This window comes from Sphingobium anseongense (genome assembly GCF_037725245.1).
Taxonomy (GTDB): domain Bacteria; phylum Pseudomonadota; class Alphaproteobacteria; order Sphingomonadales; family Sphingomonadaceae; genus Sphingobium.
In genome coordinates, this window is the sequence record NZ_JBBJUL010000004.1 from 57,672 (window position 1) to 169,816 (window position 112,145).

The window sequence follows — 112,145 nt, forward strand, 5'->3', positions numbered from 1 at the left end:
CGCCCCGACAAGGGCCTGCTCGGGGGGATGCGCGCATTGCCGTCGTCGGACTGGAGTGCGGCGCCCGATCCGCGGTCGCCGCTCACGGCGGACTGGCGCACGATCGCCGATCCGGTGGATCATGTCTTCACGCATTTTTCGCTGGCGCTGACCATGCACTGGACCGACGCCGGACAGCAGCCGTCCGGCCCCGGCGAATGGTGGCCGGTCGAGCGGCTGGACGAGGCCGGATTGCCCACATTATTTCGTCGCGCCGCCGACGCGGTGCTCACGCAAAGGAAATGCCATGACCATGCCTGACCATGCACCGCCCGGTTTCGTCGGCGGCACGCTCGACCGTGCCGATCATGTTCGCGGCAATCCGGCGCTGCTGGCGCAGGCCTTCGCCTTTTCCAAGGCGCGGCGGCTGGTGCTCGACGGGCTGGGGGCGCTGGCGCAGGGCGACCGGCTGGCGACCGAGCCGTTGCCGCCAGGGGCGCTGGTGGAGGATCATGTCCTGTTGGGCGTCGATGACGACACGCCGATTTTCGCGCTGCTATCGCGCGATGTGCCGCATGGAGCGACATTTTCACCCGAACTGTGGGCGCTCGCGCCGCTGCTCGCCGCCGATCAGCTGGCGCTCTACGGCACGGCCCGCAGCCTGATCGACTGGCATGCGCGTCATGGATTTTGCGCCGCATGCGGTGCTGTAACCGCGCCGCACAAGGGCGGCTGGTCGCGACGCTGTTCGGGGTGCCAGGCAGAACATTTTCCCCGTGTCGATCCCGTGACCATCATGCTGGCCGAACATGGCGGCCGCATATTGCTGGGCCGCCAGCCGCGCTTTCCGGCGGGACGATATTCGGCGCTCGCAGGGTTCGTGGAGCCTGGCGAGACGATCGAGGAAGCCGTGGCGCGGGAGCTGTGGGAGGAAGCGGGGATTACCGCCCATTCGGTGCGTTATGTGATGAGCCAGCCCTGGCCCTTCCCTTCGTCGCTGATGATCGCGTGCATGGCGCAGACCGACGACGACACGTTGACGCTGGACGAAACCGAGATCGAACATGCCATCTGGTGCGACGCGGCCGGGGTGCGCGCGGCGCTGGCGGGTGATCCCGACGCGCCGTTCATCGCGCCGCCCCCTATGGCGGTGGCCCGGCATCTGCTGCAACATTGGCTGGACCGGCAACCGGTGACCGCCCGCTGAACCGCGCCGCATTGCGCGCCATCGTTCCAAGGCGTAAGGCCGCAGACGTCATTTTATAACGGATTATCCCAAACATATGCTCAGCCTGGACGAAGCCCGCACCCGTGCCGAAGATCTGGTGACGGCGGCGCGTCGGGCGGGTGCGGATGCGGCCGATGCCGTCTATGTCTGCAATGCGTCGACCAATGTGTCGGTGCGGCTGGGCGCGCTCGAGGATGTCGAACGATCCGAGGGCGAGGAAATTGGCCTTCGCGTCTTTATCGGCCGCCGGTCCGCGACGATTTCGGCATCCGACATGAACCCCGCGACTCTCGCGACGCTGGTCGACCGTTGCGCCGCAATGGCGCGCGAGGCCCCCGAGGACCCCTTTGCCGGCCTTGCGCCTGAAGATCGGCTGATGCGCAAGCGGGCGCCCGCGCTCGACCTTGCCGATGATGAGGAGCCGGCCCCCGCCGCCCTGCGCGAACGCGCCCTCATCGCCGAAGCGGCCGCGCGGGGAGTGCCGGGCATCACCAACAGCGAGGGCGGCGGCGCGTCGAGCAGCCGCAGCCAGATGGCGCTGGTCACCAGCCACGGCTTTGCCGGCTGCTATGCCGGAACCGCGCACTCCACCTATGCCAGCGTGCTGGCAGGCAGCGGCGCGGACATGCAGCGCGACTATGCCAGCCATTCGGTCCGGCATCTGGAGGATCTGGACGATGCTGAATCGATCGGCGTGCGGGCGGGGCAGCGGGCGGTCGCACGGCTCAATCCGATCCGGGTCGACAGCGGCGTCATGCCGATCATCTTCGATCCGCGCGTCGCTTCCAGCCTGATCGGCCATATGATGAGCGGGATCGTCGGCCCCGCGATCGCGCGGCGGTCCAGCTTCCTGCTCGATGCGCTGGGCGAAGCGCTGTTCGACAGCGCCGTCACCATCATCGACGATCCGCTGCGGCCGCGCGGGCTTCGCTCGCGCCCGTTCGACGGCGAAGGCCTGCCCACCGCCAGGCGCGCGCTGATCGACCGGGGCGTGCTGACCGGCTGGCTGCTCGACAGCGCGTCGGCGCGGCAGCTGGGGCTGGCCCCTACCGGCCATGCCAGCCGGGGCGCAAGCGGCTCACCGGGAGCGGGGGTCAGCAATGTTCATATGGAAGCAGGGGACATAACGCCTGGTGACCTGATGGCCGATGTAAAGCATGGTCTCTACATCACTGAATTAATTGGTATGGGCGTCAACACGGTGACGGGCGATTATAGCCGGGGGGCATCGGGCTTCCTGATCGAAAATGGCGGCGTGGTGCAGGCGGTGTCGGAAATCACCATTGCGGGCCATTTGCGCGAGATGTTCCGCGCGCTGGTGCCCGCCAACGATCTTCAGTTCCGCTATGCCGTGAACGCGCCGACGCTGCGGGTCGATGGAATGACCGTTGCCGGAGCGTGACGATCATGATCGCGCGGTGATCGCCGCGGTGGCCGACGCTGCCGACCGGGCGCTGACGCTGTGGGCGGGCGGGCGCACGCAGGTGCGCCAGTGGGAAAAGGAACCTGGCCATCCGGTGTGCGAGGCCGACATGGAAATAGACGCGATGCTGCGGACCAGCCTGTCCGCGCTCGACCCGCAGGCCGGCTGGCTGTCGGAGGAAACGGCCGACACCGTGCATCGGCTGGACCGGTCGCGGGTGTGGGTGGTCGATCCGATCGACGGCACGCGCGATTATCTGCGTGGCCGGCCGGGCTGGGCTGTGTCGGTGGCGCTGATCGAGGATGGCGAGGTCCGGCTCGGCATCCTGGCCGCTCCGGCGCGCAACGAATTATGGGTGGCGCGGGCCGGGCGGGGCGCAGTGCGCAACGGCGTATCGCTCGTCGCCAGCCGGCGCGGCGTGTTTGCCGGCGCGCGCGTGCCCGCCGACCAGTTGCCGCACGCGGATCGCGATCTGGTTGCGGTCGAAAAGCCCAACAGCATCGCGCTGCGCATGGCGATGGTGGCCGCCGACGAAGCGGATCTGGTCGCAACGGTGCGCTGGGGCAATGAATGGGATATCGCTGCCGCCGCGCTGATCGCGCAGGAAGCGGGCGCGAGCATCACCGATGCGCTGGGCCGGTCTTTGTCATTCAACCGGCCCAAGCCAACGGCATTTGGCGTCCTGTGCTGCGCGCCCGGCATTCATTCGGCGGCGGTCGAACGACTGGCGCCGCGTGCGCGCGATATATTGGGCGCACATTGAACGGTCAGATCTTGCCGTATTTCGCCTCGAACCCGGCGGTGTCGCCTGCGGCAAGATATTTCGCCTGGTCGATCCACTGGTCGCGCACCGGGCGCCCCTTGAAATTACCGAGCTTCGCGTCGATCATGGCCAGGTCAGCCTCAGACCACGCCGCGATCTGCGCATAGCGGGTCACTCCCAGTTCGATCAGCAGCGTGCGCAGCTTGGGTCCGACGCCCTTGAGCCGCAGGATGTCGTCGGCTTCGGCATCCGCCGGCATCGTGACCGATGGCGAGATCGGGACGGTAGCGGGCGGCGGGGCGGCGGCAAGCTCCACCGGCGCGGCTTGCGGCGCAAGGGCGACCGGCCCCGCCTCGACCGGCGCGATGGCGGGGGGCACTGCGGCTTGCGGCGCTGGCGGCGCTGCTTCATGGGGCGCATCGCCCTTGCGCGACAACAGGAAAACCACTGCGATGATGATCAGCAGCGCGGCCAGCAGCCACAAGCCATAATCCATCAAAAATTGCTGCATGTGCCTGTCCTTTCTCTCTTCATTCCGCTTCGCGCGCGATTTCGCGCCAGCCGATGTCGCGGCGGCAGAAACCGGTCGCAAAGGCGATCGCATCGACGGCCGCATAGGCCGCCGCCTGCGCCTGGCCGACCGATCCGCCGGCTGCGGTGACGTTCAGCACGCGGCCGCCATTGGCGATCAGTCGCCCGTCCCTGATCGTCGTGCCGGCGTGGAACACCATCGCGCCTGCCGCTTCGGCCGCATCGATGCCGCCGATCGCGCCGCCCTTTTCCGGTGTGCCGGGATAGCCTTTCGCCGCCATCACCACCGTCAGCGCCGTTCGCTCCGACAGCTCCACGGGCCCCTGGTCGGCCAGCGTGCCTTGCGCCACGCTCAGCAACAGGTCGACCAGGTCGCCATCGAACCGCATCATCAGCACCTGGCACTCGGGGTCGCCGAACCGGGCGTTATATTCGATGAGCTTGGGGCCTTCATCGGTCAGCATCAGCCCGGCGTACAGGACGCCCGAATAGGGCATGCCATCGGCCGCCAGCGTTTCGACCGTGGGGCGGATGATCCGCTCGATCACCTCCCGCTCCAGTTCGGGGGTAAGGACGCGGGCGGGGCTGTAGGCGCCCATGCCGCCGGTATTGGGTCCGGTGTCGCCATCGCCCACGCGCTTGTGATCCTGCGCGGAACCAAAGGGCAGGATCGCCCTGCCATCGGTCAGGGCGAAGAAGCTCGCTTCCTCGCCGGACATAAATTCTTCGATCACCACCTCTTCGCCTGCCGCGCCGAACGCGCCGGAAAACATGGTGTCGAGCGCGCTTTCGGCTTCCGCGCGGGTTTCGGCGATGATGACGCCCTTGCCCGCCGCCAGCCCGTCCGCCTTGATGACCACGGGCAGAGAAAAATCGCTGAGCGCCGCCAGGGCGCCGTCCTTGCTCCTGACCCGTTCATAGGCGGCGGTGGGGATGCCGGCGCGCTTGCACAGGTCCTTGGTAAAGCCCTTCGACCCTTCAAGCTGCGCCGCCTTGCGGTTCGGGCCGAACACCGGCACGCCCATGGTGCGCAGATTGTCGGCCAGGCCGTCGACCAGCGGCGCTTCGGGACCGATCACGACCAGGCCGATCGAATGGCGGGTACAGAAATCGAGCACCGCACGATGATCCGCCGCATCGATGTCGACCAGTTCACCGTGCTGCGCTATGCCCGGATTGCCCGGCGCCGCGTAGAGCGCGGTCAGCCGGGGCGATTGCGCCAGTTTCCACGCCAGCGCATGTTCGCGGCCGCCGCCGCCAAGCAGAAGGATGTTCATCTAGGCCATGTTCCCGGAGTCTGAAGCTCAATATGACGTGTCGGGCCGCCTGTTAGCGGAGGAACGGGCGGGGGACAACGCGCCGCCGCTCAGCGTCAGCGAATTGTCGGGATTGCTCAAGCGCACGGTCGAGGACCGGTTCGGCCATGTCCGGCTGCGCGGCGAGATTTCCGGCTTCAAGCGCGCCGCGTCGGGGCATCTGTATCTGTGCCTCAAGGATGACAGCGCGGTCATCGACGGCGTGATGTGGAAGGGCGGGGCCGGGCGGTTGGCGTTCAATCCGCAGGACGGGGTGGAGGTGATCGCCACCGGCAAGCTCACCACCTATCCGGGGCGGTCCAAATATCAGATCGTGATCGAGCGGATGGAACTGGCGGGCGAAGGCGCGCTGATGGCGCTGCTCGAAAAGCTCAAGGCCAAGCTGGCGGCGGAGGGATTGTTCGCGGCCGATCGGCGGCGCGCGCTTCCCTTCCTGCCGCGCACGATCGGCGTGGTGACGTCGCCCACCGGCGCCGTGATCCGCGACATATTGCATCGGCTGGCCGACCGCTGCCCTACCGATGTCCTGCTCTGGCCGGTGCTGGTGCAGGGGCAGGGCGCCGCCGATCAGATCGCGCGGGCGGTGCGCGGCTTTTCGGCGATGCCGGCGGGTGGCCCGCTGCCCAGGCCCGACCTGGTCATCGTCGCGCGCGGCGGCGGGTCGATAGAGGATCTGTGGGCATTCAATGAGGAAGTCGTCGTCCGCGCCGTGGCCGACTGTTCCATCCCGATCATTTCCGCCGTGGGTCATGAGACCGACACGACCCTGTGCGACTATGCCGCCGACCGGCGCGCGCCCACGCCCACGGCCGCCGCGGAAATGGCGGTGCCGGTCCGGGCCGAACTGTTGAACCTGCTGGCCGAACAGGGCTTGCGGATCGACCGCGCGGCGCGGCGGGGGCTGGCCCAGGCGCGCGAGCGACTGGATGTGCAGGTGCGCCTGATGCCGGGACTGGACACGCTGCTTGCACCCCAGCGGCAACGGCTCGATCTTTTGTCCGATGCGCTCGGCAATGGCCTGCGGCACCGCCTGGCCGATGCGCGCGCGCATCTGGGGCAGGCCGGCGGCGCGCTGCGTCCGGCACTGCTGCGCCAATCGCTCGTGCGCGCGACCGAGCGGCTGGGACGTTTGCAGTTGCGACCCGACTATCTGGCGCGCGTCCATCATGACCGGGCGACCGCGTTCGACCGGCTGTCGCGCCTGTTCGTCTCGCTCGATCCCGACCGGCCGCTTCAGCGCGGCTTTGCCCGCGTGATGGCCAACGGCCATGTCGTTCGCGATACGGCGGCCGCGCGGGCGGCCGGCACGGTCACGCTCCGGTTCGTCGATGGCGAGGTGGCGGCGGTCGTGGGCGAGGGGGGCGGCCCCCTTGAGAATGCGCCGTCGGGCGATATATCCATGACAGTCAAACCCGCCCGCAAGCCGCGCGCCGAAGCGGCGGCCGGGCAGCAGGACCTGTTTTCCTGACCGTGCCCGCCAGAAAGGAAATCATCCCATGCTGATGTCGCAGAGCGACCGTCCCGCCCGTTTGCATTATATGGCCTATAGCTTTCGTGTGCTCCAGCCGGGCGACCATGTTCTGTGTGCGGTGACGGGGCAGAAAATCCCGCTCGAACATCTGCGTTACTGGAGCATCGCGCGGCAGGAACCCTATGCCAGCGCCGAAATCTCTACCCGCGCGCAGTTGCAGGGCGCAGGATTATAACAGGCGCGCTGGCCATTGCGGCGCTGCTCGCAAGCGCGCCCCCGCTCGCCGCTTCGCCCACGCGGGCGGATTTCATCCTTACAGGGCCGATGACGCAGGGCGGGGTGATCATCGGCATGGCGCCTGCCGGCACGGTCGACCTGCGGCTTGCCGACGCGCCGGTCGCCTTCGACGCCGATGGGCGCTTCATCATCGCATTCGACCGCGACGCCGGCCCGACCGCGCAGCTTGCCGCACGCCTTGCCGATGGCGCGCTGCTGACGCGCACGCTGACCATAGCGCTGCGCGCATGGCGGCTGGAACGGATCGACGCGCCCATGCGCCCGACCAGGGACAGTGCGGCCTTCATGGCGATCCGCAAGGCCGAACTGGAACAGATCGCCGCCGCGCGCGCCACCATCACCGATGCAAAGGGCTGGCGGCAACGGTTCATCTGGCCGCGCATCGGCCGCCTGTCGGGCCTGTTCGGCGCGCAGCGCATCTACCAGGGCCAGCCCGGCGCCTATCATGGCGGCGTCGATATTGCCGGGGCGACCGGCGATCCCGTCGTGGCGCCCGCCGACGGCGTCGTGGTGCTGGCGGCGGACAAGCCCTTTACGCTCGAAGGCAGGCTGCTGATGATCGACCACGGCCGGAGTCTGGGGAGCGCCTTCCTGCACCTTTCGCGCATCGACGTGAAGCTGGGCGATCATGTGACTCGGGGCCAGCGGATCGGCGCGATCGGCGCGACGGGTCGCGCCACCGGGCCACATCTGCACTGGGGGATGAAGTGGAACGCCGCGCGGATCGATCCGCTGCTGCTCGCCGGCCCGATGAGTCAGCCTGCCTCGCGGGCGGCTCAATAGTCATTTTGTTCCGTCCAAGAATCGGCATCCGCATCAATGTGACACGGCCGGACACGGTCAATGGAACAATAGCAAAGTTTCAGGGTTTTAGCGCTTCCGCAAGTCACTGTGTTAAATTTACTACAATTTGTATCAAAAGCGCCGTCTCGCGATGGCGGCGCTTTACAGGCTTTTGGAGGGCTTGCAGATTACGTCCATCACACATGAACGGAACTGCTGTCGGGCTTTTTTCTCCGTTCATGGCGTGGCGAAAACAGGGGCAGACTCCGTCTGTCCTTACTCCAGAGCAAGGGACTGGATAGTGATCAAAATGTCTAAGAGTGCGCTTCTGCGCACGACCGCCGCGCATGTGGCTTGCGGTATTCTGCTGAGTTCGGCGGGCGCTTTCGCGCAGGAGGTTCCTGCGGACGATGGCGATGTCATCATCGTTACAGGTTCGCGCATCTCGCGACCCGACCTTGAAGCCTCGAGTCCGGTAACGTCTCTGGCGGGAGATCAGTTCAAGCAAAGCAATTCCCCTTCGGTTGAGAAGTTGCTTGCCCAGAATCCGCAGTTCGTGCCTGCTATCGCCGCCACGGTGAACAACGGCAATCCAGGGGTTGCCACGGTCGATCTTCGCGGTCTTGGCGATGTCCGCACCCTGGTGCTGGTCAACGGCAAGCGCCAGGTTTCTTACGATTCCCAGGGTGTCGTCGACGTCAACGCCATTCCGGTGGCGCTGATCAAGCGTGTCGATGTGCTGACCGGCGGTGCGTCGGCGGTCTATGGTTCCGATGCGGTCGCAGGCGTCGTCAATTTCATCCTCGATGATCGCTTTACCGGCCTTCGCGCAGATGCTTCGTCGCAGATCACATCGCGGGGCGATGGCGCCGTTTATGACCTGTCGCTGACCGGCGGTCTGGAATTTGGTGGCGGACGCGGAAATATCGTCCTTTCGGGTGGTTACACCAAGCGCAAGACGGTGTTCCAGGGCGACCGCCGCTATGCCAACCCCGCGCGCTTCTCGGACGATCTGTCGCCTGGCGGCAGCTCGACCACTGTTCCGACCGCCATCGACAACACGTTCGATGATAGCGACACGCCCTATTATCAAATCGGGCCGGGCAACGATTTCGTGCCCTATTACCAGCCCTATAATTACGCGCCGCCAAACTATCTGGTCGTTCCGCAGGAACGCTATTCGGCGACGGCGCTGCTGCGGTATGAACTGACCGACGGGATCGAGTTCTTCGGTCGCGGCAACTATCTCAAATCCAAGGTGAACAGCCAGTCCGCACCGACCGGCACCTTCGGCTATCCGTTCGACATTGCGCCGGACAATGCCTATTTGACGCCGCAGCAGCGCGATCTGCTGTTTGCCAGCCCCAATTCCATCATCAATCCTGATGGGTCGACCACGATCGGCATCCGCCGCCGCATCGTCGAGAGCGGTGGCCGCACCACCACCTATGACAACGAGGCATGGCAGGTCGTCGGCGGCCTGCGCGGCCAGGTGAGCAACCTCAACTGGGAAGTCTTCGCGCAATACAGCAAGTCGAAGCGCGACATCGCCTATTTGAATGACATCACCTATGCGCGCACCGCGCAGGCGCTCGATGCGGTGCTGGGGCCCAATGGCATTCAGTGTCGCGATACGTCCAATGGCTGCGTCCCGCTCAACCTGTTCACCAGCAATCCCATCGGCCCTGACGCGCTCGGTTTCATCTTGACCGGCGGACGCCAGAAGGATCAGACGACTCAATTCGTGGCTGGCGGCTCCCTGGCCGGTGACATCGATTTTCTGTCCAGCCCCTGGGCGGAAAACCCCGTGGCCTTTGCCGTGGGCGTCGAATATCGTCGTGAAAGCGCGCGGACGGCCGTGGACGACGCATATGCATCGGGCGACCTGATCGGCTATGGTCAGGGGTTTAACCTTGCGCCCTATCATTTCGATACCAAGGAAATATTCGGCGAATTGCGTATTCCGGTCGTGTCGGACAAGCCGTTCTTCGAATCGCTCAGTCTTGAACTGGGCTATCGCTACTCGGATTATTCCACCGTGGGTGGCGTTCATGCCTACAAGTTCGGCGGCGACTGGTCGCCGGTTCGCGGCGTCCGCTTCCGTGGGCTGTATCAGCGTGCCGTTCGTGCGCCGAACATCTATGAGCTGACGGCCCCCCCGGTTTCGACCATCGACAATTTGTCGACCGATCCCTGCGCAAATGGCGCCCCGGTCGGCAATGCCACGCTCACGGCGCTCTGCCTGGGAACGGGTGCGCCCGGTTCCACATATAACGTCAACAATATTCCCGGTCCTGTTGCCGGTCAGATCAACGCCTTTGGCGGTGGCAACCTCAATCTTGATGCGGAAAAATCCGATACCTACACTATCGGCGTCGTCCTGACGCCGCCCCAGGTTCCTGGACTTTCGATCTCGGTTGACTGGTTCGATATTACGATCAACAACGCGATCGATGCTCTGGGCGGATCGCCGCAGAATGTCGTCGATGGTTGTTATTTGGTGGCTCAGGACCTCAACAGCCCCTATTGCCAGGCGATCACGCGCAATCGGCAGACAGGCTCGCTGAGCGGTTCGATCGAATTCGGTGTGGATCAGGCCCAGTTCAACAGCGCCTTCATTCAAACGAAGGGCATCGATGTCGGGATCACCTATGATCATCGCGTCGGATCGGGCAATCTGAATTTCAGCCTCAACGGCACCTGGCTCGACACCTATGCAAAACAGGGCGCTGCCTTCGTTCCCGTGGTGGAATGCGCAGGGAAGTTCGGCTTTTCCTGCAACCTTGCTCCCATACCCGAATGGAAGCATGTGGCGGCGCTGACCTATGGTCTGAACGGCATTTCGCTGATGGGGCGCTGGAGATATTTCGGCAAGGTCAAGCAGGACGTCGGCACCGACATTCTGGTGTCTTCGATCAAGGCGCAGAACTATTTCGACGCGACCTTGTCCTTCGACATTGAAGAGTCGCTGACATTCCGGATCGGCGTCGAAAATATGTTCGACAAGCAGCCGCCGGTTGTCGGTTCCGAAGCGGGCAGCACCACGCATAACGCGGCGAATACATTCCCGACCGTTTATGATGCGCTGGGCCGTCAGTTCTTCGCCGGTGTCACAGCGAAGTTCTGATCGCTGTCCGGGACTGAATGAAAGGGGCGCGAACCGCACGGTTCGCGCCCCTTTTTTGCGTCACTTCACCTTCAGCACCAGCGCGCCGTCGCCATCTTCCACCTCCACTCGCGCGCCGTCGGGCACTTCGCCGCGCAGGATGAGGTCGGCGAGCGGGTCCTGCAGATAGCGCTGAACCGCCCGTTTGAGCGGCCGCGCGCCATAGACCGGGTCATATCCGACCCGCCCCAGCCACGCCCGCGCGCCATCGCTGAGCGCCAGCGTCACCTTGCGGTCCTTGAGCAGCTTCTGCACACGGGACACCTGGATATCGACGATCGGGGCCATGTGGTCGGCGCCGAGGCGATGGAACAGGATGATCTCGTCCAGCCGGTTGAGGAATTCCGGGCGGAAATGGGCGCGGACCATCTCCATCACCTGCGGCTCGACATCGTCCACCTTCTGCCCGTCGGCAAGGCCGGTCAGATACTGGCTGCCCAGGTTCGACGTCAGCACGATGATCGTATTGGTGAAATCGACCGTGCGGCCCTGGCCATCGGTCAGGCGACCGTCGTCGAGCACCTGCAGCAGCACGTTGAACACGTCGCCATGCGCCTTTTCGACCTCGTCGAACAGGATGACCTGATAGGGCCGGCGGCGCACCGCTTCGGTCAGTACCCCGCCTTCCTCATAGCCGACATAGCCGGGCGGCGCGCCGATCAGCCGGGCGACGCTGTGCTTCTCCATGAACTCGCTCATGTCGATGCGCACCATCGCGCTTTCGTCGTCGAACAGGAACCCGGCCAGCGCCTTGGTCAGTTCGGTCTTGCCCACGCCCGTGGGGCCAAGGAACAGGAAACTGCCGAGCGGCCGGTTGGGGTCCTGCAAGCCGGCCCGGCTGCGGCGCACGGCGGTTGCGACTGCCTTGACCGCGTCGGACTGGCCGATGACGCGCTTGCCCAGTTCCGCTTCCATCGCCAACAGCTTTTCGCGCTCGCCCGTCATCATCCGCTCGACCGGAATCCCGGTCCAGCGCGCGACGATGCCGGCAATATCCTCTGACGTCACTTCCTCGCGCAGCATCGCGCCTTCCGATGCCGTCTCCGCTTCTGCCAGCCGCTTTTCAAGACCGGGGATGGTGCCGTAGGACAGCTCGCTCATCTTCGCCAGGTCGCCCGCGCGTTGCGCCTGTTCCAGTTCCAGCCGGGCGGCGTCGAGTTGCTCCTTGATTTTGGCTTCGCCCGCGATCTTGTCCTTTTCCGCCTGCCAGCGCTGGGTGAGCGCCGCGGACTGTTCCTCCAGATTGGCCAGGTCCTCCTCCAGCGTCGTCAGCCGGTCGGCGCTGGCCTTGTCGGTTTCCTTCTTCAGCGCCTCGCGCTCGATCTTGAGCTGGATGATCCGCCGGTCGAGATTTTCGATCTCCTCCGGCTTGCTCTCTACCTCCATGCGCAGCCGCGAGGCGGCTTCGTCCATCAGGTCGATCGCCTTGTCGGGCAGGAAACGGTCGGTGATGTAGCGGTTGCTGAGCGTCGCCGCGCTGACGATCGCCCCATCGGTGATCCGCACGCCATGGTGCAGCTCATATTTTTCCTTCAGGCCCCGCAGGATCGAAATCGTATCCTCGACGGTCGGTTCGCCGACGAATACCGGCTGGAACCGCCGCTGGAGCGCCGGGTCTTTTTCGACATATTTGCGATATTCATCGAGCGTCGTCGCGCCGATGCAGTGCAATTCGCCGCGCGCGAGCGCGGGCTTGAGCAAATTGCCCGCATCCATTGCGCCTTCGGATTTGCCCGCGCCGATCAGCGTGTGCATCTCGTCGATGAACAGCACGACCTGGCCCTCGGCCGCCTTCACCTCGTCCAGCACGCCCTTCAGCCGTTCCTCGAATTCGCCGCGATATTTGGCGCCCGCGATCAGCGATCCCATGTCGAGCGCCATCAACGTGCGGTCTTTCAGCGTATCGGGCACGTCGCCATTGGCGATGCGCAAGGCGAGACCTTCGGCGATCGCGGTCTTGCCGACGCCGGGGTCGCCGATCAGGACGGGGTTATTCTTGGTACGCCGGGCCAGGATCTGGATCGTGCGGCGGATTTCCTCGTCGCGCCCGATGACGGGATCGAGCTTGCCGGATTTGGCCGCTTCGGTCAGGTCGCGCGCGAATTTCTTGAGCGCGTCATAACGGTCTTCGGCGCCCGCCGTGTCGGCGGTGCGGCCACCACGCAGGCTGTTGATCGCGGTATTGAGCGCCTCGGCCTTCACGCCCGCCGCTGCCAGCGCCTTGCCCGCCGCCGTCGACGGCGCGAGGGTCAGCGCGAGCAGCAGGCGCTCGACGGTGACGAAGCTGTCGCCCGCTTTCTGCGCGACCTGTTCGGCGCTGTCGAGCACGCGCACGGCATCATTGTCCAGGCCGGGCGTCTGCTGGGCGCCGGAACCGGAAACGGACGGCACCTTGGCCAGCGCCGCGTCGGTTTCGCGCAGCGCCGTCGCCGCGTCGCCGCCCGCCGCCCTGATCAGGCCCGACGCCATGCCCTGCTCGTCCTCCAGCAGCGCCTTCAACAGATGCTCCGGGCCAATCCGCTGGTGGCTCATGCGAATTGCGACGGTCTGCGCCGATTGCAGGAAGCCCTTGGCGCGGTCGGTAAATTTCTCGAGGTTCATGTCATCCCCTTCATACTGTGAGTGGGATGTAGTGTTGCCGAAAGGTCACACAAGGGCGCGCGGTGAATTTTCATCCGCCGCGAGCCGGTCAGGTCATGGCTTGACCGCCTTGGGTGCGCCCGGCGCGAACATGTCGCCAAAGAAATTATCGGCATACCAGCGCGGTGTTTCCGCCGCGTCGGCGATTTCCCGCGCGATCCGGTAATTGACCTGCGCGAACCTGGCCGCCGCATTCCAGTTGAACGGCAGGTCGATCTGGTCCGAAGGCTGATGATAATGGGTCTTGAGGAACAGCTGGAAAGCGTCCTTGCCCGGCCCGGCGAACCCGGTCATCAGGAAGACCGAGGGTATCCCCTCCTGCAGAAGCTATAATGGTCGGAACGGGTGAACAGCCCTTCGGCCGGCAGCGGATCGGGCGACAGGAGAGGCCCGATGCCCTGGCGGCGCGCTCGACGATCGGCCCCAGCGTCGAATGTTCCGCACCGAATGCCACCACGTCGGAAAAATCATAGGTCAGGATCGGCATGTCCAGATTGACCACGCTCACCACCCTGGCCCCGGCGGGCAGGGTCGGGTGCCGGGCGAGATAATGCGCGCCGATCAGACCATCCTCCTCGGCCGTCACCGCTGCGAACAGGATCGGCCGCCTTGGGGCCGTGCCGCCCTGCGACAGGGCCTTGGCCACCGCCAGCATCGTTGCGACACCCGATGCATTGTCCATTGCGCCATTGTAGATCTTGTCCGGCCCCTTGGCGCTTTGCTTGATGCCCTCATGGTCGAGATGCGCCATCAGCAGCACATATTCGCCCGCCAGCGTCGGGTCTGAACCGGGCAGCACCGCCAGCACGTTACTGCTCGTGGCTGTACTGAGCGTGCTGGTCCGCTCGATCCGCACCAATGGCTTGAGCGCGAAGCCACGAGGGCGGGCGTTTCGCCGGTCGGCTTCCTTGCGCAATGCCGCCAGCGTCCTGCCGGACCCGGCGAGCAGCGCTTGGGCGGCGGCGGCATGGGCGGTCGCCGCGCCGCGAATGGCGGGCGCGCGGACATAGGGCTGGCCCTGCGCGTCGACCCAACTGACGACCGGCCCTGCCGACACGTCCTTCATCCGCTCCCACGGCCGCCTAACGAGCTGGGCCGTGCCGGGAATGGTGATCAGGCCGATCGCGCCGGCCCTTTGCGCCGCCATGATCTTTTCGGATGCGAGATGCGCGCCGATTTCACTTGGCATGCCGACCGGCGCGCCCGCCAGCGCGACCGCGAACTTGCCCTTGAGGTCGAGGCCGGCATAGTCGTCGATCTTCTGTCGGGTCGATTGAAGGCCATAGCCCACGAAGACCGCCTGTGCCTCGATGCCTTGTTTCAGTTCGCGGCCGGACGCGGTGATGATGACGTCGCCGCCATTGTCGAACCGCTTGCCGCCGATGATGAGCGCGGCGGGCGATGCCGGGTCGAGATCGGCGACCGCCAGGGTGACCGGTTGGAACCAGCTGTCGGGAACGGCCTGGGTCAAACCAAGCGACGCGAAGCGCGCGGCGACATAGCGCGCGGCGATATCATAGCCCCGGCTGCCGGCATCGCGGCCTTCCAGCAGGTCGTCGGACAGGAATGTGATATCGGCCCGGATCGCGTCGGCCGACACGTCCGGCGCAGGCTGGGCCAGGGTGGCGGCGGAATGCCCAAGGGCAAGAGCGGCGATGAACAGGCGCAACGACATGACGGAAATGCCTTTGTGACGTTATGATGCGCTCAGCCTATCTCTGGCATGCCCATAGTCCAGCCTAAAGCGTATTGCGTCGCTAAAACGCCTCGCTATGCTGCCGCCATCCCGCAGCGGCCCCTTCCGGCCGCCCGGTCGTTCCGCACACATCATCCGAGGTTCCTGATGGCCCTTTCCTTCCTTTCGCACCGGGTGGCCCTTTCCGTCGGCCTGTCCTGCCTGGCCCTGCTGCCGGTGACGCAGGCGGTGGCGGCGCAGGCCGCCGCTGCCGCCCCGCTTTCCAGCCTCGTATCCGCGGTCAACATTCCGTATGAAGAATTTCGCCTGGCCAATGGCTTGCGGGTCATCGTTCATACCGATCGCAAGGCGCCCGTTGTCGCCGTGTCGATCTGGTATCATGTCGGGTCGCGGCATGAACCCAAGGGCAAGACCGGCTTTGCCCATCTGTTCGAACATCTGATGTTCTATGGGTCGGAAAATGCCGACGGACCCTTTTTCGGGCGGCTGGAAGATATCGGCGCGACCGACTGGAACGGGACGACATGGTTCGACCGCACCAATTATTTCGAAACCGTGCCGACCGGGGCGCTCGACCGGGCACTGTTCCTGGAAGCCGACCGGATGGGGCATCTGCTGGGTGCGGTGACGCAGGCAAAGCTCGATACGCAGCGTGGCGTCGTCCAGAATGAAAAGCGCATGGGCGAGAACGAACCCTATGGCCTCGTCGAACATGCGCAACTTGCCGCGCTGATGCCGCAGGGGCATCCTTACCGCCATTCGACCATCGGTTCGATGGCGGACCTCAATGCCGCCAGCCTCGCCGACGTGCAGAACTGGTTCAAGACTCATTATGGTCCCAACAATGCCGTGCTGGTGCTGGCGGGCGATATCGACGCGGCCACCGCGCGCGGCAAGGTGGAGCGCTGGTTCGGCGCGATCCCGGCCGGTCCCGCCCCGGTCGACGTCGATGCCTCGGTGCCGACGCTCGACCGCGATGTGGCGCAGGTGATGAAGGACAATGTCGCTGCCGTGCGGCTCTATCGCAACTGGGTGGTGCCGGGCGTCAATGGACCTGATCTTGCCGATCTCGACCTTGCCATGTCGATCTTTGGCGGTCTGTCCTCATCGCGCCTGTCCGACATTCTGGTGCGCGAGGAAAAGGTCGCCGTTGGTGTGAACGCCAATATTCAAGCGTTTGAAAAGCTGAGCATTGCCGAAATAACCGTCGATGTGAAGCCGGGCGCTGATCCGGTCGCGGTCGGCAAGCGGCTGGATGCGATGCTCGCCGATTATCTCGCCAGCGGGCCGACCGCCGACGAAGTGCAGCGGGCGGCGACGCGTCAGCTGTCCGGCACGATTTCGGGGCTGGAACGGGTAGGGGGCTTTTCGGGCAAAGCGGTGACGCTTGCCGAAGGCGCGGTCTATTCTGACGATCCCGCCAAATATGCCAGGGATCTGGCCGCCTACGCCGCCGCGACACCGGAATCGGTCGGCGCGGCGGCCCGCAAATGGCTGGGACGCCCGGTCTTCCGCCTGACGGTCGAACCCGGCAAACGGTCGGCGCAGGACAATGCGCTGGCGGGCAATGCAACGCATCGCCCCGCCTATTTTCGCGATCTTCAACAGCCTGCCGCCGCCGCGCCCGCGGCCGCGCCGGCGAAAATAGCCGAGCCGCCGATCGAGCCGGTCGCCGATCTTGAATTCCCCAAGGTCGAACATGCCACGCTGAAAAACGGCATCCCTGTGGTTTTCGCGCGCCGTGCGACGGTGCCGACGGTGCGCGTCGCGGTCGCTTTCGACGCGGGCAATGCAGCCGATGACCGGGCAAAGCTCGGCACCGCCGCGCTGATGACCTCGCTGCTCGATGAGGGCACGAAGAACCGCAATTCGGTACGGATCGCACAGGAACAGGAACGGTTGGGCGCCGCGATCAGCGCGGGCAGCAGCATGGACCGCACCCAGGTCGGCCTGTTCGCATTGAAGCCCAATCTCGACGCATCGCTCGACCTGCTGGCGGACGTTGTGCGCAACCCCGCCTTTGCGCCGGCGGAGGTCGAGCGGCTGCGCGGGCAACTGCTGACGCGCATTGCCGCCGAAAAGACCGAACCTATGCCCATCGCCCAGCGCCTGCTGCCGCCGCTGCTCTATGGCAAGGCGCATCCCTATGGCCTGCCGTTCACCGGATCGGGCACGGAAAGCGGCGTCAAGGCGGTGACGCGAAACGATCTGCTTGCCTTCCACCAGAAATGGATCCGGCCCGACAATGCGAAGATCTTCGTCACCGGCGACACCAGCCTGGCCGACCTGCTGCCGCTGCTCGAAAAGCGCTTCGGCGACTGGACCGCGCCCGCGAGCGCCAGGGGAACCAAGCTGTTCCGCATGGACCGGATGGCCCGCCCGGCACGGATCGTGCTGGTCGACAAGCCGCAAAGCCCGCAGTCGATGATCCTGGCCGGGCTGCTCACCAACAAGAGCGGCACCGACAATCCCGTCACGCTGATCACCGCCAATGAAGTGCTGGGCGGCAGCTCGACTTCGCGCCTCATCATGAACCTGCGCGAAACCAAGGGCTGGGCCTATTATGCCGGCTCCACCCTGTCGGGGGTCAAGGAAACGATCCCGCTGCTCGTCTATGCCCCGGTTCAGACCGACAAAACAGGGGAATCGATCATCGCCGCGCGGCAGGATATAAGGGATTTCCTGACGACCAAGGGGACGAGCGAGGCGGAGCGCAACCAGACGATCAACAGCCAGATCCTGTCGCTGCCCGGCAGCTTCGAAACATCGTCGGACCTGCTGACCGCGATGATGCGCAATGACCTGCTGGGCCGCCCCGACGATTATTACGCCCGGCTGCCCGGCATCTACCGGGCCATGACGGCCGCTGACTTCGACAAGGCCGCGCGCGAGGCGATCGACGCCGACAGGCTGGTCTGGGTGGTTGTGGGCGATGCAAAGCTGGTTCGTCCGCAACTTGACGCGGTCGGCCTGCCGGTCGAAACTGGCACATTGGCTGACTGACGATTTTTGCAGGGAGAACAGATTATGGCGAATGTAGATGGCGCCTATGATTGCGTGACCAAGACGCCGATGGGCGACCAGTCCGGCGTGTTCACGGTGATCAGCAATGGCGACCGGTTCCATGGCACGATCGCCGGCTCCCTGGGGTCGATGGACGTAAAGGACGGCGTGGTGGAAGGCGACAAGCTGCGCTGGAAGATGGAAATGACCTTTCCCATGCCGATGACGATCGACTGCGAAGCGCAGGTGAGCGGCGACACGCTCACCGGCACGCTGCAACTGGGCGCGTTCGGCGCGGCGGCGATCACCGGAAAGCGGCGGACGTAGCATTCCATGCCTGGTGATCGCGTGAACGCGCGATCACGCCGTGCAGAGGAAAGCCCGCCGGTCTCGCGACCGGCGGGCCTCCTTTTGACCTACGGTGCGACCCGACGGCTTTTAATATTGCACGGTGACAGTTACGGCGCGGCGATTTTGTGCCCAGGCGGCTTCGTCCGACCCTAGCGAAGCCGGACGCTCCTTGCCATAGCTCACCGTTGTGATCCGGCCTGAATCGATGCCGAGCGAGGCGAGATAGTTTTTCGCCGAATTGGCGCGGCGCTCGCCGAGCGCGATATTATAGTCGCGCGTCCCGCGTTCGTCGGCATGGCCTTCGATCGTGACGCGAACAGACGGGTTCTGCTGCAACCAGGCGGCCTGGCTCTGCAACGTGGCCTGATCCTGCGCATCGACGTCATATTTGTCGGTGTCGAAGAAGATGCGGTCGGATGCAACCGAAGCGATGAAGTCTTCCTGGCTGCCCTTGACCGGGCCGCCGGGAGCCGACGCTGCGGGCGGCGTCGGTTCGGCGCCGGGGGCCGGGGGCAGGTCGGCCGGCGGCTTCTTGGCGCACGCGGACAGCGCTATGATGGCGGCGGCCATCAATAAGGGACGGGAAATGGTCATGAGAGTCTCCTTGATTTCCGTTCGTGCCGCCCGCGAAACTAAGATCCGCGATGCTTCGACAAGATCGTTACGCTGTCAAGATGATTGGGTTCCCGCGGTGTAAAGAAAAGTCACGGCAACAGCGGTCCCCAGGCCGGGTCGGAACCGCTCAGCGGCGTTGGAATCCGCCGTTCGTTCACGCCGGTCAGGTCGACCTGCCACACCTGGCTCGATCCCTGCCGGCCCGGCGATGTGCGGAAGAACTGGAGGACGCGGCCGTTGGGCGACCAACTGGGCTGTTCGTCCTGCCAGCCATTGGTCAGGATGCGTTCGTTTTCGCCGCCCGGCGTCATCACCGCGATCTTGAAATCGCCCGCAATCTTGGTGAACGCGATCAGGTCGCCGCGCGGGCTCCATTCCGGCGTGGCATAGCGTCCGCCGCCATGGCTGATCCGTTGCTGGTTCGACCCGTCGGCGTTCATCACATAGAGCTGCTGCCCGCCGGACCGGTCGCTTTCGAACACGATCCTTGTGCCGTCCGGCGAATAGCTGCCCCCGACGTCGATGCCGGGCGACTGGGTCAGGCGCACCGGGGTGCCGCCCTGCGCCGACACGCGATAGATGTCGGTATTGCCCGACACCGCCATCGAAAACAGGATGAAGCGGCCATCGGGCGACCAGCGCGGCGCAAAGGTCGCATTGCTGCTTTCGGTCACCAGCCGCTGCGTTCCCGTCCCGATATTATAGACATAGATGCGCACGCGATTGTTGAGATAGCTTACATAGACGATGGAGCCATAATCGGGCGAAAAGCGCGGCGTCAGCGCGAGCGACTGGCCGTTGGTGATGAAGCGGTGGTTGGCTCCGTCCGAATCCATGATCGCCAGCCGCTTGACGCGGTTCCCCTTGGGGCCGCTCTCGGCGATATAGGCGATGCGGCTGTCGAAGAAGGGGCTTTCGCCCGACAGGCGGGCATAGATGGCGTCGGCGCATTTATGCGCGGCGCGCCGCCAGTCGCGTGGAGCCACGACATAGCCTTGGCGGGTCAGTTCCGATTTCAGCGCCACATCATACAGGTAACAGCCCACGGTGATGTCCGCCTCGCCGCCGGTGGTCCGAACGAAACCCTGGACCAGCGCCTGAAACGCGCCCCATTTGTCGAACTGGGGGAAAGTCACTTCCGGCATCGCGACCGCGGGCAGCCCGGCCGGCCCCGAAGGTTCGAACAGCCCGGATCCTTTGAGATCGGACGAAATCACCTCGGCGATCTTGCGGCCAAGTTCGCTAGCGGTGCCCGCTGGCGTCGCCACGTCCTGCTGCGCGGGCATCGCGGGGACGGCGAGCTTGAGGCTGCTGTCGATTTCCCCGGTCACGTCGACCGAAAGCTGCGCCAGCGCCGGCGGCGCGGCCAGCGCCAGCAATGCGGCCGTCATCGCCATCAGATGTCGCATGGTCTTGCTGTTCATCGTGTAAGCCTCGCGTCAAAGCGGAGTGGCCGGAGCCATTTCCATTGTTCGTAAAATTCGTCCGGCAGTCCGCTGAAGGGGGAAGCGAGCTTCACCGCCTGGATAGCACGTTCGGCATGAAGTTGCGCCTGCGGTCGATTGCTTGCCGTTACGCCGGTCTGGTCGATCACCTCGGGCGTGCCGATCACGCGCCCGTTCCTGTCGAGCCGCACTTCCAGCAGCGTCACCAGCCGATCGGCGTCCGCGCCCGAAGGGGGGCGCCAATGCGGCTTCAACTGCCGCCGGATTTCAGCGTCCAGCGCGGATTTCTGCGCTGGCCCCATGACGGCCGCCGGCGGCGCGGCGGGGCGGGGGGCGCGGGTGGGCGTTTCGGTGTCGATGCCTTTGAGGAAATCTTTTCCCAGCAATGATCCCCTGGGCTTGTCCGCCTTGCCCTCGCCCGCCGCCTTTGCCGGTGCATCGGCCTTGGGCTTGGCCCTTGCCGGTTTGGCCGCCGGCTTGGCAGCGGCTGGGGCGGGCTTGGCCTTGGCCTTGGGCGCGGGGGCGGGTTTAGCCGGCGCGGGCGGCTTTGGCTTGGCCTTGGGCACGTCCTTTTTCGGCGGAGCGGCCTTGGGCGGAGGCGGGGCCGGGGTCGGCGCCGGCTCCGGGACAGGTTCGGGCACCGGCGCTGGCGCGGCATCCTCGGTTGGCCCCGCTTCGGGCGCCTCGCTGGGCGGCGGCGGCTCGGTCGAGATTTTCGGCGCGGTCGATTTGAGCGCGACCTCGTCGACCAGGCTGACGTCCATCGGTGGCGAATTGAGCTTCAGCGGGTTGGGGGTCGACAGGAATCCGGCCGAAAGCAGGCCGAACAGCAGGACATGCCCCGCCGTCGCAATTCCCAAACCGATCTTTTCCGAGCGCTCCATGCGTGACGAAACCTATGGGCGCTATTGTGAACCGGCGCTGACGCCGGCGCTGGCGGGCACCCCGTCTTCCGCCCCGGTGCTGACCAGGGCGACCTTGTTGAGCCCGGCGCGATTGAGTTCGCCCATCACCCGCATCACCCGGCCATAATCGAGCGCGGTGTCGGCGCGCAGGAATATCTGGGGCGGGTCGGGCTGGCCGGCATTGGCCGACTGGATTTGGGCCAGCTGGCCGGCAAGGTCGGCCTCGCCGACCTCCGTGTCGTCGATGAAGATCGCGCCGTCGCGGTCGATCGAGATGACGGTAGGCTTCTGATCCGCATCCAGTCCCTTGGCGCGCGTTTCGGGCAGGTTGACCGGCACCCCCGTCACCAGCAGGGGCGCGGTGACCATGAAGATGATCAGCAGCACCAGCATGACGTCGACCAGTGGCGTCACGTTGATGTCGGCCATCGGCGCGCGTCCGCGACCCCGGCGGCCGGAGGGAGGGCCCGACATCGACATCAGCGCTGCGCCTCCAGTTCCCGGCTCAGCGTCGCATAGAAGCCGTCGGCAAAGCGCGACAGGCGCGATTCGAGCCGGTTGATGCCATGGCTGAACCGGTTGTAGGCGATGACCGCCGGGATCGCCGCGAACAGGCCGATGGCGGTCGCGAACAACGCTTCGGCAATGCCGGGAGCGACAACCGCGAGCGAGCTGTTCTGTTCGGCGGCGATGGCGGTGAAGGCGCGCATGATGCCCCAGACCGTACCGAACAGGCCGACGAAGGGCGCCACCGACCCCACCGTCGCCAATATGTTCAGCCGGTCGGACAGACGATCGATTTCGCCGGCGATCGCGCTGCTCATCGCCGTCGCCAGCCGATCGCGCGTGCCGTCCCGATCGACCGATTTCTGCACGGTCGACCGGCGCCATTCGGTAACGCCGGCGGCCATCACCTTGGCGGCGGGCAATTCGCCCTTGCCGCGCGCTTCATAGAAACGGTCGATATCCTCGGCCTTCCAGAAGTCATGTTCGAACGACTGGCTGTCCCTGGACGCGCGGCGCAGGGTGAAGCTGAACCCGATGATGATCGCCCAGGTCCAGATGCTGGCCAGCAACAGGCCGGCCATCACGCCCTTGACGACGATGTCGGCCTGGAGAAACAGCGCCAGCGGTGAAATGGTGGCGGCTTCGGCCGCCAAGCCTACGGCGGGAATGGGCAGGTTCATGGGTGGAAGTCTTCCCCTTGGGCAAGCGATGTGAAAATGGTGATCCAGGGCCTGGGCTGCCGCTGCGGCCGGCCCCCTGGCGTCAGCCAGGCGGCGGTGACCTCGCCGTCGGTCAACATGTCGTCCCCGCGCATGACCGACTGATGAATCGAACAGGTGGTGGCGCCCACGGCGGTCACATGGCTGCGCACGATCAGATCGTCGTCCAGCCGGGCCGGCCGCTTGTAGGCGATGGTCAGGTCGGCGATCGCATAGACGCCCCTGCCGCCTTCGACCTGGGCGCGCTGGTCGATCCCCGCCGCGCGCAGCATGTCGGATCGCGCACGCTCCATATAGCGCAGATAGTTGGCGTGATAGACAAGACCGGACAGGTCGGTATCCTCGAAATAAACGCGCAGCGGAAAATAATGGACAGAAGCGATGAAGCGTCCTGTTGCCGGCATGGGCAGGTCGGTAACGGGCATGGCTTCATCTTTAACCACGATGCGAGGAACGCGCAAAGGCGGAAATGACCGCGACACCACCATGTCGCCGCCATAGCGGTGCGCTTCGCCGTGCCAGGCGGCCGATATGTTCATGGTCTGTACGGCGCGGTTCGGCCTCTCTGGCTCCCGCCCGTCCTTCGCGCTACGGGTTGTGATCAGAATCGATTGAGGACGGGAGACAAGCAATGGTCGATATCACCACGGTCGGCGTGATCGGTGCGGGCCAGATGGGCGCGGGCATCGCTCAGGTCGCGGCGCAGGCCGGTTATGATGTGATCCTGTCGGACATTGATCTGCCCCGCGCGGAAAAAGGGCGTGATGGCATCGCGCGCCTGCTGGCGAAGGCGGTCGAAAAGGGCAAGGCAGAGCAGGCCGACGTCGATGCGGCGCTGGCGCGCATCCGCGCCGTGGGCGACGTGTCGCCGCTAGGCGAGGCCCAGCTGGTGATCGAGGCGGCGACCGAACGCGAGGAAATCAAGCGCGCCATCTTCGCTAATCTGGGGCCGCTGCTTCGTGCCGACGCGATCCTGGCCACCAACACCTCCTCGATCCCGATCACCCGGCTGGCGCAGGCGGCGCCCGATGCGGGGCGCTTTGTCGGCGTGCATTTCTTCAATCCGGTGCCGGTGATGGGGCTGATCGAGCTTATTCGGGGCCTCGCGACCTCGCCGCAAACCGTGTCCGCGGTCGAAGGGTTCGCCCGGCGGCTCGACAAGCAGGTCGTCCACGCCTTCGACGCGCCCGGCTTCGTGGTCAACCGCATCCTGCTGCCGATGATCAATGAAGCGATGTTTGCGCTGGGCGAAGGCGTGGCCAATGTCCGTGATATCGACACGGGCATAAAGCTTGGCCTCAACCATCCGATGGGGCCGCTGACGCTGGCGGACTTTGTCGGACTCGACACCTGCCTTGAGATACTCAAGGTGTTGCAGGCGACAACCGGCGATCCCAAATTCCGCCCCGCGCCGCTGCTCGTCAAATATGTCGAAGCCGGCTGGTTCGGTCGCAAGACGGGCAGGGGCTTTTACGATTATTCGGGGCCGGAGCCGGTGCCGACCCGCTGACGCAATCGGGCCGAACGCTGCACCTGCATGATCGGCAGGTTCAGCGGCTCACCCGCCAGATCACGCCGCCCACATCGTCGCTGACCAGCAGCGCGCCGCCCGCGTCCGCCGTCACGTCGACGGGGCGGCCATGGGCCTTGCCCTCCTTGCTCAGAAATCCCGTCAGGACATCGACGGGCTTGGCCTTGCCCGCCTGCCCCGCATCGTCGAAGGGCACGAACACCAGTTTATAGCCCGCCGCCGGCTTGCGGTTCCAGCTGCCGTGCAGGCCGACGAACGCACCGTTTTCAAACGGCTTGCCCAATTTGGCCGCGCTGGCGAAGGTCAGGCCCAGCGGCGCGACATGATTGCCCAGCGCATAGTCGGGGCGTTTGGTATATTCGCGCAGTTCCGGGCGTTGCGGCTGGACGCGGCGGTCCTCATATCCGCCCCAGTAATTCCACGGCCAACCGTAAAATCCGCCAAATTCGACGCGGGTCAGATAGTCGGGCACCAGATCCGCGCCCAGCATGTCGCGTTCGTTGACCACGGCCCAAAGCTGCTGGCTTTTCGGCTCGAACGCCATGCCGACGGGATTGCGCATGCCGGCGGCAAAGATGCGATAGTTCCCGCTTGCCGGGTCGACTTCCAATATGTTCGCGCGGTTGGCCTCGGTCTCCATACCGTTCTCGCCGATATTGCTGTTCGATCCGACACCCACATACAAAAGATTGCCGTCCGGGCTGGCGACCAGGCTGCGGGTCCAGTGCATGTTGGGAGCCTGCGCGGGCAGCTTGAGTATCTTGCGACCCTTCTGGGTGATTCGAATCTCGCCCGCCTTGTAGGGATAGGCCATCAGCGCATCGGTATTGGCGACGTACAAAGTGCCACCCACCAGCGCCATGCCATAGGGCGAATGCAGCCCGCTCAACAGTACGCTGCGCGTTTCCGCACGCCCGTTGCCATCGGCGTCGCGCAACAGGGTGATGCGGTTGGCCGACGGCCCGCCGGCGCCCGCTTTGTTCATCAGATAGGCCATGACCCGTCCGGTGATGCCCATGGCGGGACGAGGCGGGCTGTTGGTTTCGGCGACCAATATGTCGCCATTGGGCAGGCGCAGCAGCGATCGCGGATGGTCCAGCCCCTCGGCGAAGCGCTCGACCTTCAGCCCCGGCGCCGCGACGGGCTTTTCGCCGGTCGCCCAGCGGTCGACTTCAGCCACCTTGATCGTCGGGATGATCTCGCTGCGCGGCGCGGTGAACACCGGCTCGCGGCCGACATCCTGTCCCGCGGCCAGTCGCGCGGTGTCGCCTCTTGCCAGATAGACGATCACGCCGGCGCACAGGACGAGGACGATCAGGGTGAGGGCGATGATGTGTTTTTTCATGCCCGAACCTTAGGTTCCGTCGATGACCGGATCAAGCCTCGCGCCGTCAGGCGCCGCGCGACCGATCGTAAAGATACAGCAGCAGGGCAAGGGCTGTTCCGATTCCCGTGCCCGCCAGTAGCCCGGCGCTGGGCTGGCCCATAAGGCCGCCGCCGATGGTCCCGGCCATGATCGACAGCGCGATGAGCGCGCCCCCGCCCATGGTGTGCTTCCTGTCATTCCCATTGTTTGGCTTCGTCATGCGTCCCGCCTTGCCACGCTCTGCCCGGCGGCGCCAGTCCCGGCCCGAAAGGGGACGTATCGTGCCAAAGCGGGATGATCGTCCCGACCTGGGAAATGGCTAATGTGCCATTCACCCTCGCAAGCCGCAGCGGAGCGTCGCGCGGCTGAACTGGCATGCGCATTGCGGCGGTAAACCCACATGCGACGCCGGCGAACGGCGCGCCCTAAGGTCGGGGGACTCATGCAACTTCCATTTCTGTCGAGCCGCCAAAGCTATGAGGATGCGGCTGAACTGATCAGCCGCTTTGGCGAAAATGCGGGCTACGAAGCCGCGGCCCGCGCGGACCGAAGCCGGGATCTTGGCAATCACGTTCATTTTTGCCACTGGCGCCAGATCGAGCGGCTGATCGTGCTGCTGGCATATGACCAGCCGCTCGGCACCGTTCACTAAAGCCGCAGGCCTTCGGTTTCGGGCAGGCCGGCAAGGATATTGAGGTTCTGCACCGCCGCGCCCGCCGCGCCCTTGCCCAGATTGTCGAGCGCCGCGACCAGCAGCGCCTGGCCGGTCTCGGCATTGCCGAACATGAACAGCTCCAGCCGGTCGGTCGCGCCCACCCGCTCGATCTCGACCTGGCTCATCGCCCGGCTGTCTTCCAGCGTGGCGACCGACACGATGTTCGACCCGGCATAGGCGGCGGCCAGCGCGGCATGGATATCGGCCGGCGACGGCGCACCCGGCATCGCGCGCAGCTGCAGCGGCACCTCCACGATCATGCCGCGATAGGCATGGGCGACGGCGGGCGCGAACAATGGCGGATGGGCCAACCCCGAATAGCGCGTCATCTCAGGGATATGCTTGTGCGCCAGGCCCAGCCCATAGGCGCGAAAGCCGGTCGGCGCGGCGCTTTGCGCTTCATATTCCGCGATCATGCTCTTGCCGCCGCCCGAATAGCCCGATGCGCCCGATACCGTCACCGGCCAGTCGGCGGGGATCAGGCCGGCCAGCACCAGCGGGCGGACAAGCGCCAGAAAGCCGGTCGGCCAGCAACCGGGATTGGCCACGAAGCGCGCGCGCGCCACCCGGTCGCGCTGTCCCGGTTCCAGTTCGGGAAAGCCATAGGTCCACCCATCGGCGACACGATGCGCCGACGATGCGTCGATGACCTTGGTCCGGTCATTGTCGATCAGCGCCACCGCCTCGCGCGCGGCGTCGTCGGGCAGGCACAGGATGACGATATCGGCGTCATTGAGCGCGGCGCGGCGCGCGGCCGCATCCTTGCGCTGTTCGTCGCTCAGGGTGATGAAGCTCAGGTCCCGGTGGCCCGCCAGCCGATCGGCGATTTCCAGTCCGGTGGTGCCGACCGCGCCGTCGATGAAGACGCAGGTGGTCATGACCTGATCCTGCGCCGCGCGACCACGGGCTGCGGATGATCGGGCGCCAGCCGCGCGATCACGTCGGCCAGCGGCTCGATCACCGTCGTCATCCAGAAGGCGTTGGCGTGCAGCATCCGCCTGTCGTCCACCATCATGCCGACATGGCCGGGAAAGAAAATGAAGTCGCCACGCTCCAGCGCGGCATCGTCGCCCAGCGGCTCGCCAATGGCTTCGCGCTGCATGTCGGTGTCGCGCGGCGCTGAAATGCCGCACCGCGCCAGCGCGACCTGCACCAGACCCGAACAATCGACGCCATGATGACCGCGCCCGCCCCAGACATAGGGTTGGCCCAGATAATCCTGCGCGACCGCCACCCAATCGCGGTCATGGTCCGCATCGGGCCGGACATGGCGAATGTGGACGAACCCTTCGGCACAGGCGACGAAATCGCCCTCCGCCTCACCATCGAAAGCCGCGCCCGCGGGCCAGTGGTCGACGATCGACGACTTGATGTCGGCGGCGCTGAATATCGGCGCCGAACGGGCGATGACGCGCCACTCGCGCATCTCCTGCTTGTCGAGTGCGTCGCGACGGACATAGCCGACATAGCCGTCATGGCCGCAAAAGCCCCATACCCACTGCGTCGTGACGTCCAGCGCATGGAATGATTCGCCGCGCAGCAATTCGCTGGTCGCCGTTGCCGCGGCATGCGGGCAGGAAAGAACCGGCGCGCCGGCGACAACGCAGGTCAGTTCGATCGCGCGCGCATAATGGGCCGAAAAGAGTATACCGGCGAGCGATACATCGGCAAGATCGCCGCGGATCGCGTGAATTCGGGTGTCGAGCACGGCCGATCGGCCGTCCAGCTTGAAGCGGGTCCGTTCAGGCGGTGCGATCCGCGCGGCTGTGTCCGTTACTTCCATCGCGGCCGGCTCCTGCGATGAAATCATGAAATCCGTCAAGAAATTCCGCCCCTTTCGGCGTCCGAGCGACGAAAATATTACGACGGTCCGTCGCATCCCGCTCTCGGCGCAGATAGCCCAGCGCGGACAATTTGTTAAGTGCGCGCGTTATCACCGGCTTGGATACGTTCAGCGCTTCGGCCAGGCCCCGCACGGTATGGGGTCCGGCGTCGATATAGACCGTCATCATCAGCGCCATCTGCCGGTTGGTCAGATCGGGCTTTCCCGATCGGACATAGTCGACCAGCGTCATCATCCATTGGGTTAGCGTTTGAAGCCCGCGCCGTTGCGGCTGTATCTTCTGGTCGGTGGCGATTTGGGCGGTCATTGCGGGGTAACGCACGATGACCTATCCGGTTGCGTAACGGGTCGACCGGCGGTAAATTAGCGTCATTCCCGCAGATATCGCCCTTGCAGCCAGGCAAAGGCAGCGCGCAGGCCAAGCGCGTCGCCGCCCTTGGGGCGCCCCGGCCGCGCCGATGCGCGCCATGCGAACGTATCGAAATGCGCCCAGTCGACGTCATCGGGAACGAAGCGGCGCAGGAACAGCGCTGCTGTGATCGCACCGGCGAATCCGCCCTCGCCGGCATTGTTGATGTCCGCGACATCCGATTTAATCATTTCGGCATAACCGTCCCATAGCGGCAGCCGCCAGACCGGATCGTCGATGGCGGTCGCCGCCTGTGCGATGCCGTCGGCCATCCTGTCGCCATTGGTGAACAGCGCCGGCAGGTCCGGCCCCAGCGCCACGCGCGCCGCGCCTGTCAGCGTCGCGAAATCCAGTATGACTTCGGGCTGCTCCTCTCCCGCACGGGTCAGCGCATCGCCCAGCACCAGCCGCCCCTCCGCATCGGTATTGCCGATTTCGACGCTGATGCCCTTGCGGCTGGCAAGAATGTCGCCGGGTCGAAACGCGTTGGCGCCGATCGCATTTTCCGCCGCAGGCACCAGCAGGTGGAGCCGCACGGGCAGATTCGCCCCCATGACCAGTCGCGCGAGCGCCAGTGCGTGCGCCGCGCCGCCCATGTCCTTCTTCATCAGACGCATGGCGCTCGACGGCTTGATGTCCAGCCCGCCGCTGTCGAAGCATATCCCCTTGCCGACGATCGCGATGCGCGGATGAGCGGGATCGCCCCATAGCAGTTCGATCAGGCGGGGCGCGAAATGCCGGTCGGCCGCTCTGCCCACGGCATGGATCATCGGATAGCCCGTCGCCAGATCGTCCCCGCGCGTAACGGTCACCTGCGCGCCGAAGCGCCGGCCCAGGTCGCGTGCAACGCCTTCCAGGTCGGGCGGTCCCATGTCGGCGGCGGGGGTGTTGACCATGTCGCGGACCATCGCGGTCGCCTCGGCCAGCCGAACGGTCGCGTCGATCCGCGCGACATCGTTGGTCAACAGCACGCGCGGACCCTGATTCTCGTCGCCCTTGCGATAGCGGTCGAACCGATATTGGCCGATCAACCAGCCAAGGCCGCTTGCGCCGGGCGTCCCTCCCGCCATGCGGTAACTGCCCTCGGGCAGGACTTCCGCCAGCCGCGCTAGGCACCAGCAACCGGGCGCTTCGGCGTTCCGCACGCCCGCCACCACCGACCAGTCCGACGCGCCGTCGCCCGGCAGGATCGCATATTCCGCCGGCTTGCCGGTGAAACGCTGTGCGCTGACGGTGGTGCGCACCCGTTCGGGCTGGCCCGCGATCCAGCCGTCCAGTCCGGCCACGTCGACCAGATGGATGTTGGTGGCCGGCTGGCCGGAGTCGGGTCGCAGGAGCGCGGCATAATCGATCATCCCCCGCGCTTTAGATAAAAGGGCGAACCGAGGGAACGCGCAATTTTTCATCGCGTTGAATGGGCAGTCCGCCCCCGCACCGTTTGCATAGCGGAATGGGGAAGCCTAGACTGGCGGACACGCCAAAAAGGAGAATTGCCATGGTGAACGCAGATGACAGGGGCATGCAGGCGATGCGCGACCGCGCCTATGCTCTCGCCGAAACCGGTAGGTTCGACGATGTTCATGCGGTCGAGCAGGCGTTGATAGCGGAAGGCTGGCCCAACGCCCGGATCGCGCTGGACAGCAGTTTCGCGCGCAAGGCGATCTTTGAACGCTGCCAGGCGGCGCGAACGCATTGACCACAGGCAGGCGGACGCCAGGACGAACCACATCCACGGTGCTGGCCATATCGGTGCCGGCCTTCTTGCTGGCCGCCTGCTCTTCGAGCGGCAACCCCGGAAATGATAGCGCGGGCGACGCCGTGAACGAAGCCGTCGCCGCCAATTTCGTCAACGCCATGGCGGGGTTGCCGCCGGCGGCACCGGCTGGCGTGCCCTTTTCCTTGTCGGAAAAGACCGACCTCTTGGAATTCGTTTACGCCTATCCGGCGGAGGCGGCGGCCATTCCCAGGCTGGTTCGCAAGTTCAGGCGCGACATCGATACATCTCGCGCCGATGCTCTCAAGATGGCGCGCGAGGATCGCGACGCGGCGAAAGCGGCGGATTTCCCGTTCCGGGGGCATAGCCTGGAAACGCGCTGGACGGTCGCGGCGGACACGCCCCGCTTCCTCGCCCTGCGGTCGGAAACCTATGTCTTCACCGGCGGCGCGCACGGCATGACCGGCTATGAAGCGCTGATCTGGGACAAGGCGCGCAAGCGTGAAACCAGCATGGCGGCGCTGATGACGTCATCCGCCGATTTTGCCGATGCGATCCGCGATGCATTCTGCGAGCGGCTGGATCGGGAGCGCGCGGTCAAGCGTGGCGGCCCGGTGGTGCGGGGCGACGATCCCTTCACCGACTGCATCGACCCGATGGAACAGGTGCTGGTGCCCACATCCAGGGATGGGAAGCTTATCGACGCGATCACCGTGTTGATCGGTCCCTACGCCGCCGGTCCCTATGCCGAGGGCAGCTATGACGTGACGATACCGGTGACGCCCGCGATATTCGCCACCATCAAGACCGAATATCAGGACGGCTTTGCCGGTGGCGCTGATCAGGAGTCCAGGGGGACGCCATAAAGATCATGCTCGTCGGCATCCTCGATCATCACGTCGAACATGTCGCCAGCCTTCCGCCCTTCGCCGACATCGCGCAGGAACACATTGCCGTCGATCTCCGGCGCGTCGGCCTGGCTGCGCGCGGTCGCGCCGATCGAGCCATCCTCCTCGTCCGGCTCGCCCACTTCATCGACGATCACCGGCAGCACGCGCCCCACCTTGGCCGCGAGCCTGGCGGCGCTGATCGCGGCGGTCTTTTCCATGATCCGCTGATAGCGTTCTTCCTTGACCTCTTCCGGCACCGCGCCGGGCAGGGCGTTGGCGGCAGCACCCTCGACCGGCTCGAAGCGGAATGCGCCGACGCGGTCCAGCTGCGCCTCGTCCAGCCAGTTCAGCAGATATTGGAAATCCGCTTCGGTTTCGCCGGGGAAGCCGACCACGAAGGTCGAACGGATCGCGATGTCGGGGCAGATGCTGCGCCATTTATGGATGCGGTCCAGCACCTTGGCTTCGTTGGCCGGACGCTTCATCGCCTTCAGCACGCTGGGCGCGGCGTGCTGGAAGGGGATGTCGAGATAGGGCGTCAGCAATCCGTCCGCCATCAGCGGAATGACCTGGTCGACATGGGGGTAGGGATAGACATAGTGCAGCCGCACCCACGGCGCGCGCCCTTCGGGCGTGCGCAACTGCCCCAGTTCGCGCGCCATGTCGGTCATGTGCGCGCGCACATCGCGGCCCTTCCACGGGCGCGCCTCGTGCCGGGTATCGACGCCATAGGCCGATGTATCCTGGCTGATGACCAGCAACTCCCTGGTGCCGGCCGACACCAGCTTTTCCGCCTCGCGCAACACCGCGTCGATCCTGCGGCTGACCAGATCGCCCCTGATCGACGGGATGATGCAGAAGGAGCAGCGATGATTGCAGCCTTCGGAAATCTTCAGATAGCTGTAATGGCGCGGCGTCAGCTTCAGGCCGCCTTCGGGCACCAGGTCGACAAAGGCGTTGGGCACCGGCGGCGACGCCTCATGCACGGCGTTGACCACCTGCTCATATTGATGCGCGCCGGTAACCGCCAGCACCGACGGAAAACGCTGGCGGATCATCTCCGCCTCATTGCCCATGCAGCCGGTGACGATGACGCGACCATTTTCGGCGATGGCCTCGCCGATCGCTTCCAAAGATTCCTCCTTGGCCGAATCCAGGAAGCCGCAGGTATTGACCAGCACGACATCCGCGCCGGCATAATCGGCCGACATCTGATAGCCATCGGAGCGCAGCTTGGTCAGGATGCGTTCGCTGTCGACCAGCGCCTTGGGACAGCCGAGCGAAACCATGCCGACCTTGGGCGCGTCAGGAAATTTGGTTGCCATGATGGTCGCGCACATAGGGATTGTTGCGGCCAATGTCACGCGGGCGGTGGAATGGCGTCAGCGCGCATCCTCTTTGGCGTGGCCCGCGCCGTCCCCGGCGACGATTTCGACGATCATGTCGCCGGTCTGGAGCGATCGCGCTTCAGTTTCCCAAAAGCCGATCGGGCGATCGTCGCGATAGACGCGCACGCCAAGCCCGGTGGTGATCGCCGACAGCGGATTGCCGATCTCCCGCGGCAGAACTGGGCGCTCGTTGAGCTTCACCCGTCCGCCCGACGCCGCCAGATCCGCCATATAGTCGGCGATATGCGGGCCATTGGTGCTGCCGGCCAGCAGCAGTCCGGCAAAGCTCACCGGATTGATAACCGTCGTCGCGCCCGCCTGCCGCGCTGGCAATTCATTGTCTTCGTTGCGCACGACGATGCTGATCGGAAGGCGGGGGGCCAGATGCCGGGCGGTCAGGGTGATCAGGATCGACGTGTCGTCGCGCCCCGCCGACACGATCATCGACCGGGCGCGATGGATCGCGACATCCTTCAAGGTCCGGTCGCGAGTCGAATCGCCGCACATGATGTTGCAGCCCAGTTCCTCTGCCTGTTGGAGCATCGCCTCGCTGGGGTCGATGACGACGATCTCGCTCGGGCTTGTGCCGCGCGCCAGCAGTTCGTGGACGGCCTCGGACCCGCTGGTGCCAAATCCGGTGACGATGATGTGATTGTGCAGATCGGCCTGAATACGTGCCATGCGCCACCTGTAGACGATGTTGCGAAGGAACAGGCTATAGGCCGTTCCCAGGAAGATCAGCCAGACGAACAGGCGGATCGGCGTGACGACCAGCGATTCGAACAGGCGCGCCGCCGGGGTCACCGGCACGATGTCGCCATAGCCGACCGTGGTCACCGTGACGGTGGTGAAATAGAGGACGTCGACGAAGCTGATATGATTGTCGAGATTGTCCTTGAGGCCCTCGCGACCGATCCAGTGCAGCGCCAGCACCAGCGCAATCAGCCCGATGACCAGCGCGACCCGCCAGGCAAGATCGGCCCAGACCGGCATCGACGAACGCCGGCGCAGAAATCCGGTCTGGCTGCGCTGCGGCTGCTGGTCGATCCTCATGCCGGCGGCAGATGCGCGGCGGGATCGACCGGTACGCGGTCCTTGCGCAGCTCGAAATGCAGCTTGGGCTTGCTGGCATAGCCGCTGTCGCCCGTCAGGCCGATCACCTCGCCGCGTTTGACCTTCTGTCCGCGCACCACGTCGACCCGGCGCGCATGGCCATAGGCGCTGACCCAGCCGCCGCCATGGGTGATCAGGACCAGACCGCCGAATACCGCGACCTTGTCACCGGCATAGGCGACGACGCCGTCGGCGGTCGCGCGGATCGGCGTGCCGGCGGCCACGGCGATGTCGATGCCGTTGTTGCGCGCGCCACTGGCGCCGGGGCCAAAGCGCGACACGATCTGCCCGCGTACCGGCCAGGCAAAGGTGCCCGCGAAGCGGGCCGGGGTGGCGGCGGGCACGTTGGTCGGGATCGGCCGCGCTTCGGCGCGCGCGACCGCGACCGGCGCATCGTCGGCGGTCGCCGGCTGCCCGCCGGTCAGCACATCGTCGATGTCGATGCGGAACGCGGCGGCGCGCTCTTCCAGCCCCGGCGGCTGGCGCGGCGCGTCGTCGGGCAACAGCAGCCGTTGCCCCCGGCGCAGCACGAACGGCTCTTGCAGGCCGTTGATGTCCACCACCCGGCTCCACTGCACGCCATAGGCGGCGGCGATCGCGATCCCCGTCTCCCCCTCGGCGACGAGGTGATAGCGGCCGGCCGGAATGGTCAGCCGCTGGCCGGGCCGGATCGCATAGGGCGGCGTCAGCCCGTTGGCCCTGGCGATCATCTCCGACCCCGCGCCGGTACGGTTGCCGATCCCGCGCAGCGTATCGCCGGCCTGCACGATATAGGGCGGTTCGTTCACGGTGCGGGCATTGGCGACCACCTGTTGCGCGGTCCACACCGGCTCGGCTTCGGCCAGATCGACGATCGCCGCGTCGGCGTCCAGTTGCGGCGGGGCGGCGGGGGGCGTGATGGCGCTCGGGTCGCTTTCGGCCTGATAGGGGATGCAGGCGCTCAGCATGAGTGGCGGCAGAAGCAGGACAGGCCGGAACAGGGTGCGCAACATCATGCCCCGTCTAACGCATCGCTCCGCGCTTGCCAGCCCCGCATGACGCCCGCCGGCAACCAGTTCGGCACCAGGCGCATCAATCCGCCCATATAGGGGCCAAGGGCTTCCGGCACGATGACGCTGCCATCTTCCTGCTGATAGTTTTCCAGCACCGCCACCAGCGTCCGACCCACCGCCAGGCCAGAACCGTTGAGGGTATGCAGGAACCGGGTCGTCTTTTCGCCCTCGGGCTTGTAGCGCGCATTCATCCGCCGTGCCTGAAAATCGCCGCAGTTGGACACCGAACTGATTTCGCGCCATGTCTGCTGGCTCGGCAGCCACACTTCCAGATCGAACGTCTTGCGCGCGCCAAAGCCCATGTCGCCGGTGCATAGCAGCATCTTGCGATATGGCAGGCCCAGCGCCTGCAATATCCCCTCGGCCGCCGCGCACATCCGTTCATGCTCCGCTTCGGAACCGTCGGGCGCGCAGATGGCGACCAGTTCCACCTTTTCGAACTGGTGCTGGCGAATGAAGCCGCGCGTGTCGCGCCCGGCGGACCCCGCCTCGGACCGGAAACAGGGGGTCAGCGCGGTCAGCCGCATCGGCAGGCTGTCGGCCGGCACGATCTGCCCCGCGACCAGGTTGGTCAGGCTCACCTCCGCGGTCGGGATCAGCCAGCGGCCATCGCTCGTCCTGAACAGATCCTCGGCGAATTTGGGCAACTGGCCGGTGCCGAATAGCGCTTCGTCGCGCACCAGCAGCGGCGGATTGACTTCCTCATAGCCATTATCGCCTGTCTGGCGATCCAGCATGAACTGGGCAATCGCGCGGTGCAGCTTGGCCATCTGTCCGCGCAAGGCGGTGAAGCGCGCGCCGGACAGCGCCGCGCCGCCCTCGAAATCCATGCCCAGCGCCGGGCCGAAATCGGCATGGTCCTGCGGCTTGTAGGCGAAGCGGCGGGGTTCGCCCCAGCGGCCGACCTCGACATTGGCGGTTTCGTCCGCGCCTTCGGGTACGTCGTCGGCGGGCATGTTGGGGATTGCGGCCAGCATCGCGTCCAGCGCCTCGCCAAGCGCCCGGTCCTGCGCTTCCAGTTCGGGCAGGCGGGACTTGAGCGCTGCGACCTCGGCCTTGATCGCGTCGGCCGCCGCGCTGTCCTTGGCCGCCATCGCCTGGCCGATCGCCTTGCTCGCTTCGTTGCGGCGCGCCTGCCCCTGCTGCAATTCGGTCGCCACCGCGCGTCTGGCGGCATCCAGCGCCAGGATTTCCGCGCTCAGCGGCGCGGCTCCACGCCGGGCGAGTCCCGCGTCGAAAGCCTCGGGATTTTCGCGGATAAAGCGGATGTCATGCATCGGCGTCCTATGCCGCTCGTCGCGCGGCGGTGCAACCCCGGCGCGCGCCAGCCGTTGATGGGCCAGCCACCAAGAAGGAGAAAAAGATGCAGATCGATCATGACGCGCTGGTGCTGGTTGCCGACGGACGGAAACTGCTATTGTTCCGTAATAGGGGCGACAGGGCTTTCCCGCAACTGGAGGCCGATGTCGTGCGCGTGCAGGACAATCCGCCCAACCGCGATCAGGCTTCGGACGCGCCGGGGCGGTCATTCTCCTCGACCGGAAGCCATCGCAGCGCGATGGAGCAAACCAATTTCCATGATCTTGAGGAGCAGCGTTTCGCGGCGGAGGCTGCCGCCATGCTCAACAAAAGGGCGCTTGCCAATGAGTATGAAAAGCTGATCGTCATCGCGCCGCCGACCGCGCTGGGCGAAATCCGCAAACATTATCACAAGGAGGTTTCTGCCCGGCTGGTCGGGGAAATCGCCAAGGATCTTTCCAATCATCCGGTCCCGGAAATCGAAAAGATCATTGCCGCCGCCTGATCGGGCGACCGGCGCCGCACAATGAAAAGGGCGGGCCTGCATCGCAGGTCCGCCCTTCTTGCAGCCCGGCCTGGCAAGGATCAGGCCGCCTGCCTGGCCTTGCCGAATTTGCGCCGCGCCACCAGTGCCGCCGCGGCTGCGCCGAACAGCAGGACCATCGGCGGTGCGGGCACGTCGGTGCCGCCGCTTGAAGAGCTGCCGCCCGAGCTGGAACTGCTGGACGAGCTGGACGAGGAACTGGACGTGCTGCTGGAGCCGCTCGACGATCCGGTGCTGCCAAAGCTCGACGACCCGCCCGATGACGAACTGGACGAGGATGAGCCGGACGATGTGCTGCTGCTGCCGGACGATCCGCCGTGGCCGCCGTTCGACCCGTGCCCGCCGTTCGATCCATGACCCGGCTTGTCGGGCTTTCCGCCGCTCGATCCGCCCGAACTGCTCGACGATGAGCTGGAGGATGAAGAGGACGAACTGGACGAGGACGACGAACTGCTGCTGCTGACGCCCGATGAGGTCGACACGTTGCCGCTGCTGGTCGAAGAGATGACAACGCTGCCGCCGCCGCCGCCGCCGCTGCCGCCGAAGAAGCCGCCCATGAAGCCGCCGCCGCCAAAGCCCCCGCCACCCATGACGATCGGAACAGCGCCGCCGCCGCCCGACATCGCCGGCATTTCAGCCGGGATCATCGGCGCGGGCAGGGGAATGGGGGCCGCCTGGCTGGTGACCGTCACGGTCTGCGGCGCGCAGGCGGTGACGGTCTTGACGATGCGCGGCCTGACCGTGCGGACGGCATAGCGCTTCTTGGCATAGCCCGCCTTGACGCCCTTGGTGGCATGCACCACCGCCGGGCGCGGCGTTTGCGCGACATGGACGGCGCCGCCGCCGATGATCGCCCCGCCGCAGGTGCATGCGCACAATTTAGCCAACGCCATCCGAACCGACATAGGATCTACTCTTATGCTATCATGCCTTGGCCGCTGCTGGCGGTTCCAGAAACGGGCCGTGGCATTTCCCTAAACCCAAGAACGCAAAATAACGCGTTAACTTCAATGCCGTTAACTCTGAAACTATGGTGCAAGTCGAGCCAAATCGAGATGAGTCATGAAGGCGCAAGGTTAACGTCCCATTCTGATACGACGGCTGTGACCTTGGTAAATCTGGATCAATATTTAGCTGGTGCAACATAGTCGCGCCGTAACGAAATGCCGGCGCCGGAGTCGCAAGTCCTCGTTGCGCGATGGGGGCGCACCGGGTCTTTGCGCGATGGGGATGTCAGGACCTGGTCGCCATCGACCATATGCGCCAACAGACGGGCCGTATGAACGGAGCGGCGCGCGGCGATGCGCCGGACACGCTTGCGCGGTCATATGCTGCGGCCGCCCGGCTTCTCAAGCCCGCCGGAATCCGTATGTCTCATACCGGCTATCTGGCGATCAATCGCGCTTGTGTCGGCTCGGGCCGCTGGCTATAGGCCGCGTCAATATCAGGCATGGCACTCGCCGCGTGAAAAGGCGGGGCCTCATCGAATCGGAGAGCCAGATGGCATCGCTCCTTAATTCCGACAATGATGGCACCTCGCCGTCCAAATCAATTGCCGACCTGCCGCCAGATTATCGTCCGTCCGCCGAAGAAGATTTCATGAATCCGCGTCAGCTCGAATATTTTCGGCAGCGGTTATGGGATTGGAAGAAGCAGATTTTGTCGGAAGCGGAAGGCACGCTGGCGGTGCTTCAGAATGAGCCGCTTCGCGAACCCGACCTCAATGATCGCGCGTCGAGCGAGACGGACTGGTCGATCGAGCTGCGCACGCGCGATCGCCAGCGCAAGCTGATTTCCAAGATCGATGCGGCGCTGCGCCGGATCGAGGACGGCGAATATGGCTATTGCGAAGTGACGGGCGAGCCGATTTCGCTGGGGCGCCTTGAAGCCCGGCCGATCGCGACGATGACGGTCGAGGCGCAGGAACGGCACGAACGGCAAGAGAAGATCTCCCGCGACGATTAACTGTTTTTCCACATCTGCGTGGCAATCCAGTGGCAGATTTCTTCTGCACGGGTTGTCGCGCATATGAATAGAGAACAAGGTTTTTCGGTCGATCGTGGGCCTGCGCGCTCTGCGGCGCGCGACAGCCTGTTTCTGTTGACGACGATTTCCAGCGCCGAAGGGGCCAATCTGGGCAAGGCGCGGATTCGCAATCTTTCGGCGACCGGGCTGATGGCGGATTGCGAACGCGCCATTCCGGCCGGGATCGCCGTATCGGTCGAACTGCGCGGCGTCGGGCAGGTCACCGGCCATGTCGCCTGGTCGCGCAACAACATGATCGGCATGGCCTTCGACGAAGCCATCGACCCGCAACTGGCTCGCAAACCCGTTGGCGTGGGCGCCGCGCGCTCCCAGCTGCCCGACTATCTGCGCAGCAATTTCAAGCGCTGAGCCGGAATTTCATTCAGCGTTACCTAAAGCCGCCCGGTCGCAAGTTGCGCCGGGATTTTTGCGTTTTCGGTTTTGCCAGATATACATGGCATGGTGCAGGATTAGCCAAGTTCACCGCGTCCGACGATCATTCAGCGGGAACATAATTGGCGACTCGAAGGTCGCCTGACCCTTTGCTACCCGCCTGGACATTCAGATCGTATGTGCCATCGCCAGCGCCAAAAGTCCCGGTGGGCGCTGCCGCCAGTAAAATATTATATGACACAAGCCCCGCGCCTGTTGGCGCGCGGAGCTTGCGAATTGCTGTCAGAAATGCGTGGCGCCAGATCAATGATCCTGGCGCAACTCTTCTTTGAGGCGCAATTTCTGCTTCTTCAACGTGGCGACCAGGATCGCGTCGGGCATGGGACGACTCGTCTCCGCCTTGATTCGTGCGTCAAGGCCTGCATGCTTTGCAACCAGAGCTGAAATATGGCCATTTTCCATAACATTCTCCTTACGAGGGTGATGGATGTTGGAGTAAATCATGAAATGCGCAGGCTGTCTGCTCCTGATTCGCGCCTTGCGATGACTGCATGCGAATTTGCGGTGGTCCGCTGCCGCCGGGAGGGCTATCAGCAACCGCTGTTTGGGGGACGCCAGATCCATTGAGCCAGGAAGAGATCATGCGCCGGCTGGAATTGCTGCGGATCGAGCATCGCGATCTCGACACCGCCATCGCGGCGCTGGTCGAAGGCGGATCGGGCGACCAGATGCAGCTTGCGCGGCTCAAGAAGCGCAAATTGCGCCTGCGCGACGAAATCGCCATTCTTGAAGACGCGCTGGTCCCCGACATCATCGCCTGACGCATCGGCGTCGGCGCCATGGTTAACGTTACGGTAACCGACCCTGTTTGGGACAGATGGCGCAACGGCGCGACAATGGGCCTGACAAGGTTACGCAATTGTGGCAGCAGGACGGGATGCCGTTTGCCGCCCGCCTCGATCCTCACCTGCACCGCCGTCTGGTGGACAGCCTCTATGTCGAGGCGATGGTCATGGCCGATGAGGCGCGCTCCTATTTCGACGGCGGGCAGACGGACGAGGTCGCCATGCTGGAACCGCTTCAGCGCGTTGCCTTCACCTGTGAATCGCTCAAGGTGACCACCCGCCTGATGCACGTCATCGCCTGGCTGCTGTCGCAGCGCGCATGGCAGCGCGGCGAAATCGGCGCGAGCGACATCATCAGCGAAAAATATCAGCTTGGCAGCGCCCAGGTCAGCGATCCTGCGGTTATCGCCGGGTTTCCCTTCGCCGCCCGCTCGCTGGTCGAAGGCAGCGAGGAACTGTATGACCGGGTCGCGCGGCTGGAAGACCGGATGTTGGGCGCCGCGCGCGGAGGACATGCGCCCGAGCCTGGCCCGGCGCGTGCGCTGATGGATCGGCTCCAGATATCCTTCTGACCGCATCGACCGGCAATCATGGCTGGCGCGGTGCGCGGTTCCTGGTCTAAACAGGCGCCATGTATCACGTCATGCGGACCTGTCGCCGTCTTGTCGGCCGTCCGCTCGCTCCCTGGCTGTGCGCCGCTCCGCTCGCGATGATGCCCGCGCTGGCGCTGGCGCAGCAGTCGCCCGTCGATCCCGCGCCGTTCGATCCGATGCCGGACATCGGCCTGGACTGGCCCGAAATGGACGCGCCCATCGCGCCCCGGCCGATCGCGCCTGACCCCGTCGATCAGCCGGCGGACATGGCCGAAATCGAAACGCCGCCGCCCACGACGGACGACACCGACGTCATCGTCGCGGATACCGGGGAGGAGCGGCGCTACACCGTCGCCATCACGGGCCTCGACACCATAGCCGACGCCGCGTTCAACGCCCGGTTCGATCAGGCATCGGTTCTTCGCGAAGGCGAGGGCAAGCTCGCCAACCTTGCCCAGGTCAACCGCCGCATCAAGCAGGACAGCGACCTGCTCGATCGCCTGCTGCGCGCCAAAGGCTATTATGCCGCGCGCGTGCGTGGTTCGGTCGCGGCCCCGCCTGCCGGGTCGGATCGCCTGGCGGTGACGTTCGACATTGCGCCGGGCACCCAATATCTGCTGTCGTCGGTCGATATCGACGGCCTCGAAGCGGCGGGCGAGCGACAGCCGACGCTGCGCGATGTCTTTCCCGTCGCCCCCGGCGATCCGGTCGATGCCGATCGCATCCTTGCCGCGCGCGGGTCGCTGGCGCTGGCGCTGGGCGAAAACGGCTTTCCTTTTGCCCGTGTCGACGAGCCGCAGGTGCGGATCGACCATGAGGAGCGCAAGGGCGATCTGGACATCGTCGTCGCGCCGGGCGGCTATCGCCGCTTCGGTCGCATCGTCATGGCGAACGATCGCCTGTTCACCGCCCGCCATGTCCAGCGCATCGCGCGTTTCGATGCGGAGGATGTCTACAAGGCGTCCGATGTCGAGGATCTGCGCCGCGCCCTGGTGCAGACGGGCCTCATCTCCTCGCTTCGGCTGGAGCCGCGCGACGCGGGTGACGGCGCCCATGTCGACATAGCCGTCGATGCGCGCCCCGCGCCGCTTCGCACCATCGCGGGCGAACTGGGCTACGGCACTGGCGAGGGTTATCGCGCGGAAGTGAGCTGGCAGCACCGCAACTTCTTTCCGCCCGAAGGCGCGGTGACGCTGCGCGGCGTCGTTGGTACGCAGGAACAGACCGCCTCGGTCGGTTATCGCCGCAACAATTTCCTGCGCCGCGACAATATCCTCACCGGCCTGCTCTCCTACAGCGATGTGCAGCGCGACGCTTATGACGCGCGCACCGTGACGCTCGCCGGCGGACTGGAGCGGCAGACCAATATCATCTTCCAGAAAAAATGGGTCTGGCGCATCGGTGCTGAACTGATCGCTTCGGACGAAGCTGATTTTTTCAGCGCCATCGCCGGCGGCCGCCGCACGTTTCTGATCGGCGCGCTGCCGCTCAGCCTCAGCTATGACGGCAGCGACGACCTGCTCAATCCCACGACCGGCTTTCGCCTCGGCGGCCGGATCAGCCCCGAACTCTCGTTCCAGGGCAGCAGCTTTGGCTATGCCAAGGTACAGCTCGACGGCAGTTTCTACCAGCCGACCGGCGATCGTATCGTCCTGGCCGCGCGCGCGCGGCTGGGCAGCATCCTTGGGTCGCAGGTCAGCCGTATCGCACCCTCGCGGCGCTTCTATGCCGGCGGCGGCGGGTCGGTGCGCGGCTATGGCTATCAGGCGATCGGCCCGCGCGACGCCGACAATGATCCGATCGGCGGCAAGAGCCTGGCCGAATTCTCGCTGGAGGCGCGGGTGCGGTTCGGCAATTTCGGCGTCGTGCCGTTCGTCGATGCCGGCAATATCTCGACCAGCTTCGTGCCGCGCTTCCGCGACCTGCGCGTCGGTGCGGGCATGGGACTGCGCTATTACAGCAGCTTCGGCCCGATCCGCGTCGATGTCGGCACTCCCATCAATCCCCAGCGCGGCGACCCGCGCGTCGCGGTCTATGTATCGCTCGGGCAGGCCTTCTGATGGAGGATGCCCCGCCTTTGCCGCCCCGTCGGCGCTTCTGGAACGGCCGTTGGCAGGCATGGCTGGTGGGCCTGCTGGTTGCGGCGGCGCTGGTGATCGCCGGCGCGCTGGCCTGGCTCGACACGGGCGCGGGCCACCGCTTCCTCATCGACCGCATCGCGGCGGTCGCGCCCGAATCGGGCCTGCGCATCCGGGTCGAACGGATCGACGGCAGCATCTATCGCAAGGCGGTGCTGCGCGGCCTGACCCTGTATGACGCGCGCGGCCGTTTTTTCGCCGCGCCACGGGTGGAACTGGACTGGTGGCCTCTGGCCTGGCTGTCGAACCGGCTCGATATCGACCGGCTCTCGATTCCGGCGGCCACGCTTTACAACCTGCCCAGCCTCAAGCCGACCGCGCGCCAGGGGCCTATCCTGCCCGGCTTCGACATCCGGCTGATGCAATTTTCGATCGGCCGCCTCACCATCTTGCGGGATGTCGCCGGGCGGGGCCAGGTCGCGACCATTTCGGGCGATGCCGATATCCGTTCGGGCCGCGCGGTCATCGACCTGTCGGCGCATGTTCTGGACGGCGAAGATGCACTGAGTCTCGCGCTCGACAGTCGGCCGGACGATGATCGCTTCGATCTCGACCTGACCGTCAACGCACCGGCGGGCGGGGTTCTGGCGGCCATTCTGGGCACCCGGCAGGACGCCAATATGCGCGTGCGCGGCAAGGGCAGCTGGAGCCGCTGGGACGGTCAGCTTGCCGGTACGCTCGATGCGCGCCCGGTGGTGGCGCTCAACCTTGCGGCGCGCGCGGGCGTCTATGCCGTGGACGGCACGGTCGAGGGAACCGCGATTGCCGGCGGCGGGCTTGTTCAGCGTCTTTCGGCGCCGCGCCTGCACGTCCGCGCGCGCGGCACGATGGCGAACCGGGTGATCGACGGCGCCCTGGCGCTGCGGTCGGCGGCGATCGACCTGTCGGCGGATGGGGCGATCGACCTGCGCAACAACAGCTTCGATAACATGCTGGTCGATCTGACATTGTCCCGGCCGCAGGCGCTGCTCAAAAATATGCGCGGGCGCGATGTCGCGGCGCGGTTGCGGCTGGACGGGCCGCTCGGTGCGCCCGGCTATGAATATCTGCTGCGGGCCAGGATGCTCGCCTTCGATCGCACCGTCATTCATGACCTGCGGGCCGATGGCAAGGGGCGCAAGGCGGCGAACGGCCCGGCGCTGATCCCGGTGCGGCTGCGCGCGCGCCGGCTGGACGGGCAGGGCGACCTGGTCGAAGGCATCGTCCGCAACTTCACGCTGGACGGCGTGCTCAGGCTTGAAGACCAGCGAATCGTCAGCAACCCGATGCAGGTGCGCTCGGACAAGCTTCGCGGCGACCTGGTGATGATCGCCGACTTGCGCACCGGCCGCTATGATTTCGGCCTGACCGGGCGGATCGACGGGCTGGCGATCCGGGGCCTGGGGATCGTCGACCTGACGTCGAAGCTGCGCGCCGTGCCCGGCCCCGGCGGCGCGTTCGGCCTGACGGGTCAGGCGCAGGCGCGCGTGCGCCGGCTCGACAACGGCTTTCTGCGGGGGCTTGCGGGCGGCCTGCCGATATTGACCAGCCGGCTGGCGTTGCGCCCGGACGGAGCGCTGGCGCTCGATGGCATGCGCCTGACCGCGCCTGAACTGACGCTGGATGCGGATGGCTATCGTCGTCGCGACGGCACGGTCCATATCGAAGGCGGCGGCCGCCATGCGCGGTACGGCCCGGTGCGACTGACGCTCGATGGACGGATCGACCGGCCAAGGGTCGATGCGTTGCTGGCGCGGCCGATGGATGCGCTCGGCCTGCGCGATGTCCGGTTGCTGCTCGATCCCGATGCCGCCGGTTATGTCTTCACGACCACAGGCGGTTCTGCCCTGGGCGCGTTCACCGGTCGGGGCGCGGTGCTCCTGCCACCGGGGAACGGGCAGGCGGTGATCCGTGTCGCCCGGCTGGACGTCGCGGCCGTCACGGCCAGCGGCGATATTCGCCCGGTGCCGGGGGGACTGGACGGGCGGCTGGCCGTGGCGGGGCCGGTCACCGGCGCCATCATTTTGTCGCCGGTGCGTGCCGTGCAACAGGTCGTGCTGGCGCTCGAAGCGCGCAACGCCCGGTTCGATGGTCCCAGCCGCATCGACCTGCGCCAGGGCAAGCTCGACGCCACATTGCTGCTCGATCCCGCTGGCACGTCGGTCAATGCGACGGCGCAGGCGCGCGGCCTCCAGATCGGCGGCGTTCGCATCGGTCGCCTCGCCGCCAATGCGGAACTGGTGGACGGGCGCGGCAAGGTGCGCGCGAATCTCAGCGGCCAGCGCGGTCGCCTGTTCGATGTCCAGGCCGAAGCGCAGGTCGAACCCGATCGTATTCACCTGTCGGCGAGCGGCATGATAGATCGCCGTCCGATCCGCATCCTGCGCAACGCCGTCCTGACCCGCACCGACGATGGCTGGCGCCTGTCGCCCGTCACCATCAGCTTTGGCGGTGGCAGCGCCCAATTGGCCGGGCGGGCGGGCGGCGAGGCGGTCGAGATCGAGGCGCGGCTGGCCAGGCTGCCGCTCTCGCTGCTCGACATTGCCTACGACGATCTGGGGCTTGGCGGCACGGCGACCGGGTCCTTGAGCTACAGCCAGCCGCGCGGCGGCGTGCCCTCGGGCCGCGCGGAACTGCGCCTGCGCGGCCTTTCGCGCTCGGGCCTGTCGCTCAGTTCCCGTCCGGTCGATGTCGGCCTCAATGCTCAACTGACGGCAGACCGGCTCGCGGCGCGGCTGTTGTTCGTTGCGGACGGGCAGACGATCGGCCGGGGTCAGGCATTGTTGAAACCGCTGGGGCAGGGCGGGTTCGTCACGCGCATCGAAAATGCGCCGCTGTTTGCGCAGCTACGCTATAATGGCGCCGCCGATACGCTGTGGCGGCTGACCGGGGTGGAAATCGTCGACATCGCCGGCCAGGTGTCGCTGACCGCGGACGCGCGCGGAACCATCGCTAATCCGGTGATCGGCGGCAATCTGGTCACCGATGGCGCATCGATTGCCAGCCCGGTTACGGGCATGCGATTGAAGGACGTCAAGGCGCGGGGACGCTTTTCAGGCTCGCAATTGACGATTTCCGACTTCAGCGGGACCGCGAAAAATGGCGGCACTGTCACCGGCGCTGGCCATTTCGATTTCGGCGGGATCAGGGGCGTGGGGCTGGACCTCGCTTTTCAGGCAAATAATGCCGCGCTGCTTGAACGCGACGATATCGCCGCAACCGTCACCGGCCCGCTGACGCTGCGATCCAGCGGCGTGGGCGGCACGATCGGCGGCGACCTGATTCTCGACCGCAGCCGTTTCACCCTGGGCCGCGCCGATGCGGTGGCGCAGATCCCCGAACTCAATGTCGTCGAAATCAATCGGCGCGGCGAAGAGTTCGAACGCACCCCGGCTGCGCCATGGGCGCTGGCGATCAAGGCGCGCGCGCGCAACCGCCTGACCGTCACCGGCCTTGGCCTCGACAGCGAATGGCGCGCCAACCTCGACATCGGCGGCACCGTGACCAGCCCGGCGATCGGCGGCACCGCGGAACTGGTGCGCGGCGGATATGAATTTGCCGGGCGGCGCTTTGATCTTCGTGAAGGAAAGATCGAATTTGACGGGCGCACGCCGGTCAATCCCAGGCTCGACATAGAGGCGGAAGCCAACGTCAACGATATCAATGCGACAATCCGCGTGACCGGGACCGGCCTTGCGCCGATCATCAGCTTTACCAGCATTCCCGCCCTGCCCGAGGATGAGCTGCTCTCGCGCATTCTGTTCGGCACCTCGATCACCAACCTGTCCGCGCCCGAAGCGTTGCAACTGGCCTCGGCTGTCGGTTCGTTGCAGGGCGGCGGCGGGCTTGACCCGATCAACGCCGTGCGCAAGGCGGCGGGTCTCGATCGCCTGCGGATCATCGCTGCGGACCCGGCGCAGGGTCAGGGCACGTCGATCGCGGCGGGCAAATATCTGACCCGCAAAACCTATGTCGAACTCATCACCGACGGGCAGGGCTATTCGGCGACCCGGATCGAATATCAGGTTACGCGCTGGCTCTCGCTGCTGGGGGCGATCTCGACGCTCGGGCGGCAGAGCGCGAATGTGCGGGTGTCGAAAGACTATTGATCGTCCGGTTCGGCTCATCGCGGCAAAGGCTCGCAACTGCGGTAAGTTGCTCTATTTCGTGGCAAATATGCAACAGGAATGCGCGTTTATCTCAGGTTCATGAAACCAACCGCGCTCTCCGCGCTTGAGCGTGCTCCCCGCACAGGGGAGAATGACGAATGGAGCATCTGATGAACAAGATTTTGGTCGCGGCACTTATGACGAGCGCCTCGCTCGCGACGCCGGCCCTCGCGCAGGACATCAACTCGTCCTTCACCGGACCTCGGGTGGAAGCCATCCTGGGCTATGATCATGTCGGCGCGGGCAGCGACGTCGACAACAATAATGGCCGCGACGACCAGTCGATCGACGGCCTGCTCTACGGCGTCGGCGCTGGCTATGACGTCGCCGTGGGCGGTGCGGTGCTGGGCGTGGAGGCGGAATATACAGATTCCACCGCCAAGAGCGACCGGTTCGATTATACCGACACCTTCGGTTTCGGCCGGGTCGATGCCAAGCGCGACCTATATGTCGGCGCGCGCGCCGGCATTCTCGCCAATCCCGCGACCCTGGTTTACGTCAAGGGCGGCTATACCAACGCCAAGTTGGGCGTGCTGGCCGGTGACACCAACCAGGAAACGAACAGAAGCTTCAAGCTTGACGGCTGGCGCATCGGTGCGGGCGTCGAACGGGCGCTGACCTCCAACAGCTTCGCCAAGGTCGAATATCGCTATTCCAAATATAACGAAGCCAAGCTCGACTATATGAACGGCGCGACGAGCAGCGAATTCGACGTCGACACCGATCGCCATCAGGTCGTGGCCAGCGTCGGCTATCGCTTCTGATTGCCAAGGTGAGGGGGCCGGCGCTTGCCGGTTCCCTCATCGTTGCGGGCCGCCGCCTTCCCCGCCTGATCGGACGCGGCCATAGTCGCCACGCCGACTGATCGATTTTCTCTATCGTCTTTCCCAAAAAAACCAATTTCCTTACTGTCACGCTTGTCCCTAGATAGGGTCGGCAACAGCAACAGAACAGGAATTGGACAGCTCATGGCGCTCATCAACACGACCATCAAGCCCTTCGCGGCCACCGCCTACAAGGAAGGCAAGTTCGTCGACGTCACCGACGCCGACGTGAAGGGCAAGTGGGCCATTTTCTTTTTCTACCCCGCCGACTTCACCTTCGTCTGTCCGACCGAACTGGAAGACCTCGCCAGCATCTACCCGACGCTTCAGGGCCTGAATGTCGAAGTCTATTCGGTGTCGACCGACACGCATTTCAGCCACAAGGCCTGGCACGACACCTCGCCCGCCATCGGCAAGATCAGCTATTATATGCTGGGTGACCAGTCCGGCACGATCACCAACAATTTCGATGTGATGCGCCCCGGCGTCGGCCTGGCCGACCGCGCGACCTTCCTGGTCGATCCCGAAGGCGTGATCCAGTTCATGGAAATCACCTCCGAAGGCGTTGGCCGCAACGCAACCGAATTGCTGCGCAAGGTGAAGGCGGCGCAATATGTTGCCGCGCATCCGGGCGAAGTGTGCCCCGCCAAGTGGGAAGAGGGCGAAGAAACCCTCGCTCCCTCGCTGGACCTCGTCGGCAAGATCTGAAGCCTTTCCGCCGGGCATCTGCAACGAAAAAAGCAAGCCCGGCGGCTTGGTTACGGACCGATCGAAACATTCCTTCCGAGCTTTTGGGTCGCACCATTCTCGGGAGCGGGTCGCTTGCGCGCGGAGTGCGGTGACCCGTTTTCTTCATGGAGCCAAAAATGTTGGACGCAAATCTCAAGGGGCAGCTCAAGGGCTATCTGGCGAACATCACCCAGCCGATCGAGCTGGTCGCTTCGCTGGACCACAGCGCCAAGTCGCGCGAATTGCGCGAACTGCTCGATGAAATCGCCGCGCTGTCCGGCAAGGTGTCGGTGGCGCAGGGCGAGGACGTGCGCAAGCCCAGCTTCCTCATCCGTCGCGTGGGGACGGACATCGGCGTCCGCTTCGCCGGCCTGCCGATGGGCCATGAATTCACCAGCCTCGTGCTGGCGCTGCTCCAGGTCGGCGGCCATCCGTCCAAGGTCGCGCAGGACCTCATTCAGCAGATCAGGGATCTCGACGGCGATTTCGCCTTCGAAACCTATTTCTCGCTGTCGTGCCAGAACTGCCCGGATGTCGTGCAGGCGCTGAACCTGATGGGCGTCCTCAATCCCCGGATCAGCCACGTCGCCATCGACGGCGCGCTGTTCAAGGATGAGGTCGACGCGCGCAAGGTGATGGCGGTGCCGACCATTTTCCTCAATGGCGAACTGTTCGGTCAGGGCCGGATGGAGCTGGAGCAGATCGTCGCGAGGATAGACAGCGGCGCGGCCGCACGCGCGGCCGAAAAGATCAAGGCCCAGGACCCGTTCGAGGTTCTCATCGTCGGCGGCGGGCCTGCGGGCGCGGCGGCGGCCATCTATGCCGCGCGCAAGGGTATCCGCACCGGCATCGCCGCCGAACGCTTCGGCGGGCAAGTGCTCGACACGATGGGGATCGAAAATTTCATCTCGGTCAGCCATACCGAAGGGCCAAAGCTCGCCGCCGCGCTGGAAGCGCACGTCAAGGATTATGATGTCGAGATCATGAACCTGCAAAAGGCGGCGAAGCTGATCCCGGCGCGGACCGAAGGCGGCTATCATGAGGTCGTGCTGGAAAACGGCGCCAGCCTCAAGGGCCGCACCCTCATCCTTTCCACCGGCGCGCGCTGGCGGCAGATGGGCGTGCCGGGCGAGGACGATTATCGCAACAAGGGCGTGGCCTATTGCCCGCATTGCGACGGCCCCCTGTTCAAGGGCAAGCGCGTCGCGGTGATCGGCGGCGGCAACAGCGGCGTGGAAGCCGCGATCGACCTGGCCGGCATCGTCGCCCATGTGACGCTGATCGAATTCGACAGCCAGCTGCGCGCCGACGCCGTGCTGCAACGCAAGCTCGCCAGCCTGCCCAACGTCAGGATCATCACTTCGGCGCTGACCACCAAGGTCGACGGCAATGGCGAACGCGTCACCGGCCTGTCCTACAAGGACCGCAACAGCGGCACCGAACATGACATCGAACTGGAAGGCATCTTCGTCCAGATCGGCCTGGTCCCCAACACCGAATGGCTAAAAGACGCGGTCGCCCTGTCCCCGCGCGGCGAAATCGAAATCGACGCGCGCGGCGAAACCAGCGTGCCGGGCGTCTTCGCGGCAGGCGATTGCACGACGGTGCCCTACAAGCAGATCGTCATCGCCCTGGGCGCGGGATCGACCGCGGGCCTGTCGGCGTTCGACTATCTGATCCGCCTGCCCGCCAGCGAGGAAGCGGCGCAGGCGGCATGACGCGCTGAGCGGGGCTGCGAGCTGGACAAAGTGAGAAACGGCCGATCCGGGGACGGGTCGGCCGTCCTTGCTATCGACGGCAGAACCGCCGGCCAGTTGGCAAATTGCGTGTTGCAGAAGGCTGATGCATAATGGCGCTATGAAAAAGGCAGAAGCGATCAGCCGGTTGAAGTTGGCGGATGCGCTCCCCTGTTTCCAACGGTTGCCGCTCGCCTCGGTCAGCAATCGCCATCGGGCCATCATCTACGAAAACAGGATCGGTCCCGATCAAGCCAAGTGAAGATCGCACGGGAATCACATGAATCCTGACGGTGCACGGCGCAAAACCATGCTGATCGTATCGCGCACCATGTTCTGCGGCCGTCATGCGCGGGGATTGTCCGGCAATCGCTGTCGGATTGCGTAAGCGACCGGCAACGTCTGAGGGAGGGTTTTTCGCCGGTGGGTATCGGCCGCTATGTCGGCATGCCCGTTCCAAACCGGTCGGACAGCAACCGACCACACCCCCTGTCCTACACCCCCCAACCCATGGCATGATCGCCCTGTTCTTTCTCCCCGTCCGTCTCCGCCTATCCGCGTGCCCCTGTGCGTCGCGGCGCATTTTGCAAAAATTCTCCTATTGCGAAGTCCGCGCCACGGGTCCGTTCCCGCGCAATTGCAAAGCCTGCAACGGTGTGAACTTTGCAGATTTGGCAAGCGCGCCTGGGACGCGCCCGGTCCGTCAGCGTCGGCCCCAGGTCCCGAAAATCGCCGGGTCGATCTCCAGTCGCGGAATGTCCCGTGGCGGCGGGCCGGGGAACGGCTCGAAACGGGGCGTGAATCCCACCACAGCGCTGCTGGCATCGCTCACCACCAGGGGATCGAGCGCCAGCATGGGGCTCAGGCGGTCGGGCGACACCGTGACCAGCGTTCCCATCCGCGTCAGCGCGAACAGCTTCTGCGCAAAGGCGTAGGGCAGGCGGATGCAGCCATGGCTGGCGGGGTAGCCCGGATTGTGCCCGGCGTGGAGCGCTATCCCGTCCCAGGTCAGCCGCTGCATGAAGGGCATCGGCGCATTGCTGTAGAGGTTGGAGCGGTGCCACTGGCGTTTCTGCAGGATGGGGTAGTCCCCGGTCGGCGTGCGATGGCCCGTCATCCCCGTCGACACCGCGGCCATGCCCACCAGCATATCGCCGCTATAGACATGCACCTGCTGGTGCCGGATGCTGACCACCATATAGAGCGGCCCGTCCCAGGGACCGGTGCTGAGCCATTTATAGCCGCCCGGCTTCAACATGTCCGGGGCCACCGCCGAAACGCTGGCGCTTCCCGCGGCACCGGGCACCGCGCACAGCAACAGCATCGCGACCAGATGGCGCAGCGGGCCGAAGAATTTCGATCTTGGGCATTCTGAAGCGAACAGGGTCGCAGATCGGGGCCGCGCATCGGACATGCGTTTCATTAACCATAGAAGCGGGGCATGTCCCACCCGTTTTCACCGTCGCACAAACTGCGCCGAAACGGGACAGATTGGGTCCCCCATCGCCAGAGGATGGCGACAGGCGGATGCGCAGGTTCTGCGCCTGGGAATGCTATTTCCCAATGTTGCAGGCGACGACCGAAACCGGGTTGCTTCCTGGTGAAGCAGGCCGATCGACGCATGGAACGCAAGTTGGTCGGGGAAAGAGGATTCGAACCTCCGGCCCCTGCCTCCCGAAGACAGTGCTCTACCAGGCTGAGCTATTCCCCGACCGATGCCGGAATCGCTTTGGGGCGATCCCGTAAGGCAGGCGGCGGTCTATAGTTGCGCTATGCGGGACTGGCAAGCGCCGCGCGCGGGCTTTTTTGTGCGGCCGCCAAAGCGGCCTGTCGGCAATAGCGTCGGGCGGCAGGCTGGGCTAGTTTCGTGCCGCGCCAGCAGAGTCGGCGCTCACCCAGCGAGATGTCGTGACTGATCACCTTCATTATGAGCAGCAATATCTGGACCTGGTGCGTCATGTCTGGCGGCACGGGAGCGAACGAATCGACCGGACGGGCGTGGGCACCCGGTCGATACTGGGCGCGACGATGCGATTTTCGCTGGCCGACGACGCGGTGCCGCTGCTGACGACCAAGCGCGTCTACTGGAAAGTGGCGGCGCGGGAAATGCTGTGGTTCCTGACCGGCGACACCAATATCCGGGCGCTGGTCGAACAGGGCGTCCATATCTGGACCGACTGGCCGCTCGATGCCTATCGCCGGGCGACGGGGGACGCGATCGACCGCGATGCGTTCGAAGCTCGGATTGTCGAAGACGAGGATTTCGCCCTGCGTTGGGGTGATCTCGGCCCGGTCTATGGGGCGCAGTGGGTGAACTGGCCGGTCTATGAACCGGCGGGCAACGGGCTGTATCGCAAGCGGGCGAAGGGGCATGATCAGATCGCGGAGCTGGTTGAAAATATCCGCAAGACTCCGCAATCGCGGCGGCTGTTGTTTACCGGCTGGAATGTCGCGGAAGTCGGGAAAATGGCGTTGCCGCCCTGCCACATGACGTATCAATTTCATGTGTCCGATGGCAAACTCAACGGGCTTTTGTTCCAGCGCAGTTGCGACCTTGGCCTCGGATTTGCCTTCAATATCTTTGGGTTATCCATGATAACGCGGATGCTGGCACAGCAATGCGATCTGGAACCCGGCGAAATCGTCTGGCAGGGCGGCGACGTGCATCTGTACCTCAACCATGCCGAACTGGTGGAGGCCCAGTTGTTGCGGGCGCCGCAGGGCGCTCCAAAGCTTCGGATACAAAGGCGGCCACCGAGCATTTTCGACTACAGGATCGAAGATTTCGAAGTGATCGACTATGCGCCCCAGGCCCATATCGCGGCGCCCGTCGCGGTCTAGGCGCACGGTCTTGCCTCGCTAGCCGTTATAATATAATGTCTCGATCCAGTAATAATGTTGCAAAGCAACAATGGAGCCGGGATGAGCGACCGCAGCGATACGGGCGAGATTGGGCAAGGCGGCGGGCGTAATCTGCCGCCGTTACGGCTGCATGTGCCCGAGCCCAGATTTCGGCCCGGCGATACCGCCGATTTTGCCCATTTCGATATTCCCGCCGCCGGCACGGCGCCGCGTCCAGACGAGACAGCCGCGCCCGGCGAGATCCGCGACCTTGCCTATGGCCTCGTCCGGGTGCTGGACGAAGAGGGCCAGGCGGTGGGGGCGTGGAACCCGCGCCTGCCCGACGAGACGCTGTTGCAGATGCTGCGCGCGATGGCCCTGACCCGTGCCTTCGACGAGCGTATGTTCCGCGCCCAGCGGCAGGGCAAGACGAGCTTCTATATGAAATCGACCGGGGAGGAAGCGGTGGCGATCGGCGCGGCCTTCGCTCTCCAGCGCGACGACATGTGTTTCCCAAGCTATCGCCAGCAGGGGATTTTGATCGCACGCGACTGGCCGCTGATCGATATGATGAACCAGATCTATTCAAATCGGGGCGACCGGCTCAAGGGCCGGCAGTTGCCGATCATGTATTCCGCGCGCGACGCGGGCTTCTTTTCGATCTCCGGCAATCTGACCACCCAATATCCCCAGGCGGTCGGCTGGGCGATGGCGAGTGCGGCGCGGGGCGATACGCGGATTGCGGCGACCTGGTGCGGGGAAGGATCGACGGCGGAGGGCGATTTCCATTCGGCTTGCACGTTTGCCAGCGTCTATCGCGCACCTGTCGTCATGAATATTGTCAATAATCAATGGGCTATAAGCAGTTTTTCAGGGTTTGCCGGGGCCGAGGCGACGACGTTCGCGGCGCGCGCAATCGGCTATGGCATCGCGGGGCTGCGGATTGACGGCAACGACATATTGGCGGTCCATGCGGCAACCCGCTGGGCGGCCGACCGGGCACGCAGCAATGCCGGACCGACGCTGATCGAACATTTCACTTATCGGGCCGAGGGCCACAGCACCTCGGACGATCCCGGTCAGTACCGATCCGCCGACGAGGGCAGCCATTGGCCGCTGGGCGATCCGATCGCGCGATTGAAACAGCATTGCATCGTGCGCGGCATCTGGGACGATGAGCGGCACGCCGCGATGGACGCGGAATTGGCCACTTTGGTCCGCGACACCGCCCGGGCGGCGGAAAAGAACGGCATTCTGGGGCACGGCCTGCATCACCCGATGGAATCCATGTTCGAACAGGTTTTTGAGGAGATGCCCTGGCACCTCAAGGAACAGCAGCAACAGATGCTGGATGAATGGAATGCGGCACGCCTCACCCGTTTCTCGACCGCTGTTCCGCACGAGGGGAGGGCGTCGGATGATTGACGTTCAGCAGATGACCATGATTCAGGCGATCAACAGCGCCCTGGACGTCATGATGGCACGTGATCCCGATGTCGTGGTCATGGGAGAGGATGTAGGCTTTTTCGGCGGCGTATTCCGCGCCACCGCCGGCTTGCAGGCGAAATATGGCAAGAACCGGGTGTTCGACACGCCTATCACCGAATGCGGCATCATCGGCGTTGCGGTTGGGATGGGGGCCTATGGCCTGCGGCCGGTGCCTGAAATCCAGTTCGCCGATTATATTTATCCCGCCCTCGACCAGTTGGTGAGCGAAGCGGCGCGGCTGCGTTATCGTTCGGCGGGCGAGTTCATCGCGCCGATGACAGTCAGGTCGCCATTCGGCGGCGGCATTTTCGGCGGCCAGACTCACAGTCAGAGCCCAGAGGGCATTTTTACCCATGTGTCGGGGATCAAGACGGTGATCCCATCGACACCCTATGATGCCAAGGGGCTGCTGATCGCGGCGATAGAGGATAATGATCCGACCATCTTCTTTGAGCCCAAGCGCATCTATAACGGGCCGTTCGATGGCCATTATGACACGCCGGCACGAAGCTGGGCGGGACACCGCGATGCGCAGGTGCCGGCCGGCTACTACCGCGTGCCTCTGGGTGAAGCGCGCACCGTGCGGGCGGGAGAGGCGCTGACCATCCTGTGCTATGGTACGATGGTGCATGTGGTCGAAAACAGCGTCGCCGAAATGGGGGCGGATGCGGAGATCATCGACCTGCGCACGCTGGTGCCGATCGACATCGGCGCGATCGAAGCCTCGGTGAAGAAAACGGGTCGTTGTCTGATCGTGCATGAGGCGACGCGGACGAGCGGGTTCGGCGCGGAGTTGCTGGCGCTGGTGCAGGAACGCTGTTTCCATCACCTGGAAGCACCGATCGGCCGCGTGACCGGGTTCGACACGCCCTATCCGCACAGTCTGGAATGGGCCTATTTTCCCGGGCCGGTGCGTATCCGCCAAGCCATCGACCAGATCATGAAGGATTGAGCGCCATGGCCCTGTTCACATTTCGCCTGCCCGATATTGGCGAGGGCATTTCATCGGCCGAGATCGTCGCTTGGCATGTCCAGGCGGGCGATGTGATCGGGGAGGATCAGCCGATCGCCGACATGATGACCGACAAGGCGACGGTCGAGATGGAAAGCCCGGTGGCGGGAACGGTGGTGCGGCTGGCCGGTGAACCGGGCGACAGCGTGCCGATCGGGGCGATGCTGGTGGAGATCGAGGTAGAAGATGGAACTGGCGCCGGCGCCGAGGTAGAGCGGCCTTCAGACGGAACTATCGAAGCCGCGACGGGGGGAGGCGCGGCTGTTTTGCCCGAACCGGAAAGAAGGGAGGCCCATGGTGGAGCGCCCGCGTCTGCTGGCGACGAGCCGGAGGCAGGTGAAAAGGCGACGTCCGGGATGCCGCGAAGCGACGTCTCGAGCCAGCTTGCGGCAGATTCCCGTACCCGATCCCAAGAGGACAAGGTTTTGGCGTCCCCCGCCGTGCGGGCGCGGGCGAAGGATCTGGGCATCGATCTGGCGCAGGTAAAGCCGTCAGGCGACCGCATTCGCCACGCCGATCTGGACGCTTTTTTGCTTTATCGCGCCGGTCAGGGCTATCGGCCAGCGGGGCGCGGCGCCGCGCGGCCAGATGAGCTGGTCAAGGTCATCGGCCTGCGCCGTCGCATCGCCGAAAATATGGCGGCGTCGAAACGGCATATTCCGCACTTCACCTATGTCGAGGAAATCGACGTTACGCGGCTGGAAGAGATGCGCGATCAGCTGAACGCCACGCGTGGGGATCGACCCAGGCTGACGATATTGCCGCTGCTAATTGTCGCAATCTGCAAGACATTGCCTGCATTTCCGATGCTTAACGCACGATATGATGACGAGGCGGGAATCGTGACGCGCTATGGATCGGTCCATCTGGGTGTCGCGACGCAGACCGATGCGGGGTTGATGGTGCCGGTGATCCGCGACGCGCAGGATCGTAATATGTGGCAATTGGCCAGCGACATCCGGCGACTGGCCGAAGCTGCGCGCGCGGGCAAGGCGAAGGTTGAGGAGCTGAGCGGATCGACCCTGACGCTGACATCGCTGGGCGCGCTCGGCGGGATCGCGACGACGCCTGTTATAAATCGGCCAGAGGTGGCGATCATTGGTCCCAACCGGGTAATCGAGCGCCCTGTTTTCCGCGGGAAGGACGTTGTTCCTGCCAAGCTGATGAACCTGTCGATCAGTTGCGACCATCGGGTGGTGGACGGATGGGACGCGGCCAGCTTCGTGCAGGCGGTCAGACGGCTGCTGGAAACACCGGTGATGCTGTTTGGTGATTAGGCCGCTCGCCAAGTCATCGCTGCCACCTTGACGTCAGTTGACGTCATACGCCCCTCGTTATAGATTTCGGCCATGACATATTCAGCCATTGCATCGTCGGAGCCTGAGGTCTTTGCACGCGCGAACGCCTCGGCTGACACCGCACCTCGTCAGGGCGGCAGATTGCCGCATGACCAGTTGCCGCTGATGCATCCCGATCGCCGCAAGCCGCGCTTCAACCTGATCAAGGCTTACGGCCATTTTCAGACCTTTCGCCAGGACAAGGAACGGACGAGCGAAGTCTTTCACGTGTTCGAGTGCATGCCCTGGACAACGGTCGGCGAACGGACACAGGCTTTCCTTGCCACGCCGGAGGGGCAGAGGATTTACAGGACCGAGCCTTATCTACCCGATATTCTTGACGATCATGATGCGCTTCGTCGCCTGCCCGCAGGCTCGCTGGCCCATGATTATTGCGATTATATGGAAGGCGAGGGGCTTTCGGCCGCTGGACTGGTCCACGAATTCGACGTGTTCCGGGGCGATCGGCCGCGGCTCGACGATCGGGTCGAATGGTATAATGACCGGCTGCGCGATACGCATGACCTGCTTCATCTGCTGACGGGATTGGGGCGCGATACGCTGGGCGAACAGTGTCTGTTGACATTCGTGTTCAAGCAGCGCCCCAGCCTGGGGCACATTACCGTCGGCTATCTGGGCTCGCTTTTGACGATCTCGAAAGACAAGACCGGCGCTCCTGTATGGCGCGCGGTCCGCGAATCCCGCAAGCTGGGCAAGAAATCCGGGCGGATTGCCGAACGATCCATATTTGACCTGTTGGCCATGCCGATCGACAAGGCGCGAGAAAGCCTCAATATTACGCCGGCGCGCGTCTATCATGAGGTGATACGCATCTGGCGTGAGAACGGAATCGATCCTTACAAGGTCCTGGCCGAGAAGTAAGGAGGCGTATCGCGCTGCGCTGCGTCGAGCGAGCGTCGCGGCAAAATCCGGACGCAGACAGAGTGCCCGGCTTTATCGCCTCATCGCCTTTGGTGAAACGCGTGCCCCCGCTTGACCGTGCGATGCTTTAATGACCGCCGGGCATATTCGCCTGCACCTTGGGAGCCGGCGAGAGCCAGACGATGATGGCCGCCAGGAAAAAGACACCGGCGCACAAGAGAAACAGGTGGTTGATCGCCAGCGTCGTTGCTTCCTGATCGACCAGATTGGCGATGATCTGCCGGCCTTGCTCCATCGAAAATCCCGACTGGCCCAACAATCGCTGCGCATCGTCAGGCTGAATTTTGGTGACGAGTTCGTTGGAGGCGATCCGCTGTGAATCGCCCCAAACGGTCAGCGACACCGATGTCGCGATCGCGATCGCCATGGTTCGCAGGAAGTTCTGGAGGCCAGCGGCGGAGGCCGTTTCGGAAGGGTTGACCGCCCCTAGTGTCAATGCGGTTACGGGCACCATGAAGAACGACATGGCAAAGCCCTGGATCAACTGGGGCATTGCAAGAGTCCAGAAATCCGAACCCGTGGTCCACTGTGTCCGAACCAGCGCCATGCAGCCCACCCACACGATAGCCGCCGACATCATGATCCGCGGATCGACCCGGCCCATTGATCGAGCCGCGAGCGTGGAGGTCGTAACTGCCGCGGCGGCGGTGAAGGCCGTGACGATGCCGGCTAGAGTTGCCGTATAGCCCAGCGATAATTGCAGCCACTGCGGAATGGCGACGATGGTGGCGAAATAGGCGCCAAATCCCAGCGAAAGCGCGAGGACGCCGGCCGAAAATCCGCGATGCCTGAACACCCGCAAATCGACTATCGGATATTCTTCGGTGAGTTCCCAGATGACGAACGCCAGAAAGCCGATCGCCGCACACCCCGCCAGAGTCACGATGAACGGGTCGCCGAACCAGTCATGGTCGCGGCCAAGGTCAAGCATGAGTTGGAGCGACCCGATCCAGAATATCATGAGGCCCAGACCGACCAGATCGATGGGGCGCTTGACCGTAGGCGTTTCGACCTGCCGCAGCAGCGCCAGCCCGGCGACCGTACAGAGCACGGCGATGGGGATGTTGATGAAGAAGATCCAGTGCCAGCTCCAATTATCGCTGATCGAGCCGCCGATGATCGGTCCCATCGCCGGGCCGAGCATCAGCGTCATGGCCCAGATGCCCATCGCCTTGGCCCGCTTTTCGGGCGGAAAGATGCGAAGCAGCAATGTCTGCGACATGGGCATCAGCGGGCCGCCGCACAGCCCCTGGCCTATACGGCACGCCACGATCATGCCGAGCGTGCTGGAAAGTCCGCACATCAGCGAAAAGAAGCCGAACCCTACCATGCCGAAGGTAAAGACACGCACGGCGCCGAAGCGCTGGGCGAGCCAACCCGTTAGGGGAACGCAGATCGCTTCGGCCACGGCGTAGGAGGTAATGATCCATGTGCCCTGATCGGGCGCGATGCCCAGATTGCCTGCGATATGCGGGACGGAAACATTGGCGATCGTGAGATCGAGCACCACCATGAAATTGCTGAGCGCCAGAACGAAGCATGCCAGCATGCGCCGTCCGTCCGTCATAACTGGTTCGTGGGGGGAAACGTTCATTTCAACCCAAGGCCGGATATCGTGCGGAACCCGGCAGCGTCCGACCGGCGATGGCAATGAGCGTATCTGAATTCATCGGACCGTCTAAATTCACCAGAGGCCCTTCGTCCACAGAAAAGCGTTTCTTTTCGGCGTGAATGAATGCGACCGCCGAGCAGGCAAACGAGAAAAGTGAAAAGGGGGGCCCTCTTCGACGCCGATAGGGGGGGGTGCACGCCGGTTGACAGTGGTGGGCCGGATGATGCGGATTTCGCCCGATCGCAAGGTGCGCGTCATCGTGCCGAAGAATGTGCGGGGGTCCGCTGCGATCGCCATCCATAAGGATCGCCGCCTGTTCGTCGCCGGGTCGGCGACCTGAAGGGTGGCGGTTGTGTCTTCGCGGTGCGGGCGGACGGAACGGCAATGGAAACCATCATCGCTGCCGATAGGGGCTATATTCCCGACGATCTGGTGTTAGACAGCCGCGGCGGCTTTTACTTCACCGACTTTCGCGGCAACAACGACAAGCCGATCGGTGGGGTTTTGCATGTGTCACCCGGATCACTGCGCGCCCGGGCTACTCCAGTTTCAAGAAAATTGTTGCATTGCAAAATGGTTCGGGCCAAACCGATCTCGCTTCGGCAGGCCGGGGGCGAATGTTTATTTGCATTATCCTTTCTGTTGTACTGACGAGGTGTCAGGCTGATGATCTTACGTGGGGGGGCAAAGCTCAGGCAATGACGGTTCGCTCGACTGTAACGCCGTTGTGCTTAGCGTCCTTGGAATCGTCCGCTATTGTGTCAGCATGGTTTTTTATTGAGGACTTCGTCGCGCATCGCGCTCGGAGTTGATGCCAATGCCGTCGGGTCGACATCGCGCGCCCGACCGTTGAATGAGGTTGTTGCATGACGAAGATTGCGTTGATCACGGGTGTCACCGGTCAGGATGGCGCCTATCTGGCCGAGTTCCTGCTGGACAAGGGGTATGAGGTTCACGGGATCAAGCGTCGCACGTCCCTGTTCAACACGGCTCGCATCGACCATCTGATGACGGCTTCTGAGGAAGGACGCGCGCCCTTCATCCTTCACCATGGCGACCTGACCGATTCGTCATCGCTGCTGCGAATCATCCAGCAGGTTCAACCCGATGAAATTTACAATCTGGCTGCGCAGAGCCATGTGGCGGTCAGCTTTGAGGAGCCGGAATATACCGCCAATTCGGACGGCGTTGGCGTGTTGCGCCTGCTGGAGGCGATCCGCATTCTTGGTCTGTCGGAAAAGACACGATTCTATCAGGCTTCCACATCGGAGCTTTACGGACTGGTGCAGGAAATTCCGCAGAGGGAAACGACCCCTTTCTATCCGCGCAGCCCCTATGCGGTGGCCAAGATGTACGCCTACTGGATCACGGTGAACTATCGCGAGGCCTATGGCATCTATGCCTGCAACGGCATCCTGTTCAATCATGAGAGCCCGCTGCGCGGAGAGACGTTCGTGACGCGCAAGATCACGCGCGCGCTGGCGCGGATCAGCCTGGGCACGCAGCAGACGCTTTCGCTGGGCAATCTGAGCGCATTGCGCGACTGGGGCCATGCGCGCGACTATGTGGAAATGCAGTGGTTGATGCTTCAGCAGGAAAAGCCCGAAGATTTCGTCATCGCCACTGGCGAGCAGCATTCGGTGCGCGAATTTGTTGATAGATCGGGCGCGGAACTGGGCATGACGTTTCGCTGGGAAGGCGAAGGGCCCCAGGAAGTGGGTATCCTTGCCGAAACGTCGGTAGCAGGCCTTAAGGGCCGCATCGGCCAGACTATCGTCAACATCGACCCCAAATATTTCCGTCCAACCGAAGTCGAGACATTGCTCGGCGACCCGACCAAGGCGAAGGAACAGCTCGGCTGGGTGCCGCGCACCAGTTTCGATGCGCTGGTCAAGGAAATGGCGGCCGCAGATCTCAAAGATGCGTTGTTCGAAAAGGGCAAGCCCGAGATACTGGCGCGGTTCTAAACCCCACGGGGCGGGGGCATGCGCATATTTCTTACCGGCGGTCAGGGCATGGTCGGCCGCAATTTGCAGGAGCACGGCGCAGCCTCCGGCTGGACGCTATGCGCGCCCTCCCGCGCGGAACTGGACCTGACCGACTATCAAGCGGTATTGGGCATGTTGGCTGACTTCCGGCCCGATATCGTCATTCATGGCGCGGCCAAGGTGGGCGGCATTCAGGCCAACAGCGATGATCCGGTCGGCTTCCTGACCGGCAACATCGACATCGGCCGGAACGTCGTGATGGCGTCGCACGCCGCAGGCGTCGAGCGGTTGCTCAATATCGCCAGTTCATCCGTCTATCCGCGCGAGGCCCCCAATCCGCTGCGCGAGGAGCAAATCATGACTGGCCTGCTCGATCCGGGCAATGAAGGCTATGCGCTCGCCAAGATCATGATCCTTAAACTGTGCCAGTTCGTCAGCCGCCAATATTCTGGCCGCGCCTATAAGACATTGCTGCCCTGCAATCTTTACGGACGCCATGATCATTATCACGGTGCCTCGCCGCATCTAATTCCGGCGGTGATGCGCCGTATACATGACGCCAAGCTTGCCGGGGCATTGACGGTGGAGCTATGGGGCGATGGTTCGGCGCGCCGCGAATTCATGTATGCTGGCGATCTGGCCGATGGATTGACGCAGGCCGTCGCGTGGTTCGATACGCTGCCGCCGCTCATGAATATGGGCGTGGGGCACGACTATTCCGTGCTCGACTATAATCAGGCGATCGCTCAGGTCGTGGGCTGGGACGGGGCGTTCACCTTCGACCTGTCGAAGCCGACCGGTACGAAGCAGCGGCTGGTCGATGTGTCGAGCCAAACGACATGGGGATGGCAACCGGCGACCAGCCTGATGGACGGACTAGCCGCATCCTACGCCTATTTTCTTCAGGAGTGCCAATCATGACCGTCCGTTTTCCGCTTGCCACCAGCACATGGGATGCGGCCGAATATGCCGCCATGGCCAAGGTCATTGCCAGCGGCATGTTTACCATGGGGCCGCTCGTCGCGGAGTTCGAGCGGGCATTCGCTGAGTATCAGGGCAGCGATTACGCGGTGATGGTCAATTCGGGATCATCGGCCAACCTGCTGATGGTGGCGGCGCTGTTCTACACCAGCAATGAACGCCATAAGCTAAAGGCTGGTGACGAAGTGCTGGTGCCGGCGGTATCATGGGCGACGACCTATTACCCGCTGGCTCAATATGGCCTCAAACAGAAGTTCGTCGATATCGATACGGCAACGCTGAATTATGATCTGGAGGCGCTCGCAGCCGCGATCACTGACAAAACACGCGCGATCATGGTGGTCAACCTGCTGGGTAATCCCAATGATTTCGCGGCAATAAAGCAGCTGATCGGTGATCGCGACATCGTTCTGATCGAAGATAATTGCGAATCGCTCGGCGCCGAGTTCGGCGGACGCAAGGCCGGGTCCTACGGTCTGATGGGCAGCTTCAGTTCCTTCTTCTCTCACCATATCGCGACGATGGAAGGCGGTCTCATCACCACCGACGATGAGGAACTATATCATATCCTGCTGTCGCTGCGCGCCCATGGCTGGACCCGAAACCTGCCAAAGCACAACCGCGTTACCGGCACCAAGTCGGACGACCCGTTCGAAGAATCGTTCAAGTTCGTCCTGCCGGGCTATAATGTCCGCCCGCTCGAAATGTCCGGCGCACTGGGCATCGAACAGGTCAAGAAGCTGCCGATGATCATCGCCGAACGGCGAAAGAACGGCGCGTTGCTGCAACAGGTCATGGGCGATCATCCCGAACTCATGATCCAGAAGGAAATCGGCGCTTCGAGCTGGTTCGGGTTCAGCCTGGTCATTCGCAAGGGGGCCAGCCTGACCCGCAAGCAACTGGTCGACAGGCTCAATCAACATGGATTTGAATGCCGCCCGATCGTGGCCGGCAATTTCGCTCGCAACCCGGTTATGCAGCATATGCCGCACGAGATTGCCGGCGACTTGCCCAACGCCGATTATATCGACGCCAACGGCCTGTTCATCGGCAACCATCATTATCCGATCGATGAAGCGCTCGACGCGCTCAAGGGGATCTGAGGCGGAACTGCGAGATGCTCTTGCGGGTTTGATCGGTGCGAGGGAGGGATGGCTGGCCCATCCCCGGCGCGAACATCGGGACGCGTCCTGACCGGACCTGAGGCGGGCAGCGCAAGCGCAGGACATCTATGCTGAAATTATCGCCGCACTATGTCGAAAAGCCTTGGGGCCGGAACGATCTTCCGCCCATGTTCACGCCGCCGGCGGGACGGCGGATCGGCGAGGTGTGGTTCGATCGCGACGGCGACGAAGCGCTGCCTCTGCTGGTCAAATATATTTTTACCAGCGAAAGGCTGTCGATCCAGGTCCATCCCGACGATGTTCAGGCGCGCGCCGCCGGCCTTGCCGGAGGAAAGGAGGAATGCTGGTACATCCTCGATTGTGCGCCCGACGCCGTGCTGGGCATAGGCCTCACAAAATCGCTCACGCCCGAGGATTTCGCGGCAGCGGCACGGGACGGGTCAATCGAGCAATTGATCGAATGGAAGCCGGTAAAGCCCGGCGATTTCTATTTCATTCGCGCCGGCACCGTCCATGCGATCGGCGCGAATATCGCTCTGGCCGAAATCCAGCAGAACGCTGACGTCACCTACAGGCTCTACGATTATGGCCGGCCGCGAGAGCTGCATCTTCGCCAGGGGCAGGCGGTCAGCCGCCTCGCGCCCTACGACCGACCAGCATTGCACGCGAACCTCGGCGAAAGCCGATCGCTGCTGTCTCCTGGTGAGGCGCCATTCGCCGTCAACCTCTGCCATCTTCGAGCGGGCCAGGCTACGTTACCGCTGGATGGACGCCCACTATGGTTCCTGCCGTTGCGGGGCATTGGCACAATCAATGGCGCACCGTTCGATAAGGGAGAATGCTGGCTGATCGACGATGGCGACGATGTGGCTATCGAAACCGATTGCGATGCGCTGGTCGCCGCTGTCAGTTGAGGCCTTGCGCGTCGTCGCGCTTCCCATGAAATGCCGCTCGCTGATGGGAATCGGGCAAGCGGCAGCGGATTGCGCTTGAAACTGCAACTGTTCTCGTCTCCGACCTGTTATACTGGAACCATGGTGAACGCAGAATTTGAGCGGCCCGAAGGGGCGGCTGCGGACTGGACCATTGCCCAGGATTGGGCATCGTACACCGCGCAGGATCATGCGATGTGGGACCGGTTGTTCGAGCGTCAGGCGAAGATGCTTCCCGGCCGCGCAGTGCCCGAATTCCTCAACGGGCTTGATGTGCTGCGCATGACGAAGCCAGGCATCCCCGATTTCCGCGAACTGTCCGAACGGTTGATGGCACTGACCGGCTGGCAAGTGGTGGCTGTTCCCGGCCTCGTACCCGACCGGGTGTTTTTCGAACATCTGGCCAACCGGCGCTTTGTCGCCGGCCGCTTCATTCGCAGGCCCGACCAGATCGACTATCTTGAAGAGCCGGATGTATTCCACGATGTTTTCGGCCATGTCCCGCTGCTCTCGAACCCGGCCTTTGCCGACTATATGCAGGCCTACGGGCAGGGTGGTCTGCGCGCCGACGGACTGGGAGCAATCGACCGGCTGGCGCGGCTATACTGGTACACGGTCGAATTCGGCCTGATCCGTCGGGACGGTGCGCTTCGGCTTTATGGAGCGGGCATCGTGTCCTCGCATGGCGAATCGATCTTCGCGCTGGACGACCCCTCGCCCAACCGGTTGGGTTTCGATCTCGTGCGGCTGATGCGGACTCGTTACCGGATCGACGATTTTCAACAGAGCTATTTCGTCATCGACAGTTTTGACGACCTGCTGCGCGCGACGGCGGAAACCGACTTCGCCCCCCTCTATCGCGCGCTGGAGGACCAGGCCGATCTGGAACCGGGCGATGTATTGGCCGAGGACCGGATTTTCACATTGGGAACGCAGCGCCATGCGAGGGCGAAGATCTGAATTGCTGAGCTTTCGTCGGGCGGTTCGTCGGCGCAGCCAGCGCTTCCGTGAATGTGGTAAACTCATTAGGCTGACCGAGAAAAAGGGCGGGGGGCGATGAAACAGGTTCTGGCAGCGAGCATGGCGACATTGCTCATGGTCGCGGGCGGCCTGTTCTGGTGGGAGGGGCGGGCCAGCAACGAGGCACTGCCCCAGGCCGCCTATGCGCCATCGCCACCCCCGCCGATCGACGCGCTGCCGCAGGGCGACCCGGATGCCGTCGGCGACGCGCCGCCCATGCCCGGCGAGGCCTCGCCCCAGAACCGCGAGCAAAGGCGCTTTGCCCGCTATGACCGCAATCGTGACGGCACCATCACCCGCGTCGAGATGCTGGGCAGCCGCACCGCCGCCTTCAAGGCGCTGGACAAGGACCGAGACAATCTTTTGTCGTTCGAGGAATGGGCGGTGGCGACATCGGACCGTTTCGGCAAGGCGGACGGCGATGGTGACGGCAAGCTGACCTCCGCCGAATTCGCGACAACGGCGCCAAAGCGGGCGGTCAGGCCGAAATGCCGCTGCTGATCCGCTCCCCGGTCATCCAGTCCGCCAGCGAAGCGCGCGCGCGTGCGGTATAGGCTTCCTTGCGCTGCTTTTTCTTCACATCGTCCAGGGGCGGGAACAGCCCGAAATTGACGTTCATCGGCTGATAGTCGGCGGTTGCGACATTGCCGGTGACATGCCCCAGCAGCGCACCCAGCGCGGTGTCGGCCGGTGGCGGCGCCAGTCTCTCCCCACGCAATTCGGCGAGCGCGAACCGCCCGGCCAGCAGCCCGATCGCGCTGCTTTCGACATAGCCCTCGCACCCGGTCATCTGCCCCGCGAAGCGAATATGCGGCGCGCTCTTCAGGCGCAGCGTACCGTCGAGCAGCTTGGGGCTTTGGATGAAGGTATTGCGGTGCAGACCTCCCAGCCGGGCGAATTCGGCATTTTCCAACCCTGGAATGGTGCGGAACAATTCAACCTGCGCGCCATGTTTGAGCTTGGTCTGAAACCCCACCATGTTCCACAACGTCCCGCTCGCATTGTCCTGCCGCAACTGGACCACGGCATAGGGCCATCGGCCGGTGCGCGGATTGTCCAGACCCATCGGCTTCATCGGCCCATGGCGCAATGTTTCGGGGCCGCGCGCCGCCATGACCTCTATCGGCATGCAGCCTTCGAAATAGGGTGTGTTGGTTTCCCACTCCTTGAATTCGGTTTTCTCGCCGTCGATCAACCCCTGGACAAAGGCTTGATATTGGTCCTTGTCCATCGGGCAGTTGATATAATCCTTGCCCTCGCCGCCGCCGGGGCCGATCTTGTCCCAGCGATTGGCCATCCAGCACTGGTCCATGTCGATGCTGTCGCGATGCACCACCGGCGCGATCGCGTCGAAAAAAGCGAGATGCTCCATTCCCGCAGCCTGGCCGATGCTTGCTGCCAGTGCCGGGGCGGTCAGCGGGCCGGTGGCGACGATCGTCATGCCTTGTGCCGGCAAGGTGTCGATCCGTTCGCGCACGATCTCGACATTGGGATGGTCGTTCAGTGCGCGGGTCACGCCGTGGGAAAACAGGTCCCGGTCAACCGCCAGCGCCGACCCGGCCGGCACCTTGGCGGGTTCAGCCTGGGCCATGATCAGCGAATGGAGGTCGCGCATCTCCTGATGCAGCAGGCCGACGGCGTTTTTTTGCGCGTCGTCCGATCGAAAGCTGTTGGAGCAGACCAGTTCGGCGAGTCCTTCGGTCTGGTGCGCCGGTGTCATGTCGCCACTGCCGCGCATTTCCGACAGCCGTACGCGGACCCCGGCCTGTGCCAGCTGCCATGCCGCCTCCGACCCTGCGAGGCCGCCACCGATGATGTGAACCTGATAATCCGCCAATGCCTGATACATCCCTGCTCGTACCGTGCCGATGCCTAGCGGCTCGCCCTGCGCCAAATTGACGCGCGATGCAACGGCGCGGGCGAGCCGCTAAGCCACGAGCGTCGATTGGCCGCAGCGCATCTGGTGAACGCGCACATCGGCTGTGCCCAGCCTTACGCCCATTACCCCGGTTACGCTGTTGAGCAGTCCGTCGACCAACGGCGCGGTCGTCCCGAGCAAGGCGCCCACGGCCTGCGACAGGGGGCCGGTGGATGTGGTGATGCCCAGCACCGTTACCTGTACCTGCAATCCGCGTGTCAGCGAACCGGCGATACCCTGTACGAGGTCTCCGGTCTGGACGGTCCGCGCGCGTTGGAACTGCACGTCTTCGGGCGTGAAATGCACCGACTGCGGCTGTGTCCCCCCCAGTGCGATCTGGGCATGGCCAGATATGCGCGCGACCAGCGTCTGTCCAAGCTGCGCCGGGCGAGACGTGACCGGTGTCTGGAAACTCGTCATCAGGTTGGTGTCGATGTCGCCCAGCGCGACCGATCCGATCGACGGCGTCACTGCCAGCGTCACGCCGTGGCCGGGGGTGCCGGCGGTGCAATTGATGTCGGAGAGCCGCGCTTCGGCTGCCGCCAGTTCCACGAACAGGGGCAGGCGCACGCTGGCGAGGCCGCCCAATGCGCTGGCGACGGTCGTTTCCAGATAGAGCCTCGTTTGGGCGGTGCGGATCACCACATCATGGTCGGCGGTCACGGTCAGCAGCGGCGAATAGGCGACCCCGCCGCCCGTCGCGAGAATCAATCGACTTCCCGCCAGTCCCGCCACATCGAGGCGAAGGTCGATCGCGCTGGCCTGATCGGGCGGGGGCGAGAGGATCATGCGCAGCAAGGTGAAGGCATCGACGGCCAGGCTTTGGCGATCATCGACAATATCTGTCTGGCCTAGCGGTCCCAGGTCGATGATCTTGTCCAGCCGGATCGACCGGCCCGTCATCCGGTTGCCGATATCGCGCAGCTTGCTCGCGGTCTGGGCATCGGCCACGCTGTCGGCGAGCGCATCCAATATATCCGACGCGGGAATGTCGCTGCCGAAGATTTCGGCATGGCTCTGCCCCTGTCGCGCCAGGCTGATGCGCAGCGCGTCGGCAAAACCCAGCAGATCGACCTGCGCGTTGGCCAGCCCGTGATAGTCCATCACCGTCAGGTTGAGCTCGGTTCCCGCCAGCGCCGACAGCAGGGCATTGGGCACGCCGCCGCTTAGCGATGCGAGTCCCGTGCCGAGCGAAAAGGCCGCCATGTCCGTCCGCGCGGCAGTTGCTGTGGCGCTGATCGCGACGGCGCTTTTGCCCACCAGCAGGCGACCGAAAAACAGGGGCACCTGTTGCTGAACGACTATTCGGGTGGCGCCGCCGCGTGGATCGCCGGGCTGGAAGCGCTGGTCGATCGCGACAGTCTGGTCGCGTGCATAAAAGCCGCTCTCAATCGCCCCGACGGTGACACCGGTCATCGGACTGCGATCTATCAGCGCCTGCGCCGCCGCATTGCCGCCGCCATTGGCGGCGAGCGCGGCGGCGTCGGCCACGCCTTGCAGCGCCCGCTTGGCCAGATAGATCGATCCCAGGTCGACAGCGACGGTGCCGGCGCCGGCGAGAATGAATAGCGAACTGGCCAGCAACACGGTTATGCCCCCGCGCTGGTCGCGCCCCAGGCGTTGGCGTGCGCCGCCCATCGGATCAGACCGCCGTCAGCCGCACCACCGCCTCCCGGCGGATCTGGGCGGCGGGCAGGGGGAAGAGGATGGCGCGGAACAGCGGAACCGTGGTCAGATCATAGTCGAGCGTCACTGTGTAATAGCTTTGGTTGAGGCTGGTCGAGACGGTTACGTTGGCGGCGCGAACGGTCGCCGCGCCGGCCAGGCTGGCTGCCACGCTGGTGTCGACCAGAGTGCGTCGCTCGGCGGCGTCGAGGCCGGCAACGGCGGTTCGCGCGGCGTCGTTCGCGGCTTGCTGGATGCAATGCGCGGCCATGAACCAGCTGCCATAGATCAGCAGTCCGAACAGCAGGCTGACGAGCAGCGGTACGGCAAAGGCCGCCTCAACCAGAAGCGAGCCGCGCTCGTCCTGTCTCAGGGGTGCGCGGCGCGCCGGTATATGGGGAAGGATGGTCATGAGCCGATGTTAGCGCGCCGTTCTCAATCCCCGGTTGGCGGGGGAATATGATCGGATCATGCATTTTACAGTCCGTTTGCGGCCGGGACCGCCGGTCCGCGGGCAGCGGCGCTCATCCGTCGCCAGCCTGCTGCCATTTCATCCGTTATGGACCGGACAGGTCTGCACAAAATGCGAAAGCGGCGCTGGCTCGTCTGCTATCGCCGGGGTTCCGGCCCACAGGTCACGATCATCACCGCGCCCTCGGTGCCATAGGTGCCTTCCAGCCGCACCAGCGCCGCGTCCACGGCTATCGTGGCGCTCCGGTTGGTCAGCAACCGGGTGGCAAGCAGGCAGTCTCCCGCGCCGCTCAACACCTGTTCCAACGCGGTGCGGAAGGGCGGTCGCGCCTGCACGTCGATCAGATCGGCGACGGCCACGTCGCACAGCCGCGCCTCGGGCAGCGCCATCATCGTGCAGAACGCCTCGTCGACGCTTTCGATGAAGCCGCGCGGCGACAAGCGTATGCTGCCGATCCCGTCATGCAGCGCGACCGCCCGCGTCATTGCCGCCTTGGCGTCGGCCAGTCGGTGCTGCTGCATGTCGAGCGTGATGTCGCGAAACAGCAGCGCGACCCCATCGGCAAAGGGATAGCTTTCGAAATGCAGCCAGCTTTCCTTGCGGAAGGGGGAAGGGATGTCAGCCGCGCTGACCTCCCCCGACGCCAGGCTGTGGCGGATATGCGCTTCGGTCAGGGTGCCTGCAAATTCGGGCAGCGCCCGCCATAGCGTCAAACCCTCCAGATGCCGGTCCCATCGTTTGGTGATCGCCAGCGCCGCCGGATTGATCATCAATATGCCCAGGTCCGGTCCGCACAGGATGACGCCCTGGTGCAGCAGCGCGGCCAGTTCGCGCATCCGCGTAGGCGTGTCGGCCTGGGCGGTCAGAGCGGCCTTCGCCAAGGCACGATAGTGATCGACGCTGATGAACATATGGGTGCCGCGGCCATGATGGGTGACGGTGACCGGCTCGCGCTGGCCGACCTCACGCCAATAAGCGAAGTTTCGGACCAGTTCGGCGGCTGCTACCTGTTCGCCATCGGCGATTTTAAGCATATGATTCATCGGCACCTTCCTCGTCGGATCATGACGTCATGGTGCCGCATTGTGCGGATTGGGAAAGCGCCGATCTGTCCGTTATGGAGTCAATGAAAGGCGCGCCGAAGTTCGAGCGCGTCGATGATCATGCCACCGGCCATGAACACCGCGCCGCTACAGGCGAGCGCCAGCAACTGACCGCCCGTGCCGGGATATTGTTCCATATAGGTAACGCCGCGTTCGGCCGCGCCGAGCGCCAGCGCATAGATGACAAGAAACGCCTCGAACTTGGTCTTTATGGTAAACAGGCGCTTGATGCGTGCCATTTCGATCCGGTCCCTGGGCCTGCCCGCCGCTAGGGACCTAAATCGCCCGAAAGACCCAGATGGTCAACAAGCGTTAACCATGATTGTTCGATCCGCGCGATCAATCTTGTGTCATGCAGGTCCACAGGAGCGATTGTTTCGGGCCAATAGTGCGCAACGATGTCGGCAATGCCGTCGAGCTTTGCTTCGTCCACCAGAAATCGCGGATCGACATCGGCCGGATCGGCGACGACGCGCAACCGAAGGCAGGCGGGGCCGCCGCCATTGGCCATCGATTGGCGCACGTCGACCGGCACCAGCCGCCGGATGGGGCCATTGCTCGCCACCATCGCTTCCAACCAACGCCGCACCGGCACTATGTCCTGCGCTTCGCTGGGCAGAACCAGCGCCATATCGCCCTCCGGCAGCGTCACCAACTGGGCATTGAACAGGTAAGACCGGATCGCGTCGGCCAGAGACACCGCACTTGCCGGCACCTCGACGATCTCCACGCACGGCAACAGCGCCCGCAACCGCTCGTAAAAGCCATCCTTGTCCGCAAAAGCCTGCTCATGCGCGAACAGCACCCGCTCGTTCGCGACCGCGACGACGTCATTGTGAAACGCACCCGCCGCGATCGCGGCCTCGCTCTGCCTGACGAACAGCGTGCGCGCGGGATCCAGGCGGTGGATGCGTGCGACCGCCTTGCTCGCTTCGATATGCTGGCGCGCGGGAAACGGCCCGCCCGCTTCGCCATACACGAATATCTCGATACCCGGCGCGCCATGATGGTCGGTCAGCCGCATATGGTTGGCCGCGCCTTCGTCGCCAAAGGGCGGGGGCACCGGGCCGTGCACGGCAAAGGCGCTGCGCGCGGAAAAGGCGAACTGCAACTGCGCCAGCGTCTGCGGCCATTCATGGCTGCGATGCGGCATCGTCACCAGGTTGGCGACCGTCAGATGCGTCAGCCCGTCGGCGGTGTCGACGGCGGGAGATACTGTCGCCGCGTTCGCCGCCCACATGGAGGATGCCGACATCGCCGCCGCGCGGATATGCGGTTCGGCATCCGACACGCTCGTTCCCAGCGATCCCAGCCAGGCCGCATCGGGACGCCACTGCGGCAGGAAAATCCCCTGGACCAGACCAAGCCGGACATTGTTCCGCATCTTTTCCAGCCCTTGCAAGGCTGCCGCGCGCGGATGCGACACCGCGCCCGCATTGCTGGCCGAGGCAAGGTTGCCCAGACTCAGCCCCGCATAATTATGGCTCGGCCCGACGATCCCGTCGAAATTGATTTCGCGTACGCTCATGCCCGGTCCGCCATCGTGATCGTGGCGCCAGGCGCCAGTCCCAGCAGCGCCGCACAGCCCGCATCCAGCGACACCGCGCCGTCCCCATCCTCGCGGACAGAGCCATAGGCACAGCGATAATCTGCCAGCCTGCCCGTCGCCACCAGCATCTTGTCGCCGCCGCCCTCATGCGTTCCGGCCAGCGTCACGTCGCGCGCGCGGGCGATCGTCTTCAGTTCATCGATTTGCCCGACCAGTGTCGGTCCGCCGTCGAAAATATCGACATAGCCCGGATTGGCGAAACCCTCGGTTTCCAGCATCCGCATCGCCGCCCGGCCATTGGGATGAGGCATGCCGATGACGCTGCGCGCATGTTCGGTCAGCATCGCGGTATAGATCGGCGTCTTGGGCATCAGGTCAGCGATGAACTGGTTGCCATTCACGGCATTGAATTCGTCCGCTTCCTGAAAATTCATGCCGAAAAAGCGCCCGGCCAGGCCATCCCAGAAGGGCGATCCCCCGGCTTCGTCGATCACCCCGCGCAGTTCGGCGATAATGCGGTCGCCAAATCGCGCCCGGTGGTTGCGGATATAGAGGTAGCGGCTGCGCGCCAGCAGCAGCCCCAGCCCCTCGGCTCGCTCGCGCGGGTGAAGGAACAGGCCGCCTACTTCGGTCGATCCTTCCAGATCCGTGGTCAGCGACAGCATCTGCGCGCGAAATGTTCGTGCCAGTTCGCGGCTATGTTGGGTCAGCATGCCGAGGCGATAGGAATAAAAGGGGGAACTCTGCCCCACCGTGCTGAATATCTGGCAGGTGCCGCGGACCTGCCCCGTCTGCCTATTCTCCAGCACCATGACTATCAACTCGTCCTCGATGCCCTCTGCCTGCCGCGCCAGCGCCGCGGCGGTCCGTTCCAGCTTGGCGGCGAGCGATGTGCGATCGGGCGGCAGATTGGTAAAACCTCCACCGGTCAGCTTCGCCATTTCATACAGCGTCTGAAGATCGTCGGGCCGCGCCGTGCGCATCAGGAAACTCACGCCGCCTTCTCCCCGTCAAACTGCCCTTGCGCGATCCGCATCAGCGTCAGCGCCGACAACTGCGCCCGCTCGGGCAGGCTGTCGGTCAGCAGAAATTCGCCTGCGCTGTGAATGTCGCCCCCGCGCGCGCCCATGGTATCGACCACCGGGACGCCGCAGGCCGCGATATTGTTGCCATCGCACACTCCGCCGGTATCGCGCCAGGCGATTGGCAACCCAAGGTCCGCGCCGCATCGCTGCACCAGCGCAAAAAGTCGCTGCGCCTTCGCGTCCATGGGCTTGGGCGGCCGTCCGAAGCCACCATGGACATGGATCGCGACGTCGTGATCACGCATGACGCCAACGACGCTGCGATCGATCAACGCCAGCGCGGTGGCTTGGTCCGTCGTCGTGAGCGGACGAAAGTTGACTCGCAGCAGCGCGTGGTCAGGCACGATATTGTTCGGTCCGCCGCCGTCGATCTTGGCCGGATTGCAGCTTAGCCCCGGACGCTCCCCCGCCTTGAGGCGCAGCGCCAGATCGGCGGCGGCGAGTAGCGCGTTGCGACCATCCTGCGGATTGCGCCCCGCATGGGCGCTGCGCCCCGTCACCACCAGCGAGAAATTGCCACTTCCGCCACGCCCGCCCGCCAGCGTGCCGTCGGGCAGCGCGGGCTCATAGGTCAGCGCGGCGATCTTGCCTGCCGATCGTTCGCGCAGCAAGGGCGCCGACGAGGGGCTGCCGATTTCCTCGTCGCTGTTGATGATGACATCATAGCCCAGCGCCGCCGCGCCCGGCCAGGCTTCGAAGGCGGACAGCGCGGCCAGCATCAGCGCAATTCCGCCTTTCATGTCGGCGACGCCGGGGCCGTTGAGCGTACGGTCGTCGATCCGGCGGCAATGCTGAAACGGGTGATCGGCCGCGAATACCGTATCCATATGTCCCGTCAGCAATATCCGCCGCGCCGCCTTGGGGCGCACCGACAGCTGCAAATGACGGCCCAGCACCAGCGGTTCGATCCGCCCGTCCGCGCCAACGACCTCGACCGGCGATGGCTCGACCAGGGCGATATCGCCGGGGAGATTCGAAAAGGCATCGGCTAGATGCGCCGCCATGACGGCAAGGCCGGTCAAATTGCGCGATCCGCTGTTCACCTGTGACCAGGCGAGCACTTGCTCCAGCATCGGCAGAGCCGCTGCCTGTTCCAGTACCGACCGTTCGGCGGACGAAATCGCGTTCATGAGGACGGTCTATCAGAGCTGGGACCGACGCTCCACCCCGCGCCATTCGACAGGTTTCCTCAAAAATCGTAGGTCAGCGTCACCCGGCTAAGCGTATCCAGATCGCGACCCGCCGTCAGCAGCGTTTCGGATTCATATTGCACGTTATAGGACAGGCGCACCGCCCAGCGATTGCTGACCTTGGTTTCGAGCGCCGAAAGCGCGGTCATGCTGTAAACATCGCTTTCGGCATAGCCCGACGCCGTCTGGCGAAAGGTCAGCGTCGGCGATATCCGCCAGGTCAGGTCCATAGAACCGCGCGCACCCAGCTTGGTCTCGCTGACGTCCAGCACATAATCGGCATGGCGCAGCGACGGCCCGATATCGACCTGAAGGTCGACCGGCTTGCTGACGATCAGCTTGTAACCGACGCCCGCCGAGGCGGTATAGCGCGCGTCGTACCCGATCGACCGGTCGCGTTCGAACTGAACGAGGCCATAGGCGAACCCGCGAGGGTCGAACTGGTAGCGCGGCTGGTAGCTCGCCAGATAGCGGTCGCGCGACACAAACCCATTGGCGCGGCGATAATCGGCCACGGCGGACAGTTCATGGCTCCACTGGATGCCGGTACGCTTGATGTTGAGGCTGCCGCTCAGCCCCAGCTCGCTGGTCGATCCGGTCGAACGGAAGCCGCCGGCCTCGATCCGCCCGCGCCACAGGTCGGCAAAGCCAGCTTCGCGGATCACCGCTTCACGGGTCTTGCGCGTTCGGTCCTTCCAGCTTGCGACCATCCGGTTTATCTCGTCGGCCGACCCCGGATTGGTCTGGCGCGCAATCTTGGCGACCGTCGCGATATCGGCTTCGTTGCCGTTGGCGATTGACGCTTCCAGCATTTCCCGCACTGCCGGCGGCAGCAATGGCGGCTCGTTGGCCAGCGCCGGGACGGGCAGCACAAGCGCGAGAAAGGCGAGGGGCGGACATATCGGGCAGCGCATGGCTTTCTCATACCTATGCGTCACATGATTTTAACCCCTAAAGCGTCGGTGCCCCGCCATTGTCGTTGCACCGTTGCGCTTTCGGGGTGGGGCCATCGCGGGCGGTCAGATCAGGTTGCGAAATTCCTGCAAAATGTCGCGATACAGCTTCTTCTTGAACGGCACGATCAGTTCAGGCAGCGTTTCGGGTGCGGTCCATTTCCAGTCGCGAAACTCGGGATGGCGGGTCTTGATGTCGATATTCGTGTCGGCACCGATGAAACGGGCAAGATACCAGGTCTGCCGCTGGCCACGATATTTGCCGCCCCACAATCGCCCGACCAGTTCGTCGGGCAAATCGTAGAAATGCTCGTCTTTGCTCTTGCCGATGATCTCGACATGTTCAGGTGCAATGCCGGTTTCCTCGCCCAGTTCGCGCAGCGCCGCAGTGCGCGGATCCTCGCCTTCGTCGATGCCGCCTTGGGGCATCTGCCAGGCTTCAACCTTGTTATCGATGCGCTGACCGACGAAGATCTTTCCGTCCATGTTCACCAGCATGACGCCGACGCATGGTCGATAGGGCAAATTGCTATTGTCCGGCATGTTCGCCTGTTAAACCTGTAAAACCTGAAGAAACGCTAACGGAACCAGCGCCGCAACGACGGCGCGATGCGACGATAGATGGCGGCATGGCTCGCGTCCACTATCCCGTGTTGGCGACCGTTCTAAAATGACGCTTGGAACGGATGTCGGCTCGGGGCATTGCCTGTGCGATGTCCGCTCCCGTCCTCCTCTGGTTTCGCCAGGATCTGCGCCTGTCCGACCAAGCCGCTCTGGTTGCCGCCGCGGCGCAAGGGGCGGTGATCCCGGCCTATATCCTGGACGATGAAGCGCCGCGCCAGTGGGCGATAGGTGGCGCGTCGCGCTGGTGGCTGCATCACAGCCTCGTCAGCCTGGACGCCAGCCTGCGCGCGAAGGGGTCGCGCCTCATTTTGCGGCGGGGCAAGAGTGCGGATGTGCTCAAGGCGCTGGCGCAGGAGAGCGGCGCGCGGAAGGTTCATGCGCTGCGCCATTATGAGCCATGGTGGCGCAATGTCGAGAAGGCGGTCGGTAAGGTGGTCGACCTTCGTCTTTATGATGGCGCCCTGCTGTTGGATCCGGGGCGGGTCCGCACCGGGGCGGGTGGACTTTACCGCATCTATACGCCCTTCTGGCGCGCGCTGCGCGACCAGATGCCGCCGCCCGCGCCGCTTGCCGAGCCGGGCCGGATCGATGCGCCGGCGCAGTGGCCTGACAGCGACAGGCTGGCGCAATGGAAATTGTTGCCGACCGCGCCCGATTGGGCCGCCAGGTTCGATGAGGACTGGACGCCAGGCGAGGCGGGCGCGCGGGCGCGTGTCGCGGCTTTCCACGACGAGGCGGCGGACTATGACATCGCGCGCAACCTGCCTTCGGTCGAGGGAACGTCGCGCCTGTCGCCGCATCTGCATTTCGGTGAAGTGTCGCCGGCCCATGTCTGGCACCAGATCGCCAACGCCCCCGGCGATGCGACGACTTTCCTCAAGGAACTGGCATGGCGCGATTATGCGCACAACGTCATCGTCCAGTTGCCGGCCTATGGATCGGAGAATGGGCATTTGGCCTTCGATGCCTTGCCCTGGCGCGATCTTCGTTCGGCGCGGCGTGATTTTGCCGCCTGGAAGCGGGGGCGCACGGGCTATCCGATCGTCGATGCCGGGATGCGCCAGCTCTGGGCGACGGGATGGATGCATAACCGGGTCCGCATGATCGCCGCCAGTTTCCTGATCAAGCATCTCCTGATCGATTGGCGGCATGGCGCGCGCTGGTTCTGGGACACGCTGATCGATGCCGACTATGCCAATAACAGCGTCAATTGGCAGTGGGTCGCAGGCAGCGGAATCGACGCCAACCTGTTCACCCGGATCATGGCGCCGCTCACCCAGTCGCCCAAGTTCGACGCCGCCGGCTATATCCGGGCGTGGGTCCCCGAACTCGCGCACCTCGATGATCGCACCATTCACGATCCCGACGACCATGGCGTGCGCCCGGCGGCCTATCCCGCAAAGATCATCGGCCATCGTGAGGCGCGGGCGCGGGCGCTCGCGGCCTATGCGGACATCAAAGGGTGATTGATGCCATCGTCGGCATCGGGCAGTGATGACGTCATGAATGCCGTCGATCCCCGCCATCCGCCGCTCAAGGCGCGCAGACATAGTCGCTCGCGCGCCGCTGGCGTGCTGGCCTCGACGATCGGTCGGCGCTTTCACGCGCTGCTCGACCGGATCGATACGGGGCTGGAATGCGGCACGCTCAACGCCACATTGCCTGACGGCAGCTACCGGATCCTGGGCGGCCGGGCGCCAGGGCCGGTCTGCGACGTGACGCTGCATGGCTGGAACGCGATGCTCAGGCTGGGAACCGGCGGATCGGCGGGCTGGTATCGCGCCTGGGCGGCGGGAGAATGGTCAAGCCCCGATCCTGTCCCGCTGTTTGCCCTGTTCATGGCCAACGCCGCGGCGCTGGGGAATGCTGCCCGCCCATCCGGCCCGATCCGCTGGCTTGGCAGGGCGCTTCACTGGCTGCGCCGGAACAGTCGCACCGGATCACGCCGCAACATCGCCTTCCACTATGATCTTGGCAATGATTTCTATCGCCTGTGGCTGGACGAGAATCTACATTATTCCAGTGCCTTGTTCATTGCTACTGATGAAGCATTGGAAGAAGCGCAGGCGCGCAAGGTCGACGCTGTTCTCGACCGGCTGTGCCTAAAGGACGGCGACAGCTTGCTGGAAATCGGCTGCGGCTGGGGCGGCTTGGCCGAACAGGCGCTTGCCCGACATCAGATCGCCTATGACGCCCTTACCCTTTCGACCGAGCAAGCCCGACTCGCCCAGGCGCGGATCGGTGACCGGGGCCGCATCCTCCTGACCGATTATCGCGACGCCACCGGTCAATATGACGCCATCGCCAGCGTCGAGATGGTAGAGGCGGTCGGACAGCGTTATTGGCCCGATTATCTGGCGGCAATTCATCGGCTGCTGAGGCCCGGCGGCCGCGCCGCGATCCAATATATACTGATCGACGACGCGATCTTTGAATCCTATGCGGCGACGTCGGATTTTATCCAGACCTATATTTTCCCCGGTGGAATGCTGATTTCGGAAAGCCGCTTTCGCGCAATTGCGCAGGCCCAGGGCTTCGAATGGCGCGACGTTCATCGTTTCGGCCTGGATTATGCCGCAACGCTGCGCCGGTGGCGCGAGCGTTTCGACCAGGCGATCGACCGCGGGCTGCTTCCGCCCCAGTTCGACGAACGCTTCGTTCGGCTCTGGCGCTACTATCTGATGTATTGCGAAGGCGGCTTTCGTGGCGGCGGCATCGACGTCGCCCAGGTGACTCTGGTCAAATCCGGCCGAACCGATCGCCGGGCTTAGCCGACCTGCAACCGGTAACCGCTGGGTGTATCGCTCTTGACCAGATCCACGATAGCCTGCGCAACCGTTTCGGGAGTCTTGAGCGTCGCCGGGTCCTCGCCCGGATAGGCGCGCGCGCGCATCGCCGTGCGAGTCGCGCCGGGATCGACGATGTGGGTGCGAATGGCGGAGATCGCCTTCATTTCTTCGCCATAGGCCGCGACCAATATCTCCATCGCCGCCTTGGACGCGCCATAGGCCCCCCAATAGGCGCGCGGCGTGGCGCCTACGGATGATGTCATGGCAATGACCCGCGCGTCGCGGCTGGCGCGCAGCATCGGATCGAACGCGGCGATCAAAGCCTGTTGCGCGCCGACGTTGAGCATCAACATGCGCGCAAATTCCTTCGCGTCGATCGCCGGCACCGATGCCAGCGTACCCAGCGTCGCGGCATTCAGCACGAGATAGTCGAGCGCCGACCAGCGCCCCGATACCGCCGCCGCCAGACGGCCGATACTTTCGCCGTCGATCAGGTCGAGCGGCGCGATCGTCGCGCTGCCGCCCGCCGCGTGAATATGTTCTTCCACCGCTTCAAGGCCGCCGGTGGTGCGTGCGGTCAGGATGACATGCGCGCCCGCCGCGCCCAATGCCCGCGCCGTGGCGGCGCCGATGCCCCGACTGGCGCCAGTGACAAGGGCGACTTTGCCGCTGAGGGGGAGGTCAGACATTTTTCACCCATTCGTCCCCATCCATGACGAGGACCCAGATTTTCAAGAAGGAGAAAGGCTCGGCTTGCCAGGCGGTCGACCGGCAGGCGTTCAGACGACTCGCTCCGCCAGAAGCTCGAACTGGTTCTGCACCACGGCCTCGTCCTGGTCGGTCAGGGTCGTGGGATAGTCGCCGGTAAAGCAGGCGTCGCAATATTGCGGCCGGATATCCGCGCGTTTCGCTTCGCCCAGCGCCTTGTACAGGCCGTCGATCGAGATGAAGGACAGGCTGTCGGCGTGAATGAAATCCTGCATTCCGCCGATGTCGAGACGGTGCGCCAGCAGCTTTGTCCGCTCCGGCGTATCGACGCCATAGAAGCAGCTGTGCCTGGTCGGCGGGCTGGCGATCCGCATATGCACCTCCGCCGCGCCCGCCTCGCGCATCATTTGCACGATCTTGAGCGAGGTGGTGCCGCGCACGATCGAATCGTCGATTAGCACGATCTTCTTGCCTTCGATCAGCGCGCGGTTGGCGTTGTGCTTGAGCTTGACGCCCAGGTGGCGAACCTTGTCGCCCGGCTGGATGAAGGTTCGGCCGATATAGTGGGAGCGGATGATGCCCAGTTCGAACGGGATTCCCGATTCCTGCGCATAGCCGATCGCCGCCGGTACGCCGCTGTCGGGGACGGGAATGACATAGTCGGCCTCGACCGGGTTTTCGACCGCGAGCTGCGCGCCGATAGCCTTGCGCACCGAATAGACGCTGGAACCGTCGACGATCGAATCGGGCCGGCTGAAATAGACATGCTCGAAAATGCAGGGGCGGGGCGACACGTCGCCGAACGGGCGATGGGAGCGGATTTCGCCGCTGTTGGTTACGATCACGAGTTCGCCCGGATCGATCGACCGGACATAGTCCGCGCCGACAACGTCGAACGCCACGGTTTCCGACGCGAAAATCGTCGCATCGCCCAGCTTGCCCATGACCAGCGGGCGGATGCCGAGCGGATCGCGGCAGGCGATCATCCCTTCGGGCGTCATCACGATCAGCGAATAGGCGCCCTCGACCCGCTTGAGCGCGTCGATGAACTTGTCGAGCAATGTGCGGTAGCTGGACGTCGCGACCAGATGGATGATGACTTCGGTGTCGGACGTCGACTGGAAGATCGATCCGCGCCGGATCAGCTCGCGGCGCAATTTCATCGCGTTGGAGATATTGCCGTTGTGCGCGACGGCAAAGCCGCCCGAATTCAGTTCGGCATAGAGAGGCTGGACGTTGCGCAACGATGTTTCGCCGGTGGTCGAATAGCGAACATGGCCGCAGGCCGCTTCGCCCGGCAGGCCGCGAATCACATCGTCGCGGTCGAAATTGCCCGCAACATGACCCATCGCCCGGTGGGTATGGAAATCATGCCCGTCCCAACTGGTGATTCCCGCCGCCTCCTGGCCGCGGTGCTGCAAGGCGTGCAGCCCCAGCGCCACGACGGCGGAGGCCGTTTCATAGCCTGAGATACCAAAAACGCCGCATTCCTCACGCAGCTTGTCATCATCAAAAGGGTTCGTGCTGAGCATGAGCTTGAACGGGTCCACTGCCGATCTGTGCGCCGATCCCGGCGCGTGCTGCGGCGCATATAGGGACTTCGTTACGCTTTGTCGCCCTCCTGTAACAAAAAAGCGCTTACTGCCCCGTTTTGAGGCGGGAAGTCGCGACAATGCATCCCCCCAAAAGCGCCGCTGGCCTTGCACGCGGCGCTTGGCTAAAGAGCCAACGCCATGCATCGTTTCGCCAATCCCGCCCGCTTCCTAAAGCTTGCCAGGCCGCTGACGGGCTGGCTGTTCTGGCCGGGGCTGGCGCTGCTGCTCGCGGGATGCGCTTGCGGCCTGTTTCTCACGCCCGCCGACTATCTTCAGGGCCAGACGGTCAGGATACTCTATATTCACGTTCCCGCTGCATGGCTGGGGATGGGCGGGTGGACCGGCATTGCCATCGCCGCGCTGATGCAACTGGTCTGGCGTCATCCGCTCGCGGCTGTCGCGGGCCGCGCGATCGCGGCGCCCGGCGCGATGTTCACGGCGATATGCCTGGCCACCGGATCGATCTGGGGACGCCCGACCTGGGGAACATGGTGGGAATGGGATGGCCGCATGACGTCGATGCTCGTCCTGTTCTTCCTTTACTTCGGCTATATGGCGCTCGGCCATGCCAGCGCGCGCGACGGCCAGGCCGGGATCAGTCCGGCGACGGCGATCTTTGGCCTGGTGGGGGCGGTCAACATCCCCATCATCAACCGTTCGGTGATATGGTGGAACAGCCTGCATCAGGGGCCAAGCATCACATTGCGCGGTTCCAGCATCGACATGGCGCTGTTGTGGCCGCTTGGGCTGACGCTGCTGGGCTTTTCCCTGCTGTTCGGCGCGATCGTGCTGATGCGGATGCGGACAATATTGGCGCGGACCAAGGTCGAGGCGCGATTGCAGCGGCTGGCGCGGGGATAGGGCGATGAATCAGTGGTCCTTCGTCATCGTCGCCTATGCGATCGCATTGTCCGGCACCGCGATCGTCAGCATCGCCAGCTATCGGGCGATGCGCGCCGCAGAGCGCCGTGCGGGTGAACTGGGCGGTGGTCGGGCATGAAGGCCAAGCATCAACGGCTGGCGCTGGTGCTGGCGGCGCTCGTGGCGCTGATCGGCGCGGGCCTGCTGGCGGCGTCCGCCTTGCGTGACGAGGCCGCCTATTTCTACGCGCCCGGTGACGTCAAGGCCAAGGGGGTCGAGGCGGGCAGGGCGATCCGGCTGGGCGGCATGGTCGTCAAAGGCAGCATCCGCCGCGCGGCCGACGGCGTGACCATCGGCTTCGACGTCACCGACGGCAAGGCGGCCGTGCCCGCGAGATTCAGCGGCATCGCGCCCGACCTGTTCAAGGAAGGGTCGGGTGTCGTGGCCGAAGGCGCGTTCGACCGCACCGGCACATTCGTCGCGACCAACCTCCTCGCCAAGCATGACGAACGCTACATGCCGCGCGAGCTGGAGGGGCTGGATTATGACGCCGCGACACACGAAATGAAGGTGAAGCGATGATCGCCGAGGCAGGTCTGGCCGCGCTCTGGCTCGCGGCCGCGCTCGCCCTGTTGCAACTGGCGCTGACCGGTCTTGGCCTTGCGGGGGGCAAAAGCGACCTGCTCGACGCGGTTCGCCCGGTCGCGGTCGGACAGGGTGTCCTGACGGCCATCGCCTTCATCGCGCTCGTCGCCTTGTTCCTGCGATCGGACATGTCGGTATTGCTGGTCACCAGCAGCAGTCATTCGGCCAAGCCCTGGCTCTACAAATTCGCCGGGACCTGGGGCAATCATGAAGGGTCGATGCTGCTGTGGGTGACGGTGATGGGCGTTGCCGGCGCGGCCGTGGCCTTGTTCGAGCGCCATTTGCGCCGCGACACGCATATGGCGACGCTCGGCGGGCAGGCGGCGATAAGCCTGGGCTTCTATGCCTTCCTGCTGTTCGCTTCCAATCCGTTCGCGCGCGTGACGCCAGCGCCGCCGGACGGGCAGGGGCTCAACCCGCTGTTGCAGGATCCGGGACTCGCCTTCCATCCGCCCACATTATATCTGGGCTATGTCGGCCTGTCGGTCGCCTTTTCCTTTGCGATCGGCGCGCTGCTCACCCGCAATGTCGATGCCGCCTTCGCGCGGGCGATGCGGCCCTGGGTGCTGGCCGCCTGGGTGCTGCTGACCCTTGGCATCACCGCCGGCAGCTACTGGGCCTATTATGAGCTTGGCTGGGGCGGGTGGTGGTTCTGGGACCCGGTGGAAAACGCCTCGCTGATGCCGTGGCTGGCGGCGACCGCGTTGCTGCACAGCGTAACGGTGCTGGCGACCCGCGATTCGCTGCGCGCCTGGACGGTGATGCTGGCGGTGGTCGCCTTTTCCATGTCGATGGTCGGCACCTTCCTGGTGCGGTCCGGCATCCTTACCAGCGTCCACGCATTCGCCGTCGATCCCGAGCGCGGGACGTTCATCCTCGGCCTGCTCGCGCTCTATATCGGCGGCGCGCTGGCGCTGTTCGGATGGCGCGTCGGCAGCGTCCGCGAAGGCGCGCAGTTCGAACTGATCAGCCGCGAAACCATGCTGGTGGTCAACAATCTGCTGCTTTCGGTCATTCTGGGCCTGGTGCTGATCGGCACGCTCTACCCGCTGATGACCGAAGCCTTTGGCCACAAGGTGTCGGTCGGCCCCCCCTATTTCGACCGGATCGCCGGCCCGATCGCGCTGGCGCTGATGGTGGCGATGGCGGTGGGTCCGCTGGTCCGCTGGCGACGGGACAAGGCCAGGCTGGTCGCCGGGCGGCTGATCGTACCGGCGCTGATGGCGCTTGCCGTGACGTCCGCGCTGGCGGTGTTCGCCTGGGAACGGATCGGCATCCTGCCGTTTCTTGGCCTGGTCGTGGCCCTTGCGGTCGGCGTCGGCAGCCTCGCGCCGCTGTGGAAGCGCAACCTGCTTCGCACCCCGTTATTCACCTATGGCATGGTCATCGCGCATCTGGGTTGCGCCGTGTCGTTGGGCGGGATGGCCGCCGATTCGGCCTTCACCGTGGAAAAGCTGGTGGCCGCGCGCCCCGGCGACGTCATTCAGACGGCGCGCTGGCGGCTGGCCTTCGACAAGATCATGCCGGTGGCCGGCGACAACTGGACCGCGTTGCAGGCCGACATGACCGTCAGCCGCGACGATGGCGCGCCCATTCGCATTCATCCGCAATCGCGATTCTTTTCCTCCCCTCCGACCACGACGACCGAAGCCGCGCTGCTAACCCGCTGGAACGGACAGCTTTATGTCGTGCTGGGGCAGGAAGCCGATGCCGGGCGCTGGCAGGTCCGCATCTGGTGGAAGCCCTTCGTCACGTTCATCTGGCTTGGCGGCGTCCTGATCGCGCTTGGCGGCCTGTTGGCGCTGATCGGTCGCGAGCGGCGCGGCTGGCTGCTCAAATGGCGCGCGGCGAGGGCGCACGCATGAAGCGCCTGCTGATCTGGCTGCCGCTCGCGCTGTTCCTGGGCTTTTTCGCGCTGTTCGCCAGCGGCCTGCTACAGCCCGATGATCGCATCATCACGTCGAAGTTGGTGGGCAAGCCGCTTCCGGCGTTCGACCTGCCCGCCGCCGCATCAGACCGGCCCGCGCTGGCCAGTGCGATGTTCGCCACCGGCCAGCCGCGGCTGCTCAACATCTTCGCCAGCTGGTGCGTGCCGTGCGCCGCCGAAGCGCCGCAGTTGATGGCGCTCAGCCGGGCCGGGGCGCGGATCGATGCAATCGCCATCCGCGATGCCCGGCCCGACGTCGACGCATTCCTCAAGCGCTGGGGCAATCCCTACGCGCGCATCGGCCTGGACGCGCGCAGCAGCGTCCAGATCGCGCTTGGCTCCTCGGGTGTCCCCGAAACCTTCGTGATCGACGGCCAGGGCCGCATCACCCACCAGCATATCGGCGACATCCGCGCCGACGACGTGCCCCTTATCCTGCAAAAGCTGGAGGAAGCGCGATGACGAAGCTGCTTTCGCTGATCCTGCTGTTCGTCGCGGCTCCGCTCGCGGCGCAGACGGCGTTGCCGCCCGCGCCCTATGCCGACCGCCAGATCGCCGACCCGGCGCTGGAACGGCAGGCGCGCGACCTGATGCTGACCATCCGCTGCCTGACCTGCCAGAGCCAGTCCATCGCCGACAGCAATGCCAGCATGGCCGGCGACATGCGTTCACAGATTCGCGAGCGGATCATGGCGGGCGAACGGCCCGAAGCCATCCGCGCCTGGTTGATCGAACGCTATGGCGACTGGGTCAGCTATGAACCCACCGCTGCGCCGATCCTGTGGCCGCTGTGGGCGGCGCCCGTGCTGCTGCTGCTGCTTGGCGGGCTGTTGGTGCGCGGGCGATTGAAGCGGAAGGAGCGCTGATGGGCTGGATCATTGCGCTGGGCCTTTGCGTCACCATCCTGGCCGCATTGGCGTTTGTTGGCCGGATACCGCGCGCGACGTGGGAGATGACCGCCGCCGCCCTGCTGCTTGGCCTGGCTGGCTATGCCTGGCAGGGCCAGCCCTCGCTGGCGGGAGAACCCCGCCGGACAGCGAAGGAAGACCAGCCGTTCGACGAGGGGATGGCCGAGCGTCGTCGCGCCATCGCAGAGCGTTTCGGCCCGGCCGGCCAATGGTTGATGATGTCCGACGCGCTCGGTCGGCAGGGCAAGACCAGGGAAGCGGCCAACATCCTGCAATCGGGCCTGCGGCAGACGCCCAACGATCCCAATCTCTGGCTAGGCCTTGGCAATGCGCTGGTCGCGCATGGCGGCGGCATCGTTTCGCCGGGGGCCGACTATGCCTATCGCCGCGCGATCCAGCTCGATCCCACGGCGCCTGCCGCCCCCTATTTCTACGGTCTGGCGCTGGCCCGATCGGGCGAGGTCGCTCGCGCCCGCGCACTATGGGCGCCACTCGCGGCCCGTGCGCCCAGGGACAGCGAAATTCGCGCCGAACTGGAACAGAATATCCGGCGGATCGATGCGATGCTGGCAGGAAATGATCCCGTTGTTCCCTGACCGGCCCGCCGCTTACCGCGATTGCGAAGCGTCCGTCACCATGATAGGGCGCGGCCATCAAGGGTCGCCCGGAAGACCGGGGATAGCCAAGAAACTGGATATTCATCCGTCATGACCTTAGTGTTCCTATCCCGTGGCTGATGCGTTTATCAGCGGCAAGCCGGGCGCTCATGCCGACGACGAAAACAGCGCGCACGGCCATGGCCGGCAGAAGGCGACGCTCAAGCTCGTCGTCGGGGCGATCGGCATCGTCTTTGGCGATATCGGCACCAGCCCGCTTTATGCCTTTCGCGAAACCTTTGCCGGTCACCATCCGCTGACGCTGGACGCCGATCATATATTGGGCGTCATCAGCCTGATGTTCTGGTCGATGATGCTGGTCGTGACGCTCAAATATGTGTCGATCATCATGCGCGCGGACAATAAGGGCGAGGGCGGCAGCCTGGCGCTGCTGGCGCTGATCAACGGCAGCACCAAGACCCAGCGATGGTCGAGCGGAATCATCCTGCTGGGGGTGTTCGCGACCGCGCTTTTCTATGGCGATTCGATGATCACGCCGGCGGTGTCGGTGCTTTCGGCGGTCGAGGGGCTTGCGGTTTACAACCCCGATTTCGCGCCCGCCATCCTGCCGGCGGCGATCATCATCCTGCTTGGCCTGTTCTGGATCCAGGGATTGGGCACCAATCGGGTCGCCACCCTCTTCGGCCCGATCATGCTGCTCTATTTTGTTACCATTTCGTCGCTGGGCGTCCTCTCCATCGCGCAGACTCCGGGTATTCTGTACGCCTTGAACCCCTATTGGGCGGTGATGTTCTTCGTTACCGATCCGCTGCCCGCTTTCCTGGCGCTGGGGTCGGTCGTGCTGGCGGTGACCGGCGCAGAGGCGCTCTATGCCGATATGGGCCATTTCGGCCGCAGCCCGATCCGCGTGTCGTGGCTCGCTTTTGTCCTGCCCGCGCTGATGCTCAACTATATGGGGCAGGGCGCGCTGCTGTTCCGAGAGGGCGCGGCGGCGCTGCAAAGCCCCTTCTACAACCTCGCGCCCCAATGGGCGCAACTTCCGCTCGTCGGCCTGGCCACGCTGGCGGCCATCATTGCGTCGCAAGCGGTGATATCGGGCGCCTTCTCCGTCACGCAGCAGGCGATACAACTGGGTTTCATGCCGCGCCTGCGGATCGCCCATACCAGCGCCTCGACCGCCGGCCAGATCTACATTCCCCTTATCAACTGGGGGTTGATGGTCATGGTGATCCTGCTGGTGCTGGTGTTCCAGACATCGTCGAACCTGACCGCCGCCTACGGCATCGCCGTCACAGGCGCGATGTTCATCGACAATGTGCTGCTGACGGTGGTTCTCTACCGGCTGTGGAAGTGGAAATGGTATTATGCCGCACCGCTGCTGACGCTGTTCTATCTGGTCGATGGAGCCTATCTCGCCGCCAACCTGACCAAGGTTCCCGACGGCGGCTGGTTCCCGCTGCTCATCGGCTTCGTCATCTTCACCCTGCTGACGACATGGTCGCGCGGGCGCAAGCTCATGCAGGACCGGCTGCGCGAGGCGGCCATGCCGATCCCCGTATTCGTCGCGTCGGCCGCCAACAGCGCGGTTCGTGTCAGTGGCACGGCGGTGTTCATGACATCGGCCGCCGACGGCGTGCCCCATGCGCTGCTGCACAACCTCAAGCATAACAAGGTGCTGCACGAGCGCGTCATCCTGCTGACGGTCAAGATCAAGGATGTGCCGGTGGTCGACGACGATGGTCGTTGCAAGCTTGAGGATCTGGGCCGGGGCTTCTTCCGCCTCGTCCTTCAATATGGTTTCATGCAGGAGCCGGACGTTCCGGCCGCGCTGAAGAATATCACCCAGTGCGGGCAGGCTTTCACGATGATGGATACCAGCTTCTTTCTGGCGCGTCAGACATTGCTGCCATCGGCCAAGCCTGGGATGCCGGTCTGGCGGGAGAAGATATTCGCCTGGATGCTGCGCAACGCCGAAAGCGCGATGGAATTCTTCCGCCTGCCGACCAATCGCGTCGTCGAGCTGGGCAGCCAGGTCGAAATCTGAGCCGGTCATGATGTCCCGCTATCCATAGCGTATCGCTAACCATATTCATTACGAACCCGTAAGAAATTTTCGGGGAAATTGTCTGTGGGCGGCATCAGGAGACAATGATGTACCAGCAGTTGAGAGAGAAGCCGGATCAGCGGAACAATCCCCGGTACATCACATTGATTCAGAGCCGCTTGCTCTGGGACGGGATGAGCCACCCGGCGACCATCCAGAATATATCGATGTACGGCGCGTTGCTGCATTGCAAATGCCTGCCGACGGTCGGGTCGCGCGTATCGGTCATCGCAGAAGGGCTGGAAATCGTCGGCACGGCAATCTGGACGGGGCCTGACCGGTGCGGGGTGCTGTTCAATCGGGCGGTCGAACCGCTGAGCGTCATCACCGAGCGTCCGATCAAAACGCGCGATCCCGTCCCGATGCGCAGGATCGTGCAGCGATAGGCCGTTGCCCACCCGCACGGCGGGTGGCGCGGCGGATGGTTCTGGCCTAGACGCGGGACCATGCTGCGCCTGTCCGAAATCAAATTGCCGATCGACCATCCCGCCGATGCGCTCAGAAATGCAATCATCGCTCGCCTTGCCGTCGCGCCCGAGGATGTGACGGACTTCACGATCGTCCGCCGCGCGCATGATGCGCGGCGCAAGACGGCGATCCTGATGGTCTATTCGGTGGACGTCACGGTTCGCCAAGAGGCGTCGGTGCTCGCCCGTTTTGCCGGGCGCAGCGATGTGCGCGCTGCGCCCGATACAAGCTATCGCTTCGTCATGCGCGCGCCTGAAGGCTGGGCCGGCCCGCGCCCGGTCGTGATCGGCGCGGGGCCGTGCGGCCTGTTTGCCGGCCTGCTGCTCGCCCAGATGGGTTTTCGGCCGATCATCGTCGAGCGCGGCAAGGTGGTGCGCGAACGGACCAAGGATACCTGGGGCCTGTGGCGTCGTTCGGTGCTGAACCCTCAATCCAATGTCCAGTTCGGCGAGGGCGGGGCGGGCACCTTTTCCGACGGCAAGCTCTACAGCCAGATCAAGGACCCGCGCTTTCTGGGCCGCAAGGTGCTGACGGAGTTCGTCACCGCCGGCGCGCCGCCGGAGATATTGACCGAAGCGCATCCGCATATCGGCACCTTTCGCCTGGTCACCATGGTCGAATCGATGCGCGCGACGATCGAATCGCTGGGCGGCGAATATCGCTTTGGCCATCGGGTCGAGGATTTCGACATCGCAACCGGCCCGGATGGCGAGCGCGCCTTGCGCGGGCTGCATCTCCATGACGGCGATTATATCGAGGCAAGCCATGTGGTCCTTGCCCTGGGACATAGCGCCCGCGACAGCTTCCGCACCTTGCACGATCGCGGCGTCCATATGGAGGCCAAGCCCTTTTCCATCGGCGTGCGGATCGAACATCCGCAAAGCTGGATCGATCGGGCGCGCTTTGGCCCCTGCGCGGGTCATCCCGATCTCGGCGCGGCCGCCTACAGCCTGTCGCACCACTGCGCCAACGGCCGTACCGTCTACAGCTTTTGCATGTGTCCCGGCGGGCGCGTGGTCGCGGCGACATCGGAGGAAGGGCGCGTGGTCACCAATGGCATGAGCCAATATTCGCGTGCCGAATTCAACGCCAATTCCGGCCTGGTGGTGGGGATAGATCCCGACCGCGACTATCCCGGCCATCCGCTTGCCGGCATCGACCTGCAAGAGCGGCTGGAGGCGGCGGCCTATGTCGCGGGCGGCGCCAATTATGACGCGCCGGGCCAGCGCGTGGGCGATTTCCTGGCCGGCCGGCCATCGACGGCGTTCGGAGAGGTTCAGCCATCCTACAAGCCTGGCGTTCGACCGACCGATCTCGCATCGCTGCTGCCGGACTTCGCGGTGGAAGCGATGCGTGAGGCGCTGCCGGTGTTCGGCCGCCAGATCGCCAATTACGACCATCCCGACGCGACCATGACCGGGGTGGAGACACGCACGTCGTCGCCGGTGCGGATCACGCGCGGGGCCGATTTTCAGAGCATCAACACGCGCGGCCTGTTTCCGGCGGGCGAAGGCGCGGGTTATGCCGGCGGCATCCTGTCGGCCGGGATCGACGGCATCAAGGTCGCCGAAGCGGTGGCGTCAAGCCTGTTGGCATGAAAAAGGGCGCGGCGGATAACCGCCGCACCCCATTGTTCGACACGTCCATCGCTTCAGGCGATCATGCCGCGTCGCGATCCTGCGCGGTGATGTCGACAAGTTGACCGCCGTTGATCGCGATCTTCTTGGGCTTCATCGCTTCGGGCACTTCGCGCAGCAGGTCGATGACCAGCAGGCCATCGGCCAGGTCCGCCTTTTCCACACGAACGAAATCGGCCAGCTCGAACCGACGTTCGAAGCTGCGGTTGGCGATGCCGACATGCAGATATTTCGAGGGGTCCGTGCCGTTCACATCTTCCTTGCGGCCGACCACCTGCAGCAGGTTCTGCTGTGCCGTGATGTCGATTTCGTCGCTGCGGAAGCCGGCGACGGCCAAGGTGACGCGATACCGGTCTTCCGAAAGGCGCTCGATATTGAACGGCGGGTAATTGTCGCCCTGGTTCACCCTGGCATTGTTTTCGATCAGGTCGAACAGACGATCGAAGCCGACGGTGGAGCGGCGATAGGGGGTAAGGTCAAAACCACGCATTGTCATAATCTCCCAATGAGCAAAATGAACCTGCCGGACCCGAAACGGCATCCGGCAACATGATCGTCCGACCCCATCAGGCGGCCGGACAGCGTTGATATGGTTCGATTGTTCGGGAGTTCAAGAGGGCAAAACCGTGCGTCGCGCACAAGGAAAAGTGCCCGGGTCGCGATGTCCGCGCCCCGGGCACTCATGGACGATTGCTCGTCTCCCCCTTGGTACCGCCTCTACCGTTTCTCAGCCCCCTAAGCTCGAAACGGGAAGCGGTGTTCCCTGAACCACGGCCTTTTGCCTGTGTTTCGATTGTCTTGCTATGACCGCAGCGGCTCGCTGTCACGACCTAACTCGGGGCCTGCGCCATTTTGATGCGCGCGCTGTGTCGTCAAAGCAACAATCCTGCCCGCTTGCCGTTATGGACCGCCCTGCTAGAGCAGTCTCCTTCGCTGATGAGAGGCTTTCGACCGTCCATGATTCTCACGCGCTACGAACGCATGATCGCCAAGCGCTACCTTCTGCCCGGCAAGGGGGAGGGGTTCATCTTTCTGGTGGCGGGGATCAGCCTGGCCGCCGTGATGCTGGGAGTCGCCGCGCTCATCATCGTGATGAGCGTGATGAACGGCTTTCGCGCCGAACTGTTCGACAAGATCGTGGGGCTGAACGGTCATGCGGTGGTGCAGGGCTATGGCGGGCGTTTGCCCGAATGGCGCGACGTGCTGCGGCAGGCCAAGGCGACGCCGGGAGTCACCAGCGCGACCCCGTTGATAGAACAGCCGCTGCTGGCCAACTACAAGGGGCGGGTGGAAGCGGTGCTGGTGCGCGGCATGACCGTTTCCGACATCCGCGCCAACCCGACGCTCAAGGGCAAGGTCGTCGCGGGCAGCCTGAACGACCTGACCGCCAATGGCGGCAAAGTCGGCCTCGGCGTCCGGCTCGCGGAAAATCTCGGCATCAGGCTGGGCGACAGCATTTCGATCATCAATCCCGCAGGGCGCGCGACGCCCTTTGGCACGGTGCCGCGCGAAGTCAGCTATCAGGTCGCGGCGATCTTCGAGGTCGGCGTCTATGATTATGACAAGGCGTTCGTCGTCATGCCGATGGAGGATGCCCAGACGCTGTTGCTGCTCGGCGATATCGTCAGCATGATCGAGGTCGAGACGGTGGACGCCGACAGGGTGGGCGACATCCTCCAGCCGCTTGCCGCCAAGGTCGCCGGCCGCGCTGTCGTCACCGACTGGCGGCAAATGAACGCGTCGCTGTTCGAAGCGCTGGCGGTGGAGCGGGTGGCGATGTTCGTCGTCCTGTCGATCATCGTCCTGGTCGCGGTGTTCAACATCCTCTCCTCGCTCATCATGCTGGTGCGCGCCAAGACCCGCGACATCGCGATCCTGCGCACGATGGGCGCGTCGCGCGGCGGGCTGGTCAAGATATTCATGACCGTGGGCGTGTCGATCGGCACGCTCGGCATGGTCGCGGGCATGGTGCTGGGGTTCACCTTCCTCTTCTTCCGCCAGGGCATCGTGAACGTCATCCAGTTCCTCACCGGCCAGAATCTGTGGGACCCGTCGATCCGGTTCCTGACCGAACTGCCTTCAAAGCCCGACCCGGTCGAAATCGTCACCATATGCGTCATGGCGCTGGTGTTCAGCTTCCTTGCCACCCTTTATCCGGCCTTCAAGGCCGCCAATACCGATCCTGTCCAGGTGCTGCGCTATGAATGAGGTTTTGAAGGTCAGCGGGCTGGCGCGCAGCTTTACCCAGGGCGGCGTCACCATCGACGTGCTGCGCGGGGTCAACCTGACGGTCGGGCGGGGAGAGATCGTCGCGTTGCTCGGCCCATCCGGCTCGGGCAAGTCGACCCTGCTGCAAGCTGTCGGCTTGCTCGAAGGCGGCTTTGAAGGGTCGATCATGATCGAGGGCGAGGAAGCCGCCCGGCTCGACAATGACGGCCGCACCCGCCTGCGCCGCGAGGCGCTCGGCTTCGTCTATCAGTTCCACCATCTGTTGCCCGATTTCAACGCGACCGAAAATGTGATCCTACCGCAGGTGATCCGTGACGCGACGATGGAAGCATCGCGCGCGCGCGCGCAATTGTTGCTGACGTCGCTTGGGCTAGGTCATCGCCTGGATCATCGCCCCAGCCAGCTTTCGGGTGGCGAGCAGCAGCGCGTCGCCGTGGCCCGCGCGCTCGCCAATCGCCCCGCGCTGGTGCTGGCCGACGAACCCACCGGCAATCTGGATGAGCGAACCGCCGACGTCGTGCTCGCCGAATTCCTGCGGCTGGTGCGCGACGAAGGTTCGGCGGCGCTGGTCGCAACGCACAATGAACGGCTGGCGGCAAAGATGGACCGTGTCGTCCGCCTGCACGAAGGCGTGCTTGAGCAAGCCTCAGCCACCATTCGAGAGCAGTGACACGCGCAGTGGAGAAGGTCCGGGAGGTTCTGTTGCCCGGCCCCCCCGGAGGCCGCTGGAATCCCTTCTGTTGCCCGGTGGGTCCGACCGCGCTATTTTAGAGTAACTTCAGGCCGTGAGGCCCTTGGTTACGCTGCAATGGCGAGTGCTTCGTTATCGTTGGCACTTACGTGTTTTGAACAGTTTCACGGCTTACTCGGGCCGGGTAAAAACATCGCCTTTGAACACACGTCGATCCTAGTTCGGCCCCGTCAAAGGCCCCGTCCGCATCGCTGCCGCCGGGGCTTGTGGTGGAGCCGCCGGGTACTGCCCCCGGGTCCGCTGCGTCTATTACACGACATCATTTATCACCATAGCCGGGCGAACCCGGCACCATGCATATGGCGCACGCGGACGATGTTTTCAAGCGTTGCGCCATGTCGCCGGGAAGCGTTCACGCCGCGCCTTCGCCATGGTGCGCGCGTCAGCCGTGAACCTTGATCGCGACCTGCGCGATCCGACGACCCTGATAGCGCGCGCCGTCCAGTTCTTCTTGCGCCGGCTGGCGGCTGCCATCGCTGTCGGCCAGCGTGGTCGCGCCATAGGGGGATCCGCCGCGCACCTTGTCGACGCCCGACTGGCCGGCAAAGCCATAGTCCAGCCCGACGATCGTCATGCCGAAATGCAACAGGTTGGTTATGATCGAAAACAGCGTCGTTTCCTGACCGCCATGCTGGCTGGCGGTCGATGTGAAGGCGCCGCCAATCTTGCCATTGAGCGCGCCGCGCGCCCACAGGCCGCCGGCCTGGTCGAGAAACGCCGCCATCTGGCTCGACATCCGGCCAAAGCGCGTGCCGGTGCCGATGATGATCGCGTCATAATCGGCCAGTTCCGCGACGGCGGCGATGGGGGCCTTCTGATCGAGCTTGAAATGCGCCTTTTGCGCCACTTCGAGAGGCGCCGTTTCCGGCACGCGCTTGATGTCGACGGTCGCGCCGGTCGATCGCGCGCCTTCCGCCATGGCCTGCGCCATGGATTCGATATGTCCGTAGGACGAATAATAGAGGACCAGAATCTTCGTCATGTCATGTCTCCTATATGGGGAACGGGTGCCGCCCGCGCCGGGAAAGCGCGCGGGCGGCAGGCGCGCATCGGCGCCTATTGGCTGTCGACCAGGACGATCTCGCTGTCCGCGATCGCGGTGATGGTGACGGGACCGCCGGCGCTCAGGATTGCGGCGCCGTCGCGCGCTTCGAATGTCTCGCCTTCTATCGCGATCCGTCCGGTCGCAGCGACGAGGTAGAGGTGGCGCCCCTCGTCGCTGTCATAGGTCACGCTCGTCCCCGCCTTCAGCGTGCCGCCCAGCAGCCGGGCGTCGGCACGAATGCGCAACGCTTCGCCATCGGCGTCATAACCGCTCGCCAGGACAACCAGCGCGCCGTTGCGATCGTCGCGCGGGAATGGCTTGGTGCCCCAGCTGGGCGCGCCGCCGCGTGTGCGCGGCATGATCCAGATCTGGAACAATGTGCTCGTCTCGTCCTCCAGATTATATTCGGCGTGACGGATGCCGGTGCCTGCGCTCATCACCTGGACGTCGCCAGCGACGGTGCGACCTTCATTGCCCAGGCTGTCCTTGTGCGTGATCGCGCCCTTGCGGACATAGGTGATGATTTCCATGTCGGCATGGGGATGGGGCGGGAAGCCCGAGCGCGCGGCGATCTCGTCATCATTCCACACCCGGATCGCGCCCCAGCCCATACGGTCGGGGTCGTGATAATTTGCGAACGAGAAATGATGGCGTGCGTTCAGCCAGCCATGATCGGCGGCGCCCAGCGATGCGAAGGGGCGGCGCTCGACGCGGGGGGAGAGGGCGGTGCTCATTATGCTGTCCTTTCATTTGTCGGTTGGCCGGACATTCCGGCTTGCTTTCCGCCGATATAGACGGCACCATCGTTTCCGAAATAAGCATCATTGAAACGGATTGTTTCCTTATGCGATTACCTGACTTTGAGGCATGGGCCATGTTCGCGGCGGTGGTCGAGCATCGCAGCTTCACCGACGCGGCCCGCGCGCTCAGCGTGTCCAAGGCTACCGTGTCCAAGGCGGTGACCCGGCTGGAACAGCATCTCGACACCAGCCTGTTCAGCCGTACCAGCCGCAGGCTGGCGCTGACCGAAAGCGGGCGCAGGCTGGCGGATCATGCCGCGCGCATCCTGGCCGAGGGCGCGGCGGCGGAAGAAGCGGCGCGCGATGAGACGGCGGTGCTGGCCGGGACCGTCCGCCTGGGCGCGCCGATGACGTTCGGCCTGATCCGGGTGGCGCCGTTGCTGGCGCAGTTCATGCGCGACTATCCGCTGGTAAATGTCGACCTGCACCTGTCCGACGCGCATATCGACATCATCGACATGGGGCTGGACGCGACGCTGCGCATCGCCGACATGCCCGACAGTTCGCTGCGCGCCAGACGGCTTGCCGACGTGCAGATTCACATCGTCGCCGCGCCTGCCTATCTGGCGACACGGGGTCGGCCATCGCACCCGTCCGACCTCGGCGCGCATGACTGTCTGTGCTACGCCAACGCCGCGACGCCCGACACCTGGAAGCTGAATGGCCCCGGCGAACAGCATGTCGCCGTGCAGGTGCGCCCCCGGCTGCTGACGAACAGCGGCGATGCGATGCTGCCGGCGCTGATCGGCGGTCTTGGCATTGCGATGCTGCCCGATTTCATCATCGGGGCCGGGCTCGCCTCGGGCGAACTGGAGGAGATTCTTCCCGAATGGCGCCCGCCTCCGTTGGGGGTCCATCTGGTTACGCCTCCGTCGAGGCTGCGGCCGGCGCGGGTCGACGCGCTGCTTGATTTCCTCGCGCGCCATCATGGTTGCTGAGGACCGTTACGCAAGCGAATCTGAATTGACTCCGCAAGATTCTTTTTGACCTCAACCCTTTGTAAACAGATTCGAAATCCGTCGACTCGTGGACTTCTGCGGGTTAGGGAAAAATTAACCTTTGTCGTTCAGAAGTTTTTTGGTTAATGATTAAGTGCAGGTGCCGTTCTGAGGGGGGAACGGAACTGCTGCCACAGAGGGGCTTCACATGCGCGTGCTGCTGATTGAGGACGAACCGACCACCGCCAAGGCCATCGAGCTGATGCTCACGACCGAGGGGTTCAACGTCTATACGACGGACCTGGGCGAAGAGGGGCTCGATCTGGGCAAGCTCTATGATTATGACATCATCTGCCTAGACCTGAACCTGCCCGACATGCACGGCTATGATGTGCTCAAGAAATTGCGCGCGGCCAAGGTGCAGACCCCCGTTCTCATCCTGTCGGGCATCGCCGAGATGGACAGCAAGGTCCGCTCCTTCGGCTTTGGCGCCGACGATTATGTGACCAAGCCCTTTCACCGCGAAGAACTGGTGGCGCGCATCCATGCCGTCGTTCGCCGGTCCAAGGGGCATTCGCAGTCGGTCATTCGCACGGGCAAGCTGGCGGTCAATCTCGATGCCAAGACGGTGGAAGTGGACGGCAACCGCGTTCACCTGACCGGCAAGGAATATGCGATGCTCGAACTGCTGTCGTTGCGCAAGGGCACGACGCTGACCAAGGAAATGTTCCTCAACCATCTCTACGGCGGGATGGACGAGCCCGAACTCAAGATTATCGACGTGTTTATCTGCAAGCTGCGCAAGAAGCTGGCGCTGGCCTGTAGCGGCGACAATTATATCGAAACGGTCTGGGGCCGCGGCTATGTGCTGCGCGATCCCGACGAAGTGGCGGAGCTTGAGGCGCAGGTCGCCTGAGCCGCTCGCAATATTCGTGAAAAGGCCGGCGATCCTTGGGGGTCGCCGGCCTTTTTTTGTCAGGCGCGATGGGGATATGGGGACTGCGCCTGATGATTGCTTTGGGCTATTCCGCTTCGTCCGCCTGCGACACGCTGCCGCTGCCGCTGGCCTGGCCGCCGGCATTCACCGAAGCGGCGCCGCTGGCGGCATCCATCGCGCTGCCGCTGACATTGCCGGCGGCTGATCCGGCTGCAGCCGCTGTTCCAGCCGCACGTCCCCGCGTCGCATCGACGGCCTGACCGGCCCGGTCGCGGGTCGCGGCGGCGGCTGATCCGGCGCGATCGCGCGCCCGGCCGGCGGTGGAGGATGCCGTATCGCGTACACCGCCCACGGCGTTGCCGACGTCGTTGGTGCCGAGCGTATCGAGCGCCACGCCCCCGCTCGCATTGCCGTTGGCCGAACCGGACGCGCGGGCGCTGCGATCGCGGTCACCCCGGCGGGTCGAGCCATCGACCGCGCCGTCAAGCGCGCCAGATCCCGATCCGCGGGCGCTGGCCTTGCCTTCGCGGGCGTCTATGCTGCGATCCAGACCGATGTCGCCAGAGCCGTTCAACGTGCCGCCCAGCGATCCGGTCGTGCGACCCAGCGACCCGCCCAGCGACCCGCCCAACGACCCGCCAAGCCCGCCGCCGCCGAGCAGTTGCGCCTGTGCAGGCATGGCCGCGATGGCAGTGATGCAGGCGGCAGCGACAAGAATATGGGTTTTCATCGATCGTCTCCTTGGTTGTTCAACTTCGATGAGGAGACAACGGGACGCGCGGGGCGATTAATCCCTGGGGAACGATAAAATATTATAACTCTTTGAAATTCAATATTTGTTTCTGCATGTTCCGCACAGGAGGCCATGGCCGTAGCGGCTGTCGGGGCCCTTGTCGCCCAGATCCTGCGCCTCGGCTTCCAGCTTGGCGCGGCCGCCCAGCGCGAACAGCCGACCCGCGACAAGCGGCGCGGCGAAGGATGTTCCACGCACGGCGACCCGGCCTCCGGCGGGTGCCGCCGCGTTCATGTCCGCCGCCGGTGCAACGAAATCGACGCGCGCTGCCCGCCCCGCTTCGGGCAGCAGCCGGTTGCGTCCGTTCACGCCGCTGACCGCCAGCACACCCGGATAGGAGGCGGGATAGGCGAGCGGCGCCGCCGGCCCATCATTGCCGACGGCCGCAACGATGGTCACGCCCCGTTCGCGCGCCAGCCGGATCGCGCCGGCGAGCAATGGATTGTCGGGGCCGACCAGGCTCATCGTCACCACCGGAGCGCGGCGCGACGCCATCCAGCCGAGCGCCCGCGCAATTGCGAACGCGCCCCCGCCTGCGGGGTCGTCGCCATAGATATCGGCCACGAGCAGCGGTGCGCCGGGCGCGGCGCCACGGATCGTGCCCGAACCGCTGATGAGCGAGGCGACCGCTGTGCCATGCGCCGTGGCGCGCGGCGCGCCGCGTGCGAAGCCGCGCTGTTCGATCGCGCCAGTGAATGCGGGGTGCCGCGCGACACCGCCGTCGATCAGCCCCGCCGCCCCGTCCCCGACGGACACGCCATGCGCCAGCGGCGCGGCCATGCCGGTCACAGTGCCGCTCGACAAATAGAGATTATCCGCGCTCGCCTCTGCACCGGGGGCCAGCCGCCGAACCTCTTGCAACGCAGTGGCCAGCGGCCGACCCGTTGGCACGGCAAGGATGATGACGGGCAGGTCCAGCCCCTCGATCCGTTCTGCGGTCACGCCATATCCGGCGTTGCGAAGCGCGGCGACCGTCGCGTCATCCGCGCCGGTCAGCAATATGGTGCCGCGCCGTGCCGGCTGGCGGCGATCGTCCAGCTCGATATCGGCGCGATGCCGACGGATAAGATCGGCGATGCGCGTCAGGCGCGCTGCCTCCAACTGCCGGGTCAGCGCGCGGGGCGACAGGCGATCCAGCCCGGCCCGGTCGATCAGGTCATCTGCCTGGTCGAGCAACCGCGGCACGCCCGCAGGCAGCGGATTCAGTCCGTCACGCGGCGATCCCAGCAATTGGGCCGATCCAGACGTGGCCATCAGCAAAAGGCTTGCAATCAGCCCCAGGGGTTTCAACATTCTATATCCTGTCATCAATAACCGCGCTGCGTGCAAAAAATAGCGGAGCTACACGGATGAAACGCCCGACATCGCACGTTTCATCCCCGAACGAAGCGTAATGGAGCCTGAATGTCGTTTGAAGCCGATCTGTTGGCGCTGGTGCCCCGGCTTCGGCGGTTCGCCGTCAGCCTGTCGCACGATCGATCCGACGCCGACGATCTGTGTCAGGCGGCGATCGAGCGCGCGCTGCGGGCGCGCGATCAATGGCAGGCGGGAACGAGACTGGATAGCTGGATGTACCGGATCATGCGTAACCTGTGGATCGACGAGGGACGGACACGGCAACGCGCCGCGAAAACCTTCGTCGCGGAAGAGGCCGGCGCGCATGTCGGCTTTGCCGGTGATCGCCAGATAGAGGCGAATGTGATGCTGTCCGATGTCGACCGTGCGATGCAGGCCTTGCCCGATGAACAGCGCGAGGCGATCGCTCTCGTCCTGGTGGAGGGCCTGTCCTACAAGCAGGCCGCCGAGATACTGGGCGTGCCGATGGGGACGTTGACGTCGCGGCTGGTGCGGGGCCGTGGTGCGTTGATCGAACTGATGGGGGAGGCGGCATGAGCGACATATCGGAAGATATGCTGATCGCGCTGTGCGACGGCGAACTGGACGAAGTGACCCGGCGGCGGGTGGAGCGCGCAATCGCCGACGACCCGGCGTTGGGCGAGCGATTGGCCGCGCACCGGCTGCTGCGCGATCGGCTTTCGGCCCATTATGCACCGGTCGAGCAAGAACCACCCCCCGAACGCTTCGCCGCGCTGTTGCGCGAAGCTGCCATCGTCACGCCGATCGTTCGGCCCCGATCGCGCCGGGCGGCATGGGCGATGGGCGGCGCCATTGCCGCCAGCCTCCTGCTGGGGATCGGCTTTGGCCGCTTTTCGGTTGGCGAGGGTAGCCCCGTCGCCGTGCGGGACGGGCGGATGGTGGCGCAGGGCGCGCTCGCGTCCGCGCTTGATACCCAGCTCGCCGCAGCGCCGGGCGCGGTCGAAATAGGGGTCAGTTTCCGGCGCAAGGGCGGCGGCTGGTGCCGCAGCTTCGATGGCGCGGACCTGGCCGGTGTCGCATGCCGCGACGGCGATACATGGCAGATGCAACAGCTGTTGCCGGGGAAGGGGCGGGGGACAGGCTATCGCCAGGCGTCGTCATCCGATTCGCGCCTGGCTGCCACTGTCGATGCGCTGATCGTGGGCGATCCAGCCGATCCGCAAACCGAAGCGCGGGCACGCGATGGCGGGTGGGCCGCAGGGCAATAGTGCTTCAGACACAAAAAGGCCGCCCGAATCTGGTCCGGGCGGCCTTCCTTTTGTCGTTTGAAGAGGTGTCAGGCGTCCTGCGCGTCCTCAACCTCGTCGGCGGGGTCCTGAGCGATTTCGCCCGGCTCCGCGTTCGGATCATAGGCTTCGGTGAAGCCGGCTTCGTCCTTTTCGAACAGGTCGGCCATCACGTCGACGCCCTGCTTCTGAAGTTCGGCCTCTTCGGGCGAACGTGCGACGTTCACCTGAATGTTGACGGTCACTTCGGGATGCAGCGCGACCTTGACGTCGAACAGGCCGAGCGTCTTGATCGGCCGTTCCAGCACGACCATCGCCTTGGTGACGTTGGTCTTGCCGTCGGCGTGCAGCGCTTCGATGATGTCGCGAACCGCAACCGAGCCATAGAGCGCGCCAGCGTTGGACGACTGGCGGATCAGGACGATCTGCGTGCCGTCGACATCCTTCGACGCCAGTTCGGCATCGCTGCGCCGCGCGGCGTTGTCGGCCTCGATCTTGGCGCGGTTGGCTTCAAAGACCTTCTTGTTCGCGTTGTTGGAACGAAGAGCCTTTTTGTTGGGGAGCAGGAAGTTACGGGCATAGCCGTCCTTCACGGTGACGATGTCGCCGATTGCGCCCAGCTTCTCGATACGTTCGAGCAGAATGATTTCCATGGGTGCTACTCCCTCACTTCACGATGTAGGGCAGCAGGCCCAGATGACGGGCGCGCTTGATGGCCTGAGCCAGTTCGCGCTGCTTCTTGGCCGAAACGGCGGTGATGCGGCTGGGAACGATCTTGCCGCGCTCGGACACGAAGCCCTGGAGCAGACGAACGTCCTTGTAGTCGATCTTCGGCGCATCCTTGGCGGCGAAGGGGCAGCTCTTGCGGCGGCGGAAAAATGGGCGTGCCATGGGTCAGTCCTCCTTATTCGCCGGTTGCGTCTTGACGCGGACCGCGATCGCCACGGTCGTCGCGGCGCGGGCCACGATCACCACGCTCGCCACGGTCACGATCGGACCGTTCCTGCTTGCGCATCACGGCCGACGGGCCAGCTTCCAGCTCATCGACCTTGATGGTCATGTAGCGGATGACGTCCTCGTTGATCTGGGTCTGGCGCTCCAGTTCGGCGATCACGCCGCCGGGCGCGTCGATGTTGAGCATGACATAATGCGCCTTGCGATTCTTCGCGATCTTGTAGGCCAGGCTGCGCAGGCCCCAGGTTTCGACCTTGGTGACTTTGCCCTGATTGTCTTCGATAATCTTGGTGGCGGTTTCCGCCAGCGCGTCCACCTGCGCCTGTGCCAGATCCTGGCGCGCAAGGAACACATGCTCGTAAAGAGCCATGGGTTTTCCTTCTATGTTGGCTGATCGCTGACGCGCGCCCCATGCGCAACGCCCCTCCAGCTGTCGTCTCAAAAACATTGCATCGCCCGACGCCGAGTCACCCCGGAGCCTTGCGAAGCGCGGCCTATGACGGAAACGCGGCGGAATGGCAAGCGCGGGTTGATCTGGCCCGGCTTCCTACCCTAACCGTCGGGGCTGGGCGACGTCGGGGGAGAGTCGGTATGGCCGTTGCGATAGCCGCATTGTCGCTGATATTGCTGATGATCGCCGCCTATCGCGGCATGAGCGTCATCATCATGGCCCCGCTGCTCGCGATGCTGGCGGTGTTCCTGACCGATCCGGTCGCCGTGCCCACGGTCTTTTCCGGCCTGTTCATGGAAAAGGTGGCGAGTTTCCTCAAACTCTATTTCCCGGTGTTCCTGCTGGGCGCCTTGTTTGGCAAGCTGATCGAGATTTCGGGTTTTTCCCGCGCCATCGTCGAAGCCGTCATCGGATTGGTCGGCAGCCGCCGGGCCATTCCCGCCATCGTTCTGGTGACCGCATTGCTGACCTATGGCGGCGTGTCGGTGTTCGTCGCGGTGTTCGCCGTCTACCCCTTCGCCGCCGAGCTGTTCCGCAGGGCCGAGATCCCCAAACGACTGGTGCCCGCGACGATCGGCCTGGGCGCGATCACCTTCACCATGGACGCGCTGCCCGGCACGCCGCAGATTCAGAATATCATTCCGACCAGCTTTTTCGGCACGACAACCTGGGCCGCGCCGGTGCTGGGAACGATCGGGTCGCTGTGCATCGCGACCGCCGGCCTTGCCTATCTCGACTGGCGGCGGCGGTCGCTGATGGCCGCGGGCGAGGGCTATGGCGCGTCCGAAACGCTGATCAACGAGCCTGAACCCGTGGAGCAGGCGGGGCAGGTCCATCCGCTGGTCGCGCTGTTGCCGCTGGCGGTGGTGGGGGTGAGCAATCTGTTGCTGACGATCGCGATCCCGCGTCTGGTCGCGACCGACCAGGTCAGCGTTTCGATGGCGGGCCTGCCGGACCCTGTCACGGTCAAGCTGGCGCAACTGTCCGCGCTGTGGGCGGTCGAGGGTGCGTTGCTGCTGGGCATCGGCACGATCCTGATATTTGCCTTTTCGACCGTCGCGAAACGCTTTGCCGAAGGATCGAAGGCCGCGGTGGGCGGCGCGTTGCTGGCAGGCATGAACACGGCGGTCGAATATGGGTTCGGCGCGGTGATCGCGGCGCTGCCGGGCTTCCTGGTCGTCAAGGACGCGCTCAGGGGCGTGCCCAATCCGCTGATCAACGAGGCGATCACGGTCACGTCGCTGGCGGGGATCACGGGATCGGCGTCGGGCGGGCTGTCGATCGCGCTCGCGGCCATGGCCGAACAGTTCATGGCCGCGGGCGACGCAGCCGGTATCCCGCGCGAGGTGCTGCACCGGGTCGCGTCGATGGCGAGCGGCGGCATGGACAGCCTGCCGCATAACGGCGCGGTCATCACCCTGCTGGCCGTTACCGGCCTGACCCATCGCCAGGCCTACAAGGATATATTCGCCCTCACTCTCATCAAGACGACGGCTGTGTTCGTCGTCATTGCGACCTATTATCTGTCCGGACTGGTATGAAGGGCGTGTCGTTCAGTGGGCGCGGTGCATTTCGGCCGACCCGATGAAATGGGCGCGCGTCGACGGGCCGGCCTTGTCGAGCAGCAGCGCCACCTTTTCGCTCAAGGTTGCCGAAGAATGGCCGGGATCGTCGAACGCCATTGCCCATTCGCCAAATTCCCGGTTCGCAACGCTGCCCTGGCGCAGCCTTACGACCGCGCGATGGCGGGGATCGGCGGTAATCCGGTCGAAAATGGCATTGACGCTTGGTTCTGGACCTTCCAGCACCTGAAGGAAGCGGCGGGAGTTGAACAGCAACAGCCCGGTGACATCCTGCCGGCGATTGTTGGCGGCTGAGGCATAGGCGATGCCGCGACATTCATCGGCGCTGATCGGCCTTGCCGCAGTACTGATATACATGATCTGATACAGTGCCATCGACATCCTCATTGCCACCGGGTTTTCTTTTGCCGGGATGGCACAAAACCTATTAAAATCCGGTATTTAACCTCGATCAATTCCAAATGCGCTAACGCCCCCGAAACGACTTTCGGGGGCGCTGCGTGGATTGTCCTGGGCGGCTTAGCGGATCGCGCCGCCGATAACCGCGCCGATGATGCCGGTGGCCAGAGCGATCATGACCGCGTCATTGCCCGACTGCACCCATTGATAGCCGCGCGGCGGAGCGCTCAGGCGATAACCGCGATAATTGTTGATCACGCGGTAGTTATTTGCCTGACGGCGGTCGAACCGCTGTCCCTTGGCCCAGCGATGCTGGCTGACGGCGCGGCGGCCAGTATCGCGATAGTGGCGGTCGTTGCGAACAGTCGTGCGCTGACGGACGACGGTGCGTCCGCGATTATCCTGCTTGACGACGGTGCGGCTGACCTGGCGATCATGCGGCGCCGCCTGGGCCTGGGCGGTGACGATCGGGCTGGCGACCAGGGCGGTGGTGGTCAGCGCCATGAGGATTTTCTTGAACATCTCTTGCTCCTTTGTCTCGGGCGCCTTCTTGGCGTCGAAGACAGAAATAGGCGGCGACTGTCGCAGCCATGTGCCAGGAAGGGCGAAGAATGTGGGAAAGTGTATCAAAACCCGCTTCGGCCTGAACCGCTGTTCAGAAATGCAGCTATTTCCAACCTTTTCCTTATTGCAGGACGGGGATAAAGGGGCGCGACCGAAGCGTCGGGTCGCGGACCTGAACAAGCAAGAGGATGAATGATGAGGGCTTTCCTTTTCCCCGGCCAGGGCAGCCAGTCGGTGGGCATGGGCAAGGCGCTGTGCGATGCCAGCCCCGCCGCGCGCGAGTTGTTCCAGGAAGTCGACGAGGCGCTGTCGCAGAACCTGTTCCGCATCATGGTGGAAGGACCCGAAAGCGATCTGACCCTCACCGAAAATGCTCAGCCCGCGATCATGGCCAATGCGCTGGCGACGTTGCGGGTGATGCAGCGCGAAGGCGGCTTCGCGCTGGCCGACAAGGGCGACTATGTCGCCGGCCACAGCCTTGGCGAATATAGCGCGCTGTGTGCGGCCGAAGCGTTCGACATCGGCACGACCGCGCGCCTGCTCAAGCTGCGCGGGCAGGCGATGCAGGCGGCGGTGCCGGTGGGCGAGGGCGCGATGGCGGCGCTGCTGGGCGCCGACATCGACAAGGCGCAGGCGCTGGCCGATGCGGCGGCGCAAGGCGAGGTCTGCACTGTCGCCAATGACAATGATCCGACCCAGGTGGTGATTTCGGGCCATCGCGGCGCGATCGAGCGGGCGGTGGCGATGGTCAAGGACCATGGCATCAAGCGCGGCGTGCTGCTGCCGGTGTCCGCGCCCTTCCACTGCCCGTTGATGCAGCCCGCCGCCGAGGCGATGCAGGAGGCGCTGGCCAAGGCCGCGATCAACGCGCCGCTGCTGCCGGTTTACGCCAATGTCCTGGCCGCGCCGATCGCCGACCCGGAAGAGATCAAGGCGCGGCTGGTGGAGCAGGTGACCGGCCGGGTGCGTTGGCGCGAATCCGTCGCGGCGATGTGGGACGCGGGCGTCACCGACTTCGTCGAACTGGGCGGCAAGGTGCTGGCCCCGATGGTCAAGCGCATCGCCCCCGACGCGACCGTGACCAGCGTCGTGACGATGGACGATATCGAAGCGGCGCTGGCCGCCTTCTAAGCAAGGATAAGATGATGTTCGATCTGACGGGAATGACCGCGCTGGTGACTGGCGCTTCGGGCGGGATCGGTTCGTCGATCGCCAGGGCGCTGGCGGCGCAGGGGGCCACGCTGGCGCTTTCGGGCAGCAATGAAGAAAAGCTCAAGGCCTTCGCCGCCGAACTGGGCGGCGATCACAAGACGATCGTCTGCAACCTCAGCGATCCGGCCTCGGTCGATGCGCTGGTGCCACAGGCGGCGGAAGCACTGGGTGGGCGGCTCGACATCCTCGTCAACAATGCCGGCATCACTCGCGACAACCTGATCCTGCGCATGAAGGATGAGGAATGGAGCCAGGTCATTTCCGTCAATCTGGAGGCTGCCTTCCGCCTGGTCCGCGCCGCCGCCAAGCCGATGATGAAGGCGCGTTTCGGCCGCATCATCTCCATCACCTCCGTCGTCGGCGTCACCGGCAATCCGGGGCAGGCCAATTATTGCGCGTCGAAGGCGGGCATCATCGGCATGTCCAAATCGCTGGGCCAGGAACTGGCGAGCCGTGGCATCACCGTGAACTGCGTAGCGCCCGGCTTCATCCGTTCGGCCATGACCGATGCGCTGAACGATGCGCAGAAGGGCGCAATCCTGACCAAGATCCCCGCGGGCGACCTGGGCAGCGGCGACGATATCGGCGCAGCGGTCGTCTATCTGGCGAGCAGGGAAGCGGGCTATGTCACCGGCCAGACGCTGCATGTGAATGGCGGCATGGCGATGATCTGATCGCTTGCAGCGACAAGACGGGATGGGCCGGGCGCTGCGCGTTCCGGCCCTTTTCAATATCCGGCGCGTTTCAGCACCTGCTTGACGGCGGCGATGGTCTTCACGCTCGCCACCGTGTCGGGTTCGTCGCGCCGGCCGCAATCGCATTCATATTGCCTGAACAGCTTTTCGGCTGAATTGACCGGGACCAGCGCCTTCTGGCCCGGCTTCCAGTCGTCGAGGATGCGGATGCCATACATGGTGCCGCCGACGTCGTAATGGCGGATGTCCCAGGCGAACAGGACGATCAGTTCGCGGGCCTTGTCCCGATCCGCATTGGCGAAACCGATGGCGAGGATGCGGGGCGCGCCGCCCTCCTGTTCGCCCACGGTGACCTGAACAGGCGGCCGCGCCATCCGTTCGTCCAGCATCACCAGTTGCCGCTCTTCCGCGCCCGCGGCACCGTCGAGGTAATCGGCAAAGACCCAGAGCCGCCCATTCCATGTCGCGGGGGTGACGTTCACCGCCTCCGCCGGCAGGCCGAGCCGCTGCGCTGCCCGATGCTGCGTACTGGCGGCATATTGCTGCGCCACCGCCGGTGGCGTGATGCCCAGCGCCAAAAGCAGGGCCGCGATCCGTATCATGCTCCGATTCTCCGCGGCTTCAGGCCGCGGAGCGTGAACGCGCCATCCAGCAGGATGGTTCGCCGGACCGCCAGCGCCAGCACGGCGATGGCGGCGATCAGGTTGACGGGCACATGGGTCAGTTCCGACAGCGAGCGGCCGAACAGCGGCGCGAGCCAGGCATAGGCGAGCCATGTCGGCTCCCAGCGCAGCGGGCCGCGCCGCTTCATGTCGGCGGCGAGGAAGGCGATGGCGACGCCCAGCAGCACGAAATCATAGTCGAGCACATAGGGCGTGCAGAGCAGCGCGGCGCTGAGCGCGGCGGCCCCGCGCACCTCCATCGACCCGCGCCGTGCCGCCAGTGCCGCCGCCGCGATCGCGGTAGCCGCGACGATGCCCTGCACGGCGTAGGCCGCCGGGATGGCGCCGCCCCATTGGCGGATGGCGGCAAAGGGGCTTTGGATCTTTTCCCAGCCGGTCGCGCCTGCCTCAATGATGATATGCTGCGTCAGCGGCAGGGAATCGCGAAACGCCTGCCACACCGGCCAGCCCCAGATGGCCAGCGTCAGCAGGCACAGCGCCGTGACGGTCAACCCGGCCGCCATGAACGCCCGCCAATTGCCCCGCACCAGAATCAGGATCGGGATCAGCACCGCGAATTGCGGTTTGTAGACCAGTGCGCCGAGCAGCATGCCCGCCACCCACGGCTTGCGGTCGAGCAGCAGCATGCCCGCGCCAAGCAGGCTGGCGGTCAGGAAGGCGTTCTGGCCGTGGCCCAGGCACACCATCACCACCGGTGCGCCCAGCGCCACCAGAATCGCGTCGCGGTCGCCCGGCAGGATATGCCGGACCAGGCACAGCGCCAGTGCCAGCGTCGTCCCCTGCCAGATGACCAGCGCCGCGACATAGGAAAACTGCGCCAGCAGGGTCGCGATGATCAGGAACGGCGGGGGATAATGCCAGCCATAAAAGGGAATTGCCGGGTTGCCGTGGACCTGCTTTTGCACCTCGTGCTGCATTGGCCAGTTCCAGGCGTCGGCGGCGCGGCCATGATCGGCCATCCATCCGGCGGTCCAGACGTTGGAAAAGTCCGTGCCCAGCGGTCGGCCCAGGCCATCCACCGTGCCATCGGCGCTCAGGAACAATATTGCGAGGCCAATCACCGTCGATGCCAGCACGAGGATCGCGCTCAGCCGCGCGCGGGGGGCCGTGATGAAGCTGTCCGGGGAAGGCCAAGAAAACATGCGCTTCTTATGCTGCGCGCCATTGAAATTTCGGTTAAGGACCGCTTATCGTCCTGTGCGTTGCCCGATTGTTTCCATCAGCCTGCGCAAGGCTTGGCCGCCTTGCCTCTTGCCTCTGCCCGACCTTGCCTCTAGGGCGTTGCCTTAACGGCCATTCAGATACTGACTTATATACCAAAGAAGAAGGACCACTCATGAGTGAGACTGCGGATCGCGTGAAGAAAATCGTCGTCGAGCATCTGGGCGTCGAAGCCGAAAAGGTGACGGAAGATGCCAGTTTCATCGACGATCTGGGTGCTGACAGCCTCGACATCGTCGAGCTTGTCATGGCGTTCGAGGAAGAGTTCGGCGTTGAGATTCCCGACGATGCGGCGGAGAAGATCGGCACCGTCAAGGACGCGATCGATTATATCGACAGCAAGCAGTAATCGTCTCGCCGGGCAGCCGGTAACGGTCGCCCGGCCACGGTCGCCCGCCGAGGGCATCTGACAAGCGGCTCTCCCGCCGGTGACCCCGGAGTTTGGAGAGCCGTTTCGTATCTGGCGGACCGCTCCGCCGCCCGATGCCCCTTCGACAAGGGCGTTTCGAGCGTCTAAGGGGAGCGGAGAGCCATAAGGGAATTTGGAGCTAGGATATGCGTCGTGTCGTCGTAACCGGCCTTGGCATGGTGAGCCCGCTGGGTGGGGATGTCGAAACCACGTGGAAGAACATCATCGCGTCCAAATCGGGCGCGGCGAGGATTACCCGCTTCGATCCGGCGGATTACAAATGCCGCATCGCGTGCGAAGTAAAGCCGGCTGACCACCCCTATGGCTTCGATCCCAATCTGGAGGTCGACCACAAGGTCCAGCGTCAGGTCGATCTGTTCATCGTCTTTGGCATCGCCGCGGCGAGCGAGGCGCTGAAAGATGCGGGGCTGCTCGACATGACCGAGGAAGAGCGGCTGCGCGCCGGCTGTTCGATCGGTTCGGGCATCGGCGGCCTGCCGGGCATCGAAAGCGAATCGCTGGTGCTGGCGAACAAGGGGCCAAGCCGCGTATCGCCGCATTTCGTCCATGGCCGCCTCATCAACCTGATATCGGGCCAGGTTTCGATCAAATATGGGCTGATGGGTCCCAACCACGCGGTCGTCACCGCCTGCTCGACCGGCGCGCATTCGATCGGCGACGCCGCGCGGATGATCGCGATGGACGATGCCGACGTCATGCTGGCGGGCGGTGCGGAAAGCGCGATCTGCCCCATCGGCATTGCCGGATTTGCGCAGGCGCGCGCACTTTCGACCAATTTCAACGATACGCCCGAAAAGGCGTCGCGGCCCTATGACGTCAACCGCGACGGGTTCGTCATGGGCGAAGGCGCCGGCGTCGTCGTGCTGGAGGAATATGAGCGGGCCAAGGCGCGCGGCGCGAAAATCTATGCCGAGGTCGTGGGCTATGGCCTGTCGGGCGACGCCTATCATGTGACCGCGCCGCATCCCGAAGGATCGGGCGCCTATCGGTCGATGGAAATGGCGCTGCGCAAGTCGGGGCTGACCCTTGCCGACATCGATTATGTCAACGCCCATGGCACATCGACCCCGCTGGGCGACGAGCTGGAACTGGGCGCGGTTCGCCGTCTGTTCGGCGACCATATCAGCACCATGTCGATGAGTTCGACCAAGTCGGCGATCGGCCATTTGCTGGGCGGCGCGGGCGCTGTGGAAAGCATCTTCTGCATCCTGGCGATGCGCGACAACATCGTGCCGCCGACGCTGAACCTGGATGACCCGAGCGAAAGCTGCAAGGGCGTCGACCTGGTTCCGCATGTCGCCAAGGAGCGCAAGGTCCGCGCGGTGCTGAACAACAGCTTCGGCTTTGGCGGAACCAACGCGTCGCTGATCATGAAAGCCATCTGAGGTCGGCCATGCGACGGCTGGGCTGCATCATATTGCTGATCGGCCTTGTCGTCACGGCCTTTGTCGCCTTCCGCTTCGTCCATGGCTGGACCGAGGACGGGCCGGGCAAGGATGTGACGATCATCGTCCCCGAAGGCGCGAGCCTGTCCGAAGCCGCGGTACTGCTGCGGCAGGCGGGGGTGGTGCGTTCGGCCGACGCTTTCCTGACGCGGGCCAAGGTCTTTGGCGGCAGCGAACCGATCAAGGCCGGGGAATTCCGTATTCCGCCGGGCGCGAGCAACGCCGAGATTCTCGCCATCCTGCAAGGGGGCAGGGCGCTGACCCGGCTGATCACCATTCCCGAAGGCATGCCGTCCATATTGGTGCATGAGCGGTTGATGGCGAACGATCAGCTGACCGGCGACATTCCGGTGCCGCAGGAGGGGAGCATCCTGCCCGACAGCTATGCTTTCGACCGGGGCGAACCGCGTGCGGCGGTGGTCGGGCGGATGCAGGCGGCGATGGACAGGACGCTGGCCGAGCTGTGGGCGAAGCGTAGCCCGAACGCTGTGGTGAAGACGCCGCGCGAGGCGATCATCCTGGCCAGCATCGTCGAGAAGGAAACCAGCGTGCCTGCCGAGCGGCCTACGGTCGCGGGCGTTTACGGCAACCGCCTGCGCAGCAACATGATGCTTCAGGCCGACCCGACGATCATCTACCCGATCACCAGGGGCAAGCCGTTGGGCCGCCGCATCCGCAAGTCCGAAATCGCGGCGGTCAACGATTATAACACCTATGCGATGACGGGCCTGCCCAAGGGGCCGATCGCCAATCCGGGGCGGCTGTCGATATTGGCGGTGCTGCAACCGGCGCAGACCAGGGCGCTTTATTTTGTCGCCGACGGCAAGGGCGGGCATATCTTTGCCGATACCTACCAACAACATAATGAAAATGTGCGCAAATGGTTCGAGATCAGGCGATCGCGCGGGGAACTATAGGCGCGCGGCAAATTTAACTTAGCATATTGTATGCCCGATCGGGCTTTTTCGGTCGCCGTGGGTAATGATAGCGCGGGCGATTCCTTCCCCCGCCGCTTTCACGCCCGCCGATCCCCGCCTATCCTGGCGCAAACATAATCCTCGTGCGGCATCGGCTTGCGTCGATGCGGTTGCCCCCTATTTCTCCACCCAGACGAATCATCGGAAGAAAGCCTGTCATGACCGCCACCCACTCCACCCGCATGCTGATCCTGGGGTCCGGCCCCGCCGGGCTGTCCGCCGCCATTTATGGCGCGCGGGCGGGGCTGGCGCCGATCGTGGTGCAGGGGATGCAGCCGGGCGGGCAGTTGACGATCACCACCGATGTCGAAAATTATCCGGGTTTCCGCGACGTCATCCAGGGACCGTGGCTGATGGAGCAGATGCAGGCGCAGGCCGAGCATGTCGGCGCGCAGATGGTCTATGATCAGATTGTCGATGTCGACCTGTCCGAGCGGCCGTTCCGCCTGACCGGCGACGGCGGCACCGTCTATGTCTGCGACACGCTGGTGATCTGCACGGGCGCGCAGGCGAAATGGCTGGGAGTGCCGGGCGAGGAGCATCTGGCTGGCAAGGGCGTGAGCGCGTGCGCGACGTGCGACGGGTTCTTCTATCGCGGCAAGAAGGTGGTGGTGATCGGCGGCGGCAACACGGCGGTCGAAGAGGCGCTGTACCTGACCAACCACAGCCATGACGTGACGCTGATTCATCGTCGCGACACGCTGCGCGCGGAAAAGATCCTGCAACAGCGGCTGCACGCGCACCCCAATATCAAGGTGCTGTGGAACAAGGAAGTCGCACGCTTCGTCGGCGGCGGCACGCCTGAGGGGCTGATCGGCGTGGACCTGATCGACACGGTGACGGGCGAAGCGTCGCACGAGCCGACCGACGGCGGCTTCGTCGCGATCGGCCATCATCCCGCGACCGAATTGTTCGCGGGCAAGCTGCCGATGGACGAAGGCTATCTGCTGGTCGAAAAAGGCACGACGCGCACGTCCATCCCCGGCGTGTTCGCGGCGGGCGACGTCACCGACAAAATCTATCGCCAGGCGGTGACGGCGGCGGGCATGGGGTGCATGGCCGCGCTCGATGTCGAAAAATTCCTGGCGGAGGCGGATTTCGAGGCTGTTGCGGCGGCGTGATTGTCGTCCGTTCGCCCGGAGCGAAGCGGCTTAGCTCTCGCTCTGTCCGAACGGGTGCGGTCAGCCGACCTTAGCGGTTGCGAACG

110 protein-coding genes, 1 tRNA gene, 1 other RNA gene and 1 pseudogene (2 of these 113 cut by a window edge) are annotated in these 112,145 nt (G+C 64.5%); 63 read left to right on the forward strand and 50 right to left on the reverse strand.

The window, feature by feature from the left end:
• The 4 genes from WG908_RS06615 to WG908_RS06630 form a co-directional block, all read left to right on the forward strand.
• A protein-coding gene (locus WG908_RS06615) for an A/G-specific adenine glycosylase (protein WP_340185789.1) crosses the window boundary here: on the forward strand, positions 1-300 show its 3' end. The gene continues 762 nt to the left of window position 1, outside the view; 300 of the gene's 1,062 nt are visible here — the last part of the coding sequence; its start codon lies off the left edge, out of view; its stop codon occupies positions 298-300.
• Entirely contained in the window at positions 287-1,186 is a 900-nt protein-coding gene (nudC, locus tag WG908_RS06620; RefSeq protein WP_340185790.1) for an NAD(+) diphosphatase, read from the forward strand. Before WG908_RS06615 ends, nudC begins: the two co-directional genes overlap by 14 nt.
• Positions 1,187-1,262: 76 nt before the next feature.
• Positions 1,263-2,609 carry a TldD/PmbA family protein gene (locus tag WG908_RS06625; RefSeq protein WP_340185791.1) on the forward strand — a complete coding sequence of 449 codons (1,347 nt, stop codon included), beginning with the start codon at positions 1,263-1,265 and terminating at the stop codon, positions 2,607-2,609.
• The gene (locus WG908_RS06630; RefSeq protein WP_340185792.1) at positions 2,596-3,393 is read left to right on the forward strand and encodes an inositol monophosphatase family protein; all 798 of its coding nucleotides are present in this window, start codon (positions 2,596-2,598) and stop codon (positions 3,391-3,393) included. The genes WG908_RS06625 and WG908_RS06630 overlap by 14 nt, the downstream gene beginning before the upstream one ends.
• A gap of 4 nt (positions 3,394-3,397) precedes the next feature.
• On the opposite strand, the gene WG908_RS06635 is transcribed toward WG908_RS06630, so the two are convergent.
• Positions 3,398-3,904: a helix-hairpin-helix domain-containing protein gene (locus WG908_RS06635; RefSeq protein ID WP_340185793.1), complete on the reverse strand. Its 507-nt coding sequence runs from the start codon at positions 3,902-3,904 to the stop codon at positions 3,398-3,400.
• A 19-nt stretch (positions 3,905-3,923) separates the two neighbouring features.
• Entirely contained in the window at positions 3,924-5,201 is a 1,278-nt protein-coding gene (gene purD, locus WG908_RS06640; protein WP_340185794.1) for a phosphoribosylamine--glycine ligase, read from the reverse strand.
• 7 nt (positions 5,202-5,208) lie between these two features.
• On the opposite strand from purD, the gene xseA reads away from it, so the two are divergent.
• The 4 genes from xseA to WG908_RS06660 all read left to right on the forward strand — a co-directional run bounded on the left by xseA (position 5,209) and on the right by WG908_RS06660 (position 10,918).
• Complete coding sequence (gene xseA / locus WG908_RS06645; protein ID WP_340185795.1) at positions 5,209-6,708, forward strand: exodeoxyribonuclease VII large subunit; 1,500 nt, start codon at positions 5,209-5,211, stop codon at positions 6,706-6,708.
• Positions 6,709-6,736: 28 nt separating this feature from the next.
• Positions 6,737-6,946, forward strand: a complete 210-nt coding sequence (locus tag WG908_RS06650; RefSeq protein ID WP_340185796.1) for a DUF2093 domain-containing protein — start codon at positions 6,737-6,739, stop codon at positions 6,944-6,946.
• Between the two features lie 89 nt (positions 6,947-7,035).
• Positions 7,036-7,791: a M23 family metallopeptidase gene (locus WG908_RS06655; RefSeq protein ID WP_445326675.1), complete on the forward strand. Its 756-nt coding sequence runs from the start codon at positions 7,036-7,038 to the stop codon at positions 7,789-7,791.
• A 310-nt stretch (positions 7,792-8,101) separates the two neighbouring features.
• Positions 8,102-10,918, forward strand: coding sequence for a TonB-dependent receptor domain-containing protein (locus WG908_RS06660; RefSeq protein WP_340186052.1), 2,817 nt, complete (start codon positions 8,102-8,104; stop codon positions 10,916-10,918).
• Between the two features lie 60 nt (positions 10,919-10,978).
• Here WG908_RS06660 and clpB read toward each other — a convergent pair whose 3' ends face one another.
• Together clpB and WG908_RS06670 are read right to left on the reverse strand one after the other, a co-directional pair.
• Positions 10,979-13,558 (reverse strand): ATP-dependent chaperone ClpB, encoded by a 2,580-nt coding sequence (clpB, locus tag WG908_RS06665; RefSeq protein WP_340185797.1) that lies wholly within the window; start codon positions 13,556-13,558, stop codon positions 10,979-10,981.
• Between the two features lie 145 nt (positions 13,559-13,703).
• Positions 13,704-15,272: a M28 family peptidase gene (locus WG908_RS06670; RefSeq protein ID WP_340185798.1), complete on the reverse strand. Its 1,569-nt coding sequence runs from the start codon at positions 15,270-15,272 to the stop codon at positions 13,704-13,706.
• Positions 15,273-15,440: 168 nt separating this feature from the next.
• On the opposite strand from WG908_RS06670, the gene WG908_RS06675 reads away from it, so the two are divergent.
• On the forward strand, positions 15,441-18,296 hold the full coding sequence (locus tag WG908_RS06675; protein ID WP_340185799.1) for a M16 family metallopeptidase: 2,856 nt from the start codon (positions 15,441-15,443) through the stop codon (positions 18,294-18,296).
• A 24-nt stretch (positions 18,297-18,320) separates the two neighbouring features.
• Entirely contained in the window at positions 18,321-18,623 is a 303-nt protein-coding gene (locus tag WG908_RS06680; RefSeq protein ID WP_340185800.1) for a hypothetical protein, read from the forward strand.
• Positions 18,624-18,734: 111 nt separating this feature from the next.
• On the opposite strand, the gene pal is transcribed toward WG908_RS06680, so the two are convergent.
• The 6 genes from pal to WG908_RS06710 form a co-directional block, all read right to left on the reverse strand.
• Positions 18,735-19,241, reverse strand: a complete 507-nt coding sequence (pal, locus tag WG908_RS06685; RefSeq protein ID WP_340185801.1) for a peptidoglycan-associated lipoprotein Pal — start codon at positions 19,239-19,241, stop codon at positions 18,735-18,737.
• Between the two features lie 110 nt (positions 19,242-19,351).
• A complete protein-coding gene (tolB, locus tag WG908_RS06690; RefSeq protein WP_340186053.1) occupies positions 19,352-20,671 on the reverse strand; it encodes a Tol-Pal system beta propeller repeat protein TolB in 1,320 nt (439 codons plus the stop codon).
• An 11-nt stretch (positions 20,672-20,682) separates the two neighbouring features.
• Entirely contained in the window at positions 20,683-21,591 is a 909-nt protein-coding gene (gene tolA / locus WG908_RS06695) for a cell envelope integrity protein TolA (RefSeq protein ID WP_340185802.1), read from the reverse strand.
• A 21-nt stretch (positions 21,592-21,612) separates the two neighbouring features.
• A complete protein-coding gene (gene tolR, locus WG908_RS06700) occupies positions 21,613-22,092 on the reverse strand; it encodes a protein TolR (RefSeq protein ID WP_340185803.1) in 480 nt (159 codons plus the stop codon).
• Positions 22,092-22,799, reverse strand: a complete 708-nt coding sequence (gene tolQ / locus WG908_RS06705) for a protein TolQ (protein ID WP_340185804.1) — start codon at positions 22,797-22,799, stop codon at positions 22,092-22,094. The genes tolR and tolQ overlap by 1 nt, the downstream gene beginning before the upstream one ends.
• Positions 22,796-23,263 (reverse strand): YbgC/FadM family acyl-CoA thioesterase, encoded by a 468-nt coding sequence (locus tag WG908_RS06710; protein ID WP_340186054.1) that lies wholly within the window; start codon positions 23,261-23,263, stop codon positions 22,796-22,798. The genes tolQ and WG908_RS06710 overlap by 4 nt, the downstream gene beginning before the upstream one ends.
• Positions 23,264-23,469: 206 nt before the next feature.
• On the opposite strand from WG908_RS06710, the gene WG908_RS06715 reads away from it, so the two are divergent.
• Positions 23,470-24,348: a 3-hydroxyacyl-CoA dehydrogenase NAD-binding domain-containing protein gene (locus WG908_RS06715; protein ID WP_340185805.1), complete on the forward strand. Its 879-nt coding sequence runs from the start codon at positions 23,470-23,472 to the stop codon at positions 24,346-24,348.
• A 40-nt stretch (positions 24,349-24,388) separates the two neighbouring features.
• On the opposite strand, the gene WG908_RS06720 is transcribed toward WG908_RS06715, so the two are convergent.
• Entirely contained in the window at positions 24,389-25,714 is a 1,326-nt protein-coding gene (locus WG908_RS06720) for a PQQ-dependent sugar dehydrogenase (RefSeq protein ID WP_340185806.1), read from the reverse strand.
• A 46-nt stretch (positions 25,715-25,760) separates the two neighbouring features.
• Positions 25,761-25,955 carry a hypothetical protein gene (locus WG908_RS06725; protein ID WP_340185807.1) on the reverse strand — a complete coding sequence of 65 codons (195 nt, stop codon included), beginning with the start codon at positions 25,953-25,955 and terminating at the stop codon, positions 25,761-25,763.
• 222 nt (positions 25,956-26,177) lie between these two features.
• Between WG908_RS06725 and WG908_RS06730 the strand changes: the two genes are divergently transcribed.
• Positions 26,178-26,387, forward strand: coding sequence for a hypothetical protein (locus tag WG908_RS06730; RefSeq protein WP_340185808.1), 210 nt, complete (start codon positions 26,178-26,180; stop codon positions 26,385-26,387).
• On the opposite strand, the gene argC is transcribed toward WG908_RS06730, so the two are convergent.
• From argC to WG908_RS06750, 4 genes are all read right to left on the reverse strand, one after another.
• Positions 26,384-27,328: an N-acetyl-gamma-glutamyl-phosphate reductase gene (gene argC, locus WG908_RS06735; protein WP_340185809.1), complete on the reverse strand. Its 945-nt coding sequence runs from the start codon at positions 27,326-27,328 to the stop codon at positions 26,384-26,386. The two genes, WG908_RS06730 and argC, sit on opposite strands and share 4 nt — an antisense overlap.
• Positions 27,325-28,233 carry a C40 family peptidase gene (locus tag WG908_RS06740; protein ID WP_340185810.1) on the reverse strand — a complete coding sequence of 303 codons (909 nt, stop codon included), beginning with the start codon at positions 28,231-28,233 and terminating at the stop codon, positions 27,325-27,327. Before WG908_RS06740 ends, argC begins: the two co-directional genes overlap by 4 nt.
• Entirely contained in the window at positions 28,193-28,600 is a 408-nt protein-coding gene (locus WG908_RS06745) for a MarR family transcriptional regulator (RefSeq protein ID WP_340186055.1), read from the reverse strand. Before WG908_RS06745 ends, WG908_RS06740 begins: the two co-directional genes overlap by 41 nt.
• Positions 28,601-28,662: 62 nt before the next feature.
• A complete protein-coding gene (locus WG908_RS06750) occupies positions 28,663-30,057 on the reverse strand; it encodes a leucyl aminopeptidase family protein (RefSeq protein WP_340185811.1) in 1,395 nt (464 codons plus the stop codon).
• 140 nt (positions 30,058-30,197) lie between these two features.
• Here WG908_RS06750 and WG908_RS06755 point away from each other — a divergent pair, with 140 nt between their 5' ends.
• Complete coding sequence (locus WG908_RS06755) at positions 30,198-30,398, forward strand: hypothetical protein (protein WP_340185812.1); 201 nt, start codon at positions 30,198-30,200, stop codon at positions 30,396-30,398.
• A 38-nt stretch (positions 30,399-30,436) separates the two neighbouring features.
• Positions 30,437-31,282: a DUF4163 domain-containing protein gene (locus WG908_RS06760; RefSeq protein WP_445326682.1), complete on the forward strand. Its 846-nt coding sequence runs from the start codon at positions 30,437-30,439 to the stop codon at positions 31,280-31,282.
• On the opposite strand, the gene rimO is transcribed toward WG908_RS06760, so the two are convergent.
• From rimO to serS, 4 genes are read right to left on the reverse strand one after another with little or no spacing between them, the layout of a single operon-like run.
• Positions 31,258-32,646: a 30S ribosomal protein S12 methylthiotransferase RimO gene (rimO, locus tag WG908_RS06765; protein WP_340185813.1), complete on the reverse strand. Its 1,389-nt coding sequence runs from the start codon at positions 32,644-32,646 to the stop codon at positions 31,258-31,260. The genes WG908_RS06760 and rimO overlap by 25 nt on opposite strands.
• A 42-nt stretch (positions 32,647-32,688) precedes the next feature.
• Positions 32,689-33,747 (reverse strand): potassium channel family protein, encoded by a 1,059-nt coding sequence (locus WG908_RS06770; RefSeq protein ID WP_340185814.1) that lies wholly within the window; start codon positions 33,745-33,747, stop codon positions 32,689-32,691.
• Positions 33,744-34,802, reverse strand: a complete 1,059-nt coding sequence (locus WG908_RS06775; protein WP_340185815.1) for a peptidoglycan DD-metalloendopeptidase family protein — start codon at positions 34,800-34,802, stop codon at positions 33,744-33,746. Before WG908_RS06775 ends, WG908_RS06770 begins: the two co-directional genes overlap by 4 nt.
• The gene (gene serS, locus WG908_RS06780; RefSeq protein WP_340185816.1) at positions 34,799-36,136 is read right to left on the reverse strand and encodes a serine--tRNA ligase; all 1,338 of its coding nucleotides are present in this window, start codon (positions 36,134-36,136) and stop codon (positions 34,799-34,801) included. The genes WG908_RS06775 and serS overlap by 4 nt, the downstream gene beginning before the upstream one ends.
• A gap of 86 nt (positions 36,137-36,222) precedes the next feature.
• Here serS and WG908_RS06785 point away from each other — a divergent pair, with 86 nt between their 5' ends.
• The 5 genes from WG908_RS06785 to WG908_RS06805 all read left to right on the forward strand — a co-directional run bounded on the left by WG908_RS06785 (position 36,223) and on the right by WG908_RS06805 (position 39,096).
• A complete protein-coding gene (locus WG908_RS06785) occupies positions 36,223-36,663 on the forward strand; it encodes a host attachment family protein (RefSeq protein ID WP_340185817.1) in 441 nt (146 codons plus the stop codon).
• Positions 36,664-36,684: 21 nt separating this feature from the next.
• Positions 36,685-37,059 carry a hypothetical protein gene (locus WG908_RS06790; protein ID WP_340185818.1) on the forward strand — a complete coding sequence of 125 codons (375 nt, stop codon included), beginning with the start codon at positions 36,685-36,687 and terminating at the stop codon, positions 37,057-37,059.
• 6 nt (positions 37,060-37,065) lie between these two features.
• On the forward strand, positions 37,066-37,458 hold the full coding sequence (locus WG908_RS06795) for a hypothetical protein (protein WP_340185819.1): 393 nt from the start codon (positions 37,066-37,068) through the stop codon (positions 37,456-37,458).
• A gap of 744 nt (positions 37,459-38,202) precedes the next feature.
• Positions 38,203-38,667 (forward strand): RNA polymerase-binding protein DksA, encoded by a 465-nt coding sequence (gene dksA / locus WG908_RS06800; RefSeq protein ID WP_340185820.1) that lies wholly within the window; start codon positions 38,203-38,205, stop codon positions 38,665-38,667.
• 63 nt (positions 38,668-38,730) lie between these two features.
• On the forward strand, positions 38,731-39,096 hold the full coding sequence (locus WG908_RS06805; protein WP_340185821.1) for a PilZ domain-containing protein: 366 nt from the start codon (positions 38,731-38,733) through the stop codon (positions 39,094-39,096).
• A gap of 327 nt (positions 39,097-39,423) precedes the next feature.
• Here the strand turns inward: WG908_RS06805 and WG908_RS06810 are convergent, their stop codons facing one another.
• Entirely contained in the window at positions 39,424-39,582 is a 159-nt protein-coding gene (locus WG908_RS06810; RefSeq protein WP_340185822.1) for a YdcH family protein, read from the reverse strand.
• A 179-nt stretch (positions 39,583-39,761) separates the two neighbouring features.
• Here WG908_RS06810 and WG908_RS06815 point away from each other — a divergent pair, with 179 nt between their 5' ends.
• From WG908_RS06815 to ahpF, 7 genes are all read left to right on the forward strand, one after another.
• Positions 39,762-39,941 carry a YdcH family protein gene (locus tag WG908_RS06815; RefSeq protein WP_340185823.1) on the forward strand — a complete coding sequence of 60 codons (180 nt, stop codon included), beginning with the start codon at positions 39,762-39,764 and terminating at the stop codon, positions 39,939-39,941.
• Positions 39,942-40,057: 116 nt separating this feature from the next.
• Positions 40,058-40,537 carry a DUF1465 family protein gene (locus WG908_RS06820; RefSeq protein WP_340186057.1) on the forward strand — a complete coding sequence of 160 codons (480 nt, stop codon included), beginning with the start codon at positions 40,058-40,060 and terminating at the stop codon, positions 40,535-40,537.
• Positions 40,538-40,596: 59 nt separating this feature from the next.
• Entirely contained in the window at positions 40,597-42,618 is a 2,022-nt protein-coding gene (locus tag WG908_RS06825) for an autotransporter assembly complex protein TamA (RefSeq protein ID WP_340185824.1), read from the forward strand.
• Positions 42,618-46,784, forward strand: a complete 4,167-nt coding sequence (locus WG908_RS06830) for a translocation/assembly module TamB domain-containing protein (protein WP_340185825.1) — start codon at positions 42,618-42,620, stop codon at positions 46,782-46,784. Before WG908_RS06825 ends, WG908_RS06830 begins: the two co-directional genes overlap by 1 nt.
• A gap of 170 nt (positions 46,785-46,954) precedes the next feature.
• Complete coding sequence (locus WG908_RS06835) at positions 46,955-47,608, forward strand: outer membrane protein (RefSeq protein WP_340185826.1); 654 nt, start codon at positions 46,955-46,957, stop codon at positions 47,606-47,608.
• A gap of 204 nt (positions 47,609-47,812) precedes the next feature.
• A complete protein-coding gene (gene ahpC, locus WG908_RS06840; protein WP_340185827.1) occupies positions 47,813-48,376 on the forward strand; it encodes an alkyl hydroperoxide reductase subunit C in 564 nt (187 codons plus the stop codon).
• A 158-nt stretch (positions 48,377-48,534) separates the two neighbouring features.
• Positions 48,535-50,115 carry an alkyl hydroperoxide reductase subunit F gene (gene ahpF, locus WG908_RS06845; protein WP_340185828.1) on the forward strand — a complete coding sequence of 527 codons (1,581 nt, stop codon included), beginning with the start codon at positions 48,535-48,537 and terminating at the stop codon, positions 50,113-50,115.
• 721 nt (positions 50,116-50,836) lie between these two features.
• Here the strand turns inward: ahpF and WG908_RS06850 are convergent.
• Both WG908_RS06850 and WG908_RS06855 read right to left on the reverse strand, forming a co-directional pair.
• Positions 50,837-51,457, reverse strand: coding sequence for a L,D-transpeptidase family protein (locus tag WG908_RS06850; RefSeq protein WP_445326683.1), 621 nt, complete (start codon positions 51,455-51,457; stop codon positions 50,837-50,839).
• A gap of 310 nt (positions 51,458-51,767) precedes the next feature.
• A tRNA-Pro gene (locus WG908_RS06855) sits at positions 51,768-51,844 on the reverse strand.
• A 197-nt stretch (positions 51,845-52,041) separates the two neighbouring features.
• On the opposite strand from WG908_RS06855, the gene thyA reads away from it, so the two are divergent.
• The 5 genes from thyA to WG908_RS06880 all read left to right on the forward strand — a co-directional run bounded on the left by thyA (position 52,042) and on the right by WG908_RS06880 (position 57,693).
• A complete protein-coding gene (gene thyA, locus WG908_RS06860) occupies positions 52,042-52,974 on the forward strand; it encodes a thymidylate synthase (RefSeq protein ID WP_340185830.1) in 933 nt (310 codons plus the stop codon).
• 81 nt (positions 52,975-53,055) lie between these two features.
• Positions 53,056-54,399 carry a 3-methyl-2-oxobutanoate dehydrogenase (2-methylpropanoyl-transferring) subunit alpha gene (locus WG908_RS06865; RefSeq protein WP_340185831.1) on the forward strand — a complete coding sequence of 448 codons (1,344 nt, stop codon included), beginning with the start codon at positions 53,056-53,058 and terminating at the stop codon, positions 54,397-54,399.
• Between the two features lie 10 nt (positions 54,400-54,409).
• Complete coding sequence (locus WG908_RS06870) at positions 54,410-55,414, forward strand: alpha-ketoacid dehydrogenase subunit beta (protein WP_340186058.1); 1,005 nt, start codon at positions 54,410-54,412, stop codon at positions 55,412-55,414.
• Between the two features lie 5 nt (positions 55,415-55,419).
• On the forward strand, positions 55,420-56,751 hold the full coding sequence (locus WG908_RS06875) for a dihydrolipoamide acetyltransferase family protein (RefSeq protein WP_340185832.1): 1,332 nt from the start codon (positions 55,420-55,422) through the stop codon (positions 56,749-56,751).
• A 162-nt stretch (positions 56,752-56,913) separates the two neighbouring features.
• Positions 56,914-57,693, forward strand: a complete 780-nt coding sequence (locus WG908_RS06880) for a Coq4 family protein (protein ID WP_340185833.1) — start codon at positions 56,914-56,916, stop codon at positions 57,691-57,693.
• 127 nt (positions 57,694-57,820) lie between these two features.
• Here WG908_RS06880 and WG908_RS06885 read toward each other — a convergent pair whose 3' ends face one another.
• Entirely contained in the window at positions 57,821-59,302 is a 1,482-nt protein-coding gene (locus tag WG908_RS06885) for a DHA2 family efflux MFS transporter permease subunit (protein ID WP_340185834.1), read from the reverse strand.
• Positions 59,303-59,749: 447 nt separating this feature from the next.
• On the opposite strand from WG908_RS06885, the gene WG908_RS06890 reads away from it, so the two are divergent.
• From WG908_RS06890 to WG908_RS06920, 7 genes are all read left to right on the forward strand, one after another.
• Positions 59,750-60,016 (forward strand): hypothetical protein, encoded by a 267-nt coding sequence (locus tag WG908_RS06890; protein WP_340185835.1) that lies wholly within the window; start codon positions 59,750-59,752, stop codon positions 60,014-60,016.
• A gap of 215 nt (positions 60,017-60,231) precedes the next feature.
• On the forward strand, positions 60,232-61,332 hold the full coding sequence (gmd, locus tag WG908_RS06895) for a GDP-mannose 4,6-dehydratase (RefSeq protein WP_340185836.1): 1,101 nt from the start codon (positions 60,232-60,234) through the stop codon (positions 61,330-61,332).
• 18 nt (positions 61,333-61,350) lie between these two features.
• A complete protein-coding gene (locus WG908_RS06900; protein WP_340185837.1) occupies positions 61,351-62,274 on the forward strand; it encodes a GDP-L-fucose synthase family protein in 924 nt (307 codons plus the stop codon).
• A complete protein-coding gene (locus WG908_RS06905) occupies positions 62,271-63,437 on the forward strand; it encodes a DegT/DnrJ/EryC1/StrS family aminotransferase (protein ID WP_340185838.1) in 1,167 nt (388 codons plus the stop codon). Before WG908_RS06900 ends, WG908_RS06905 begins: the two co-directional genes overlap by 4 nt.
• 188 nt (positions 63,438-63,625) lie before the next feature.
• A complete protein-coding gene (locus WG908_RS06910; protein WP_340185839.1) occupies positions 63,626-64,372 on the forward strand; it encodes a class I mannose-6-phosphate isomerase in 747 nt (248 codons plus the stop codon).
• Positions 64,373-64,495: 123 nt separating this feature from the next.
• Positions 64,496-65,350, forward strand: coding sequence for a phenylalanine 4-monooxygenase (phhA, locus tag WG908_RS06915; RefSeq protein ID WP_445326676.1), 855 nt, complete (start codon positions 64,496-64,498; stop codon positions 65,348-65,350).
• 96 nt (positions 65,351-65,446) lie between these two features.
• Positions 65,447-65,911, forward strand: coding sequence for an EF-hand domain-containing protein (locus tag WG908_RS06920; RefSeq protein ID WP_340185841.1), 465 nt, complete (start codon positions 65,447-65,449; stop codon positions 65,909-65,911).
• On the opposite strand, the gene trmFO is transcribed toward WG908_RS06920, so the two are convergent.
• The 10 genes from trmFO to WG908_RS06970 form a co-directional block, all read right to left on the reverse strand.
• Positions 65,889-67,259, reverse strand: coding sequence for a methylenetetrahydrofolate--tRNA-(uracil(54)-C(5))-methyltransferase (FADH(2)-oxidizing) TrmFO (gene trmFO, locus WG908_RS06925; protein WP_340186059.1), 1,371 nt, complete (start codon positions 67,257-67,259; stop codon positions 65,889-65,891). The genes WG908_RS06920 and trmFO overlap by 23 nt on opposite strands.
• Positions 67,260-67,337: 78 nt before the next feature.
• Positions 67,338-68,966: a pilus assembly protein TadG-related protein gene (locus WG908_RS06930; protein WP_340185842.1), complete on the reverse strand. Its 1,629-nt coding sequence runs from the start codon at positions 68,964-68,966 to the stop codon at positions 67,338-67,340.
• A 4-nt stretch (positions 68,967-68,970) separates the two neighbouring features.
• On the reverse strand, positions 68,971-69,405 hold the full coding sequence (locus WG908_RS06935) for a TadE/TadG family type IV pilus assembly protein (RefSeq protein ID WP_340185843.1): 435 nt from the start codon (positions 69,403-69,405) through the stop codon (positions 68,971-68,973).
• Between the two features lie 197 nt (positions 69,406-69,602).
• The gene (locus tag WG908_RS06940; RefSeq protein ID WP_340185844.1) at positions 69,603-70,508 is read right to left on the reverse strand and encodes a PAS domain-containing protein; all 906 of its coding nucleotides are present in this window, start codon (positions 70,506-70,508) and stop codon (positions 69,603-69,605) included.
• A gap of 80 nt (positions 70,509-70,588) precedes the next feature.
• Positions 70,589-70,807 (reverse strand): hypothetical protein, encoded by a 219-nt coding sequence (locus tag WG908_RS06945; protein ID WP_340185845.1) that lies wholly within the window; start codon positions 70,805-70,807, stop codon positions 70,589-70,591.
• Between the two features lie 29 nt (positions 70,808-70,836).
• Positions 70,837-72,096: an N-succinylarginine dihydrolase gene (locus WG908_RS06950; RefSeq protein ID WP_340185846.1), complete on the reverse strand. Its 1,260-nt coding sequence runs from the start codon at positions 72,094-72,096 to the stop codon at positions 70,837-70,839.
• Positions 72,093-73,112, reverse strand: a complete 1,020-nt coding sequence (astA, locus tag WG908_RS06955) for an arginine N-succinyltransferase (protein ID WP_340185847.1) — start codon at positions 73,110-73,112, stop codon at positions 72,093-72,095. The genes WG908_RS06950 and astA overlap by 4 nt, the downstream gene beginning before the upstream one ends.
• Entirely contained in the window at positions 73,109-74,332 is a 1,224-nt protein-coding gene (locus WG908_RS06960) for a hydrolase (RefSeq protein ID WP_340185848.1), read from the reverse strand. The genes astA and WG908_RS06960 overlap by 4 nt, the downstream gene beginning before the upstream one ends.
• Positions 74,333-74,391: 59 nt before the next feature.
• Complete coding sequence (locus tag WG908_RS06965) at positions 74,392-75,306, reverse strand: DUF481 domain-containing protein (RefSeq protein WP_340185849.1); 915 nt, start codon at positions 75,304-75,306, stop codon at positions 74,392-74,394.
• Between the two features lie 105 nt (positions 75,307-75,411).
• On the reverse strand, positions 75,412-75,888 hold the full coding sequence (locus WG908_RS06970) for an RNA pyrophosphohydrolase (protein WP_340185850.1): 477 nt from the start codon (positions 75,886-75,888) through the stop codon (positions 75,412-75,414).
• A 170-nt stretch (positions 75,889-76,058) separates the two neighbouring features.
• Between WG908_RS06970 and WG908_RS06975 the strand changes: the two genes are divergently transcribed.
• Positions 76,059-77,435 carry a cryptochrome/photolyase family protein gene (locus WG908_RS06975; RefSeq protein ID WP_340185851.1) on the forward strand — a complete coding sequence of 459 codons (1,377 nt, stop codon included), beginning with the start codon at positions 76,059-76,061 and terminating at the stop codon, positions 77,433-77,435.
• Between the two features lie 36 nt (positions 77,436-77,471).
• The gene (locus WG908_RS06980; RefSeq protein WP_340186060.1) at positions 77,472-78,740 is read left to right on the forward strand and encodes a class I SAM-dependent methyltransferase; all 1,269 of its coding nucleotides are present in this window, start codon (positions 77,472-77,474) and stop codon (positions 78,738-78,740) included.
• Here WG908_RS06980 and WG908_RS06985 read toward each other — a convergent pair.
• Together WG908_RS06985 and purF are read right to left on the reverse strand one after the other, a co-directional pair.
• Positions 78,737-79,447: an SDR family NAD(P)-dependent oxidoreductase gene (locus WG908_RS06985; protein WP_340185852.1), complete on the reverse strand. Its 711-nt coding sequence runs from the start codon at positions 79,445-79,447 to the stop codon at positions 78,737-78,739. The genes WG908_RS06980 and WG908_RS06985 overlap by 4 nt on opposite strands.
• A gap of 90 nt (positions 79,448-79,537) precedes the next feature.
• The gene (purF, locus tag WG908_RS06990) at positions 79,538-80,998 is read right to left on the reverse strand and encodes an amidophosphoribosyltransferase (RefSeq protein ID WP_340186061.1); all 1,461 of its coding nucleotides are present in this window, start codon (positions 80,996-80,998) and stop codon (positions 79,538-79,540) included.
• A 201-nt stretch (positions 80,999-81,199) separates the two neighbouring features.
• On the opposite strand from purF, the gene ccmC reads away from it, so the two are divergent.
• From ccmC to WG908_RS07040, 10 genes are all read left to right on the forward strand, one after another.
• Positions 81,200-81,922, forward strand: a complete 723-nt coding sequence (gene ccmC, locus WG908_RS06995; protein WP_340185853.1) for a heme ABC transporter permease CcmC — start codon at positions 81,200-81,202, stop codon at positions 81,920-81,922.
• 4 nt (positions 81,923-81,926) lie between these two features.
• A complete protein-coding gene (locus WG908_RS07000; protein ID WP_340185854.1) occupies positions 81,927-82,061 on the forward strand; it encodes a hypothetical protein in 135 nt (44 codons plus the stop codon).
• The gene (gene ccmE, locus WG908_RS07005) at positions 82,058-82,504 is read left to right on the forward strand and encodes a cytochrome c maturation protein CcmE (protein ID WP_340185855.1); all 447 of its coding nucleotides are present in this window, start codon (positions 82,058-82,060) and stop codon (positions 82,502-82,504) included. Before WG908_RS07000 ends, ccmE begins: the two co-directional genes overlap by 4 nt.
• A complete protein-coding gene (locus WG908_RS07010; RefSeq protein ID WP_340185856.1) occupies positions 82,501-84,432 on the forward strand; it encodes a heme lyase CcmF/NrfE family subunit in 1,932 nt (643 codons plus the stop codon). Before ccmE ends, WG908_RS07010 begins: the two co-directional genes overlap by 4 nt.
• Complete coding sequence (locus tag WG908_RS07015) at positions 84,429-84,956, forward strand: redoxin family protein (protein WP_340185857.1); 528 nt, start codon at positions 84,429-84,431, stop codon at positions 84,954-84,956. The genes WG908_RS07010 and WG908_RS07015 overlap by 4 nt, the downstream gene beginning before the upstream one ends.
• On the forward strand, positions 84,953-85,360 hold the full coding sequence (locus tag WG908_RS07020; RefSeq protein ID WP_340185858.1) for a cytochrome c-type biogenesis protein: 408 nt from the start codon (positions 84,953-84,955) through the stop codon (positions 85,358-85,360). Before WG908_RS07015 ends, WG908_RS07020 begins: the two co-directional genes overlap by 4 nt.
• Positions 85,357-85,998 (forward strand): tetratricopeptide repeat protein, encoded by a 642-nt coding sequence (locus tag WG908_RS07025; RefSeq protein ID WP_340186062.1) that lies wholly within the window; start codon positions 85,357-85,359, stop codon positions 85,996-85,998. The genes WG908_RS07020 and WG908_RS07025 overlap by 4 nt, the downstream gene beginning before the upstream one ends.
• A 133-nt stretch (positions 85,999-86,131) precedes the next feature.
• On the forward strand, positions 86,132-88,063 hold the full coding sequence (locus WG908_RS07030) for a potassium transporter Kup (protein ID WP_445326677.1): 1,932 nt from the start codon (positions 86,132-86,134) through the stop codon (positions 88,061-88,063).
• 107 nt (positions 88,064-88,170) lie between these two features.
• The gene (locus tag WG908_RS07035) at positions 88,171-88,509 is read left to right on the forward strand and encodes a PilZ domain-containing protein (protein ID WP_340185859.1); all 339 of its coding nucleotides are present in this window, start codon (positions 88,171-88,173) and stop codon (positions 88,507-88,509) included.
• A 60-nt stretch (positions 88,510-88,569) separates the two neighbouring features.
• Positions 88,570-90,189 (forward strand): NAD(P)/FAD-dependent oxidoreductase, encoded by a 1,620-nt coding sequence (locus tag WG908_RS07040; protein ID WP_340185860.1) that lies wholly within the window; start codon positions 88,570-88,572, stop codon positions 90,187-90,189.
• Between the two features lie 61 nt (positions 90,190-90,250).
• Here the strand turns inward: WG908_RS07040 and WG908_RS07045 are convergent, their stop codons facing one another.
• Positions 90,251-90,724 (reverse strand): Hsp20 family protein, encoded by a 474-nt coding sequence (locus WG908_RS07045; RefSeq protein WP_340185861.1) that lies wholly within the window; start codon positions 90,722-90,724, stop codon positions 90,251-90,253.
• A gap of 461 nt (positions 90,725-91,185) precedes the next feature.
• Between WG908_RS07045 and WG908_RS07050 the strand changes: the two genes are divergently transcribed.
• The gene (locus tag WG908_RS07050) at positions 91,186-92,436 is read left to right on the forward strand and encodes a lipoprotein-releasing ABC transporter permease subunit (protein WP_340185862.1); all 1,251 of its coding nucleotides are present in this window, start codon (positions 91,186-91,188) and stop codon (positions 92,434-92,436) included.
• Positions 92,429-93,127 (forward strand): ABC transporter ATP-binding protein, encoded by a 699-nt coding sequence (locus WG908_RS07055; protein WP_340185863.1) that lies wholly within the window; start codon positions 92,429-92,431, stop codon positions 93,125-93,127. The genes WG908_RS07050 and WG908_RS07055 overlap by 8 nt, the downstream gene beginning before the upstream one ends.
• Before the next feature lie 56 nt (positions 93,128-93,183).
• Here the strand turns inward: WG908_RS07055 and ssrA are convergent.
• The 3 genes from ssrA to WG908_RS07070 form a co-directional block, all read right to left on the reverse strand.
• Positions 93,184-93,537, reverse strand: a transfer-messenger RNA (tmRNA) gene (gene ssrA / locus WG908_RS07060).
• A gap of 53 nt (positions 93,538-93,590) precedes the next feature.
• Positions 93,591-94,190, reverse strand: coding sequence for an NAD(P)H:quinone oxidoreductase (wrbA, locus tag WG908_RS07065; RefSeq protein ID WP_340185864.1), 600 nt, complete (start codon positions 94,188-94,190; stop codon positions 93,591-93,593).
• Between the two features lie 74 nt (positions 94,191-94,264).
• Positions 94,265-94,987 carry a pirin family protein gene (locus WG908_RS07070; protein ID WP_340185865.1) on the reverse strand — a complete coding sequence of 241 codons (723 nt, stop codon included), beginning with the start codon at positions 94,985-94,987 and terminating at the stop codon, positions 94,265-94,267.
• 110 nt (positions 94,988-95,097) lie between these two features.
• Here WG908_RS07070 and WG908_RS07075 point away from each other — a divergent pair, with 110 nt between their 5' ends.
• A complete protein-coding gene (locus WG908_RS07075; RefSeq protein ID WP_340185866.1) occupies positions 95,098-95,991 on the forward strand; it encodes a LysR family transcriptional regulator in 894 nt (297 codons plus the stop codon).
• A 208-nt stretch (positions 95,992-96,199) separates the two neighbouring features.
• Positions 96,200-96,907: a response regulator transcription factor CtrA gene (gene ctrA / locus WG908_RS07080; protein ID WP_340185867.1), complete on the forward strand. Its 708-nt coding sequence runs from the start codon at positions 96,200-96,202 to the stop codon at positions 96,905-96,907.
• 106 nt (positions 96,908-97,013) lie between these two features.
• Here the strand turns inward: ctrA and WG908_RS07085 are convergent, their stop codons facing one another.
• Both WG908_RS07085 and WG908_RS07090 read right to left on the reverse strand, forming a co-directional pair.
• Positions 97,014-97,658, reverse strand: a complete 645-nt coding sequence (locus tag WG908_RS07085; RefSeq protein WP_340185868.1) for a hypothetical protein — start codon at positions 97,656-97,658, stop codon at positions 97,014-97,016.
• Positions 97,659-97,757: 99 nt separating this feature from the next.
• On the reverse strand, positions 97,758-99,014 hold the full coding sequence (locus WG908_RS07090) for a S8 family serine peptidase (RefSeq protein ID WP_340185869.1): 1,257 nt from the start codon (positions 99,012-99,014) through the stop codon (positions 97,758-97,760).
• Positions 99,015-99,125: 111 nt separating this feature from the next.
• On the opposite strand from WG908_RS07090, the gene WG908_RS07095 reads away from it, so the two are divergent.
• Positions 99,126-99,614 (forward strand): RNA polymerase sigma factor, encoded by a 489-nt coding sequence (locus WG908_RS07095; protein WP_340185870.1) that lies wholly within the window; start codon positions 99,126-99,128, stop codon positions 99,612-99,614.
• On the forward strand, positions 99,611-100,306 hold the full coding sequence (locus tag WG908_RS07100; protein ID WP_340185871.1) for an anti-sigma factor family protein: 696 nt from the start codon (positions 99,611-99,613) through the stop codon (positions 100,304-100,306). The genes WG908_RS07095 and WG908_RS07100 overlap by 4 nt, the downstream gene beginning before the upstream one ends.
• 68 nt (positions 100,307-100,374) lie before the next feature.
• Here the strand turns inward: WG908_RS07100 and rplI are convergent, their stop codons facing one another.
• Genes rplI through rpsF form a run of 3 tightly spaced genes read right to left on the reverse strand, consistent with a single transcriptional unit; the run spans position 100,375 to position 101,648 of the window.
• On the reverse strand, positions 100,375-100,977 hold the full coding sequence (gene rplI, locus WG908_RS07105; protein WP_340185872.1) for a 50S ribosomal protein L9: 603 nt from the start codon (positions 100,975-100,977) through the stop codon (positions 100,375-100,377).
• A 13-nt stretch (positions 100,978-100,990) separates the two neighbouring features.
• Positions 100,991-101,215, reverse strand: coding sequence for a 30S ribosomal protein S18 (rpsR, locus tag WG908_RS07110; protein ID WP_004212076.1), 225 nt, complete (start codon positions 101,213-101,215; stop codon positions 100,991-100,993).
• 13 nt (positions 101,216-101,228) lie between these two features.
• A complete protein-coding gene (gene rpsF, locus WG908_RS07115) occupies positions 101,229-101,648 on the reverse strand; it encodes a 30S ribosomal protein S6 (RefSeq protein WP_340185873.1) in 420 nt (139 codons plus the stop codon).
• A 221-nt stretch (positions 101,649-101,869) separates the two neighbouring features.
• Between rpsF and WG908_RS07120 the strand changes: the two genes are divergently transcribed.
• Positions 101,870-103,270, forward strand: coding sequence for a GntP family permease (locus WG908_RS07120; RefSeq protein WP_340185874.1), 1,401 nt, complete (start codon positions 101,870-101,872; stop codon positions 103,268-103,270).
• A 195-nt stretch (positions 103,271-103,465) separates the two neighbouring features.
• Here WG908_RS07120 and WG908_RS16550 read toward each other — a convergent pair.
• Together WG908_RS16550 and WG908_RS07130 are read right to left on the reverse strand one after the other, a co-directional pair.
• A pseudogene (locus WG908_RS16550) lies at positions 103,466-103,699 on the reverse strand (BLUF domain-containing protein); the annotation flags it as partial.
• A gap of 132 nt (positions 103,700-103,831) precedes the next feature.
• A complete protein-coding gene (locus WG908_RS07130) occupies positions 103,832-104,233 on the reverse strand; it encodes an RcnB family protein (protein WP_340185876.1) in 402 nt (133 codons plus the stop codon).
• Between the two features lie 237 nt (positions 104,234-104,470).
• Here WG908_RS07130 and fabD point away from each other — a divergent pair, with 237 nt between their 5' ends.
• Both fabD and fabG read left to right on the forward strand, forming a co-directional pair.
• Positions 104,471-105,406, forward strand: a complete 936-nt coding sequence (gene fabD / locus WG908_RS07135) for an ACP S-malonyltransferase (RefSeq protein ID WP_340186064.1) — start codon at positions 104,471-104,473, stop codon at positions 105,404-105,406.
• 14 nt (positions 105,407-105,420) lie between these two features.
• On the forward strand, positions 105,421-106,161 hold the full coding sequence (fabG, locus tag WG908_RS07140; RefSeq protein ID WP_340186065.1) for a 3-oxoacyl-[acyl-carrier-protein] reductase: 741 nt from the start codon (positions 105,421-105,423) through the stop codon (positions 106,159-106,161).
• 53 nt (positions 106,162-106,214) lie between these two features.
• Here fabG and WG908_RS07145 read toward each other — a convergent pair whose 3' ends face one another.
• Positions 106,215-106,784, reverse strand: a complete 570-nt coding sequence (locus tag WG908_RS07145; RefSeq protein WP_340185877.1) for a hypothetical protein — start codon at positions 106,782-106,784, stop codon at positions 106,215-106,217.
• Positions 106,781-108,007, reverse strand: coding sequence for a glycosyltransferase family 87 protein (locus tag WG908_RS07150; protein WP_340185878.1), 1,227 nt, complete (start codon positions 108,005-108,007; stop codon positions 106,781-106,783). The genes WG908_RS07145 and WG908_RS07150 overlap by 4 nt, the downstream gene beginning before the upstream one ends.
• A gap of 194 nt (positions 108,008-108,201) precedes the next feature.
• On the opposite strand from WG908_RS07150, the gene WG908_RS07155 reads away from it, so the two are divergent.
• The 4 genes from WG908_RS07155 to trxB all read left to right on the forward strand — a co-directional run bounded on the left by WG908_RS07155 (position 108,202) and on the right by trxB (position 112,059).
• Complete coding sequence (locus WG908_RS07155) at positions 108,202-108,435, forward strand: acyl carrier protein (RefSeq protein WP_006950224.1); 234 nt, start codon at positions 108,202-108,204, stop codon at positions 108,433-108,435.
• A 206-nt stretch (positions 108,436-108,641) separates the two neighbouring features.
• Positions 108,642-109,901: a beta-ketoacyl-ACP synthase II gene (gene fabF, locus WG908_RS07160; protein WP_340185879.1), complete on the forward strand. Its 1,260-nt coding sequence runs from the start codon at positions 108,642-108,644 to the stop codon at positions 109,899-109,901.
• Positions 109,902-109,909: 8 nt separating this feature from the next.
• Complete coding sequence (mltG, locus tag WG908_RS07165; protein ID WP_340185880.1) at positions 109,910-110,878, forward strand: endolytic transglycosylase MltG; 969 nt, start codon at positions 109,910-109,912, stop codon at positions 110,876-110,878.
• A gap of 218 nt (positions 110,879-111,096) precedes the next feature.
• Positions 111,097-112,059: a thioredoxin-disulfide reductase gene (gene trxB, locus WG908_RS07170; protein WP_340185881.1), complete on the forward strand. Its 963-nt coding sequence runs from the start codon at positions 111,097-111,099 to the stop codon at positions 112,057-112,059.
• 60 nt (positions 112,060-112,119) lie between these two features.
• Here the strand turns inward: trxB and WG908_RS07175 are convergent, their stop codons facing one another.
• On the reverse strand, positions 112,120-112,145 hold the 3' end of the coding sequence (locus WG908_RS07175) for a phosphopantetheine-binding protein (protein WP_340185882.1). The gene runs 262 nt beyond the window's last position; the window shows 26 of its 288 coding nt (coding positions 263-288); its start codon lies off the right edge, out of view; it ends in the stop codon at positions 112,120-112,122.

What these genes read in the sequence shown, in the direction of transcription:
- nudC (WP_340185790.1), top strand. Translation starts at nt 287, where the DNA reads ATGACCATGCCTGACCATGCACCGCCCGGTTTCGTCGGCGGCACGCTC.
- WG908_RS06625 (WP_340185791.1), top strand. Translation starts at nt 1,263, where the DNA reads ATGCTCAGCCTGGACGAAGCCCGCACCCGTGCCGAAGATCTGGTGACG.
- WG908_RS06635 (WP_340185793.1), bottom strand. Translation starts at nt 3,904, where the DNA reads ATGCAGCAATTTTTGATGGATTATGGCTTGTGGCTGCTGGCCGCGCTG.
- purD (WP_340185794.1), bottom strand. Translation starts at nt 5,201, where the DNA reads ATGAACATCCTTCTGCTTGGCGGCGGCGGCCGCGAACATGCGCTGGCG.
- xseA (WP_340185795.1), top strand. Translation starts at nt 5,209, where the DNA reads ATGTTCCCGGAGTCTGAAGCTCAATATGACGTGTCGGGCCGCCTGTTA.
- WG908_RS06650 (WP_340185796.1), top strand. Translation starts at nt 6,737, where the DNA reads ATGCTGATGTCGCAGAGCGACCGTCCCGCCCGTTTGCATTATATGGCC.
- WG908_RS06655 (WP_445326675.1), top strand. Translation starts at nt 7,036, where the DNA reads ATGACGCAGGGCGGGGTGATCATCGGCATGGCGCCTGCCGGCACGGTC.
- WG908_RS06660 (WP_340186052.1), top strand. Translation starts at nt 8,102, where the DNA reads ATGTCTAAGAGTGCGCTTCTGCGCACGACCGCCGCGCATGTGGCTTGC.
- clpB (WP_340185797.1), bottom strand. Translation starts at nt 13,558, where the DNA reads ATGAACCTCGAGAAATTTACCGACCGCGCCAAGGGCTTCCTGCAATCG.
- WG908_RS06670 (WP_340185798.1), bottom strand. Translation starts at nt 15,272, where the DNA reads ATGTCGTTGCGCCTGTTCATCGCCGCTCTTGCCCTTGGGCATTCCGCC.
- WG908_RS06675 (WP_340185799.1), top strand. Translation starts at nt 15,441, where the DNA reads ATGGCCCTTTCCTTCCTTTCGCACCGGGTGGCCCTTTCCGTCGGCCTG.
- WG908_RS06680 (WP_340185800.1), top strand. Translation starts at nt 18,321, where the DNA reads ATGGCGAATGTAGATGGCGCCTATGATTGCGTGACCAAGACGCCGATG.
- pal (WP_340185801.1), bottom strand. Translation starts at nt 19,241, where the DNA reads ATGACCATTTCCCGTCCCTTATTGATGGCCGCCGCCATCATAGCGCTG.
- tolB (WP_340186053.1), bottom strand. Translation starts at nt 20,671, where the DNA reads ATGCGACATCTGATGGCGATGACGGCCGCATTGCTGGCGCTGGCCGCG.
- tolA (WP_340185802.1), bottom strand. Translation starts at nt 21,591, where the DNA reads ATGGAGCGCTCGGAAAAGATCGGTTTGGGAATTGCGACGGCGGGGCAT.
- tolR (WP_340185803.1), bottom strand. Translation starts at nt 22,092, where the DNA reads ATGTCGATGTCGGGCCCTCCCTCCGGCCGCCGGGGTCGCGGACGCGCG.
- tolQ (WP_340185804.1), bottom strand. Translation starts at nt 22,799, where the DNA reads ATGAACCTGCCCATTCCCGCCGTAGGCTTGGCGGCCGAAGCCGCCACC.
- WG908_RS06710 (WP_340186054.1), bottom strand. Translation starts at nt 23,263, where the DNA reads ATGCCCGTTACCGACCTGCCCATGCCGGCAACAGGACGCTTCATCGCT.
- WG908_RS06715 (WP_340185805.1), top strand. Translation starts at nt 23,470, where the DNA reads ATGGTCGATATCACCACGGTCGGCGTGATCGGTGCGGGCCAGATGGGC.
- WG908_RS06720 (WP_340185806.1), bottom strand. Translation starts at nt 25,714, where the DNA reads ATGAAAAAACACATCATCGCCCTCACCCTGATCGTCCTCGTCCTGTGC.
- WG908_RS06725 (WP_340185807.1), bottom strand. Translation starts at nt 25,955, where the DNA reads ATGACGAAGCCAAACAATGGGAATGACAGGAAGCACACCATGGGCGGG.
- WG908_RS06730 (WP_340185808.1), top strand. Translation starts at nt 26,178, where the DNA reads ATGCAACTTCCATTTCTGTCGAGCCGCCAAAGCTATGAGGATGCGGCT.
- argC (WP_340185809.1), bottom strand. Translation starts at nt 27,328, where the DNA reads ATGACCACCTGCGTCTTCATCGACGGCGCGGTCGGCACCACCGGACTG.
- WG908_RS06740 (WP_340185810.1), bottom strand. Translation starts at nt 28,233, where the DNA reads ATGGAAGTAACGGACACAGCCGCGCGGATCGCACCGCCTGAACGGACC.
- WG908_RS06745 (WP_340186055.1), bottom strand. Translation starts at nt 28,600, where the DNA reads ATGACCGCCCAAATCGCCACCGACCAGAAGATACAGCCGCAACGGCGC.
- WG908_RS06750 (WP_340185811.1), bottom strand. Translation starts at nt 30,057, where the DNA reads ATGATCGATTATGCCGCGCTCCTGCGACCCGACTCCGGCCAGCCGGCC.
- WG908_RS06755 (WP_340185812.1), top strand. Translation starts at nt 30,198, where the DNA reads ATGGTGAACGCAGATGACAGGGGCATGCAGGCGATGCGCGACCGCGCC.
- rimO (WP_340185813.1), bottom strand. Translation starts at nt 32,646, where the DNA reads ATGTGCGCGACCATCATGGCAACCAAATTTCCTGACGCGCCCAAGGTC.
- WG908_RS06770 (WP_340185814.1), bottom strand. Translation starts at nt 33,747, where the DNA reads ATGAGGATCGACCAGCAGCCGCAGCGCAGCCAGACCGGATTTCTGCGC.
- WG908_RS06775 (WP_340185815.1), bottom strand. Translation starts at nt 34,802, where the DNA reads ATGATGTTGCGCACCCTGTTCCGGCCTGTCCTGCTTCTGCCGCCACTC.
- serS (WP_340185816.1), bottom strand. Translation starts at nt 36,136, where the DNA reads ATGCATGACATCCGCTTTATCCGCGAAAATCCCGAGGCTTTCGACGCG.
- WG908_RS06785 (WP_340185817.1), top strand. Translation starts at nt 36,223, where the DNA reads ATGCAGATCGATCATGACGCGCTGGTGCTGGTTGCCGACGGACGGAAA.
- WG908_RS06790 (WP_340185818.1), top strand. Translation starts at nt 36,685, where the DNA reads ATGAAAAGGGCGGGCCTGCATCGCAGGTCCGCCCTTCTTGCAGCCCGG.
- dksA (WP_340185820.1), top strand. Translation starts at nt 38,203, where the DNA reads ATGGCATCGCTCCTTAATTCCGACAATGATGGCACCTCGCCGTCCAAA.
- WG908_RS06805 (WP_340185821.1), top strand. Translation starts at nt 38,731, where the DNA reads ATGAATAGAGAACAAGGTTTTTCGGTCGATCGTGGGCCTGCGCGCTCT.
- WG908_RS06810 (WP_340185822.1), bottom strand. Translation starts at nt 39,582, where the DNA reads ATGGAAAATGGCCATATTTCAGCTCTGGTTGCAAAGCATGCAGGCCTT.
- WG908_RS06815 (WP_340185823.1), top strand. Translation starts at nt 39,762, where the DNA reads ATGCGCCGGCTGGAATTGCTGCGGATCGAGCATCGCGATCTCGACACC.
- WG908_RS06820 (WP_340186057.1), top strand. Translation starts at nt 40,058, where the DNA reads ATGCCGTTTGCCGCCCGCCTCGATCCTCACCTGCACCGCCGTCTGGTG.
- WG908_RS06825 (WP_340185824.1), top strand. Translation starts at nt 40,597, where the DNA reads ATGTATCACGTCATGCGGACCTGTCGCCGTCTTGTCGGCCGTCCGCTC.
- WG908_RS06830 (WP_340185825.1), top strand. Translation starts at nt 42,618, where the DNA reads ATGGAGGATGCCCCGCCTTTGCCGCCCCGTCGGCGCTTCTGGAACGGC.
- WG908_RS06835 (WP_340185826.1), top strand. Translation starts at nt 46,955, where the DNA reads ATGAACAAGATTTTGGTCGCGGCACTTATGACGAGCGCCTCGCTCGCG.
- ahpC (WP_340185827.1), top strand. Translation starts at nt 47,813, where the DNA reads ATGGCGCTCATCAACACGACCATCAAGCCCTTCGCGGCCACCGCCTAC.
- ahpF (WP_340185828.1), top strand. Translation starts at nt 48,535, where the DNA reads ATGTTGGACGCAAATCTCAAGGGGCAGCTCAAGGGCTATCTGGCGAAC.
- WG908_RS06850 (WP_445326683.1), bottom strand. Translation starts at nt 51,457, where the DNA reads ATGCTGTTGCTGTGCGCGGTGCCCGGTGCCGCGGGAAGCGCCAGCGTT.
- WG908_RS06865 (WP_340185831.1), top strand. Translation starts at nt 53,056, where the DNA reads ATGAGCGACCGCAGCGATACGGGCGAGATTGGGCAAGGCGGCGGGCGT.
- WG908_RS06870 (WP_340186058.1), top strand. Translation starts at nt 54,410, where the DNA reads ATGACCATGATTCAGGCGATCAACAGCGCCCTGGACGTCATGATGGCA.
- WG908_RS06875 (WP_340185832.1), top strand. Translation starts at nt 55,420, where the DNA reads ATGGCCCTGTTCACATTTCGCCTGCCCGATATTGGCGAGGGCATTTCA.
- WG908_RS06885 (WP_340185834.1), bottom strand. Translation starts at nt 59,302, where the DNA reads ATGCTGGCATGCTTCGTTCTGGCGCTCAGCAATTTCATGGTGGTGCTC.
- WG908_RS06890 (WP_340185835.1), top strand. Translation starts at nt 59,750, where the DNA reads ATGGAAACCATCATCGCTGCCGATAGGGGCTATATTCCCGACGATCTG.
- gmd (WP_340185836.1), top strand. Translation starts at nt 60,232, where the DNA reads ATGACGAAGATTGCGTTGATCACGGGTGTCACCGGTCAGGATGGCGCC.
- WG908_RS06900 (WP_340185837.1), top strand. Translation starts at nt 61,351, where the DNA reads ATGCGCATATTTCTTACCGGCGGTCAGGGCATGGTCGGCCGCAATTTG.
- WG908_RS06905 (WP_340185838.1), top strand. Translation starts at nt 62,271, where the DNA reads ATGACCGTCCGTTTTCCGCTTGCCACCAGCACATGGGATGCGGCCGAA.
- WG908_RS06910 (WP_340185839.1), top strand. Translation starts at nt 63,626, where the DNA reads ATGTTCACGCCGCCGGCGGGACGGCGGATCGGCGAGGTGTGGTTCGAT.
- WG908_RS06920 (WP_340185841.1), top strand. Translation starts at nt 65,447, where the DNA reads ATGAAACAGGTTCTGGCAGCGAGCATGGCGACATTGCTCATGGTCGCG.
- trmFO (WP_340186059.1), bottom strand. Translation starts at nt 67,259, where the DNA reads ATGTATCAGGCATTGGCGGATTATCAGGTTCACATCATCGGTGGCGGC.
- WG908_RS06930 (WP_340185842.1), bottom strand. Translation starts at nt 68,966, where the DNA reads ATGGGCGGCGCACGCCAACGCCTGGGGCGCGACCAGCGCGGGGGCATA.
- WG908_RS06935 (WP_340185843.1), bottom strand. Translation starts at nt 69,405, where the DNA reads ATGACCATCCTTCCCCATATACCGGCGCGCCGCGCACCCCTGAGACAG.
- WG908_RS06940 (WP_340185844.1), bottom strand. Translation starts at nt 70,508, where the DNA reads ATGAATCATATGCTTAAAATCGCCGATGGCGAACAGGTAGCAGCCGCC.
- WG908_RS06945 (WP_340185845.1), bottom strand. Translation starts at nt 70,807, where the DNA reads ATGGCACGCATCAAGCGCCTGTTTACCATAAAGACCAAGTTCGAGGCG.
- WG908_RS06950 (WP_340185846.1), bottom strand. Translation starts at nt 72,096, where the DNA reads ATGAGCGTACGCGAAATCAATTTCGACGGGATCGTCGGGCCGAGCCAT.
- WG908_RS06960 (WP_340185848.1), bottom strand. Translation starts at nt 74,332, where the DNA reads ATGAACGCGATTTCGTCCGCCGAACGGTCGGTACTGGAACAGGCAGCG.
- WG908_RS06965 (WP_340185849.1), bottom strand. Translation starts at nt 75,306, where the DNA reads ATGCGCTGCCCGATATGTCCGCCCCTCGCCTTTCTCGCGCTTGTGCTG.
- WG908_RS06970 (WP_340185850.1), bottom strand. Translation starts at nt 75,888, where the DNA reads ATGCCGGACAATAGCAATTTGCCCTATCGACCATGCGTCGGCGTCATG.
- WG908_RS06975 (WP_340185851.1), top strand. Translation starts at nt 76,059, where the DNA reads ATGTCCGCTCCCGTCCTCCTCTGGTTTCGCCAGGATCTGCGCCTGTCC.
- WG908_RS06980 (WP_340186060.1), top strand. Translation starts at nt 77,472, where the DNA reads ATGAATGCCGTCGATCCCCGCCATCCGCCGCTCAAGGCGCGCAGACAT.
- WG908_RS06985 (WP_340185852.1), bottom strand. Translation starts at nt 79,447, where the DNA reads ATGTCTGACCTCCCCCTCAGCGGCAAAGTCGCCCTTGTCACTGGCGCC.
- purF (WP_340186061.1), bottom strand. Translation starts at nt 80,998, where the DNA reads ATGCTCAGCACGAACCCTTTTGATGATGACAAGCTGCGTGAGGAATGC.
- ccmC (WP_340185853.1), top strand. Translation starts at nt 81,200, where the DNA reads ATGCATCGTTTCGCCAATCCCGCCCGCTTCCTAAAGCTTGCCAGGCCG.
- WG908_RS07000 (WP_340185854.1), top strand. Translation starts at nt 81,927, where the DNA reads ATGAATCAGTGGTCCTTCGTCATCGTCGCCTATGCGATCGCATTGTCC.
- ccmE (WP_340185855.1), top strand. Translation starts at nt 82,058, where the DNA reads ATGAAGGCCAAGCATCAACGGCTGGCGCTGGTGCTGGCGGCGCTCGTG.
- WG908_RS07010 (WP_340185856.1), top strand. Translation starts at nt 82,501, where the DNA reads ATGATCGCCGAGGCAGGTCTGGCCGCGCTCTGGCTCGCGGCCGCGCTC.
- WG908_RS07015 (WP_340185857.1), top strand. Translation starts at nt 84,429, where the DNA reads ATGAAGCGCCTGCTGATCTGGCTGCCGCTCGCGCTGTTCCTGGGCTTT.
- WG908_RS07020 (WP_340185858.1), top strand. Translation starts at nt 84,953, where the DNA reads ATGACGAAGCTGCTTTCGCTGATCCTGCTGTTCGTCGCGGCTCCGCTC.
- WG908_RS07035 (WP_340185859.1), top strand. Translation starts at nt 88,171, where the DNA reads ATGTACCAGCAGTTGAGAGAGAAGCCGGATCAGCGGAACAATCCCCGG.
- WG908_RS07040 (WP_340185860.1), top strand. Translation starts at nt 88,570, where the DNA reads ATGCTGCGCCTGTCCGAAATCAAATTGCCGATCGACCATCCCGCCGAT.
- WG908_RS07045 (WP_340185861.1), bottom strand. Translation starts at nt 90,724, where the DNA reads ATGACAATGCGTGGTTTTGACCTTACCCCCTATCGCCGCTCCACCGTC.
- WG908_RS07050 (WP_340185862.1), top strand. Translation starts at nt 91,186, where the DNA reads ATGATTCTCACGCGCTACGAACGCATGATCGCCAAGCGCTACCTTCTG.
- WG908_RS07055 (WP_340185863.1), top strand. Translation starts at nt 92,429, where the DNA reads ATGAATGAGGTTTTGAAGGTCAGCGGGCTGGCGCGCAGCTTTACCCAG.
- wrbA (WP_340185864.1), bottom strand. Translation starts at nt 94,190, where the DNA reads ATGACGAAGATTCTGGTCCTCTATTATTCGTCCTACGGACATATCGAA.
- WG908_RS07070 (WP_340185865.1), bottom strand. Translation starts at nt 94,987, where the DNA reads ATGAGCACCGCCCTCTCCCCCCGCGTCGAGCGCCGCCCCTTCGCATCG.
- WG908_RS07075 (WP_340185866.1), top strand. Translation starts at nt 95,098, where the DNA reads ATGCGATTACCTGACTTTGAGGCATGGGCCATGTTCGCGGCGGTGGTC.
- ctrA (WP_340185867.1), top strand. Translation starts at nt 96,200, where the DNA reads ATGCGCGTGCTGCTGATTGAGGACGAACCGACCACCGCCAAGGCCATC.
- WG908_RS07085 (WP_340185868.1), bottom strand. Translation starts at nt 97,658, where the DNA reads ATGAAAACCCATATTCTTGTCGCTGCCGCCTGCATCACTGCCATCGCG.
- WG908_RS07090 (WP_340185869.1), bottom strand. Translation starts at nt 99,014, where the DNA reads ATGTTGAAACCCCTGGGGCTGATTGCAAGCCTTTTGCTGATGGCCACG.
- WG908_RS07095 (WP_340185870.1), top strand. Translation starts at nt 99,126, where the DNA reads ATGTCGTTTGAAGCCGATCTGTTGGCGCTGGTGCCCCGGCTTCGGCGG.
- WG908_RS07100 (WP_340185871.1), top strand. Translation starts at nt 99,611, where the DNA reads ATGAGCGACATATCGGAAGATATGCTGATCGCGCTGTGCGACGGCGAA.
- rplI (WP_340185872.1), bottom strand. Translation starts at nt 100,977, where the DNA reads ATGGAAATCATTCTGCTCGAACGTATCGAGAAGCTGGGCGCAATCGGC.
- rpsR (WP_004212076.1), bottom strand. Translation starts at nt 101,215, where the DNA reads ATGGCACGCCCATTTTTCCGCCGCCGCAAGAGCTGCCCCTTCGCCGCC.
- rpsF (WP_340185873.1), bottom strand. Translation starts at nt 101,648, where the DNA reads ATGGCTCTTTACGAGCATGTGTTCCTTGCGCGCCAGGATCTGGCACAG.
- WG908_RS07120 (WP_340185874.1), top strand. Translation starts at nt 101,870, where the DNA reads ATGGCCGTTGCGATAGCCGCATTGTCGCTGATATTGCTGATGATCGCC.
- WG908_RS07130 (WP_340185876.1), bottom strand. Translation starts at nt 104,233, where the DNA reads ATGTTCAAGAAAATCCTCATGGCGCTGACCACCACCGCCCTGGTCGCC.
- fabD (WP_340186064.1), top strand. Translation starts at nt 104,471, where the DNA reads ATGAGGGCTTTCCTTTTCCCCGGCCAGGGCAGCCAGTCGGTGGGCATG.
- fabG (WP_340186065.1), top strand. Translation starts at nt 105,421, where the DNA reads ATGTTCGATCTGACGGGAATGACCGCGCTGGTGACTGGCGCTTCGGGC.
- WG908_RS07145 (WP_340185877.1), bottom strand. Translation starts at nt 106,784, where the DNA reads ATGATACGGATCGCGGCCCTGCTTTTGGCGCTGGGCATCACGCCACCG.
- WG908_RS07150 (WP_340185878.1), bottom strand. Translation starts at nt 108,007, where the DNA reads ATGTTTTCTTGGCCTTCCCCGGACAGCTTCATCACGGCCCCCCGCGCG.
- WG908_RS07155 (WP_006950224.1), top strand. Translation starts at nt 108,202, where the DNA reads ATGAGTGAGACTGCGGATCGCGTGAAGAAAATCGTCGTCGAGCATCTG.
- fabF (WP_340185879.1), top strand. Translation starts at nt 108,642, where the DNA reads ATGCGTCGTGTCGTCGTAACCGGCCTTGGCATGGTGAGCCCGCTGGGT.
- mltG (WP_340185880.1), top strand. Translation starts at nt 109,910, where the DNA reads ATGCGACGGCTGGGCTGCATCATATTGCTGATCGGCCTTGTCGTCACG.
- trxB (WP_340185881.1), top strand. Translation starts at nt 111,097, where the DNA reads ATGACCGCCACCCACTCCACCCGCATGCTGATCCTGGGGTCCGGCCCC.